Annotated in this window: 97 protein-coding genes, 7 tRNA genes and 1 riboswitch (1 of these 105 cut by a window edge); of the genes, 70 read left to right on the forward strand and 34 right to left on the reverse strand. The window is 45.0% G+C overall.

Annotated features, from left to right (window positions below; translation table 11 throughout):
* The 5 genes from G469_RS09050 to G469_RS0104355 all read left to right on the forward strand — a co-directional run.
* Positions 1–824, forward strand: partial view of a DUF4422 domain-containing protein gene (locus G469_RS09050; RefSeq protein WP_028264005.1) — the 3' end only. It extends 2,221 nt beyond the left edge of the window; 824 of the gene's 3,045 nt are visible here — the last part of the coding sequence; its start codon lies off the left edge, out of view; its stop codon occupies positions 822–824.
* A gap of 3 nt (positions 825–827) precedes the next feature.
* Positions 828–3,356 (forward strand): U32 family peptidase, encoded by a 2,529-nt coding sequence (locus G469_RS0104340; protein ID WP_028264006.1) that lies wholly within the window; start codon positions 828–830, stop codon positions 3,354–3,356.
* 86 nt (positions 3,357–3,442) lie between these two features.
* Positions 3,443–3,724, forward strand: coding sequence for a NifU family protein (locus tag G469_RS0104345; RefSeq protein WP_028264007.1), 282 nt, complete (start codon positions 3,443–3,445; stop codon positions 3,722–3,724).
* Between the two features lie 23 nt (positions 3,725–3,747).
* On the forward strand, positions 3,748–4,650 hold the full coding sequence (gene lgt / locus G469_RS0104350; RefSeq protein ID WP_028264008.1) for a prolipoprotein diacylglyceryl transferase: 903 nt from the start codon (positions 3,748–3,750) through the stop codon (positions 4,648–4,650).
* A gap of 104 nt (positions 4,651–4,754) precedes the next feature.
* Positions 4,755–6,539 (forward strand): PQQ-binding-like beta-propeller repeat protein, encoded by a 1,785-nt coding sequence (locus G469_RS0104355; protein WP_028264009.1) that lies wholly within the window; start codon positions 4,755–4,757, stop codon positions 6,537–6,539.
* 117 nt (positions 6,540–6,656) lie between these two features.
* Here G469_RS0104355 and G469_RS0104360 read toward each other — a convergent pair whose 3' ends face one another.
* Together G469_RS0104360 and G469_RS08365 are read right to left on the reverse strand one after the other, a co-directional pair.
* The gene (locus G469_RS0104360) at positions 6,657–7,097 is read right to left on the reverse strand and encodes a hypothetical protein (protein WP_028264010.1); all 441 of its coding nucleotides are present in this window, start codon (positions 7,095–7,097) and stop codon (positions 6,657–6,659) included.
* A 74-nt stretch (positions 7,098–7,171) separates the two neighbouring features.
* A complete protein-coding gene (locus tag G469_RS08365) occupies positions 7,172–8,620 on the reverse strand; it encodes a cation:proton antiporter (RefSeq protein WP_051353762.1) in 1,449 nt (482 codons plus the stop codon).
* A 227-nt stretch (positions 8,621–8,847) separates the two neighbouring features.
* Here G469_RS08365 and G469_RS0104370 point away from each other — a divergent pair, with 227 nt between their 5' ends.
* The 9 genes from G469_RS0104370 to G469_RS08375 all read left to right on the forward strand — a co-directional run bounded on the left by G469_RS0104370 (position 8,848) and on the right by G469_RS08375 (position 16,464).
* A complete protein-coding gene (locus tag G469_RS0104370; RefSeq protein WP_028264011.1) occupies positions 8,848–9,648 on the forward strand; it encodes a YebC/PmpR family DNA-binding transcriptional regulator in 801 nt (266 codons plus the stop codon).
* A 154-nt stretch (positions 9,649–9,802) separates the two neighbouring features.
* A complete protein-coding gene (amaP, locus tag G469_RS0104375; RefSeq protein WP_028264012.1) occupies positions 9,803–10,486 on the forward strand; it encodes an alkaline shock response membrane anchor protein AmaP in 684 nt (227 codons plus the stop codon).
* The gene (locus G469_RS0104380; RefSeq protein WP_245579118.1) at positions 10,486–10,863 is read left to right on the forward strand and encodes a DUF2273 domain-containing protein; all 378 of its coding nucleotides are present in this window, start codon (positions 10,486–10,488) and stop codon (positions 10,861–10,863) included. Before amaP ends, G469_RS0104380 begins: the two co-directional genes overlap by 1 nt.
* Positions 10,864–10,878: 15 nt before the next feature.
* A complete protein-coding gene (locus G469_RS0104385) occupies positions 10,879–11,448 on the forward strand; it encodes an Asp23/Gls24 family envelope stress response protein (RefSeq protein WP_028264014.1) in 570 nt (189 codons plus the stop codon).
* 33 nt (positions 11,449–11,481) lie between these two features.
* The gene (locus tag G469_RS0104390) at positions 11,482–12,828 is read left to right on the forward strand and encodes a Mur ligase family protein (protein WP_028264015.1); all 1,347 of its coding nucleotides are present in this window, start codon (positions 11,482–11,484) and stop codon (positions 12,826–12,828) included.
* Complete coding sequence (locus G469_RS0104395) at positions 12,825–13,571, forward strand: type 1 glutamine amidotransferase (RefSeq protein ID WP_028264016.1); 747 nt, start codon at positions 12,825–12,827, stop codon at positions 13,569–13,571. The genes G469_RS0104390 and G469_RS0104395 overlap by 4 nt, the downstream gene beginning before the upstream one ends.
* 91 nt (positions 13,572–13,662) lie before the next feature.
* Positions 13,663–13,770, forward strand: a riboswitch (TPP riboswitch).
* Positions 13,771–13,803: 33 nt separating this feature from the next.
* On the forward strand, positions 13,804–14,592 hold the full coding sequence (locus G469_RS08370) for an ABC transporter permease (RefSeq protein ID WP_035425518.1): 789 nt from the start codon (positions 13,804–13,806) through the stop codon (positions 14,590–14,592).
* Positions 14,585–15,637, forward strand: a complete 1,053-nt coding sequence (locus G469_RS0104405; RefSeq protein ID WP_028264017.1) for an ABC transporter substrate-binding protein — start codon at positions 14,585–14,587, stop codon at positions 15,635–15,637. The genes G469_RS08370 and G469_RS0104405 overlap by 8 nt, the downstream gene beginning before the upstream one ends.
* Positions 15,637–16,464 (forward strand): ABC transporter ATP-binding protein, encoded by an 828-nt coding sequence (locus tag G469_RS08375; RefSeq protein WP_245579120.1) that lies wholly within the window; start codon positions 15,637–15,639, stop codon positions 16,462–16,464. The genes G469_RS0104405 and G469_RS08375 overlap by 1 nt, the downstream gene beginning before the upstream one ends.
* A gap of 29 nt (positions 16,465–16,493) precedes the next feature.
* Here G469_RS08375 and G469_RS0104415 read toward each other — a convergent pair whose 3' ends face one another.
* Complete coding sequence (locus G469_RS0104415) at positions 16,494–17,396, reverse strand: hypothetical protein (protein WP_028264018.1); 903 nt, start codon at positions 17,394–17,396, stop codon at positions 16,494–16,496.
* A gap of 178 nt (positions 17,397–17,574) precedes the next feature.
* Between G469_RS0104415 and G469_RS0104420 the strand changes: the two genes are divergently transcribed.
* Positions 17,575–18,168 (forward strand): manganese efflux pump MntP, encoded by a 594-nt coding sequence (locus G469_RS0104420; protein WP_028264019.1) that lies wholly within the window; start codon positions 17,575–17,577, stop codon positions 18,166–18,168.
* A gap of 4 nt (positions 18,169–18,172) precedes the next feature.
* On the opposite strand, the gene G469_RS0104425 is transcribed toward G469_RS0104420, so the two are convergent.
* The gene (locus tag G469_RS0104425; RefSeq protein WP_051353763.1) at positions 18,173–19,576 is read right to left on the reverse strand and encodes an MATE family efflux transporter; all 1,404 of its coding nucleotides are present in this window, start codon (positions 19,574–19,576) and stop codon (positions 18,173–18,175) included.
* Between the two features lie 41 nt (positions 19,577–19,617).
* The gene (locus G469_RS0104430) at positions 19,618–21,708 is read right to left on the reverse strand and encodes a glutamine synthetase III family protein (RefSeq protein ID WP_028264021.1); all 2,091 of its coding nucleotides are present in this window, start codon (positions 21,706–21,708) and stop codon (positions 19,618–19,620) included.
* 266 nt (positions 21,709–21,974) lie between these two features.
* Between G469_RS0104430 and G469_RS0104435 the strand changes: the two genes are divergently transcribed.
* Positions 21,975–22,050 (forward strand) — tRNA-Ala (locus G469_RS0104435).
* A 7-nt stretch (positions 22,051–22,057) separates the two neighbouring features.
* Here the strand turns inward: G469_RS0104435 and G469_RS0104440 are convergent.
* Genes G469_RS0104440 through G469_RS0104450 form a run of 3 tightly spaced genes read right to left on the reverse strand, consistent with a single transcriptional unit; the run spans position 22,058 to position 24,792 of the window.
* Positions 22,058–23,602: an ABC transporter permease/substrate-binding protein gene (locus tag G469_RS0104440; protein WP_028264022.1), complete on the reverse strand. Its 1,545-nt coding sequence runs from the start codon at positions 23,600–23,602 to the stop codon at positions 22,058–22,060.
* Entirely contained in the window at positions 23,595–24,323 is a 729-nt protein-coding gene (locus tag G469_RS0104445) for an ATP-binding cassette domain-containing protein (RefSeq protein WP_028264023.1), read from the reverse strand. The genes G469_RS0104440 and G469_RS0104445 overlap by 8 nt, the downstream gene beginning before the upstream one ends.
* Positions 24,307–24,792: a MarR family winged helix-turn-helix transcriptional regulator gene (locus G469_RS0104450; protein WP_211225403.1), complete on the reverse strand. Its 486-nt coding sequence runs from the start codon at positions 24,790–24,792 to the stop codon at positions 24,307–24,309. The genes G469_RS0104445 and G469_RS0104450 overlap by 17 nt, the downstream gene beginning before the upstream one ends.
* 249 nt (positions 24,793–25,041) lie before the next feature.
* On the opposite strand from G469_RS0104450, the gene G469_RS0104455 reads away from it, so the two are divergent.
* Complete coding sequence (locus G469_RS0104455; protein WP_028264025.1) at positions 25,042–25,644, forward strand: TMEM175 family protein; 603 nt, start codon at positions 25,042–25,044, stop codon at positions 25,642–25,644.
* A 170-nt stretch (positions 25,645–25,814) separates the two neighbouring features.
* Here G469_RS0104455 and G469_RS0104460 read toward each other — a convergent pair whose 3' ends face one another.
* Positions 25,815–27,329: a hypothetical protein gene (locus G469_RS0104460; RefSeq protein WP_028264026.1), complete on the reverse strand. Its 1,515-nt coding sequence runs from the start codon at positions 27,327–27,329 to the stop codon at positions 25,815–25,817.
* 201 nt (positions 27,330–27,530) lie between these two features.
* On the opposite strand from G469_RS0104460, the gene G469_RS0104465 reads away from it, so the two are divergent.
* The 5 genes from G469_RS0104465 to argS all read left to right on the forward strand — a co-directional run bounded on the left by G469_RS0104465 (position 27,531) and on the right by argS (position 33,054).
* Positions 27,531–28,073, forward strand: coding sequence for a hypothetical protein (locus G469_RS0104465; RefSeq protein ID WP_028264027.1), 543 nt, complete (start codon positions 27,531–27,533; stop codon positions 28,071–28,073).
* Positions 28,074–28,222: 149 nt separating this feature from the next.
* Positions 28,223–29,194: a radical SAM protein gene (locus G469_RS0104470; protein WP_028264028.1), complete on the forward strand. Its 972-nt coding sequence runs from the start codon at positions 28,223–28,225 to the stop codon at positions 29,192–29,194.
* Positions 29,195–29,248: 54 nt separating this feature from the next.
* A complete protein-coding gene (locus tag G469_RS0104475; protein WP_028264029.1) occupies positions 29,249–29,548 on the forward strand; it encodes a hypothetical protein in 300 nt (99 codons plus the stop codon).
* A gap of 42 nt (positions 29,549–29,590) precedes the next feature.
* Complete coding sequence (locus G469_RS0104480) at positions 29,591–31,072, forward strand: nicotinate phosphoribosyltransferase (RefSeq protein WP_028264030.1); 1,482 nt, start codon at positions 29,591–29,593, stop codon at positions 31,070–31,072.
* Positions 31,073–31,209: 137 nt separating this feature from the next.
* Entirely contained in the window at positions 31,210–33,054 is a 1,845-nt protein-coding gene (gene argS, locus G469_RS0104485) for an arginine--tRNA ligase (protein WP_028264031.1), read from the forward strand.
* Between the two features lie 98 nt (positions 33,055–33,152).
* On the opposite strand, the gene G469_RS0104490 is transcribed toward argS, so the two are convergent.
* Entirely contained in the window at positions 33,153–34,091 is a 939-nt protein-coding gene (locus G469_RS0104490; RefSeq protein WP_028264032.1) for a helix-turn-helix domain-containing protein, read from the reverse strand.
* Between the two features lie 312 nt (positions 34,092–34,403).
* Here G469_RS0104490 and G469_RS0104500 point away from each other — a divergent pair, with 312 nt between their 5' ends.
* The 7 genes from G469_RS0104500 to G469_RS0104530 all read left to right on the forward strand — a co-directional run bounded on the left by G469_RS0104500 (position 34,404) and on the right by G469_RS0104530 (position 44,892).
* A complete protein-coding gene (locus G469_RS0104500) occupies positions 34,404–36,161 on the forward strand; it encodes an ABC transporter ATP-binding protein (RefSeq protein WP_028264033.1) in 1,758 nt (585 codons plus the stop codon).
* A complete protein-coding gene (locus G469_RS0104505) occupies positions 36,145–37,866 on the forward strand; it encodes an ABC transporter ATP-binding protein (RefSeq protein WP_028264034.1) in 1,722 nt (573 codons plus the stop codon). The genes G469_RS0104500 and G469_RS0104505 overlap by 17 nt, the downstream gene beginning before the upstream one ends.
* Before the next feature lie 66 nt (positions 37,867–37,932).
* Positions 37,933–38,517 carry an MptD family putative ECF transporter S component gene (locus tag G469_RS0104510; protein ID WP_028264035.1) on the forward strand — a complete coding sequence of 195 codons (585 nt, stop codon included), beginning with the start codon at positions 37,933–37,935 and terminating at the stop codon, positions 38,515–38,517.
* Entirely contained in the window at positions 38,517–39,230 is a 714-nt protein-coding gene (locus tag G469_RS0104515) for an energy-coupling factor transporter transmembrane component T (RefSeq protein ID WP_028264036.1), read from the forward strand. The genes G469_RS0104510 and G469_RS0104515 overlap by 1 nt, the downstream gene beginning before the upstream one ends.
* Positions 39,218–40,633: an ABC transporter ATP-binding protein gene (locus tag G469_RS0104520; protein ID WP_028264037.1), complete on the forward strand. Its 1,416-nt coding sequence runs from the start codon at positions 39,218–39,220 to the stop codon at positions 40,631–40,633. Before G469_RS0104515 ends, G469_RS0104520 begins: the two co-directional genes overlap by 13 nt.
* Positions 40,634–40,866: 233 nt before the next feature.
* The gene (rho, locus tag G469_RS09055) at positions 40,867–43,113 is read left to right on the forward strand and encodes a transcription termination factor Rho (RefSeq protein ID WP_084522305.1); all 2,247 of its coding nucleotides are present in this window, start codon (positions 40,867–40,869) and stop codon (positions 43,111–43,113) included.
* A 366-nt stretch (positions 43,114–43,479) separates the two neighbouring features.
* A complete protein-coding gene (locus G469_RS0104530) occupies positions 43,480–44,892 on the forward strand; it encodes a hypothetical protein (RefSeq protein ID WP_028264038.1) in 1,413 nt (470 codons plus the stop codon).
* A 2-nt stretch (positions 44,893–44,894) separates the two neighbouring features.
* Here the strand turns inward: G469_RS0104530 and thrB are convergent, their stop codons facing one another.
* Entirely contained in the window at positions 44,895–45,848 is a 954-nt protein-coding gene (thrB, locus tag G469_RS0104535) for a homoserine kinase (RefSeq protein ID WP_035425389.1), read from the reverse strand.
* Positions 45,848–47,329 carry a threonine synthase gene (gene thrC, locus G469_RS0104540; RefSeq protein WP_028264040.1) on the reverse strand — a complete coding sequence of 494 codons (1,482 nt, stop codon included), beginning with the start codon at positions 47,327–47,329 and terminating at the stop codon, positions 45,848–45,850. Before thrC ends, thrB begins: the two co-directional genes overlap by 1 nt.
* A gap of 113 nt (positions 47,330–47,442) precedes the next feature.
* On the opposite strand from thrC, the gene G469_RS0104545 reads away from it, so the two are divergent.
* The 6 genes from G469_RS0104545 to G469_RS0104570 all read left to right on the forward strand — a co-directional run bounded on the left by G469_RS0104545 (position 47,443) and on the right by G469_RS0104570 (position 52,331).
* Positions 47,443–48,609: a homoserine dehydrogenase gene (locus G469_RS0104545; protein WP_028264041.1), complete on the forward strand. Its 1,167-nt coding sequence runs from the start codon at positions 47,443–47,445 to the stop codon at positions 48,607–48,609.
* Positions 48,610–48,612: 3 nt separating this feature from the next.
* The gene (locus G469_RS0104550; RefSeq protein WP_028264042.1) at positions 48,613–49,950 is read left to right on the forward strand and encodes an aspartate kinase; all 1,338 of its coding nucleotides are present in this window, start codon (positions 48,613–48,615) and stop codon (positions 49,948–49,950) included.
* A 9-nt stretch (positions 49,951–49,959) separates the two neighbouring features.
* Positions 49,960–50,973, forward strand: coding sequence for an aspartate-semialdehyde dehydrogenase (locus G469_RS0104555; RefSeq protein ID WP_028264043.1), 1,014 nt, complete (start codon positions 49,960–49,962; stop codon positions 50,971–50,973).
* A gap of 98 nt (positions 50,974–51,071) precedes the next feature.
* Positions 51,072–51,147, forward strand: a tRNA-His gene (locus tag G469_RS0104560).
* A 15-nt stretch (positions 51,148–51,162) separates the two neighbouring features.
* Positions 51,163–51,238, forward strand: a tRNA-Lys gene (locus G469_RS0104565).
* Between the two features lie 148 nt (positions 51,239–51,386).
* Positions 51,387–52,331, forward strand: a complete 945-nt coding sequence (locus tag G469_RS0104570; protein WP_028264044.1) for a type I phosphomannose isomerase catalytic subunit — start codon at positions 51,387–51,389, stop codon at positions 52,329–52,331.
* 74 nt (positions 52,332–52,405) lie between these two features.
* On the opposite strand, the gene G469_RS0104575 is transcribed toward G469_RS0104570, so the two are convergent.
* Positions 52,406–52,482 (reverse strand) — tRNA-Arg (locus G469_RS0104575).
* A 155-nt stretch (positions 52,483–52,637) separates the two neighbouring features.
* Between G469_RS0104575 and G469_RS08385 the strand changes: the two genes are divergently transcribed.
* The 3 genes from G469_RS08385 to ptsP all read left to right on the forward strand — a co-directional run bounded on the left by G469_RS08385 (position 52,638) and on the right by ptsP (position 55,710).
* On the forward strand, positions 52,638–53,633 hold the full coding sequence (locus G469_RS08385) for a 1-phosphofructokinase family hexose kinase (protein WP_035425390.1): 996 nt from the start codon (positions 52,638–52,640) through the stop codon (positions 53,631–53,633).
* Positions 53,634–53,641: 8 nt separating this feature from the next.
* A complete protein-coding gene (locus G469_RS0104585) occupies positions 53,642–53,899 on the forward strand; it encodes an HPr family phosphocarrier protein (protein ID WP_028264045.1) in 258 nt (85 codons plus the stop codon).
* A gap of 107 nt (positions 53,900–54,006) precedes the next feature.
* Positions 54,007–55,710, forward strand: a complete 1,704-nt coding sequence (gene ptsP, locus G469_RS0104590; RefSeq protein WP_028264046.1) for a phosphoenolpyruvate--protein phosphotransferase — start codon at positions 54,007–54,009, stop codon at positions 55,708–55,710.
* 113 nt (positions 55,711–55,823) lie between these two features.
* On the opposite strand, the gene G469_RS0104595 is transcribed toward ptsP, so the two are convergent.
* Positions 55,824–56,765 (reverse strand): diacylglycerol/lipid kinase family protein, encoded by a 942-nt coding sequence (locus G469_RS0104595; protein ID WP_028264047.1) that lies wholly within the window; start codon positions 56,763–56,765, stop codon positions 55,824–55,826.
* A 290-nt stretch (positions 56,766–57,055) separates the two neighbouring features.
* On the opposite strand from G469_RS0104595, the gene G469_RS0104600 reads away from it, so the two are divergent.
* Entirely contained in the window at positions 57,056–57,523 is a 468-nt protein-coding gene (locus G469_RS0104600) for a PTS sugar transporter subunit IIA (RefSeq protein WP_028264048.1), read from the forward strand.
* Positions 57,524–57,654: 131 nt separating this feature from the next.
* Here G469_RS0104600 and G469_RS0104605 read toward each other — a convergent pair.
* Both G469_RS0104605 and G469_RS0104610 read right to left on the reverse strand, forming a co-directional pair.
* Positions 57,655–57,730: transfer RNA gene (locus G469_RS0104605), tRNA-Gly, on the reverse strand.
* Between the two features lies 1 nt (position 57,731).
* A tRNA-Pro gene (locus G469_RS0104610) sits at positions 57,732–57,808 on the reverse strand.
* 233 nt (positions 57,809–58,041) lie between these two features.
* Here G469_RS0104610 and gdhA point away from each other — a divergent pair.
* The 5 genes from gdhA to clpX all read left to right on the forward strand — a co-directional run bounded on the left by gdhA (position 58,042) and on the right by clpX (position 63,034).
* Positions 58,042–59,373 carry an NADP-specific glutamate dehydrogenase gene (gene gdhA, locus G469_RS0104615; protein ID WP_028264049.1) on the forward strand — a complete coding sequence of 444 codons (1,332 nt, stop codon included), beginning with the start codon at positions 58,042–58,044 and terminating at the stop codon, positions 59,371–59,373.
* A gap of 126 nt (positions 59,374–59,499) precedes the next feature.
* Positions 59,500–59,585, forward strand: a tRNA-Leu gene (locus G469_RS0104620).
* Between the two features lie 72 nt (positions 59,586–59,657).
* Positions 59,658–61,001 carry a trigger factor gene (gene tig / locus G469_RS0104625; RefSeq protein WP_028264050.1) on the forward strand — a complete coding sequence of 448 codons (1,344 nt, stop codon included), beginning with the start codon at positions 59,658–59,660 and terminating at the stop codon, positions 60,999–61,001.
* Positions 61,002–61,106: 105 nt separating this feature from the next.
* Positions 61,107–61,736: an ATP-dependent Clp protease proteolytic subunit gene (locus G469_RS0104630; RefSeq protein ID WP_028264051.1), complete on the forward strand. Its 630-nt coding sequence runs from the start codon at positions 61,107–61,109 to the stop codon at positions 61,734–61,736.
* Complete coding sequence (gene clpX / locus G469_RS0104635; RefSeq protein ID WP_028264052.1) at positions 61,736–63,034, forward strand: ATP-dependent Clp protease ATP-binding subunit ClpX; 1,299 nt, start codon at positions 61,736–61,738, stop codon at positions 63,032–63,034. The genes G469_RS0104630 and clpX overlap by 1 nt, the downstream gene beginning before the upstream one ends.
* 95 nt (positions 63,035–63,129) lie before the next feature.
* On the opposite strand, the gene G469_RS0104640 is transcribed toward clpX, so the two are convergent.
* Positions 63,130–63,600, reverse strand: a complete 471-nt coding sequence (locus tag G469_RS0104640; protein WP_028264053.1) for a helix-turn-helix domain-containing protein — start codon at positions 63,598–63,600, stop codon at positions 63,130–63,132.
* Between the two features lie 283 nt (positions 63,601–63,883).
* On the opposite strand from G469_RS0104640, the gene G469_RS0104645 reads away from it, so the two are divergent.
* From G469_RS0104645 to G469_RS0104660, 4 genes are all read left to right on the forward strand, one after another.
* Positions 63,884–64,759: a hypothetical protein gene (locus G469_RS0104645; protein WP_028264054.1), complete on the forward strand. Its 876-nt coding sequence runs from the start codon at positions 63,884–63,886 to the stop codon at positions 64,757–64,759.
* 176 nt (positions 64,760–64,935) lie between these two features.
* A complete protein-coding gene (locus G469_RS0104650) occupies positions 64,936–66,387 on the forward strand; it encodes an aspartate ammonia-lyase (RefSeq protein WP_028264055.1) in 1,452 nt (483 codons plus the stop codon).
* Positions 66,356–67,753, forward strand: coding sequence for a class II fumarate hydratase (locus G469_RS0104655; RefSeq protein ID WP_028264056.1), 1,398 nt, complete (start codon positions 66,356–66,358; stop codon positions 67,751–67,753). The genes G469_RS0104650 and G469_RS0104655 overlap by 32 nt, the downstream gene beginning before the upstream one ends.
* A 60-nt stretch (positions 67,754–67,813) precedes the next feature.
* Positions 67,814–68,971, forward strand: a complete 1,158-nt coding sequence (locus tag G469_RS0104660; RefSeq protein ID WP_028264057.1) for an NAD(P)-dependent malic enzyme — start codon at positions 67,814–67,816, stop codon at positions 68,969–68,971.
* 15 nt (positions 68,972–68,986) lie between these two features.
* On the opposite strand, the gene G469_RS0104665 is transcribed toward G469_RS0104660, so the two are convergent.
* From G469_RS0104665 to G469_RS0104685, 5 genes are all read right to left on the reverse strand, one after another.
* On the reverse strand, positions 68,987–69,577 hold the full coding sequence (locus G469_RS0104665; protein WP_028264058.1) for a thymidine kinase: 591 nt from the start codon (positions 69,575–69,577) through the stop codon (positions 68,987–68,989).
* A 76-nt stretch (positions 69,578–69,653) separates the two neighbouring features.
* A complete protein-coding gene (locus tag G469_RS08915) occupies positions 69,654–70,565 on the reverse strand; it encodes a phosphatase PAP2 family protein (RefSeq protein ID WP_156908406.1) in 912 nt (303 codons plus the stop codon).
* A 55-nt stretch (positions 70,566–70,620) separates the two neighbouring features.
* Entirely contained in the window at positions 70,621–71,487 is an 867-nt protein-coding gene (locus tag G469_RS0104675; protein ID WP_051353766.1) for a TatD family hydrolase, read from the reverse strand.
* Between the two features lie 19 nt (positions 71,488–71,506).
* The gene (locus G469_RS0104680) at positions 71,507–72,280 is read right to left on the reverse strand and encodes a tRNA threonylcarbamoyladenosine dehydratase (RefSeq protein WP_211225404.1); all 774 of its coding nucleotides are present in this window, start codon (positions 72,278–72,280) and stop codon (positions 71,507–71,509) included.
* Complete coding sequence (locus tag G469_RS0104685) at positions 72,273–73,229, reverse strand: putative ABC transporter permease (RefSeq protein ID WP_028264061.1); 957 nt, start codon at positions 73,227–73,229, stop codon at positions 72,273–72,275. Before G469_RS0104685 ends, G469_RS0104680 begins: the two co-directional genes overlap by 8 nt.
* Before the next feature lie 193 nt (positions 73,230–73,422).
* Here G469_RS0104685 and G469_RS0104690 point away from each other — a divergent pair, with 193 nt between their 5' ends.
* The 11 genes from G469_RS0104690 (at position 73,423) to G469_RS0104740 (ending at position 91,303) form a co-directional block, all read left to right on the forward strand.
* Positions 73,423–76,110: a valine--tRNA ligase gene (locus G469_RS0104690; protein ID WP_028264062.1), complete on the forward strand. Its 2,688-nt coding sequence runs from the start codon at positions 73,423–73,425 to the stop codon at positions 76,108–76,110.
* Positions 76,111–76,175: 65 nt separating this feature from the next.
* On the forward strand, positions 76,176–76,886 hold the full coding sequence (locus G469_RS0104695) for a 5-formyltetrahydrofolate cyclo-ligase (protein ID WP_028264063.1): 711 nt from the start codon (positions 76,176–76,178) through the stop codon (positions 76,884–76,886).
* Positions 76,887–76,920: 34 nt separating this feature from the next.
* Entirely contained in the window at positions 76,921–78,588 is a 1,668-nt protein-coding gene (locus G469_RS0104700) for a formate--tetrahydrofolate ligase (RefSeq protein ID WP_028264064.1), read from the forward strand.
* Positions 78,589–78,621: 33 nt separating this feature from the next.
* On the forward strand, positions 78,622–79,254 hold the full coding sequence (locus G469_RS0104705; RefSeq protein WP_051353767.1) for a cyclodeaminase/cyclohydrolase family protein: 633 nt from the start codon (positions 78,622–78,624) through the stop codon (positions 79,252–79,254).
* Positions 79,255–79,290: 36 nt separating this feature from the next.
* Positions 79,291–80,145 carry a bifunctional 5,10-methylenetetrahydrofolate dehydrogenase/5,10-methenyltetrahydrofolate cyclohydrolase gene (locus tag G469_RS0104710; protein ID WP_028264066.1) on the forward strand — a complete coding sequence of 285 codons (855 nt, stop codon included), beginning with the start codon at positions 79,291–79,293 and terminating at the stop codon, positions 80,143–80,145.
* A gap of 10 nt (positions 80,146–80,155) precedes the next feature.
* Entirely contained in the window at positions 80,156–80,728 is a 573-nt protein-coding gene (gene folE / locus G469_RS0104715; RefSeq protein ID WP_028264067.1) for a GTP cyclohydrolase I FolE, read from the forward strand.
* Between the two features lie 3 nt (positions 80,729–80,731).
* The gene (locus G469_RS0104720) at positions 80,732–82,141 is read left to right on the forward strand and encodes a bifunctional folylpolyglutamate synthase/dihydrofolate synthase (protein ID WP_028264068.1); all 1,410 of its coding nucleotides are present in this window, start codon (positions 80,732–80,734) and stop codon (positions 82,139–82,141) included.
* An 84-nt stretch (positions 82,142–82,225) separates the two neighbouring features.
* On the forward strand, positions 82,226–82,660 hold the full coding sequence (locus G469_RS0104725; protein WP_028264069.1) for a double zinc ribbon domain-containing protein: 435 nt from the start codon (positions 82,226–82,228) through the stop codon (positions 82,658–82,660).
* A 242-nt stretch (positions 82,661–82,902) separates the two neighbouring features.
* Positions 82,903–86,484, forward strand: a complete 3,582-nt coding sequence (locus G469_RS08395) for an LPXTG cell wall anchor domain-containing protein (protein ID WP_156908407.1) — start codon at positions 82,903–82,905, stop codon at positions 86,482–86,484.
* A 287-nt stretch (positions 86,485–86,771) separates the two neighbouring features.
* Complete coding sequence (locus G469_RS0104735) at positions 86,772–89,321, forward strand: LPXTG cell wall anchor domain-containing protein (protein WP_169726177.1); 2,550 nt, start codon at positions 86,772–86,774, stop codon at positions 89,319–89,321.
* A gap of 221 nt (positions 89,322–89,542) precedes the next feature.
* Positions 89,543–91,303, forward strand: coding sequence for a 1-deoxy-D-xylulose-5-phosphate synthase (locus tag G469_RS0104740; protein WP_028264071.1), 1,761 nt, complete (start codon positions 89,543–89,545; stop codon positions 91,301–91,303).
* A 112-nt stretch (positions 91,304–91,415) separates the two neighbouring features.
* Here G469_RS0104740 and G469_RS0104745 read toward each other — a convergent pair whose 3' ends face one another.
* From G469_RS0104745 to G469_RS0104755, 3 genes are all read right to left on the reverse strand, one after another.
* Positions 91,416–92,246 carry a MetQ/NlpA family ABC transporter substrate-binding protein gene (locus tag G469_RS0104745; protein ID WP_028264072.1) on the reverse strand — a complete coding sequence of 277 codons (831 nt, stop codon included), beginning with the start codon at positions 92,244–92,246 and terminating at the stop codon, positions 91,416–91,418.
* 66 nt (positions 92,247–92,312) lie between these two features.
* Positions 92,313–92,987: a methionine ABC transporter permease gene (locus tag G469_RS0104750; protein WP_028264073.1), complete on the reverse strand. Its 675-nt coding sequence runs from the start codon at positions 92,985–92,987 to the stop codon at positions 92,313–92,315.
* On the reverse strand, positions 92,980–93,726 hold the full coding sequence (locus tag G469_RS0104755; protein ID WP_028264074.1) for a methionine ABC transporter ATP-binding protein: 747 nt from the start codon (positions 93,724–93,726) through the stop codon (positions 92,980–92,982). The genes G469_RS0104750 and G469_RS0104755 overlap by 8 nt, the downstream gene beginning before the upstream one ends.
* Before the next feature lie 616 nt (positions 93,727–94,342).
* On the opposite strand from G469_RS0104755, the gene thrS reads away from it, so the two are divergent.
* The 3 genes from thrS (at position 94,343) to G469_RS0104770 (ending at position 97,306) form a co-directional block, all read left to right on the forward strand.
* Positions 94,343–96,106 (forward strand): threonine--tRNA ligase, encoded by a 1,764-nt coding sequence (gene thrS / locus G469_RS0104760; protein ID WP_028264075.1) that lies wholly within the window; start codon positions 94,343–94,345, stop codon positions 96,104–96,106.
* Between the two features lie 134 nt (positions 96,107–96,240).
* Complete coding sequence (locus G469_RS0104765) at positions 96,241–96,789, forward strand: PLP-dependent transferase (protein ID WP_169726178.1); 549 nt, start codon at positions 96,241–96,243, stop codon at positions 96,787–96,789.
* A gap of 16 nt (positions 96,790–96,805) precedes the next feature.
* Positions 96,806–97,306 carry a hypothetical protein gene (locus G469_RS0104770; protein ID WP_028264077.1) on the forward strand — a complete coding sequence of 167 codons (501 nt, stop codon included), beginning with the start codon at positions 96,806–96,808 and terminating at the stop codon, positions 97,304–97,306.
* 44 nt (positions 97,307–97,350) lie between these two features.
* Here the strand turns inward: G469_RS0104770 and G469_RS0104775 are convergent, their stop codons facing one another.
* The 3 genes from G469_RS0104775 to G469_RS08400 form a co-directional block, all read right to left on the reverse strand.
* Positions 97,351–98,706 (reverse strand): ATP-binding protein, encoded by a 1,356-nt coding sequence (locus G469_RS0104775; protein ID WP_028264078.1) that lies wholly within the window; start codon positions 98,704–98,706, stop codon positions 97,351–97,353.
* Between the two features lie 164 nt (positions 98,707–98,870).
* Entirely contained in the window at positions 98,871–99,140 is a 270-nt protein-coding gene (locus tag G469_RS0104780) for a hypothetical protein (RefSeq protein WP_051353768.1), read from the reverse strand.
* 733 nt (positions 99,141–99,873) lie between these two features.
* Positions 99,874–100,746, reverse strand: a complete 873-nt coding sequence (locus G469_RS08400; RefSeq protein ID WP_051353769.1) for a hypothetical protein — start codon at positions 100,744–100,746, stop codon at positions 99,874–99,876.
* A gap of 222 nt (positions 100,747–100,968) precedes the next feature.
* On the opposite strand from G469_RS08400, the gene G469_RS0104795 reads away from it, so the two are divergent.
* From G469_RS0104795 to G469_RS0104810, 4 genes are all read left to right on the forward strand, one after another.
* On the forward strand, positions 100,969–102,186 hold the full coding sequence (locus G469_RS0104795; RefSeq protein ID WP_156908408.1) for an MFS transporter: 1,218 nt from the start codon (positions 100,969–100,971) through the stop codon (positions 102,184–102,186).
* A gap of 183 nt (positions 102,187–102,369) precedes the next feature.
* A complete protein-coding gene (gene adhE / locus G469_RS0104800) occupies positions 102,370–104,988 on the forward strand; it encodes a bifunctional acetaldehyde-CoA/alcohol dehydrogenase (RefSeq protein ID WP_028264082.1) in 2,619 nt (872 codons plus the stop codon).
* Between the two features lie 54 nt (positions 104,989–105,042).
* Positions 105,043–105,801 carry an aminoglycoside phosphotransferase family protein gene (locus G469_RS0104805; protein WP_028264083.1) on the forward strand — a complete coding sequence of 253 codons (759 nt, stop codon included), beginning with the start codon at positions 105,043–105,045 and terminating at the stop codon, positions 105,799–105,801.
* Positions 105,802–105,955: 154 nt separating this feature from the next.
* Positions 105,956–106,549 carry a hypothetical protein gene (locus tag G469_RS0104810; protein WP_028264084.1) on the forward strand — a complete coding sequence of 198 codons (594 nt, stop codon included), beginning with the start codon at positions 105,956–105,958 and terminating at the stop codon, positions 106,547–106,549.
* A 111-nt stretch (positions 106,550–106,660) separates the two neighbouring features.
* Here G469_RS0104810 and G469_RS0104815 read toward each other — a convergent pair whose 3' ends face one another.
* The 4 genes from G469_RS0104815 to G469_RS0104830 all read right to left on the reverse strand — a co-directional run bounded on the left by G469_RS0104815 (position 106,661) and on the right by G469_RS0104830 (position 108,900).
* Positions 106,661–107,152, reverse strand: coding sequence for a dihydrofolate reductase (locus G469_RS0104815; RefSeq protein WP_028264085.1), 492 nt, complete (start codon positions 107,150–107,152; stop codon positions 106,661–106,663).
* Between the two features lie 2 nt (positions 107,153–107,154).
* The gene (thyA, locus tag G469_RS0104820) at positions 107,155–108,003 is read right to left on the reverse strand and encodes a thymidylate synthase (RefSeq protein ID WP_028264086.1); all 849 of its coding nucleotides are present in this window, start codon (positions 108,001–108,003) and stop codon (positions 107,155–107,157) included.
* 48 nt (positions 108,004–108,051) lie between these two features.
* Positions 108,052–108,408: a hypothetical protein gene (locus tag G469_RS0104825; protein ID WP_028264087.1), complete on the reverse strand. Its 357-nt coding sequence runs from the start codon at positions 108,406–108,408 to the stop codon at positions 108,052–108,054.
* A gap of 78 nt (positions 108,409–108,486) precedes the next feature.
* Entirely contained in the window at positions 108,487–108,900 is a 414-nt protein-coding gene (locus G469_RS0104830) for a (deoxy)nucleoside triphosphate pyrophosphohydrolase (protein WP_028264088.1), read from the reverse strand.
* A gap of 103 nt (positions 108,901–109,003) precedes the next feature.
* Between G469_RS0104830 and G469_RS0104835 the strand changes: the two genes are divergently transcribed.
* From G469_RS0104835 to G469_RS0104850, 4 genes are read left to right on the forward strand one after another with little or no spacing between them, the layout of a single operon-like run.
* The gene (locus G469_RS0104835) at positions 109,004–109,798 is read left to right on the forward strand and encodes a metallophosphoesterase family protein (protein ID WP_028264089.1); all 795 of its coding nucleotides are present in this window, start codon (positions 109,004–109,006) and stop codon (positions 109,796–109,798) included.
* Complete coding sequence (locus G469_RS08405) at positions 109,761–110,315, forward strand: DNA-deoxyinosine glycosylase (RefSeq protein WP_245579121.1); 555 nt, start codon at positions 109,761–109,763, stop codon at positions 110,313–110,315. Before G469_RS0104835 ends, G469_RS08405 begins: the two co-directional genes overlap by 38 nt.
* Positions 110,308–111,513, forward strand: a complete 1,206-nt coding sequence (locus G469_RS08410; RefSeq protein ID WP_051353770.1) for an SGNH/GDSL hydrolase family protein — start codon at positions 110,308–110,310, stop codon at positions 111,511–111,513. The genes G469_RS08405 and G469_RS08410 overlap by 8 nt, the downstream gene beginning before the upstream one ends.
* 56 nt (positions 111,514–111,569) lie before the next feature.
* Entirely contained in the window at positions 111,570–112,802 is a 1,233-nt protein-coding gene (locus tag G469_RS0104850) for a deoxyguanosinetriphosphate triphosphohydrolase family protein (RefSeq protein ID WP_035425396.1), read from the forward strand.
* 7 nt (positions 112,803–112,809) lie between these two features.
* Here the strand turns inward: G469_RS0104850 and G469_RS0104855 are convergent, their stop codons facing one another.
* Positions 112,810–114,477 carry an OPT/YSL family transporter gene (locus G469_RS0104855; RefSeq protein WP_028264091.1) on the reverse strand — a complete coding sequence of 556 codons (1,668 nt, stop codon included), beginning with the start codon at positions 114,475–114,477 and terminating at the stop codon, positions 112,810–112,812.
* A 76-nt stretch (positions 114,478–114,553) separates the two neighbouring features.
* Positions 114,554–115,297, reverse strand: coding sequence for a gamma-glutamyl-gamma-aminobutyrate hydrolase family protein (locus tag G469_RS08415; RefSeq protein WP_051353771.1), 744 nt, complete (start codon positions 115,295–115,297; stop codon positions 114,554–114,556).
* Positions 115,298–115,343: the final 46 nt, after the last annotated feature.

Below are 115,343 nucleotides of genomic sequence, written 5' to 3' on the forward strand. Positions count from 1 at the left end.
GCTATGATTTATCTACCAATAACGAGCATATTTCACTGGAAACGTACTACCGCTTCTTGGTACAAGAGATTTTGTCGTTCTACGATAAGGTTTTGTATCTGGATTCTGACCTTATTGTGCGTGGCGATGTTTCTGAGCTCTTTGATACAGAGCTGGGTACTAACTTGCTTGCTGCTGCACATGATGTGGACTATCTGGGCAACCTTAATATGAACGATGGCAGTCGTATGAAGTACACAGTAGAGGAGTTGGGTCTTGTAGACCCGTATGCATATTTCCAAGCTGGTGTATTGGTGCTTAATACGGCACAGATGCGTAAGTTACATACGGTGCGTGAATGGATGGAAATTGTTTCTGAAGCGGATTTCATCTACGATGATCAAGATATTCTCAATGTGGAATGTCAAGGTCGTGTAACCTATTTGCCGTATGACTGGAATGTTATGCATGACTGTGGTGGTCGCGTTGCGTCTATCTTCCGTTTTGCACCCAACGATACCTTTGATGCCTATAATGCATCGCGTGCTAATCCCAAGATTATTCACTATGCAGGCTGGGAAAAGCCGTGGGTTAATACACAGTGTGACTATTCCACTGAATACTGGCGCTATGCTCGTGCGATGCCGTTTTTTGAAGAACTGATTTCTCGCATGATTGCTTCAATTGCTCCAGCAACGGATACCTCTATGGGCATGGCAAATCACGAGAAGGTTGTATCTCCAGATAGTGGTTTGCGCAAATTGGTAGATCCTATTGCTCCCGTGGGCAGCGCTCGTCGAGAAGTACTTAAGTCGTTGGGTCGTGCTGCGCTAGGCAAGAAGTAGGATATGACACAAACAAGTAACCGTATGATGCCCGAGCTGCTGGCACCTGCTGGCAGTCTCGAGGCGTTTCGTGCTGCATTGGCAGCAGGTGCTGATGCTATTTATTGTGGCTTGGGTAATGACTTTAATGCACGGCGCGGTGCTGCAAATTTTGATGATGCATCGTTTGCTGCAGCGTGTGACGAGGCACATATAGCTGGAGCCCGTGTATATGTAACCATCAATATTGTTATCCAATCGTCCGAAATGAAATCAGCACTGGAGCTTGTTTATCATGCTTATATACTCGGAGCCGATGCGTTTATCATTCAGGACTGGGGTTTGCTGGCAGAGGTGCGCAAGCACTGGCCACAGATTGAATGTCATATTTCTACGCAGGCTAACGTGCATGACGCTCGCGCAACGTTGTGGTGCAAACAGTTGGGCGCTCATAGGGTAACGCTCTCTCGAGAACTGTCTTTGCCAGAGATCAAAACCATTTCTGATACCGGAGTGGAGACAGAAGTTTTTGGCCATGGTGCACTGTGTTATTGCTATTCGGGTGTATGCATGATGTCCTCTATGTCTGGTGGCCGCTCTGCTAATCGCGGTATGTGCGCGCAGCCCTGCCGCTTACTTTACGATCTTATTGACGAGAAGGGCACCGTACTTGAGGCTCAAGGACGTACACGACCATTGTGTCCCAAAGATGCCTGTTCGTTTAATGACCTAGAGGCTCTTGCAGATGCTGGAGCTGGTTCTCTTAAGGTTGAAGGTCGTATGAAAGCGCCAGACTACGTCTATTCCGTCATTTCTGCTTATCGGGCACAGATGGACGATATTGCTGCAGGTCGTCCAATTTCAAAGTCAGATATACAGATACGTAATCGCTTATTACTTCGTTGTTTTAATCGTAATTTTACCAATGCGTACTTACACGGTACTGCTGGTGATGAAATGATGAGCTATGAGCGCTCAAACAATCGCGGTCAGCTGGTGGGTAGCGTTATCTCGTCTCATAAATTGTCTGATGTGGTAAAAATCTCACATGGCTCCAATGGCGGTCGAGAACGAAAGCGCGTTACTACGCGTGCAAGCATATTGGTTCAGCTAGATGAACCTGTGGGAAAAGGTGATTTGCTGGAATTTCGTCCTCAGGATGATCCTTCACAGTTTCTTACTGCACATGTTGTGGCAGATGCTTCAGCTGGTGAGAAAATCGAGTGTGTTGCTGCTCGTCCCATGCCAAAGGGATGTCCTGTGCGCATAATTCGTAGCCAAGCTGCTTTGGACGATGCAGCCCGTATTGCTTCTTTAGATATAGCACGCAAGCGCTTGGTTACGGTAGAGGTTGCATGTCATATTGGTCGGCCCTTTAGCGTTACCATGGCTACGCTGGATGGTACGGCATGTGCCACTGCAGAAGGCTTTATAGTAGAGCCAGCACGTACTCGAGCTGTTAGTATGGACGATCTTATAGAACATGTAGGTCGCATGGGTACCACACCCTTTTCTGCACAAGATATTACAGTTTTGATGGATGAAGGTTGTGGTATGGGCTTTTCGGCTGTGCATAAAGTACGTGCTCAAGCGGCAAAATTGTTGGCTCAAAAGTTTCTTGAACCCTGGCATTCTCGCAAGAAAGACCTTGCGTCTACTCCCGCTGTAGATCAGCTAGAACTTTTACGCACCTCACCACAAACAATGCAAGCAACGCCTGCAACAGCAGTGTCCGCAACAACACAACCTCATTTGTCTGAGCCACAGCTTTGTGTGCTGGCAACTACACCCGAGGTTGCTCAAATAGCACTAGACTACGGACACGTGCGTGTGTATGTTCCTGGGGATGAGCTTATATCAACTCAATTTCCCGCGCAGTGCATTCCTGTTTTGGATGAGGTGTGTCGCGAGATTGATCACAGTCGTATTGATTCTTTTATTTATGCAGGTACAACGATTGCTGTAGGCAATGTTAGTGAACTTGTGCTTGCAACTCAGCAAGGTGCCACCGCAGAAATTCGCTCGTGCATTCCTGTTCACAACCGCGCTTGTGTTCAGATGTTGGAAGCAACAGGAGCACAGGGCTTTTGGCTATCACCTGAGCTTACATTAGACCAGATTGCACAGATAGCTCCTGCAGCTACAACACCCGTTGGTTTTGTGGTATATGGTCGTCCTCGTGTTATGACTGCAGAACATTGTGTGCTTATGGCTGCAGATGCATGCATTCATGATTGCGCACGCTGCGGCATGCGCCGCCGTAAGTTGGCGATTCGTAATGATCAAGGCGCCATTATGCCAGTACATACGGATCTTCATGCTCGCTCTCGTATTTATGCTGCCCAACCTATCGATGCTATCCCTCAGGTAGCTGAGTTATTGCGTGCTGGGGTTTCTCGTCTTGCCATTGACGCTACGCTTTTATCGCCAGAAGAATGCTTGCATGAGCTCAAGCGTCTTACGCAAGCTGTCATTGCAGCTCAGAATGGTGGCAGAGCTTTAGTACGTGAGCGGGGTGCGAGTTCGGGGCACTTATTTATTGGTATTGAATAGTTTTGAAAAAGCAATGCCTGGTTGGGTAAAATGCTACTGTATAAATAGGAATTAACTGTGCTTTTAGCACATGGAGAGGAAGCAATATGGATCAGGAAACTCAAAACACTCAGACCGCTGCGCCTGAGGAGAAAACTAAGGTAGATGAGGTCCTTCTTAAGGAAACCCTTGAGATTATTCGCCCAAGCTTGGTGGCGGATGGTGGGGATATGGATTACATTGGTGTAGATGAAGAAGGTGTAGTTACCCTACGTCTTACGGGTGCTTGCGCAGGCTGCCCCATGAGCTCACTGACGCTTTCTATGGGTATTGAGCGTATTTTGCGTGAACACGTACCTGGTGTAACGCGCGTTCAAGCTCAAATGTAGCGTTAGCTATTCGGGCAACTCCTATGTGGCTTAACGAACTCTATCAACATCTGGACCCCGTGGCGTTTTCCATGGGGCCAGTTTCTATTCGCTGGTATGGTATTGCTTATCTGCTGGGCTTTGTATGTGCTGGTATTGTTTTATGGAAAACGGCAAAACGCTGGCAACTTGATCTTATTTTGGATGACGTGGTTTCACTGGTTGTGGGTATTGCTTTTGGCGTTATTTTGGGCGGACGAGTTGGTTATGTGCTGTTTTATGGTGCTGGTTATTATTTGGCACATCCGCTCTCTATTTTTATACTCAGCGAAGGCGGCATGAGCTTTCACGGTGGGTTAGTGGGTGCACTTATTGGTGGATCAATTGCTTGTAAACTGATGCATTTATCTATCCGCACCGTAGCAGATCTTGCTGTTATTGGTGCGCCGTGGGGTTTATTTTTTGGGCGTTGTGCAAACTTTATTAACGGTGAGCTGTGGGGCAAACCTACTGATTTACCATGGGGTGTTATTTTTTCTCCAGGTGATGTAGCGCGTCACCCTTCTCAGCTTTACGAGGCTTTTCTTGAGGGTCTTGTTCTGTTTGTTGTACTCTTTATGTTGTCTCACCATCATGTCGTATCTGCTGGTGCTGTTGCGCCTTCTGTCGAGAAAACCTACAAGCAGCAAGTCCAGGACACTGAAAAAGTCAATCCGTATCCACAGGGCACTTTTTTAGGAGTTTTCCTGCTCTTATATGGTATTTTTAGATTCCTTGTTGAGTTTGTACGGCTTCCTGATGAGCAGCTAGGTTATTTGTTAGGGACCGATTGGCTTACTATGGGCATGGTACTGAGCATTCCACTTATAGCCGTGGGAATAGTTGAACTTATACTGTCTCGCAGACGCAAAATATCCCAAATTGGGTATTTGGGAACATTTAAGTAAAATTATTAAAACGTGTTAAAAACATTAAGAAGAGTAAGAGAATTGCTAAACAACGATTTTTAAATCGTGTTAAAATTCTAGTACTTTCAAAGGAACGAGAATGCATGAGCCATGGCTTGCGAGACATATGTGTATGCCGTCACAGGCTGCTTTGCGCATTTGCAATCATTGCGCTTTCATGTGCTTGTGTGCATGCTCAGGCAATTGTAGCTAGTGGAATCCCTTCTCATTCAAGTTCTTCTACACAGCAGCCATCTTCTCTGGTAAGCCAATTAGATACAACAGATGTCGTGCAATACAACGGCATAGGGCGTGAGGTGCTTGCTCAGACGCCAACATCAGCAGTAAAGGTAAGCTGGACATCACAGCTTGCTGCTCCTGGGGTTGCACTAAGCGAGCCACTGTTTATTAATGGGTATGTGGTTGTTACTACGGGTTCTACGCTTAAGGTGGTAGATGCAAGTTCTAAAGAGGGAAGTGTTATTGCTTCTTTAGAGCTTGATAGCACTATTGATTATCATGCACGTCCGTTGTTTGTAAATAATACGTACTACATTGCTGTTCAGAGTGGTCGTATACAAGCAGTGGATTTGTCTGATATGCACCAACCACAGAAGCTATGGTTCTCGTCTGATGACTTTGCTCCCGATGCTCAGGCTGTTACGAGCTTGCGTCTTATTAACCTTAATGGTAATAAGCTCATTTCTTTTGGTACTGTTCGCTATGACAATGGTCAAGTAACTGGCGGAGAGATGGCTGCACTAAATATAGAGACTGGTTCTACAGTCTGGAAGGCTTTTAGTGGCAGTCCTGTTGGCTATTACCTGAGCGATGCACCTCAGTTTGGTAAGTATTTCTTGCGTGGCGATACCTCGGGTACTATCTCTGCCTGTGAGCCTCATACAGGTCAGGCAACAGGAGATATTATCACTGTTGGTTCTCCCATTAATAGTGACTTCACAGCTTTGAGTGCAACAGAAGCCGTTTATACCACCTTTGATGGTAAGCTGCATAAACTAACAATTGGTCAGGATGGAGTTCTGACCGATGTATCAATCCCGTTGTTTTCTCAGTCTGTCTCTTCACCAGTGATTAGCGGTAATCTTGCAGTTGTAACAGGTATGGGACCCTCTCATACAACGCAGTTGTCTGTGGTAGATCTTGATACCATGCAGGTTCAAAAAACAATTACTCACACCTCTGAAGGCCCGCTTTCTAAAGGTGGTTCTAAAGCTCCGGCGCTTCTTGTAAAACAGGGCAATGATGTGTACGCGTACTTTAGCGCTAGTGAGGGTGGCACTATATATGTATATAAACTTGGTGATGACGTTGCAAGCTTGCTCTACACACCAAGCAGTATCAATGCAAATCAAAGTCATTCACCACTTATAGCTGATCAAAATGGCAGTCTGTACTATCTCAATGATTCAGGATATTTGGTAAAACTTAGCATTCCTGATCCAACTCCGAGTACTCCAAATTCAAATAATGATGTAGTGCCAACACCTGCACCTCTGCCCGATAAACATCCTTCGCCTTTACCACAAAGGCCAGGTTTTGTTCCAAATATGAGTATTGATAATTCCACTAAACAGCATAATATCCGTGTTACCCCCAATGCTCTTGGGATTTTTGCTTCTTTGAGCGAGCCTCAAGTAAGCGTGAAGGATCCAAAGACCTCACAAACGGACGAAGATAAGCAAAATGTTGCCGATGGTTCTATGCAAGATAAATCTGCAGAGTCAGATTTTTCGGAGACTGAAAATGAGGGTAATCAAATTCTTTTTGTTCCAGTAGAGGATATCCCTATGGTTTCCATTATTGGCTTGGGTGCTGCTGGAGCTGTGGCGCTCGCGCTTACTGCATGGTTTATGCTGGTTAAACCATAATTTTGTTGTATACAGGGCAACTGCCGATAATTGCTAAGAAGAATTGATAAAACCGGTCCGCCTACATGAAAAGACGGACCGGTTTACCGTTTGATATATATGAGATGCTTGAAGTAATTATTCTTTAGCAGCGGTAAAGTCTAAGAAGGGCTCTTCATCTGCCTCTTCAAGATCTGCAAAGTCAATATTGGGGTTATCAAACTCGGTTTGGAAATCTTCATCGTTGTCATCAACAAAGGCATAAGCAACGCCTGCAGCCTCGTCTGCACCAGGTAGGGCAGAGGAAATAGAAGACAGACCCTCATCAGTAATGGTAATCTTCTGCCAGTTAAGCATAACTGGTTTGTTGCACTCATCAGCAAGTTCAACTAACGAGTCAAGGTAAATGTAGTCTGCACCAGATAAAATATCATTCTCTTCATGCAGGGTCACAAGCTGGGCTGCAAACTTATCCAATGCCTCATCTACATCATTTGCAACAACCATGCAAGGAATAAGGCAATAATTCTCATCGTCCTCGGTATTGTCGTTATAACTAAAGTTGCCTACATAAATCATGGTGTCTCCTTGGTCAGTAGGTACATGATGGTACATAGTATCAAATACATTATCCGTGCAAACATGTATAACGGCTAGCCTTGTTTCTTATTGTCCGAGTTTGTTTCGCTCGACGTTCTAGGCTTTGGGGTAAACGGTTGTGCTTTGCCGTTTTTATCGGTGGGAAGAGCCATATGATGCGGCAAAGCTAAGTATTCGGCAGATGAGAAACGCCTGCCTCTACGCTTTTCACGCAAGCGTTCTTCTATAAAACGCCGACGCTCTACGCGTACGGCCGCCTGGTGCTCTTGCAAAACGGCTGCTGCTTTGCTGGGGTGTTCAATAACCTCATGAATTGCTTCGATTGGTTTGGCGGCCAATAGGGTTGTAGTAATGGAGGTTATAAGTGGGATAACAAGTACTGTGAGAGCGCCTGCAGCAACGAGTACCGAAGCCATGCTTTCTGTCATGGCATTAGAAGTAACAGCAGATTCGGTCAGAGCAACAATAAGGGGCAACGCCATAGTGCAATACAAAGATGCCGAGAATTTCTCGCCAATAGAAAGTTTGCGGGTCTCTGGAAAGATGGAAAGGGAAATGCCCATAATCAAGCCACGTACTACGAGCAGTAAGAACATATATAAAAACAGCAGGTGAGGGTTGTGTATGATTGCAGCAGGATCAATGGTAATGCCAGAGATTACAAAGAAAACTGGCACAAAAAAGCCATTGCCTATGGTTTGGATGCGCGTAGTAATAGAGTGGTCATCGGGAATAATGCCACGCAAAATAAAACCAGCAGCAAAGGCACCTAATACTGCATCTAGAGCAAAAAATTGGGAAAGTAGTAAGAGGCCAACCATGAGTAAAACAATGGCACGCACTGTGGGTTGGGATGCTGCTTCAGAATTTTCATGTAAGAAGCGGGATAGGGCACTACCTACGCGGCGTGCACGGTCTGCTCTGGCTGTGATGAGTATGCAGACCAACATAAAAATCATGAGTACTGCGATGTTAATAAACAAACTACGGCCAGGGGTAAGGGCAAGAGTCATCATGGCAACGGGCAAAAGCTCACCCATGGCACCATACGACTCAATGACCTTTCCTACATTAGTGCCAGTAATACCTCGCTCATTGAGTATGGGAACTAAGGTTCCGTATGCGGTAGTAGTAAGAGCAATGGCAAAAGCAATAGCTCCGGTAGTTGCAAGACCTAAATTAAGTAGCGGCATAATTGCTAGTGCAATAACAATGGACACCATCCAAGAAATGGCAGCATGACGCCCACGTCTGCCTATGAGCTCTCGTGGATTGAGTTCATAACCTGCCATAAGGAATAAAAAGCCTAATCCTAAACGAGAAAGTAAAGAAATGGCACTCGTGTTTTGAATGAGATGCAATCCATAGGGACCAAAGAGAGTGCCAAAGAAAACAAAAAAGACAACTTCAGGAATTGGCCTGCCAGGAATAAGACTTGCCACAAATGAAGAAGCGAGCACTCCCGCCAAAATAAAAAAGAGTGTTAGTAGGTTAATTGTCATGGGACAACCTTTTCAACCTATTGTATAGTGCACCTAGTTTAGTGCATAAAGCTACTAAATGTGGAATGCGCACATGGGATGTAGGTTATTCGCACATAATTAACTGCACTTCTCGGCAGCCCTCAACAAGAGTAATATGTACAAGGTTAGTGAGTTTCTTATCCCAACACGCAGATTGATTTACCATGCGTGTGTGGGCACAGTAGTTTGATTGTAAGGAGACATGCATGTCCGGACACTCTAAGTGGGCTACCACGAAGCACAAGAAGGCTGCGATTGACGCTAAGCGTTCTTCGCTCTTCTCTAAGCTTTCCCGTAACATTACCGTTGCAGCTAAGCTCGGTGGCGATCCCAACCCGGATAATAACGCTACGCTTGCTGCTGCAGTAGCACGTGCACGCATGGTTTCTATGCCTAATGCAAAGATTAAGGCTGCTATTGATAAAGCCTTTGGTTCTGGTGCAGATGCTGCAGTATACGAGAATATTTCGTATGAAGGCTACGGTCCTGCAGGCGTCGCTGTATACGTTGAGTGCCTTACGGATAATCGCAATCGTACCGCTGCAGATGTTCGCTCTTCCTTTAGCCATTCTGGTGGAAATTTGGGTACTACTGGTTCTGTTGCCTTCCAGTTTGAGCGCAAGGGTTCCATCGCTGTTGATAAGATTATTGTCAGCGAGGATAAGAAGATCCCCAACAAGGAAAACGCTGTTGATGAGGATGAATTTATGATGGCTGTTGCCGAGGCAGAGGGCGACGACTATGAGGATGCAGGTGAGCAGTGGATTGTTTACACTGCTTATGACAAGATGCAGGATGTCCAGAAGTCTCTTGAGGCTCAGGGCATTGAGGTAAAGGGTTCAGAGCTTACGATGGTTCCAACTACCCCAACCGATGTTTCTGTATCGGATGCAAAGAAGATTCAGCGTTTGATTGATCGTCTTGAGGAGCTTGACGACGTACAAAACGTGTACAGCACCATGAATGTAACGGATGAGATTGCTGAGGCTTTGGCTGAGGACGAATAAGTCTCATAGGAATGCATGGTACGCCTCGGCCATGGACTGGTAGCAGTTCCTTGACCGAGGCGTTTTTGTATATCACTCGTATATCGTCTACGGTGGTTCGTAATGTCCGAGCCAAAGGGTATCCTTTAGGTATAAAAATGCGAAAGGAGCATTAATGAGCGGCTTTAAAAGATTTTGTCTCTTTATATATTCGCTATCTGGTCTTTTGCTGTTTGCAGTTGATGCACTTACCTTTGCAAGCCCTTGGGCAGATCAGCTGAGTACGCTGCTGCTTATTCCTGAGTATACCTATGTATTAGGTACCCTGGCAGCCTTTACGGTGTTGGGTTTGCTAGCAACTTTTATTACCTCGCTTGTTGGTCACGCAAAAACCGCGGTTGTTGTTGCTCAAACGGATACGGGTGATATTACTGTTTCTCGTGATGCCATTGCTTCGCAAGCAGCTTATATTGTTGCCGCTGCGGGGGATGCACGTGCACGTGATGTGTATGTGACTATTAATCGCAACAATAAGGTTGATGTATTTATAAAAGTTATCCCTTTTGCATCTATGAATGTGGTAACCCGTGGTCCCGAGCTTATGGAGCAGTTGACAAGCAATCTTGCTTTGCTTTGCGGCGAGCATTTGGGTAGTGTACACATTAGCTATATGGATGCTAAAGAGCCTGCGGTCCTTGTTAAGAATGATGAGGATAGTGCAGAAGATTTTGATGAGCAAGCTGATGGTACACAAGAAGAATCATGTGGCTCGCAATACGATGAGATAACGTATATTCCTTCATCATCTAACAATAGTACGCCAAGTAATTCCACTACAAAGGCTGAGGAGGATAACTAATGGCTACACAACATAATGACTCTCAGTCACATAAGACGCCTCACCCACAGATAGATATGGATACTTCCCATGGAGCTGCTACTTCGGATGGTTTCAACATGGAAGATGCTAAGCAGTCAGTAAAAAATGCAGCTCATAAGGCAACTACCTGGCTGGAAGATACTTTTCCTGGGAAGAGTAACGCAGTGTTCTTTGCCATTTGTGGTTTGTTGGCTGCCATTGCCTTTATTGCTATTGGTTTTTGGCGCTCAATGCTGCTCATTGTTTTTGTTATATCAGGGTATGCGTTTGGACAAAGCATAGATGGCAATCCCACCATTATTAATTCTATAAAAAGAGCTCTTAAAGATCTTTTTTCTTCTCGTAATCATCGCTAGAAAGGAAGCAGTAATATGACTACCACTCAGAACAACGACGAGCTCACCTCTACCGCATCTTCTTCTGCTTCGATTACAGACGAGCAGATTACATCTAAAGAATATGCAGATGCTACTACCTTTACTTCAGAAAACACAACTGATGCAGAGCCTTTTGATGAGGACGTGGATAGCGAAGATTCACTTACTTTTTCTAATGGCGTTATCGAGAAAATCGTAGCACTTGCTGTGCGTGACGTAGATGGTGTGTTGGGTATGCGTGGTGGCTGGGTTAATCGCGTGTATGAGACCTTTGGAGCAGTAAGTCCTACGCGTGGTGTTACGGTAGAGGTTACGCCAGATAATGCTGTGCGCGTAAACATTGCCGTTCTTATTGAATATGGTGCCTATGCTCCTCAAATCTTTGAAGACGTCAAAAAGGTTGTAGTTAAACAAATTACAGGTATGACGGGTCTTGAAGTTGCAGGTGTTAATTTGCGCATTGAGGATGTGCTTACGGCAGATGAGTTTGAGGCTGGCAAACGTGAGGATGCGGCTAAGGCTGCATCAGATTTTGATGAGTCTGCCGAGAATCCTGAGGACTAGCCACATATAAAGCTATAACGAAAGTTGTACTGCATGAATATTCGTACTAGAGCTGCTGTTGCGGCAGGTAGATTTGTGTCTTGGGGCTTGCGCAATGTGGCTCATCGTAATGCCTCACAACTACCTGGTAGGGTAGCATTGAGCTTAGATAGCCAGGCTATTGCAGGATTGTCTACCAAGTTGATTGAAGGCTCAATTGTGGTGTGTGGAACCAATGGCAAAACCACCACTAATAATGTGCTGGCCGCCTCTGTGGAAGCTACGGGCAAGCGTGTGCTGTGTAATCGTGCTGGTGCCAACATGGCTGCTGGTGTTACTGCAGCACTTTTGCCAGGCACAACAGCTCATTGGGCTGTGCTTGAAGCAGACGAGCTTTCAACTGTGCATATTTTGCCGCAACTTAAGCCTACGTATCTAGTGCTCCTTAACCTATTTCGTGATCAATTGGACCGTGCGGGAGAGATTGATCACATTCAAGATGTGCTCGTGCAAGCATTGGTATCTTCTCCTCAAACTATACTTATTGCCTGTGGTGATGATCCTCTTAGCATGGGTGTTGCTTTAAGAGCGCAACAGTCTGGCGTGCGAGTATGTACCTTTGGCATTGGGGAAGATCTCCATTTGCCACAAGATCGTGTACCTGAAGCTAAGTTTTGTCAGGTATGTGGTGAGGAATTGCACTATATCTATCGCAGCTATGCTCAGCTTGGTAAGTTTGCTTGTCCTCATGGAGATTTTGCTCGCCCTGAACTAGATTTTGTCGCAACAAACGTCCATACAGATCGTAATGGTATTAGCTTTACTGTTACAGTACCCACAGGCACCTCGTATGACTTACATGCTAATTTTGGTGGCATTTACATGGTGTATAACTTGATTGCTGCCTATGCGGCTGCAAGTTTTGCTGGTGTTAATGCTGCTACCTTCCAAAAAACATTGGATGAGTACCATCCACAAAATGGTCGTTTGCAGCGTTTTATGGTACAGAGCAGGGAAGTTACGCTTAATCTAGCTAAGAATCCCACGGGATTTAATCAGAATCTTTCGTTACTTGCAGCGGATGAGCGAAGCAAGCATGTCTTTATTGCCATCAACGACAATTTTAATGACGGCAAAGATATTTCTTGGATTTGGGATGTGGACTTTGAACGCTTAGCCCAGGCTCATTGCGTCAACGTCTATTGTAGTGGTTTGCGCGCTCACGATATACAAGTACGCCTTAAATATGCAGGTATTCAGGCTCATGTGGTATCAAATGTACAGGAATTTATGGATGGTATCACTTCTAGTGCTTTAGACCAACCCGCATACGTGTTAACTAACTATTCTGCATTGTGGCCTGCCAAAGCCGAGCTAGAGAGCATGGGAGAGCACATATGAGTTCTAAGACAATAGTTGTGGCACATCTGTTTCCCGAGCTACTCAACCTCTATGGTGACTCTGGCAACATGTTGTGCTTTAAGAAGCGTATGGAGTGGCGCGGCATCCAGGTGGAAATTCGCGAGGTTCATCCTGGCGACACACCCTCATTTAATGATGTAGACATTGCTTTTATTGGCGGCGGATCAGATCGTGAGCAAAAAATTGTTTGCGATAAGCTCTTGTCTGTAGGCAATGAAATTACTTCATTTGTAGAAGACGGTGGCGTACTCATGGCAGTATGTGGTGGTTATCAGTTGCTGGGCCATAGCTACCTTATGGGGAATGAGGAAATCCGGGGTTTATCGCTTGTTGATTTGTATACAGATCATGGTGACCCGCGCTTAATTGGAAACATTGTGGTAGATAGCCCCCTTTGTGATCATAAGGTTGTGGGCTACGAAAACCATGCTGGGCGCACCCATCTTGGCGAAGGTGTTACGCCTTTTGGTAAGGTCGTGTATGGGCACGGTAATGATGGAAATACGGGATACGAAGGGGTGCTGTATAAAAACGTTATAGGCACGTATATTCACGGTCCTTTGTTGCCTAAAAATCCTGGTATTGCAGATTATGCAATTTCGCATGCATTGGAGCGGGCAACCGGTAAGAGCTACCTGGAACCTTTGGATGATACCGCCGAACTTTTGGCAAACAACACCATGGTAAAACGCCTGCTTGCGGGTGAGGTAGAGGAAGCTTAGAGGCAGTATTTTCTAATAAATTATGGGTGGAATTTTTGCTTGGCTTATCACTCATGATTCTTTAATTTTGCAAGAAGTGCTTGTATAATAGAGCAAAATAAAAGGGGGCTTGCGTACGCAGGCTGAGAGTAAACCCATTACGGTTTTGACCTTACCTGATCTGGATAATGCCAGCGTAGGAACTAGAGTACTTATTAAGTCCTTTCGCATGGCGAAAGGACTTTTTGTTTACATGCTTTGTGCTCAAAAGTTAAAAAAAGTGTTGTATCCAGCATTGTCTTTGTTGGGTGTTCTGCTTGCTTGGCAGCTTGTTGTTGTATGCGGTTTAGTCCCAAACTACTTATTGCCAACACCTATACAAGTATTTGGCGCATTAGTAAAAGAAGCAAGTTTATTGTTTGCGCATACCAAAACCACGCTTATAGAGGCTCTTATCGGTCTTGTAATAGGAACTGTGGTGGGAAGTACGTTTGCTATTCTTATGGATCGATTTGAGGGTTTTTATCTGACCCTTGAACCGTTGGTTACCATTTCTCAGACTATTCCAACCATTGCCATTGCACCACTTTTGGTGTTGTGGTTGGGCTATGGTCTTCTCCCTAAAATCGTGTTGGTAGCACTGACTACCTTCTTTCCCGTGCTCGTATCATTATTGGCCGGTTTGCGTTCTGTTGATCCGGACATGATTGATCTTATGCGTGTAATGCGTGCTTCACGTTGGCAAATATTTGTACACGTTAAGTTGCCAGCAGCTGCAGAGCAATTCTTTGCTGGTTTATCCATAGCTGCTGCATATGCCATTGTTGGTGCCGTTATTGCAGAATGGTTAGGAGGAATCTCTGGTCTAGGCGTATACATGACACGCGTACGCAAATCATTTTCTTATGATCGTATGTTTGCGGCAATCATTGTTATTTCAACAATTTCATTGGTACTTATGGGTGTAATTCGTGCGCTGGAACGTGCGGCTATGCCTTGGAAACAAAATTATTCCAACAAGGAAGGTGTTCTTCATGACTAAGCGTAACTTGTACAAAACTACTGTTTCTCGTAAGTCATTCATTGCGGGTGCAGGTGCTTCTTTGGCAGTAGCAGCCATGGGTCTTGCTGGCTGCGGTTCCAAGCCTGGTGCGGACGCAGGTAAGACAAAGGAGCTTTCCAAGCTAACTTTGTGCTTGGATTATACGCCCAACACCAATCACACAGGTCTGTATGTGGCACAGTCCAAGGGTTTCTTTGCAGATGAGGGCTTAGAGATTGAGATTGTTCAGCCAGCAGAAAATTCTTGTGAGGCTATGGTTGGATCTGGTCAAGCACAGCTGGGTGTTTCGTATCAAGATTATTTGGCAAGTGCGTTGTCTCAGGAAAATCCTTTTCCTCTTACGGCAATCGCAGCAATTTTACAGCACAATACTTCGGGTATTATGAGCCGTGCCGAGGATGGCATTACCTCTGCAAAGGGCATGGAAAATCATACCTATGCAACTTGGAATATCCCGGTTGAGCAGGCAACTATTAAGCAGGTTGTTACCTCCGATGGTGGTGATTTTTCCAAGGTTAGCATGGTTCCTTACGAGACGGACGATGAGGTATCTGGTCTTAAGGCCAACATGTTTGATACGGTATGGGTATACGAGGGCTGGGCATACCAAAATGCACGCATTCAAGATTACGCCGTTAATTACTTCTCGTTTGTAGATATGGATCAGGTATTTGACTTCTATACGCCTATTTTTGTGTCAAATAACGATTTTATGAAAGATCATGCAGATCAGGTTAAAGCCTTTTTGCGTGCAGTAAAGAAAGGCTACGAGTTTGCAATTTCTAATGCGGATGATGCAGCCTCTATCTTACTTAAAGCTGTTCCCGAGCTTGATGAGAAACTTGTGCGAGCCAGCGCTCAGTTCTTGGCTGGCGAGTATCAAAAGGATGCTGCATCTTGGGGTGTTATTAATGCCGATCGTTGGGCTCGTTACTTTGGTTGGTTGAATGATAACAACTTGGTAGAAAACAAGCTGGATGTTACTTCTGGTTGGACCATGGACTATCTTGAGGATACAAAGTAGTGAGTGCTGATTGCACATATATTTCTGATAGATCTATTCCTCATGCATGTAAGGTTGGGTCTGAAGATGGATTACAACCTGCACTTGAGGCAGATGCATTAACGCTTTATTGGGAGCACATGGAAGTGGTGCGCAATGCATCACTCAAGGTGCTCCCTGGCGAGCTTGTATGTATTATTGGTCGTTCTGGTTGTGGTAAAACCACCTTGCTTCATGCACTTGCTGGGCTAACTCAACCAACATCAGGTCGTGTTCTGGTGCAAGGCCGTGACTGCACAGCTCATCCGGGCAATGTAAGTTATATGCTGCAAAAAGATTTACTTATTCCTAGCAAAACTGTGATTGATAATGCCAGTTTGCCGTTGGTGATTGCGGGATTTAAGCCCAAAGAGGCGCGCAGACAGATGGCGGATTTGTTTTGTAAGTTTGGACTTGAGGGATACGAAGATAAGTGGCCAAGCCAGCTTTCTGGTGGCATGCGTCAGCGTGCAGCATTTTTGCGTACCTATATGATGGGCAATCAAGTGGTGCTTCTTGATGAGCCCTTCTCGGCACTTGATGCTATTACGCGTGTAGAGATGCGCGAGTGGTATAGAAGTGTGGCGCGTGAGTTTAACCTTGCTTCTTTAGTGATTACACACGATGTAGATGAGGCAATTGCACTGGCAGATCGTGTGTATGTGCTTGCTGCTCCCAAAAATGCCAAGAAGTCCAGTGAGTCTTCAAGTATTTGTTTTGAACTGGTGATTGAGCGTTCTTGTGATATGGGCTTTGAGCTAACACCTGAGTTTTTGAGCTACAAGGCACAGCTACTTGCACAGCTCTGACATCCTCTCTATGAGTCTTGATTTTTGTATCAATTTGAGCCTGCATGAGCACCAGTATTTGATGTGTTATTAACCTCAGTTTTGCTATCGCTTTCAGGGCTTGAACTTAAATCAGAGCTTATGCTCGAATCTGCGGATTCTCCAGTAGCTAAAGTATCTGTATGGGTACTGGTATTGGCATTACTGCTGCTACTAGCACTGGAAGAACTGTTAGATTCTGTAGTGTTATCGAGCGTAGTGTTATCTGCAGTGTTAGTGTTGGCATTGGCAGATTGAGCATCTTTATGAGTGCTGGCTGCATTGTCATTTCCTGCTTCGGCGGTACTGGAAGCTCTGTTGTCAGCGTTGGGCTTCTCGTTAGCATGAGAACCGGCTGTAGTAGGCTGCTCATTTTGCAGGCTAGGGACAAGAGATATTCGTTCACCAAGGCCCTGACCAGCGGAAAGTGCATCAATAACAAATGCAGTAATTGCTACGGCTAGCAATGCAGCAATACTTGTAACAACTATGGTAAGACGACGCTTGCGAGTGTGTTCGCTTTGCATGTGACGATAGTAGTCTGGAGCTACGCGGCCACCAGACTGTACGATTTCTGCAGTAGAGGCAGGCGTAGTAGTACCAGCAATGGAGCTTGAAGAGATGTTAGGAGTTCCTGCATCTACCCAGTCTGGTGCAACTTCACGGATTTTATCGGCACTCGCATTGAGCAGCCCTCTGAAGAGCTGATAGGCTGATGCGGCAACAGCAGCACCAATAGCGGCCCCTACCAGTCCACCAATGAGACCAATTTTGGATGAGAGGAGGGCTGAGGTAATAGTGGAAAGTACAGATGCAATAATCTGTGCAACAGAAAAATCCTCAAACACGCGTCGGCGTGTGGATGTAGCTTGGTTTGTTTGGACTTCTTGCTTATCTTGCACAATGTTGGACATAGCATCTCCCATGTGTTGATGAAGCTGTAGTATACGTGTTGCATGTGAAGGCCATTTGCGTATTATGTTGGCAAACCTTGGAGTTGTGTTGCTGTATGTTGAGTTTTTAGGATAGTGTAAAGAAGAGCTCGTGCTACAATCTCAATTCACGTTCTGGAAGAGGAACAAAGGAGAGATTTTGCATCTGGTTGAAATTTTGCTTCTGGGCGCAGCACTTTCCGCGGATGCTTTTGCGGTTACGCTGTCTGACACCTTTGCCTACCAGAATGAATCTCGCGCAAAGATGCTCCTGCTGCCCGTAGCTTTTGGTGTATTTCAGGCACTTATGCCGCTATTAGGATATTTCTTAAGTGGGGCATTTGCTCAGATTATTACTGCCTATTCAGGTATTGTGACCTTTATCATGTTGGGCGTTATTGGTGGCAACATGGTGCGCGAAGGTATTATGGCCTTGCGCAGTGGCGTGGATGTTAACGAGATTACCGAGTGTGTTGTGACGGACACCCATAATCCCATGTGCCGTTTAACCTTTAAGATTATTGTATTTCAGGCAGTGGCTACGGCACTTGATGCCTTTGCTGTTGGCATTAGTTTGCGTGCTCAGTCCGTAAACATTTGGCTTACAGTAGCTCTTATCGGCTGTACTACGTTTATGCTTTCACTTTTGGCACTTTCAACTGGTCGTAGATTTGGCAATCTTTTGGGCGATAAGGCCGAGGTTGTTGGTGGAATTGTTCTTCTGTGCATTGGTATCAAAGCATTGCTGTTTTAGCATCTTATGCAGTAATTGCGCGCGTTTCTTCTTTGCGGCGAGCTGCCTTGAGCCATCGGCCTGTGCGGTAGTACACAATGTAAATACCTGTGGTTAAAATCCAGGTAATGGGATAGCTCATCAAAATGGTTTCCATGCTATGGAACACAGGGACAATGATGAGTAACCAAGCAATACGCAAAATACAGGTACCAAACAGCGTAATAAGCATGGGGCGTACACTTTCACCGGCACCACGAATAATGCCAGAGATGTTGGCAGAAATGGTATACACCACATAGAACGGTGCAATATAGCGGACGATAAGTGCAGACCACTCGGCAACGGCTATATCAGGCAAGAAAAACATGCTGATGGGTTTAACAAACACAAAAAGAAATATGGATAGTACACCAACCAGCGCCAAAGACATGGCTGTGGATACCTTAAGGCTGGTGTGCATACGATCGTATTTTCTAGCTCCAAAGTTTTGAGCTGCAAAAGTGGTTACGGCAACACCAAGTGAATCCCCGCTTTGCCAAATAATGCCATCAACACGACTTGAAAGACCCCAGCCTGTAACGGCATCCATACCAAAGGTATTTACCGCTGTTTGTGCAATGATATTAGAAATGGAATAAGCGGCAGATTGTACACCTAAAGGTAGGCCGGTAAGCAACATAACACGCGCAATTTTGCGCTCAATACGAATACGGGTAAGTTCTACGCGCCACGGACCATGTGCATGAGATAGTTTATATAACACCATGCTTGCAGCCAAAATATATGCCAGTGCAGTTGCAATGCCTGCGCCAAGGGCATCCAGATTCATGCCTGCAACAAAAATAAGATCCATCAGCAGATTAAACACCAAGGCAATTCCCACAATCATAGAGGGTGTGCGAGAATCACCAATAGCACGCATAAGCCCCGAACCCATATTATATATAAGCGAGAAAACCAGCGAGCCAAAATACCAATGACCATAGATCAAAGCATCTGGCATCAGATGGCTGGGAGTACCCATCATGTGCAGTACTGGACCTACAAACACTACTCCTAGTATTGAGAAAAGCACGCCTCCCACAACGGCAATACCCATGGCAGTATGGACGGAAGCAGACAAACGTTCATCGTCGTGTGCTCCAAAGTACTGACCTACAATAACCGCGCAACCAGCGCCTACACCTACGGCAAAGCCTACTGCCAAGTCCGTAAGAGCTTGGGTAACCTGAATGCCTCCAACAGCGGCTTTACCAGCAAACTGACCTACAATCCAGGTATTCATGAGGGTGTAGAGCTGCTGCATAAAGGCACTCAAAAAGATAGGAATATATAGTTGTAACAGCTGCTTCCAGATAACGCCCGACGTTACATCGAGCGTTTCTGATTGTGCTTCTTGATCGTTCGTCTCTATAACTTTAGTCATATGCGTTTATGTTTTGATCTTTAGGATGGCGCGGGGGACACTCAGATGTAAAAAAGCATCTTGTTATAAGAAGGAACAGGCCAAAAGTCATGACTGCAAAGTTGTTCCATAGTGTCTACGACTTCCCGCAAACGATTCATAGCAGGTAAAACGTTATCACGATATGCGTAGTCTTGCTCTGACACGTCTTGGATAGTTCCAGCTTCTGTATTGCGCCTCTCCAGTTCATCTACGGCATCGTAAATACTATCAATGCCATCAGTGAGGCGTACAATCATGTCCTTCTCGGCACGGGCCTTAAGGCCTAGGTCAACTTTGGTGGCTACTCCAGCAGCAATGTCACCGGAATAGTCAATAAGGGCTGGTAGATACATGTGACGAACCATGTAGCTCATAGTATTGGCTTCAATGTTAATAAGCTTGGCGTATTGTTCTGCATAAGAAATATAGCGTGCGCGAAGTTCTGATTCACTAAGAACGCCATATTTGGCAAAGAAGTCAATATTGCTTTGTTTGACTAGGCAGGGTAGGGCATCAGGCGTAGTAGGATAGTTGGGCAAACCACGGCGTTGAGCCTCTACAGGCCACTCATTGGAATAACCATTGCCATCAAAAATAACACGCTGGTGCTCCGTGAGACTTTGCTTAATCCACGCCATAGCCTCATGTACAAAGTTTTCGCAGGTGGTGTTGGTAAGATCAGTGGCAAATTTGTCTAGCTGTTCTGCTACTGCGGTATTAAGCACAGTATTGGAATCAGAGAGATTTTGCTGGCTACCGCACATGCGGAATTCAAACTTGTTGCCCGTAAAAGCAAATGCGCTGGTACGGTTGCGATCTGTAGTGTCTTGGGTAATGTCTGCGAGCTGGGGAACACCCAAATCCATGCGTGTACGATGAGCGGAGCTTAAGCTTTGACCTTGAATAATGCCATTTACAATGCCTGATAAATCGTCACCCAAGAAGATAGAGATAATAGCTGGGGGAGCTTCATTGGCACCTAAACGGTGGTCGTTACCTGCAGAGGCAACACTGGCACGTAAAAGATCTGCATGTTCATCTACAGCCGCAATGACACAGGCGAGAAATACGAGGAACTGCAGGTTTTCCTCGGGGTTATCGGAAGGGTCAAGTAGGTTTTTACCATCAGCAGTCATGGACCAGTTGTCATGCTTGCCAGAACCGTTTACATATTCAAAAGGACGTTCATGTTGCAAACATACCAGGTCATGATGGGAGGCAAGTAAGCGCATCTTTTCCATGGTAAGAAGGTTGTTATCAATGGCAACAGAGCCTTCCTCAAAAATAGGAGCCAACTCGTGTTGACAAGGAGCAACTTCGTTATGTTTGGTCTTTGCAGGGATGGCAAGCTTCCACAGTTCGTCATCAAGTTCCTTCATAAACTCGTTAACGGTGGGGCGAATGGCACCAAAGTAGTGTTCTTCCAGTTCCTGGCCTTTGACGGGAGCACAACCAAAGAGGGTACGTCCAGTCATAATAAGGTCGGGACGTGCAGCAAAGTCCTCTTCGCGGATGAGAAAATACTCCTGCTCGGGACCAACAGTGGTGGCAACGCGTACGGGCTTCTTGCCAAACAACTCAAGTGCACGCTTAGCCTGCTTATCTAGCACAACCATGGAGCGTAGCAGTGGTGTTTTTTTGTCCAGCGCTTCGCCTGTGTAAGAAATAAAGGCAGTGGGAATGCACAAAACCTCGTCTTTAATAAAGACGGGACTACCTGGATCCCAGGCGGTATAGCCGCGAGCCTCAAAGGTTGCTCTCAATCCACCAGAGGGGAAGCTTGATGCATCGGGTTCACCCTGGATGAGCTCCTTGCCAGAGAAGGTCATGAGGGTTGTGCCATCACGTTTAGGCGTAAGGAAGCTATCGTGCTTCTCGGAAGTAATGCCGGTAAGAGGCTGGAACCAATGGGTGTAGTGGGTAGCGCCTTTCTCCAGAGCCCACTCTTTCATGGCGTGTGCAACTTCATTTGCAATGTCAAGGTCAAGGGCGCGGCCTTCGTGGATAACCTTAGAAAGCTCTTTGTACGTAGGCTTGGGAAGACGTTCTTGCATTACAACATCGCTAAATACGAGGCTACCAAACTCCTCCGAAACCCTGTTCTTGAGCATGTGAAACCCACTTTCCCTTGCAAGAAGTATGCATATGCACAGTGCAGCTTATTACCGCAAGAATTGTCGCACGTTTTGTGCATATAAGTATCTGTAACTGCTTGATTATTAGAGTATCTAAGTAATATTTCTAGACTATGACCACAAGCAAAAATATGCAGCATTTTTACAAGTTTTTCCTGCGGGTTTGACAGTGCTCGCCGTGAGGATGATAATTGCACTCACGTTTGCATGACTTTGCCATCTGCAAAGCAATTCGCCTTAATGGGGATGTAGCTCAGTTGGGAGAGCGCGGCGTTCGCAACGCCGAGGCCGAGGGTTCGATCCCCTTCATCTCCACCATTTATTTCTAATTGCTTATCAGCCCTTCCTGAACAAGAAACTTATGTGCAACTTCTTGAGCGGATTTTCCCTCTACATCTACCTGATAGTTCATGTCTGTCATTTGACTTTCTGTAATTTTACCTGCGAGCTTATTTAAAGCAGACTCTAGCTCTGGATATTGTTGCGCAAGCGCCTTGCTCATGAGGGGAGCACCTTGATATGGTGGGAATAGATGTTTATCATCCTGCAATACTACAAGATCATATTGTTTTATTTGGCTATCGGTTGAGTAAGCGTCAATAAGGTTAACATCTCCGGTTTGAATGGCCTTATAGCGTAGTGCTGGTTCCAGGGTATTAACAGTAAAATTAAGACCGTAGAGTTTTTGTAAACCAGGGTATCCATCTGCTCTGTCATTAAATTCAAGAGAAAAGCCTGCAGTGATCTTGTCCTGTACTTTTGAGAGATCAGATATTGTTGTAAGTCCATACTGTTGTGCAAATTGACGTGTTGTTGCAAGTGCATACGTATTTTGGTATGCCATAGGCTTTAGATACAACAAGTTATCTTGATTTAAAATGCCATCTCTAGCTGCAGTATATACAACTGATGGATCAGTTGATGTTGGTGGAGTATTTTTGAGAAGACTGCTGGTAATAGTGCCACTAAACTCTGGATATATATCAATTTCGCCTGACTTTAGAGCTTCGTACAAAAAGCTTGTCTTACCAAAGCTTGGTTTAAGCTCAACAGAAAGATTTGAAGTATCCTCAATAAGCTCTTTATACAGGTTAATAAGAATTTCTGGTTCTGCTCCAAGCTTGCCTGCAATAGTAATCGTTTTTCCTGTGTGAGTAGTATCTTTGGGAGAAAAGTTCAAAGTGAGTATTGATGGTGCAAAAGTTATTGCCAAACAAATTCCTGTAATGACAGCAGAAATGCCAATAGTTCTTAACTTTGCTTTCTCGAGTGCCTTGAGTATTGTGCTAAAAATAATTGAGAGTGCCGCAGATGAGAGTGCTCCTATAAGGATAAGAGAAGAGTTGTTGCGATCTATTCCGAGCATAATGAAGGAGCCTAAACCGCCTGCTCCAATAAGAGCTGCAAGGGTAGCCGTACCAATAATGAGTACTGTTGAAGTACGTATGCCCGATACAATAATTGGCATGCTTATAGGCAGAATGAAAGTTTTGAGACGTTCCCACCTATTCATGCCAAAAGCAATACCGGCTTCTACTAGGCTAGAATCAATGCTCCTGAGTGCTGTAATAGTGCTTTGCATGATAGGAAATATTGCATATACCACCAGTGCGACTACTGCTGGTAGAACACCAATTCCCATAAAAGGAATTAACAATCCCAGCAAAGCAAGTGATGGAATGGTTTGGAAGATGCCTGTTATTTGCAAGGTAAGTTCAGACCATTTCTTTTTCTTGCTCAGCAGTATTGCAAGAGGAACCGAAATAATAATGGCAACCAAAAGAGAAAGAAGTGAGATTTGAATATGTTGGATAAGTGCAACAAGCCAGTCTCCAAAACGTGCTTGGAAAACTTCTACTAGGTTAGTCATGCTGCACTCCTTCAAATAGTTCTTGCACATAGGCGTTGGCAGGATGGCTCAAAATCTCTTTGGGAGAGGCAATTTGCAGCATGTTTCCTTGGTCCAAAACAGCAATTCTATCGGCAAGAAGCACCGCTTCTTGCACATCATGAGTTACAAAAACTACGGTCATCTTTAGAGCTTCATGAACACGTTTTGTCAGTTTTTGTAATTGCTGTCTTGTAATGGGGTCAAGTGCCGAGAATGGCTCATCCATGAGAAGAACTTTTGGCTCACCAATAATGGCTCTCACAATGCCCACACGTTGCTGTTCACCTCCCGATAAATCTTTGGGATAGCGATTCATATAGTCTGCAGCAGGAAGGTTAACCTTATTTAAAAGATCGCGGGTACGCTCCTCAATCTTTGCTTTATGCCAACCTTTCATAGTTGGAATAACAGCAATATTTTCTGCAACTGTTAAATTAGGAAACAGTGCGATTTGTTGAAGTACGTATCCCATAGACAGGCGCATTTGGCGCAAATCAAGCTGATTTTGTTGCACACCGTCAATAATGATTTTTCCATCAGTTGCCTCAATAAGACGGTTAATCATTTTAAGAGTGGTAGTTTTTCCTGAGCCAGAAGGGCCTACAAGGACAAAAAACTCACCATTCTCAATGGTAAAGGACTGGTTTGAAAGGATGCTCTTGTCACCAATGTGTTTGCTTACCTTATCGAAGACTATCATAGTTGTCCCTTATTTTTTGCTTAAGCGCTGCGTTGTATGTTTGCGTCAAGGTAGTTAATTGATCTTGTTCTTGCGTACTGAGGCTGGCGATTGTTTGCAGCTCAATCGTATTAAGCGAATCAATAATTGGCTGTGCAAACTGCAATCCTTGAGGGGTAAGTCTTATGTGTTTGTAGCGTTTGTCATGCTCGGTTGTGATAAATTCAATCCATCCTTTTTTGTGCCAATTCTTTATGGTTGCATTGACAACTTGCTTTGTAGAATAGGTCTTCTCAGCCAACAAACTCTGTGTAACGTATCTACCAGTTGCGATGGGATAGTTGGCCATCCATAAAAGCATTTGCAACGACTTGCTTTGCAAACCATACTGGCGAGCAAACCATTCATAGAGGTTTGCTTGTTCGTTAAATAGGCGAACATAGAGCTTGTTGGAGCTACCTGTTATAGATGTATGTTTTGTTTTTTCCAAATGTATCATCCATCTAAATAGTCAAAGTTTTTTACTAAGCACAATAAGTTAATAGTAGCAAACTTTGCTTAGTAGTCAAATAATTTGACTTTCTTATGCTTCACAGCAGCCTGCTTGTTCCTGGTAGCATTGCCCGTTTTTAAGAAACGCATGCATTCTTGTTAATGTGTACATGCATATACGCTAAAAAGCGTGTAATCTATTGCCGAGAAATTCAAATATACATGGCGTGTTGTTGGAGAGAAAAGCATGGAAAAGAACAGGCTTGAGTCATTTTCGGATGGATGTATTGCCATTTTTATTACTGTTATTTTGCTAACGTTTCAGGTTCTAGCCCATGGTACTTACCGCGATTTACTACCTCTTATTCCAAGCTTTGTATGCTATCTGTTAAGCTTTATTGTCATTGCAATTTATTGGGGCAATCAGCACCATTTGGTTCATGCTATTCAATTTATAAATAGCAAGATTATGTGGGCAAACCTAGCGTGGTTATTCTCTTTAAGCCTGGTGAGTTTTGCTACTGCGTGGACATCACTCAATATGTTAGCTCCTCAAACGGTTTCTTTTTACGGGGTTATCTTGCTGCTGTGCAATAGAACGTACGTTTTGCTGGAACACATGGTCGTGGAACAACAAAAGTTTGAGGCTCAGCAAAGTGGGCAACCTTGTAATTTAGAAGATGCATTGGGTAATCGTGATAAAGAGCGCCTTGCTATGTGCATGTACGTAGCTGGTGCAATTATTTCCTTATGGCTTCCACTTGCAGCACTGATTTTATATATGTTGGTAAATGTCATGTGGTTCATTCCCGATAGTCGTATTAGTAGGCATTTAAGTCGTATGAAATGATGTGTTTGAACTCTATGAAGTAGTTCAACAGGCATGGTTCATGGTACCTATATTCTTGCTAGCGGTGTATTACTAGATTTTTATATCTGTAGAAATAAACCCGAGAACTGCATGGAGCGGTCCTCGGGTTTTTGAACAAGTGTCTTTGTAAGAGATTACAAGAGCAAGTCTTAGTTCATAGAGTCCTTACGACGAAGATATGCACTTGCTCCAATAACGCTTGCTCCAGCAACAGCAGCCATTGCAAGGGCACCTGGCAATGTTGCATCGCCGGTTTTAGGAAGTGTGGACTTTCCACTTGCTTTTCCGTTTGTCTTTCCACTTACCTTACCGTTAGTGGTGGGTTTAGTTGTATTTACAGGACCGTTTCCACCTTGAGGTTTGGGATTTTGTGGAGTACCAGGTGTGGTACCAGGCGTGGAAGGATTGCTAGGAGTGGCCGCAGTTACCATAAAGTTTGCTGTAGCCAAACCATCTTGAGAAACAATATCCAACTTATGAGCGCCTGCCTGCAAGGTCTTTGTGTAGGCTGGCAACAAAGTAATTACCGTGCTACCAGATTTGCGCTCATACATGGTGCTGGGAATAGGAGCGCCATCAACTAATACATCTACAAACAATGCGTTATCTGCACTGGATGTAAATACGGCCTTCTCGCCCTGAACAAATGATTGAGGAGCAGTCATTGTATACGTGATAGGGGCTTTCTTTGCAATATCAAAGGAAAGCGCATTAGACATTGCGCTACGACCATCTTTGGTAAGTACTTTTACCTGTACTGAATAGGTGCCAGAAGTCTTTGGAGTACCTTGCAAGATGAGTTTATCTGTATCAATCTTGGCGGTCAGACCCAAAGCTGCTGGATCAAGAGTAACTTCGGTAGTTGCATCGGGATACTTCTTCATGAAGTCACTCAGATGCATAGGTGCACCAGAGCCTTCGGTTACCATAACATCCACAGCAGCACTTGCGTCGACAGCAGTACCCTCAGTAAGCTCTGGGAACTTGCCCTCAAGTGTGATGGTAATTTTCTCAAAAACTGGAGCAGCAATATTAGTGGGCTTTTCTGTAGATCCACTAAAGGTTGCGGCATGACTTCTGTCATCAATTTTTTTGGTTACAAAGGTGCAATTATCAAAAGCTGCTTTTGCACCAGCCTCAATAACGGGAGTGTGGACAAAGCTACAGTTCTTAAAGGTGACCTTTGCTCCGCTTTTAACGGTTACAGTTGAGCCAATAGCGCTAGGCGCACCTGTGTGAATGCCAGCTTTACCAAAATCAATATCACTTACGGCAATATTGTTGTCTTTACCAAAATTAACAGAAAGAGCTTCACCGCCACCAATGCGTCGAAGCTTAGGACCCTCAGCACTTAAAATGCTTTTCTTCTGCCAACCCTGCAAATTTGTTACAAAGCTGGGAATATCAAGCGTGCCACTGTCACTTATGTCAGAGCAAACGCGCACGGTTGTGGCTTTTTTAGCCTGAGCCCAAGAAAATTCTTGCGACAAGGTGTATCCACCACCCGTTGTTTCGTAAACTCCGGCTTCACGTGCTTGAGCTACGCTGACTGTTGGCACCACGGTTGGCGAAAAGCCAATTGGTGCCGAGACAGGCGCAAGGACAAGCCCAGATGCCATCAAAGAAACTAGCGCAATTTTTGCTGACGTAGTTCGTATAGTCATGCAACCTTCCCTTCTAGAACATAAGTACCGTTCTTATATAGTTAACCAATAATAACTATATTATACTGTTACAATATTTATTGTCTAAGAGAAAACATAAAACTAGTAGGGTTTATTACTCATAGATTTGCAAGGCATTTTGCCCTATCATCGTTATAAACTTCTTTGTATTCTTGTTTTGTTGAAGATGGATGAATCAATATGGCCATTCTTAATGCATTTATTGTTTTGCCAGTTCTTCTTGTGTTTTGGTTTTTTAAATTTATTCTTTTTATTATGCGCATCATTGGTCTTTCAATGATTTTTAAGACACTAGGGCAAAAACCTTATGTAGCAATAGTTCCGTGTGCTGCCTCTTATTATCTTGGAGAAGCATTGGGATTGCCAAATTACGGAAATATGTTGGCGTTCAGAGATGCAGTTTGCTGGCTCACTCTTAACTGGTTTTTTGATGCGGCTTTCTTTTCATATTTACTTTGTGCATCAATCGATGAAATGATTACTTTTCTCATTTCACCAACTTCACTTGTTGGTTTTATAACGATATGTGTTGGCATGGTGCTTCGCTTTATTTTGTCAGAACGTTTAAGTCGTGGGTTTGGTCATACAACTCTCTATGCAGTAGCGCTTACGCTGTGTCCAAGTATTTTCTTATTGCTTGTCCAGCGCAAACAGGAACATATCTTCAATCGAGAAAAAATGATTTGTTCTGAAAACATATTCTCAATTAATAGACCTTCGTAGTAGCTCATTTTACGTACCGTGTTATAAAAAAGTATGCAATTCGATAGTACTTTTGTATATCTAAAACACTGGTGTCCACTGGCATATACTGTAGATATACGTAAAAGCATCAATACAGTTATATAGAGGTCTTTTTGCAATTTCTTAGCATGCAATCAAGTCATAATCCATATGAAGCTTGTAAACTTTGTCCACGCACCTGTGGAGCTCAACGCAATGTAGGAAAAATTGGTCTTTGTGGTGCTACGGCAACCTTGCGTGTTGCTCGTAGTGCGCTTCATTTTTGGGAAGAACCACCTATTTCGGGAGAAATGGGGTCAGGGGCAATCTTTTTTTCTGGTTGTCCTTTGCGCTGCGTATTTTGCCAAAATCAGCAAATCTCGCAAGGTAATTTTGGACATGAAATAACTGTGCAGCGTCTTGCTGCCATGATGCTTGAGCTTCAGCAGCAAGGAGCTCTTAATATAAATCTAGTAACTGCACTGCATTATGCACCGCAGGTACATGACGCTTTATGCATGGCAAAAAAAGCAGGGCTCGTTTTGCCCATTGTCTGTAACACATCGGGCTATGAGCTGGTAAGTACTATACGTGCCATGGGTGATGTCGTAGATGTATGGCTGCCTGATTTTAAGTATGCATCATCCACACTTGCATACAAGCTTTCGGGTGCAAAGGATTATCCAGAAGTTACTATAGCTGCTTTAGAAGAAATGCTTGCTCAGGTGCGCACGCGTGGGACTCGCGTAGTGGGGGACAATGGTGCTCTTACTACAGGTATTATCGTTCGACATTTAGTGCTTCCTGGACACATAGAAGATTCATGTGCGGTTCTCGATAAACTCTGGGAGCTTGCGGGCAACGATATTGATATTTCCATCATGAATCAATACACCCCCAATGCACACTGTCGAGCTGCGGGTGGCAATTTAGCCCGTGCGCTTATTGATGAAGAGTATGAAGTGGTGCTCGATTATGCAGATGACCTTGGATTTGAGCACATGTGGTGGCAGCAGGGTGGTACGGTTTCGGAGAGTTTTGTACCAGAATTTGACGCCACCGGTGTAGAAGGTCCAGAACTCAGTAGCTTTTCTCGGTATTTAGCACAATCGTCGAGTTAAAAGGCTATAGTCTATACAACCACCTTGCGCATGCGAGCAAGTTAAGGAGATGCTATGTCAAGCAACGATGCATTAACCGATTCCGAGCGCGCTGAGCTTGAACAACTGCGTGCTCAAGCTGCTGCACAGCAAAAAGCTGCCGAGCGTGCCGAGCTAGAATCCTTGCGAGAAGCTCAACAAGCAGCACAGCGCCAAGCAGAAGAAGATGCACGAATTGCAGCAATACGTGAGCGTAATCGCCGTGCTATGGAGCCAGATGAGGATTTACATATGCCTTTTGCGCAAAAGCTTGTCCTTGGTGTTTTAGCTATAGTTGTAATTGGTTGTGCTATTTACTACTACCTGCATCATTAAGTTACGCAGTACAGCATTGCATACGGCTGCAAGGAGAGCAACATGTCTTTAACCGATCGCACCAAGCCATCTGATATTGCACTAAATACAGACCTGTACGAGCTCACTATGGCTCAAGGGTTTTTTGAGTCAGGACTAGGGGATACACAGGCTTGTTTTACGATGTTTTTCCGTCAAAATCCTTTTCATGGTGGATATGCAGTTTCTTGCGGTGTTGGTCAGATTGCAGATTTGGTAAAGAATTTTGTGTTTGAAGACGATGCCATTGCGTATCTAGCTTCATTAGATGCGCCAGGCGGCGGCAAGATGTTTACGCCTGAGTTTTTGCAATACCTTCGCGATTTTAGCATGCGTGTCTCGGTTTGGGCAGTTCCAGAGGGTGAGGTAGTGTTTCCTCGTGAACCTATGATTCGTGTTGAAGGTCCAGCTATTGATTGTCAGCTTATAGAGACGGCGTTGCTTAATCTTGTTAATTTCCAAACACTCGTTGCGACAAAAACTGCTCGTGTGGTGCAAGCTGCACAAGGTCATGTGGTATCTGATTTTGGTTTGCGCCGTGCACAGGGTCCTGACGGTGGTCTAGCGGTGGCACGTGCTTCTTTTGTTGGCGGTGCCAGTTCTACCTCTAATGTTTTAGCGGGTAAGATTTATGGCATTCCCGTATTTGGCACCCACGCCCATTCTTGGGTTATGGCGTTTCCTTCGGAATTAGAGGCATTTAGAGCATTTGCAAAGTCTAGTCCTAAAAATTGCGTATTGCTGGTAGACACCTATGATGTATACAAAGGCATTCAAAACGCTATTACCGTTGCACACGAGATGGAGCAGGCAGGTGAGCGTCTTACTGCCATTCGCATTGATTCGGGTGACTTAGCCAAACTTTCCAAATATGCACGTCAAGCCTTTGATGATGCGGGCTTGTCCTATGTAAAAATTTCCGTTTCCAACGATCTGGATGAGCACACTATTCAATCTTTATTTGCACAAGGTGCTCCTATTGATTCCTTTGGTGTGGGAACCAAGCTTGCTACCTGTGATCCTCAGCCTTCTTTGGGTGGCGTATATAAACTTAATGCTACACGTAAACCTGACGAGAAAAGCTGGACACCTGCTATGAAGTTGTCCGAGCAAGCATATAAACGCACCATTCCAGGTGTGCAGCATGTGCTACGTTTTTTGGATGATAGTGGCTGTCCTATGGGGGATATGATTGTGGATGATGCCTATGTCAATTCTGACAAAACTATTGCCATTGACGTGCTTGATCCCTACACCAGTTATGATTTGTCTGCGTACACTCCCGTTGAACTTCTCGAACAGTATGTTGATGAAGGTGAACCTGTGGCGGATACAGCAACATTGGAAGAAGCGCGTCGTCGCTGTCACGATGCAATGATGCGTTTGGATCCTGCTACAAAACGCTTCCTCAACCCTCAGATTTATCCTGTAGGAATGGAAGAGGGTCTGGCTAAGTTGCGCGAAGATCTGAGTAGGGAAGAGCGTGCTCGTTCTGGTCGACGATAAACAGTAGGCCTGTTCACGCGTAGTTTTTATTAAACGTGCAAATGTACTAAAAAATGTTGTATGAGCTTTGTTAAACTGCTATGAATTGCAAAATTGCATGTCAAATATGCAAAATGCTATCGATCAAGGAGTGACTTATGCCCGAGACTATTGAAGAGTTGGTAAAACAGGCCATTGCTGCTGCTCAGCAGGCAGGAGATTTGCCTGAATTTATCGTAGAGGATTGTGGCGTTGAGCGCCCAGCCGATACTGACCACGGCGAGTGGACTTCCACCGTTGCTCTTCGATCTGCTCGCCTTGCTCGTATGGCACCCGCAAAGATTGCTCAAGCAATTACCACTCATATGCCTGCTAATCCTGCTATTGCAAAGGTAGAGGTAGCTGGTCCGGGTTTCATTAACTTTTATCTTAATGCTGCTGCAAACAACGAGGTTATCCGCGACGTTCGTGAGCAGGGTGAGGACTTTGGTCGCGCTAATGTAGGTAATGGCCTTAAGCTTAACTACGAGTTTATTTCTGCTAATCCAACTGGTCCTTTGCATGTTGGTCATGGCCGCTGGGTTGCTCTGGGTGACTCCATGTGCAACGTTATGGAGCATGCAAACTTTGACGTGTTCCGTGAGTATTACATCAATGATCACGGCAGTCAGATGGACGTATTTGGTGGCTCTGTTGCTACTCGTTATATGCAGTTGGTTCAGATTATTCGCGAGAAGGGCTTGAGTGCACAAGACGCGTATCAGCTGTTGCTTTCCGATCGTGAAGCATACGTAGAAGATGAGCTGGATGAGGCTCCTCAAACACATCCTTATATGGATGCTTTTAACGAGATTTTAGGCGGTAACTCCTACGGTGGCGATTATATTATCGAGATTGCCCTTGAGTTTTATGAGGCAGATGGCGACAAGTGGGCAGATGTTGACGAGAAAACCCGTGGAGATGAGTTCCGCGAGCGCGCGTATCAGGCAATGTTGCAGCGCATCAAGAACACCACTCACCAGGCACGTTGCGACCTTGATTTGTGGTTCTCCGAGCGCAGCTTGTATGTTAAGGATGAGTCCGGTACCTCTCCGGTAGACCGTGCCTTTGCACGCCTGGAAAAGATGGGTCACCTGTATACCACCGATGACGGTGCTTTGTGGTTCCGTTCTACCACCTTTGGTGATGACAAGGACCGCGTACTCATTAAGTCTAATGGTGAGTACACCTACTTTGCTTCCGATGTTGCCTACCACTGGGATAAGTTCCAGCGTCAGGATTATTCCATTGATTTGTGGGGCGCTGATCATCACGGCTACATCGCTCGTGTAACCAATGTATGCGATGCTTTGGGCTATCCCGGTAAGTTTGAGGTAGATCTTGGTCAGTTTGTAAACCTACTGCGTAATGGTAAGCCTGTGCGCATGTCTAAGCGTAAGGGCACCATGGTTACATTCCAGGAGCTTTTGGACGAGGTAGGCGTAGATGCAACACGTTATACCTTGGTATCTAAGTCCTCCAACCAGACTATCGATTTTGATATTGAAGCTGTTAAGCAGCGTAATACTGCCAATCCTGTATTCTATGTACAGTATGCTCATGCACGTATTTGCTCTATTTTGCGTCGTGCTGCTGGAGTAGATGATGCTCAAGCCCAGACAATGGGTATGGATGCGGTAGCAGCTCAGGCTATTGGTGAGCATTACGATCTTTCATTGCTTACCAATCCCGCTGAGCTTCAGATTGCTCGTAAGCTCAGCTCTATGAGCGATATGATCGCTTCTGCTGCTCGTGATCGCGCACCCTTCCGTCTGACACATTATTTGGAGGAGCTGGCAAGTGACTTCCATGCGTTTTATAACAACTGCCAGGTACTTCCTTCCGAAGGCCGCCCGGTAGATTCAGAGTTGTCTCGTGCACGTCTGGCAGCTTGTGATGCGGTACGTCGTGTACTTGCTCTTAACCTTAAGATGATTGGTGTTTCTGCACCCACCAAGATGTAACTTGCTCGTTAAGCTTAACCGGACACTTTGAGTAGATACATGGTCTTTCTCAAGGTGTTCGGTTACTTTTTAGAAGCGCGAAATAACTTGCTAAATTCTTAGCATCCCTGTTTCTTGAGCCAGATGCGTGGTGACATACCTGTCTGTTTGACAAAAATCATTCGTACCGATGCTGCGCTAGCATAGCCAAGTTCATCTGCAATTTGATTCAGCGTTTTTCCGCACAGAAGACTTTCTTCTATTTTATGCATACGCAAATGAGTAAGCACATCACCAATACTTTGACCTTGCTCTTCCTTAAATTGCGTGCAAAGTGTAGTGCGTCCCACATGGAAAATACGAGCAAGTTCATCAAGCGTCGGTGGGCAAGAAAGAGAACTCTGCAGCAATGCAATGATGGCTTGCGAGAACTGTTTTCTTTTATAAGATGGAGATGTTACTGCTTGAACTGGTCCAGCGCCAGTACAAGAGTTGTCGAACTTACTTTTTGCAATTAGTCCCAGTATTTTGAGCATTTGTGCATAGGTATCTACCTGTGATGTTTTCTGGCAAAGATTACTTGGTAATAGTTTTGCAAAAAGATCAATAAGCTGGTTATTATCATTAAAACCTAAAGGTCTATCAATAAGTGTGTATGCTGCCTCATGTAGCTCGCTAAACTGCTGAGCAAGCTCACGCAAGAGCGACATGGTAAGACATACCGTTGCGCTTGAATAAACGGTTCCCGCTTTAATCTCAAATCGATAGGTTCCCGCAGGATAGGGAAAAGAAACCGTAACTTGCGGAGCATGCTGAGCTATAGTCTCAAAAGCACCTGTATCAATATGCAGGTAGGGAGGCTGAAGACCTGCCTGTTTCCAAATATCATTCATGAGTGCAAGCTCCTGCATTTGCATGGTGCCAATGCAAACAAAGTCTTCAATAGGTTTCTCTTCCAGGGAAAAATCTTCAAGTGCAAGCCAACTCATGCGAGAGACAAGACAGCCCTCAAAAGGAACATACCACCAATACCATCCGCGTGCCTGTGTTGTATTCACGCGAAAGACCTTACCAACACCTGTCCACTTGTATTCCGGATAGGCTTTTATCTACTCCATTTGCGGCATAATTTGCGAACGCATAGTGGGAGAAATATGAGAAAAAGCAGCGTAAAATGCCTGCTCTGCATGAGTCATATATCTCCTTTTTGTAGTCTGCTACAAGCTTCTATTTGCATTCCATAACTGTTGCAATTGTTCGTGCAACATAAAAATCGTTCGCGTTTACCTTATTTCAAGACAAGCCATATATATCACTAGTTAACCTTAACTAACAAATATGAGATTATTTTAGCATAGAAGGAGGAAGTCTTGGATCTTTACAAGAGGATCTTTGCCTATGTACCAGAGAAAAAAGCTTATGGCGTGTTAGCTGTGTTCTGCTCGGTATGTTCGGCAGTGCTTACCTGCGCAGGCTATTTTGTCATCTATCAGGTACTCAGAGAAATATTGATGGCTAACAACCTGGTCGTAGCACAACAGCTCTCCATCCTTGCTATTGTGCTTTTAACAGCAGGAGCTTTGCTCTATCTCTTGGCAAGCATATTTTCTCATATACTGGGCTTTAGGCTCGAAACCAACCTACACAAGCGTGGTATAGATGGTATTGTACAGGCTTCATTTCGCTTTTTTGACACTAATGAGTCGGGCATTATTCGTAAGACCATAGACGATAATGCTGGCATGACACATTCGGCTGTAGCCCATATGATCCCAGATTTAGGGCAGGCATTTGTGACACCTATTCTAGTGATTATCCTCAGCTTTTTTGTAAGTCTAAGAGTAGGTATTGCGGTGGTTGTCACGGTGTTTATTGGCGTAGTCATCATGTCAAAAATGATGGGCGGAGAAACCTCCTTTATGCAACAGTACCAAGATGCCCTCAAGCGCATGAGTGGCGAGACGGTTGAATATGTTCGTGGTATTCAAGTCATTAAGATTTTTAAGGCGGATGTTAATTCGTTTAAGGCATTGCATGAAGCCATTACCTCATATGCGCAAGGCGTATATTCCTATTCAAAGAGTTGTAAGGTTCCTTACGTTACCTACCAGTGGATCTTTTTAGGCGCAGCAGCTCTTCTAGTCATACCAATCGCTCTTATGCTCAATACCATCACCGAACCTCATTTCTTTATGATTGAGCTTTTGATGTACATATTTCTTCTTGGCGTAGTGTATGTATGTCTGATGCGTGTTATGTACTCCACACAACATATATTTGAGGCAAAATATGCCGTAGATAGCCTAGAAAAACTCTACGACGAAATGAACAAAGACAAGCTGCAGTTTGGAAATGAAACGAGCTTCGAGAACTTTGATATTGCTTTTGAGAATATGAGTTTTTCCTACGGAGACAAGAGTGTCTTTAAGAACTTTAATCTTAGTCTTGTTGCAGGTAAATCCTATGCACTCGTAGGTTCATCTGGCTCGGGTAAATCAACGCTTGCTAAACTGCTCAGTGGGTTTTATAAGGTAGATGATGGTGCGGTTACCATCGGCAAAAAACCGCTTTCTGCGTATAGCGAAGACGCCATCATTAAGGCTATATCGTTTGTTTTCCAAGATCCAAAGTTGTTCAAGATGTCCATCTATGACAATGTGGCACTTGCCAAAGCTGGGGCAACACATGACGAAGTCATGGCTGCGCTTATGAAAGCAGGGTGCGCCGATATTCTCGATAAATTCCCTGAACGTGAGAATACCCTTATAGGCGCCAAAGGAGTGTATCTTTCCGGTGGAGAAAAACAACGTATTGCCATTGCGCGTGCGCTTCTCAAAGATGCACCTATTCTTGTTATGGATGAGGCATCTGCTGCTATTGATGCAGATAACGAATATAAATTGCAAGAGTCGTTTAAGACGTTGATGCAGAACAAGACCACCATCATGATTGCCCATAGGCTCTCTAGCATTCAAAACGTAGATGAGATTCTTGTGCTAAAAGATGGTGAGATTGCCGAGCGTGGAAGCCACCTCGAGCTCTTGAAAAAACAAGGCGAATACAAAGCTCTTCTCGATATGTACTACAGCGCAAATGATTGGAGACTGAGCTATGATTCAGCACTTTAAGCGCAAGTTTCAGGTAACCGACGAGGGCGCTCGCGGACTTTTGAAGGCTTCTTTTTCGAGTCTTTGCGTATACATTGTAAGCATGTCTCCCGTTATGCTTGTTATGCTCATTGGCGATATGCTCTTGTCGGGCAATAAGCACGAGAGCTGGTTGTATATTGCAAGTGCTGTGGTAACGCTTATAGCTCTTGCGATTACTCTTGCAATTGAATACGAAGGCACCTATAACGCAACTTACAAAGAGAGCGCTCATTTGCGCATTGGTATTGCAAAGCGTCTTCAGAGTTTGCCACTCAGCTTCTTTTCTAAGCGCAACCTCTCTGATCTTTCGCAATCTATCATGTCGGATGTGGAAGCTATCGAGCATGCTATGAGCCACTCTATCCCTAAGATTTATGCTATCTATTTCTTCCTGCCACTTCTTACCGTTATGCTCATGGCTGGAAATGTATGGCTTGGTCTTGCAGTCATTGCTCCTAATGTATTACGTTTTTTGGTGTTGCCTTTGTACAGGCAACAGGTTGAGCGAGGCAATAAAAAATTCTATAAGGTATTGCGGGAGCAAAGCGAAAAATTCCAAGAAGTTATTGAACTTAATCAGGAGATTAAAGGCTTTAATTTGAGCCAAGAGATCAAGCGTAGTCTGTATGAAAAAATGGACTATGGTGAGCGCATTCACCTTCTGTCGGAGGTTGGCAATGTACAAGTTATGGGACTTTCTTCGCTCTTTTCATTTATTAGTCTTGGCGTGGTGCTTGCCGTGGGTACGCAACTCTTGGTAACAGGTAGCATTAACGTGCTCTATCTGTTGGGATATATGCTTGCAGCCATCAAAGTTAAGGAAATTGTTGATATTTCCAACGAGTCTATGCTTGAAATATTATTTGCGGAGCCGCGTGTAGCAAAGCTTAAGGAGATTAATGAAACCGCTGTACAGGAAGGTGCAGAGGTTGAATTAAAGAACTTTGATGTTGAACTTACTCATGTTGGTTTTGCATACGATAAAGACACATCAGTTTTGAGTGATGTTTCATTTGCAGCAAAACAAGGGGAAGTAACCGCTCTTGTAGGTGCCTCTGGCTGCGGTAAAACAACGCTCCTCAAACTCATTTCTCGTCTCTATGATTATGATTTAGGACATATTTGCATAGATGGCAAAGATATTAAGGGCATTTCGACCGATTCACTCTTCGATAAGACATCTATTGTTTTTCAGGATGTAACACTCTTTAATAGCACAATTATGGAAAACATCCGTATTGGAAAACTGGATGCGACAGATGAAGAAGTGCGCCATGCAGCTCAGCTTGCTAATTGCATGGAATTTATCGACCGATTACCCGACGGTTTTAACGCTACTATTGGTGAAAATGGAGCCGAACTTTCAGGTGGTGAACGTCAACGTCTTTCTATTGCCCGTGCATTTCTGAAGGATGCCCCTATTCTTATTTTGGACGAAATTGCAGCAAATCTTGATATAGAAAACGAGCGCAAAGTTCAAGAAAGTTTGAGCAAGCTTATCGAGAATAAAACTGTTGTGGTTATTTCTCATCGTTTGAAATCAGTGGAAACAGTGGACAAGATTGTAGTACTGGATGGTGGCAAGGTCGAAGCTGTGGGCACACATGCTGAGCTTCTAAAAACATCTTCTACCTATAAAAATCTTATTGAGAAATCTAAACTTGCCGAAAAGTTTGTGTACTAAATAATTGCGCCTGCGCAGCTGTAGTTGTAGTTGCGCAGGTAGAGCATTCAAAGAACAGGAGTAGCTATGAATACCGAAAAACTCAAAGTAAAAGATTTGGTAACCATAGGTGTATTTGCAGTTGTCTACTTTGTGGTGATGTTTTCCTTAGGCATGATAGGTATGGTACCCATCCTCTTTCTTATTTGGCCAACGCTTTTAGGTGTTGTTGCGGGCAGTATTGTTATGCTCTTTATGGCAAAGGTTCCTAAATCTTGGGCTTTGTTTATTTTTGGCATGATTGCTCCGCTTGCTATGTTTGTGGGAGGACATACTGTTGTTGTTCCTCTTTACTCTTGCGTGGTAATGCTTATTGCAGAGTTTGTTCGTCGTGCAGGTGATTTTAAGAGCATGATGCATAATATTGCAGCTGCAGCAATCTTTAATGCGTGGTCATGCGGATCGCTCTTTCAGATATTTTTGGTACACGATAGGTATTTTGAGCTCACTGTTGCGCAGATGGGCGTAGAGTACGGTAATACGCTTGATAAGCTTATGAGCTATCCCACAATGGGACTTATTATTGTAGGCGCTCTTATAGGTGGGCTGATTGGCGGTTTTATTGGAAAAGCCCTGCTTAAAAAGCATTTTGAGAAAGCAGGTATTGTCTAATGCAGCAGGATAGTTTCTCTGTTGCACAAGGGAACCGAGTACATTTTAATCCAAATCCCTTAAGTAAACTTGCTGTTGTACTTGCTGTGGGTGTAACTATCTTGCATCCAATGCCAGATTGGGTGGGCTTGGCCATGGTATTGGTACTTGCCTTGTTTTGTATGCTTTCGGGATTCTTTATTACGGGACTTAAAGCCTCTCTGTTCTATCTGCTACTTTGTATGGTTCCGTCAATTGACGGAGTCTCGGCTTTTCCTGCGCCTCTTAAAATGTTTATCTCGTTTTTCTTAATAGTTCGCATGTTTTATCTGCCTATATTTGCAGGAACATATTTGGTAAAAACATCAGATGTGGGCAGTATTTTGTCATCTATGGATGCGATTCATACCCCTAAATCTATTTCCATTCCTATAGCAGTTATGTTTCGTTTCTTTCCTTCGTTTCATGAGGAGAGACGCAATATTAAGCTTGCTATGAAAGTGCGGGGGATAACGTTCAAAAACCCTATTGCCTATGCAGAGTATGTGGCAGTTCCTCTTCTTATTATGTGCTCCACTATTGCCGATGATATTGCCAAAGCTGCGGAGGTCAAATGTATCGAAAATCCCGTGCCGTCCATACGCTATACCGAAGTAAAGTTTCGATTGATTGATGTTGTGTTTCTTGGCATTATGGGTGTTTTGCTTGTGGGAGGTCTCACGTGGTTGAGATAAAAAATCTTACTATCTCATATGGCGAAGGAGCAGCTTGCTCAAGCATTCTTAAAGATATTTCGCTCACAATCCATGATGGTGAGTGCGCAGTTTTTACGGGCAGAAGCGGTTCGGGAAAGACTTCGCTCATCAACGCCATAAACGGACTTGGTTCTCGTTATGATGGAGCGCACTTAGAAGGGGATATTCTTGTTGATGGACAGCAGATACATAAGCTTGAAGTCTTTGAAATTGCACAGGTTATCTCCAATGTATTTCAAAATCCCAAGACCTATTTCTTTAATGTAAACACTACGCTTGAGTTGCTCTTTTATTTAGAAAACACAGGAGTTTCTCGTGCCGAAATGGATAGGCGCCTCAAAGATATGTTGACGCTGTTTCCTATAGAACATTTGCTCGATCGTAATATTTTTCAGTTGTCAGGCGGAGAAAAGCAAATCCTTTGTGTTGCCTCGTGCTATATTGCGGGTACAGGTATCATTTTGCTTGATGAGCCATCATCTAATTTGGATGCACAGTATATTGCTTTGCTTCACAACATGCTTGCTTGTTTAAAAGAACGCGGTATTTCACTGATACTTTCCGAGCATCGTTTGTATTACCTTATGGATATTGTGGATAGGTTTTTTGTGGTAGGGAATGGTTCTGTTACAGAATACCCCATACAAGATGTGCAGTTGTGGTCATGTGAACAACGAAGTGCCTTGGGACTGCGCGACGTACAAAAAACGCCGCTTGCAGTGCCCATGATACAAGTAAAAGAATCGTGTGCAAATCAAATACATAGTGGCTTGTACTTACAGTCTCTCTTTGTAGATTTTCCTGGACAATCAGCAGGACTAAGAGTGGAACATACTACGTTTGAGATGGGTAACATTTATGGCATTGTTGGACACAATGGCTGCGGAAAGTCGAGCTTTGTGCGCGCTATGATTGGTGTGAATAAACATGCGCGTGGAGAAATTTTCCTAGATAAAAAGAAGTTTTCTGCAAAAAAGCGTCTTAATGCTTCATCGCTGGTTATGCAAGATGTTAACCATCAGCTCTTTAGCGAGGACGTAGAAAGTGAAGTTTGTCTTGGCGTGAAAAACTATGATTTGCAGGAACAAGAGCAGCTGCTTAAAAATCTTTCACTGTATGAGTTGCGCGAACGCCATCCCTTCAGCTTGTCTGGTGGGCAAAAACAGCGTGTAGTTATTGCGGCTACACTCTTTAAGGGTTCTCGCTTCATCTATTTTGATGAGCCTACTTCAGGTATGGACTATGAGAATATGCTGAGTATTTCTCGTCTTATTAAGGCAGCATCTCAAACGAATAACATTATCTTTATTGTGTCTCATGATGTGGAGTTCCTCAATGAGACAGTCGATGCTGTTATAAACCTAGAGTGCTATCGCGTATAAACTCATGTCTTAAGAGCAGCTTTTGCAGCTACTGGAAACCCATGAGATAAAAATTAAAGTTCTCTCTATACAAAAGTATTTGTCACGGATTTTTTTCAGCATTGGTATCACTTGTATGATATACTCGCAGATGTTTTGATTCGTTCATTCTTTCTTGAACTTCATTCTTTTTAATCTCACAGGTTGTATCAACACAGTGTTGATTTTTAATTTCCATTTGAAGGAGACAAAGCGTGGCAGACACTACTGTTCAGAGCGAACAGCCAGAGCAATCCGAAGCAGAAGCAACCCCCGCAAAACCACGTCGTAGGCGCACGACAAAAAAATCTGCAGAAGCGCTTACAGAGCCCTCTCAGGCCAATCTTTTCTCAGCAGAGCCTGCCGAGAAAAAGCCGCGTAAGCGCACCAAAAAATCCGCCAGCTCCGCTGCTGCCGCGGATGATTCTACGCAAGCACCCGTTATACAAACTCCCGTTGCGTCCGCAACAGACGCTGGCGCAATCGCTTCAGCAAGCGAAGCCATTGTTTTGCCTAAGCGCCGCCGTGGCCGCCCCTCTAAGGCAGAAAAAGCAGCATATGAGGCTGCGCTTGCTGCAGCTCAGGCAGCTCAGTCTGCGCAATCCATACAAGCAGCACGTACTTCCGTTTCCGAAAGTACATCAACCACACCATCTACACCTGACGATATAGCTGCTCCCAAGGGCAAAAATATTAAGCAAATGAATAGCCGTACGCAGCGTCATACAAGGGCCAGTAATAAGATGGCGGCTGCACCTACGCAGACCTTATCGGAAGCAGAGGCAGCAGCCTTTATAGCCGCTGCAACACAAGATGCTGCTACAAAAACAGATACTGCTACCGCTAGCACAGATGCTGCTGTAAGTGTAGACACTTCAGCCATCACAGATGCTGCTCTACCTGCAACTCCCGCAGCAGATAAGCCTGCAGACCAAGCAGAATCTCGCAGTCCTCGTCGTCGACCTGGGCGTCCTGGTCGTAATTCCAAAAATATGCAGGATACAAACGGCGCTGTAAACAATGGTACTTCTCGCAATTCCAACGCTCAAAATGATCGTGAGAATCGTGACAGTCGTAACGATCGTGATTCTCGCAACGATCGTAATTCGCGTAACGAGCGCAACAACAATCGCCGCAACAACAATCGCCGCAATAATTTTGTAGATACCAACGCTGAACCTTCGCTTACCCGTGAACAGCTGACCGAGATGAAGGTAGCCGAGCTTCGTACTAAAGCTGCAGAGCTGGAAATTGATTTTGTGGGCGTTAAAAAGACCGACCTCATTGAGCTTATCTACACTACAGCAGCTCGTGCTGAGGGCTTCAGGCATGTTTGTGGTGTGCTGGAAATCCAAAAAGAGGGTCATGGCTTTGTTCGTTGCGATGGCTACATGCACGGTCCCAATGATGCCTATATCTTTAGTCAGATGATTCGCCAATACGGCTTGCGACCTGGTGATTTTATCGAAGGTGTTGTGGTTCCTGCTCGTGGTACTAACAAATCTTTGCCTCCAGTAGGTCGCATTTCTTCTATTAACGGTGTAAGCTGCGAGGAAGCGCGCAAGCGACCTAAGTTCCGTGATCTCACGCCTATTTATCCTAACGAGCCTCTTAAGTTAGAGAATGGTAAGGACTCCATTACTGGTCGTGCCATCGATTTGGTTTCGCCCATAGGTAAGGGTCAGCGTGGTTTGATTGTTTCGCCTCCAAAGGCTGGTAAAACTACTGTTCTGAAGCACATTTGCCAATCCATTGCAGCAAACAATCCCGAAGTACACCTCATCTGCCTGTTGGTGGATGAGCGTCCTGAAGAAGTTACAGACATGCAGCGCTCCATTAAGGGCGAGGTTGTGGCTTCCACCTTTGATATGCCTGCCGAGAATCACACGACTGTTTCTGAGCTGGTTATTGAGCGTGCAAAGCGACTGGTAGAAATGGGCGGAGATGTAGTGGTGGTACTGGATTCCATCACACGTTTGGCTCGTGCTTATAACTTGGCTCAGCCTGCAAGTGGTCGTATTTTGTCTGGTGGTGTGGACTCCGCGGCTCTTTATCCTCCCAAACGTTTCTTGGGTGCTGCTCGTAACATCGAAAATGGCGGTTCTCTTACCATTATTGCTTCGGCTCTTATCGACACAGGCTCCAAGATGGACGAGGTAATCTTTGAGGAGTTTAAGGGTACCGGCAATATGGAGCTTAAGCTTGATCGCGATTTGGCAGATAAGCGCATCTTCCCAGCAATTGATCCTGTTGCTTCTGGCACTCGTAATGAGGAGCTGCTTATTGATCCTGCACTGCAGCCCTTCGTGTGGGGCATTCGACGCATTCTGGCTAATATGAACAATGTGGAGCGTGCCGAGTCTTCGCTGGTTAAGAGCCTTAAGGCAACCAACAATAACGAGGAGTTCCTTATTCGTTCTGCTAAGAAGGCGCAAAACGCGGAGTATGCAGATGCGTTGTAAAAACGCGTCTGAGTAGTGTTTGCTACAAAAATGTACGGTACCGGTGTACATTTGAGACAGCTGGAGCACTCATAAAGCATTGATAAAGCGACAAGTACTCAGATATTTGTCGCTTTTTTGTTCCGTTTATAACAGAATTTTATAAAGTTACCTACTATTTTGCATTTCTCGATAGTTTTTACCTAAAGTCACGCTACACTCAAAAAAGATAAGTTAAACGTAGGTTTAGCAAGCGACGGTACACACTCTTAAAACAAACTACGCCGTTGTGTTTGTGTTGGTCACTGTATATGGCAGGACCAACCTTATATCGTAGCTAAGAATGTTGCCGCCCTTGCACATCTTGCAGGGAAGGTACTGAGGAATATGAAACGCTATAGTACACATCCAGCGGTTTATGCTGGACTGGTGGGCGTTGCTTTGGTAAGCGTTCCGCGTACCGCTATGGCTGTTTCCGCTCAAACGCTTTCTGTTTTGCCTGGCCCTCGTGTGGTCATTCCTGCAGCTGTGGCAGCTTGCGTGGGTATTGCAGGAATTACCTATGCTGTTGTTCGCAAGCAATCACGTAGGCAGCAGGACAATTCGTGGCAGTCTGGTGACGTTGCCTGGCATTTAATAGATGAAACGTTTTCTGCTTCCGATGCTACTGAGTCTGATACTACTCCTGCTCCTGCTAAGAAGTCCCATGAACTGATGACTTCAAATGTAGTTGCAGATGTACATGGTGCAGATACAAGCATAGATACAAGTACAGATGTAGGTGCGCATGAGGCTCGTGACTATGAGCAAATTGCACAAAACTATGTTAATAAACAGCGCTATGCTCAGCGTGTTGCTATTCAGAAACAGGGTGTAAAGGCAACCTTGCTTGAGCGTTTGGGAGCTCGTTTAAACGGCAATATGATGGATGGTTTGCCTGTCATTGAGCGCGCGGATGGTTCTGTTGGTGATGTAGGAACTTCTTGGTGGGAAGCAACCGTTGGTCCCAACATTACGCGTGGCAGTTTGATTGAGACTATGCTCGATGATCCAACTGCACCTCAGCCTCAAACTCCCACTCCTGCAGAGGCTCACTCACGCCGCCGTCATGCAGAAGTGGTTTCTCGTGTTGCTCATCTGGATTTGGGCATGTATCCCGAGCGTCGCAAAAGTGAAGAGTTAAACGATAAACGCGATATGTGGGAGCTTGCTCTTGCTGCATTGGACGAGAAGCTCGATGACACGGGTTCTGTTGCTGTAAACATCCCATCTTCTGCTCCTAAGCCTGTTGTGGCCAGTGCTGCTGTAGAGCTTACCGGTCAGATGGTTTGCGTTGCTCCTATTAGTACCGATGATGCTTTATCTAACGTGGTAACTGCCAATGAGCATGCGGTATCTAACAATAAGTCTACCGTTAACGGTGTCGCACCTTACAGGACACCCGTCCTGCTTGATATGGACACACTTGATGAACCTGATTTTCCTGCAGAGAGCACCGGGATCTTGCACTTCCGCGTTCCTGCTAATCATCCCGAGGTAACGGATGAGAAGAGCTATGTTGAGTATCTCATTTCTGACGAGGAAGCAAAGGCTCGCTCTAAGAGGTATGGTGCACATGCCAAGAAGTATGACTACCTTCGCGTTATTGATGGTGGTACCAGCACACGTTTGCAGGTATTGCAGCCTGCTAAAAAGAGCGGCTACAAGCCTCGCCACATGAAGCAGGTATCTGAAGTTGGTCAGAGTCTCCAAAATGCTCAGGTAGTACATGATTCATTTGCTTTGGCACAGCAAGGCTAAGTTTACTTAACACTTTCAAAACGCACACCCATTTGGTCTGCACGCAAATCGCGCACCCAATAGTCTGGATAAGAACTGCGGATGGCATCTATGAGTGCCTCCGCAGTTTTTTGTTGGTGAGCTATGGCAATCATGGTAGAACCTGAACCAGAAATAACAAAGCCATCTGCACCGTAAGCTAACGCAAGTTTTTGTAATGGTTTGTAGTCTGCAATCAATGCCTTGCGATAGGGTTCATGCAGGCGATCTGCATTAGCTGCTGCAAAAACATCCATCTTCCCCGAAGTTAATGCATCAATTACACCAACTACGCGTCCCATTTGCCATACTGCATCCTCAAAAGGAATAGTGGTGGGTAATACGCGACGTGCATCGGCGGTGCGCACTTCATAGGGTGGAGCTACGGTAATAAAATGCAAGCCACTATATACATCAAAGTGTGTTGAGAAAACCCTATCCTTAAAACCCTTGGCTTTATTAAGGGTACTAGGAGTGCTGCTCTGAGCTTCAATTTTTATGTTGTTCTCTACTTGAGCAGTGAAGGAGCTTACCAAACCACCCATAATCGCAGGTGCTACATTGTCTGGATGTCCTTCTAGTTTTGTAGCCATATCCAGGGTGAAAGCTTGATTATAGTTGTGGTTACTCAGCAACTGTGCTGCAACTATACCAGCTACAATGCAAGCAGAACTTGATCCTAATCCACCAGATAGTGGAATATCAGAATCAATAGTCAAGTGAACAGGAAAAGTTTTGTGTCCCAAAGCATCTAGCGTTGCACAAAAGCTAGTCCATACCAGATTATCTTCATTACAAAAACGAGCTTCGCAGCCATCGATGGTAAGTGCTGTGCTTGGTGTAAAGCTAAAGCGCGCATATAAATTGAGGGCCATACCAAGGCAGTCAAAACCAACACCCAAATTTGCCGAGGTTGCAGGTACAGTTACGCAAACCATTACAAAATCTTCTCGCAAGCGGAGGATACAACACAATCCATGTCTTCAATGGAGCATATTTCTGGATGTAGTACGGCTGCTGTGCGCAATTTACTCAGCATCTGAGGCGCAGTAGTGTTTGTTATATCTTGGAGTGCATCCATGGCCTCAAAGCCAGAAAGCGTACAAGCTTTACCCGTAAGTGCCTCTAGGACATCAGTAGAAAATTTGTAAGCGTTAGCAGTGGAGAGTACCACACGGCAGTCACAGTTAGGTTTGGCTTCGTTCATAACGCTTACAGCAACAGCAGTGTGAGTATCTATAAGAATCTTCTCGTTAGTCCATGTTGTATGAATTGCGGCACGTGTTTGAGTGTCGTCAGCACGACCACAAGCAAAGGTTTCCTGTAATTTAGCAAGCAACTCATCACTGATTTGATAAAAGCCCTGCTTTGTGAGTTGGGTCATGTAGTTAGAGATAAGCTCACAATTTCCATCGGATAGCAAATAAAGCAAACGCTCCAAATTGGAGGACACCAAAATGTCCATCGAAGGTGAGATGGTCTTGTTAAAGCTACGGCGGCGGTCGTATATGCCGGTGCGGATAAAGTCGTAGAGCACATCATTGACATTGGAGGCTACGGTTAGTTTTGCAACAGGCAGGCCCATCAGTTTGGCAAAATAACCAGCAAGCACATCGCCAAAATTACCCGTAGGAACAAAAAATTCAAGAGGATCACCTAAAGTGAGTGCGCCCGAGCGTACAAGTTGTGCATAGGCATCAAAATAGTAAACTACTTGAGGAACCAAACGTCCTATATTGATAGAGTTTGCGCTGGACAAAACGGTATTTTGAGCAGCTAGATCATCGGCAAGTTTATGGTTGGCAAAGATATTCTTAACCTGTGTTTGAATATCATCAAAGTTGCCCCTTACCGCGCTCACACAAACATTACTGCCAGTTTGGGTAATCATTTGCAGACGTTGTACATCAGAGACTTTGCCTTCGGGATAGAACACAGTAATACCTATTCCAGGTACGTTTGCAAAACCAGCCAGTGCTGCTTTACCGGTATCACCCGATGTGGCAGTTACAATCATGACATTGCGACTGTCGCCTTGCCTCGAAACGCTCATAAGTTGTGGCAACATTTGCAATGCGATGTCTTTAAATGCGCTTGTGGGTCCATGCCATAATTTAAGCATCCAAGAGTTACCTAAGGTAGTTATGGGTGTTATAGCATCACTGTCAAACCCAGTGCCATAGGCTGCCTTCACGCAATTCTCAATTTCTCCTGGCGTAAAGTCATCCAATAAAGTACTGAGCACAAGTTCTGCATTTTGCATAAAACTATTGTTACAAACACTTTGGAGGTCTAAGTGCTTCTTTGCGAGCGTGTCACAGATAAACAGGCCTCCATCGGGCGCAATACCTGTCAATATTGCTTGCTTACTTGTTAACAGTTTATGTGTAGAGCGCGTACTGTGGTAAAAAGTACTCATAAGTTACTCCATAGTTTTAGCAATTCAAGTAAACCTATGCATATAGTAACGGTAAAAGATACTTTGTGGGTGCTTAACTACCAACTGGAAACGTTCGATTGATTGGAACGCACATGAATATTGCCTTGCTCGGATACGGTACTGTTGGGCGAGGTGTGGACCACATTGTGTCTGACTTGTGCCCTACGCTGGAGGTTACACACATCCTTAAACGTCCGGGGAAGCTTTTAGATCCACGCGACATCGATTCGTTTGATGCAATTCTTGCCGATACAAGCATAGAGCTTGTTGCGGAGTGCATGGGTGGTATCGAGCCTGCTCGTAGCTATATTTTAGCTGCACTTACATCAGGTAAGCATGTGGTTACTGCCAACAAAGCGGTTGTAGCTCGTCATTTTGATGAATTTGTTCAAGTGGCTACCGCTCATCAGGTTGGTTTGTTTGTAGAAGCAACTACAGGCGGTGGTATCCCTTGGATTGCTGGCCTTCGTAAGATGCGTCGTGTAGATGCACTTACGTCGTTTAGCGGTATTCTTAATGGTACTTCCAATTATATTTTAGACCGTATGGCTCATTCTAACTCTAGTTTTGATGAGGTCCTGACAGACGCACAAGAGTTGGGTTATGCGGAGGCAGATCCTTCTGCGGATATTGATGGTATGGATGTGGCAAACAAAACTATTATTTCTGCTGTGGTTGCTTTTGATGTCTTTCATAAAACAGAAGTGCCTACTTTGGGTATTCGAAATATCACACGTGCAGATATGGATGCACTGGCATCTTGTGGTTTGTGTGTCAAACTCATGGGGCAGGGTATTGCAAAGGATGAGTCCTATGCCTTGGCAGTGCAGCCAGTTGTGTTACCTATAACTTTGCTTGAAGCAAACGTTCCCAATAACTTTAATAGTGCAAGTGCTACGGGCTCAAGCATTGGTGAGCTTAAGTTTTATGGTCAAGGTGCCGGAAGTCTGCCCACGGGCAACGCCATGGTTCAAGATATATTGGACTGTGAGGCTGGTATACGTCCCAGCTATTGTTTTGATACTCAGAAAACTTATAATCCTGCTTTGCTTACAAGTAATTATCTTATTCGGACCGCTATGACTCTGCCAGTTGGGTTTACTGCTACACCAGCACCAGGTCTGTTAGCAACAAACTTCCAATTGGTGCGTTCTCTTACAGCAACACAGGCAGCTCAACTCTTGCAACAACTGCTCGTACAAGACCCGCACAGCTTCATGGCTGCTTATCCATCTACTCTAGTATTCCAGGAGGCATAATCCATGCTTAAGGTTGCAAAATTTGGGGGTTCTAGTGTTGCCAATGCCCAACAGTTCAAAAAAGTTGCCTCCATTGTGGCAGCAGATTCAGATAGACGCTATATTGTGGTATCTGCATCGGGTAAGCGTTTTACCACTGATAATAAAATTACAGACCTTCTTTTGCTGGTAAATGCTCATATTTCTTATCATGTTGATTGTACAGTGCTGTTACAAACCATTAAGGAACGCTATATAGAGTTAGCGCGTGAGCTTAAGCTTACCTATCCCATTGCTCAAAAGTTTGATGAGTTTGCCATGCATATCAAAGATGTTTCTCCAGAGTATGTTGTTTCGCGTGGAGAATGGTTTACCGCCCAACTCATGGCTGAATTTCTCAATAAGCCTTTTGTGGATGCTTCGGATGTAATTCGCTTTCATCATGATGGCAGTCTTAACCAAGAAGCCACGGCACAGCTTTTACAACAGCTAGTTGTCGAGAAAGGCAGTTTTGTCTTGCCTGGTTTTTATGGCGCAACAAGTGATGGCAAGATTAAGCTGTTTGAGCGTGGTGGTGGAGATATTACAGGTGCTATTGTTGCACGTGCACTGGAAGTGGATGTGTATGAAAACTGGACTGACGTGTCTGGTTTTTTGGCTGCAGATCCGCGCATTGTTAATGACCCGCGCATTATCCATCGCATTACCTTTGATGAAATGCGTGAGCTTTCGTATATGGGCGCTTCTGTTTTGCAGGAAGAAGCTATTTTTCCTGTTCGTGAAGCAAATATTCCCATTCAAATCAAGAATACCAATGACCCAGAAGCTCTTGGCACCATGATTCGCGAGACGGCCGAGGAACGCGAGAGCGAGCATCTTATTACGGGCGTTGCTGGTCGTAAAAATTTTACAGCGGTACATATTCAAAAGGCTCATATGTCTACCGAGATAGGATTTATTCGTCGTGCTCTGTCCGTTTTTGAACGGTATCACGTATCTGTAGAGCATGTACCTACCGGTGTAGATTCTTTTGGTGTTGTGGTTAACGGTGCAGATGTAGTAGACACTATCTATTCCATTGTGAATGACTTGCAAAAAGAACTTGTGCCCGATTCTATACACATAGTTGAGCACCTTGCTCTTATCAGCATTGTTGGTCGTAATATGAGCCGTCGTGCGGGTACTTCGGGTCGCATCTTTGGTGTACTTGGCGAAGCCGGTGTAAACATCCGTATGATTACACAGTCCTCACAGGAGATCTCTATCATCTTGGGTGTTAACAATGAGGACTTCAATACGGCAATTGGTGTTATTTATAATCGTTTTGTAAAAAGCGAAATGGTGGGCACTATCAGCCAGTAGGGGGATGTTATGTCCGGTAAAGTTGTAGCAATTTTGGGCGCCACAGGTGTTGTGGGTGCACAAATGATGCAATGTCTAGAAGAGCGCAATTTTCCAGTTTCGCGCTTAGTTCCGCTTGCGTCTGAGCGCTCTGTGGGTAGGAAAGTGCAATTTTGTGGAGAAGATCATGCTGTGCAGCTAGCATCTCCGCAAGCCTTTAATAACGTGGATATTGTGCTTGGTGCGGCGGGAGATCAGCAGGCTTCTGAGCTGCTACCACAGGCGGCAGTTCAAGGGGCGGTATGTGTAGATAACAGTCATGCCTTTAGGCTCTATGATGATGTTCCTCTTGTGATTCCAGAGATTAATGCTGCAGATATTGCCAATCATCCACGCAACATCATTGCTAATCCTAACTGTGCAACCATTATTGGTTTGGTACCAACATGGCCATTACATCAGGCGGCAGGTATCAAGCGCATGATTGTCTCGACCTATCAGGCAGCATCGGGGGCAGGTATGGCTGGTCTTACCGAGCTTGTTCGTGAGCATAAAGCACTTGATGAAGGCCAGGCTGTTGGCTCAACAGATCCTTTTGCGTATCAGCTGGCGTATAACCTTATTCCGCAGATTGGTGGCTTTAAGGATGATGATTACACATCCGAGGAGCTTAAAATGCAAAATGAGGGTCGCAAGATTATGCATATGCCTGAGCTTTTTGTGAGTTGTACCTGCGTTCGTGTTCCGGTTATGCGTTCGCATTCCGAATCCATTACTCTTGATTTTGAGCAGGATATGTCTCCAGAGCAGGCGCGTGAAATTTTGTCCCGCGCTCCTGGAGTCAAGGTTGTTGATAAACCCAATGAACTTGTGTATCCCATGCCTTTGGACACATCCAATCAAGATGCAATCTTTGTTGGGCGTATCCGTAAAGACCTTTCAAGCCCTACGCCTTCACGTTCGCTTACGCTGTGGTGTTGTGGAGATCAAATTCGTAAAGGCGCTGCAACCAATGCGGTGCAAATTGCGGAATATCTCTTGTAATCTGTACAAAATGTGTTTGCAAAAAAGTTCAGATTTACACTTGCATCCGCTGGTTTTTTTGTAATAATAATACACGCGCCATTTGAGGTGGGCAAATGGTGGGTGTAGCTCAGTTGGCAGAGCGACGGACTGTGGCTCCGTAGGTCGAGGGTTCGAGACCCTTCACCCACCCCATTTACAAATGAATATGGATCGTTAGCTCAGCTGGTAGAGCAGGGGACTCTTAATCCCAAGGTCCAGGGTTCGAACCCCTGACGATCCACCACTTGATTTTTCGACTCAGAGCTTATAACAGCCCTGAGTTTTTTATTAGCTCAGTGAGTCATTTGTCTACAAGTAGGTTACTCACGTGTACAATCACAAGCAATGCAGCAACTAAACGTGCTTTGTAGCATTGCGGGGGAGTAGTAGCTATGACACAAGAACTCATCTTTTTAGAACCCGTCTTTCACCAGAAGATTTGGGGCGGTCGCATGCTTGAGTCCGACTTTGGTTATCAGATTCCCGATGGCCCCATAGGTGAGTGTTGGGCAATTTCTGCTCATCAGTCAGGGGACTGTAAGGTTGCAAAAGGCAGGTTTGCAGGTATGCATCTGTCTGAGTTGTGGTCCACACATCGTGAATTGTTTGGCAAGCTTGCATCAGATCAATTCCCTTTACTTATCAAAATCCTTGCGGCGGATGATGACTTGTCCATTCAAGTTCATCCGGACGATACGTATGCTGCACAGCACGAGAATGGATCTTTGGGTAAATGTGAGTGCTGGTATGTGTTGCATGCTAAGCCTGGCGCAACTATCGTAGTTGGACAAAATGCAAGTTCACGTGAGGAATTTGCTCGTGCGGTAAACAAGAGCAAGTGGGGTGAACTTCTCAATATCATTCCTGTTAAAACGGGTGATTTCTTCCAAATAAATCCAGGAACGGTCCATGCAATTCGTGGTGGTACTTTGATTTTGGAAACCCAGCAGTCTTCGGATGTGACATATCGTGTATACGACTACAATCGGCGCCAGGCAGACGGTAGCTTGCGCGAGTTACATCTACAGCAGTCGCTCGATGTTATTGATTACAAGCAGCAGGCGCCTACCAATGGCACCATTACTGCTATCGAGAAAAACGGTGTAACCCGCTTGGTTTCTTGTGATTGCTATACGGTAGATCGTGTGCGCGTAGAGGATACGACCAGACTTATGGCTCACTGGCCATTTTTATGCATGAGCGTCATTGAAGGCTCTGGCAAAGTAAATGGGCAGCTTGTTGCAAGGGGAGACCACTTTATTGCGCCGGCTGGTATAGACGTATTGGAACTCACAGGATCCATGGAACTTATTTGCTCATATCCACCTGCGGATTAGTGCAATATCAGGGTCACAGGGAAAAGTGTAAACAAAAAAGCCAGAACAAATACGTCCTGGCTTTTCTTATGATATGGTGCGCCCGGGGGGATTCGAACCCCCAACCGGCGGATTAGAAGTCCGATACTCTATCCTATTGAGCTACGGGCGCCTGCAAAGGGATTTTATCACGCCGCGGGCTTGTGTGCCTGCTAAAAGATACGTTTTGCAATTTGTATTCACTTATCGATACTTTTATGTGTAAAAAATGTCTCTAATGCGTCATACTTGTATACAGTCTTGAGAAAATCTTCGGGAGGGTTCGTCTTGATTTATACCGTTACTCTCAATCCTGCAATCGATTATGTAATGCATCCACTTACGCTCGATATGGGTTTTACTAACCGTTCTTCCAGTGAAGAGATGTATTGCGGTGGTAACGGCATTAATATAGCTGGCATTCTGAATGAGCTTGGGGTAGCCAACACAGCAATGGGTATTTGTGGTGGCTTTACGGGTGATTATTTAATCGAGTCACTTCAGTCTCAGGGTATTGCCTGTAATTTTGTGCGCTTGGACAAGGGTAATACTCGTATTAACGTCAAGCTTAACGGTATTGTTATGTCTATCGTTAATGGTATGGGTCCCAAGATTCCACATCGTAAGCTTGAAGAGCTCTTGCACCGTATGGAAATGATTCAGTCGGGGGATACAGTGGTACTTACCGGCTCCATTCCCAAGAGCTTGCCTGATACTACCTATGACATGATTATGAACCATTTATCTGGCCGTGGGATTCGCTTTGTAGTAGATGCGCCTGGCACGCTCTTGTTGCGCGCCTTAAGCGCTAAGCCATTTCTCATTAAACCCAATAACCATGAGGTTGGCCGCCTGTTTAACGAGAAGCCAGAAACACCAGAAGAGTGTTTGCCTTTTGCACGCATCTTGCATGATCGTGGTGCGGCAAATGTCATTGTTTCTTGTGGCAAGTATGGTTCTGCTCTATTGGATGAGTATGGTAACGAGCACATAACCTTGGTTCCTCCCTGTAAACTTGTTAATGCTACCGGTGCTGGTGATTCTATGGTCGCTGGTTTCTTAGCTAAGCTGGATGAAGGCGCAGATTATGACACTGCTCTTAATTTTGCTTCGAGCTGTGGTTCTGCCACTGCGTCATCCAAATATCTTGCAAATCGCGAAACTATCGAGAAACTCTATGCTGCTCTAGGCGGAGTTCTCGAAGAGCATAAAGAAGAAATTGCCGCTGCCCTTGAGCGCGTGCGCAAGGCAGAGCGTCGTCTTGATACATTGATGGATTCATAAGGAGCGTTATGGTTTCTCAGACAGTTACTCTTACCAACCCCAACGGTTTACATATTGGTCCTGCAACAACCTTCTCTGATGCTCTGTATGATTTTCCTTGCAAGATTGAAGTAATTTCTCAGGGTAAACATGCAGATGCTAAGCGTCCTTTGGCTCTGTTGGGTATTGGTATTCCCACTGGTTCTGAAATTGAAATTGTGTGTGATGGCGAGCGTGAGGATGAAGCTCTTGCAACTGCACTTGATCTTATCAACAAGCTGAATTAATAAATTTTTGAATATAGTGCATAAATAATCATATTATTATGGATATAAAGTAAGTAATACGCTTACTTATGGCTATTTGTGTGTTTACACACAGTTTGGGAGGTTTCATGTTCCAGGGAGTTAATGCATCCGATGGCATTGGAATTGGTGTTGCACAAGTTGCGGTAGAGCCTGATCTGACTTTTACACCACATGCACCCGAAGATACAGAGGCAGAAAAGGCACGTTATGCTGCAGCTATTACTAAGTTTATTGAGCAAACCAATGCTCAAATTGAACGTATGTCCAAAACGGTAGGCGATGATGCTGCTGCTATTATGGCCGCACATATTGAGTTTGCCGAGGATGATGGCATTAAGATGATGGTTAATGGCTCCATTGAGTCTGGTATGTGTGCCGAGCAGGCTGTATATGATGCATATGAGTCATATTACGTTATGTTCTCTCAGATGGAAGATGAGCTGTTCCGTGAGCGTGCCGCTGATGTTGCAGACGTAAGAACTGGCCTTTTGGCAGATCTTTTGGGCAAGGAAGTGGTAGACCTTTCTACGCTGCCCGAGAACTCCATCGTAGTTGTGCACGAACTTACGCCTTCCATGACAGCAGATATTGATAAGGATAATGTAGCTGGTATTGTTACCGAGACAGGTGGTCGTACTTCTCACTCTGCCATCATTGCTCGTGCTTTAGAGATTCCCGCAGTATTGTCTGTAGCTGAGGTAACTACCTCCATTGCAAACGGTGATACGGTAGTAGTGGATGGCACCAACGGCACCGTTATTGCTAATCCTAGTGATGACGAGCTTTCCAAATATCGTGATGAGGCCAAGAAGTATGCCGAGGAAAAGGCTGCTCTTGAGGCCTATCGCGGCAAAGAGACCCTTACCGCAGATGGCAAGAAAGTCTTGTTGGTTGCCAACATTGGTAACCCTGACGATGCTAATGTAGCTGCCGAACATGACACCGAAGGCATTGGTCTGTTCCGTTCGGAATTTCTCTTTATGGATGCTTCCGAACTTCCTTCCGAGGACGAGCAGTTTGCCGCATATCAGAAGGTTGCCTTGCGTATGAAGGGCATGCCCATTATCATCCGTACGCTTGATGTGGGTGGAGATAAAGAGATTCCTTATCTTAACTTGCAGCAAGAAGAAAATCCCTTCATGGGCTTCCGCGCTGTGCGTTACTGTCTCAATAATCCGGACCAGTATAAGGTTCAGCTCCGTGCATTACTTCGTGCCTCTGCTTTTGGCGACATTAAGATTATGCTTCCTTTGGTAACCACCATTGATGAGGTGCGCGAGGCAAAGGCTTTGGTAGAAGAGTGCAAGAATGAGTTGCGTGCCGCTGGTATTCAGTTTAACGAGAATATCGAAGTAGGCACCATGATTGAGACACCTGCAGCTTCTCTCATTGCAGATGACTTGGCCGCGGAGTGCGACTTCTTCTCCATTGGTACCAATGACCTTATTGGCTATACCATGTGTGCAGACCGTGGTAACGATCGTGTGGCTTATCTATATCAGGTGTATCAGCCTGCAGTATTGCGCTCTCTTAGGCACCTTATTGCAGAAGGTAACAAAGCTGGCATTATGGTTGGCATGTGCGGTGAAGCTGCAGCAGATCCTCTGCTTATTCCAGTGCTGCTATCCTTTGGTTTGAGCGAGTTCTCTGTTTCTGCTCCTTCTATCTTGCGCACGCGTAAGACTATTTCTAAATGGAGCAAGGCAGAGGCAGATGAGCTTACTAATAAGGTAATGAGCCTTAAGACCGCAGCGGAGGTTCGTGCTGCGCTTAAGGAGGCTGCTCGTTAGGAACAACATGCAGCCTGTGCTTTAAGAGTTGAGTAAAAACCCATAGCGTAGTTAATTACAAGCACCTATCTATAAGATAGGTGCTTTTTTAAAGTACAGTTTTAAAGTACAACTTACCAAGTACATGATGGAGAGGTAATGACACGCAGTTCATCAGGAAGAACCTCTACATCAAAGATGCGACCTTCAAGCTCTTCTCCATCGGTTTGTACGGGGACATCCTCGGTAAACTCAATGTGAAGCTTTTTGGCACGCATGGTTTTAATAACACGCGATGTGGTGTGCAAGCCCGCACGCATCATGCCAAGCAATCTTAAAATCGTGGGTACTGTGGGAATACGAACGTTGTAGCATACATCAAGCAGCCCATCATTGGGCACAGCAGCGGGGCATACCTTAAAGCCAGCTCCGTAAGTAGGTCCAATATTGATGGCAAAGAAAATCTCTTGTAAATCAAGGGTTTTCTCGTCATCTACAGTAGCAATCATATGCCAACCTTCGTGTGCTTTGCTTAGTAGCTTAAGGCTAGAACTTATAAACAAAGCGGTGCCTTCTTGGTTATCACCTTGGTTGCGGCGAGCGGTTGTGTCATGTGCAACAGCCGCATCAATACCAAAAGACAATGTCTGCATAAAGTACTCGTTGTTAACCTTGCCCAAGTCAATCTTACGCACAGGTCCCTGCATAATTTGACCCAAAGCGGCTTCGGGAGCATTGCGGGCTAGACCTAAGGTACGAGCATAGTCATTGCCGGTGCCCATAGGAATAATGCCAAGAGTTGGCCGATCTTGAATGGGAATATCCATGAGGCCGTTTACAACTTCATGAATAACACCGTCTCCGCCTAAAGCAATAACGGTTTGAAATTTGCGAGCAGCTGCGGCCATTATACGAGCATCGCCCATAGCAGTGGTGCGCTGAATAGTGTAGCCTTCGGTAGCAGACTCAAAGCTGTTTAAAAAACGCTCGACAAAGTCGGCAGCGGCAGCACCTTTACCACTATGAGAGGCAGGATTAGCAATAACAAGCGTGCGTCCTAGCCTAGGTGTTGGCATAACATTCCTTCCAGTAATCAAATACGTCTGGAACTATCTTAACGGTTACGGACCAAAATTAAGACAAAAAGATAGTGCATTGTTGGCATATGGAGACTAAGATTCATTTAGTTACATTAAAAAGGATTGTTACCCGGTTTGGGGCAAGACCTGAGGGGTGCTGTAGGGCATCTTGCGGGTCTTTTTGTTTTGTTTACTAGATTTGTTGTATTGCATTAAGCTATTAAGCAGTGACAAAAGCAATAGCAGAATAATAAATAAACTAGGTACAAATCAAAGAAAGGAATCAAATGACTAAAGGTGTTACTTATAGCATAATCACCGCAGTTCCTGGTGATGTTGTCTCGTTGGATAATGTGAGTGATGAAGTTTTTGCCTCTCGTGCATTGGGTGAGGGTGTAGGCATCATTCCCAAAACTGGTACTATTACTGCTCCAGTATCTGGTACGGTTTCTGTTGTACAAAAGGCTGGTCATGCATATGCTATTAGTACTACAGATGGTCTTGATGTGCTCATACATGTAGGTATCGATACCGTAGAGCTTGAAGGTAAAGGTTTTGAGCCAAAGGTGTTGGTTGGTCAGGTAGTTACCGCGGGTGATATCTTGGCCGTTGTTGATTTAGACACTATTAAATCTGCTGGTTTTGATCCTACTACTTTAATTGTTGTTACTAACACGCAGGATTTCTCGTCCGTAAAGCCCCTGTTTGACTTTGAGGCTATGGCTACTTCTACCATTATTGAGGTAATTAAATAAAATAATCTGCACTGTATAAGTTTATTGTTGGTTGCGATGCAGGCGTTGTTGTTTGAGGTCTATGTACAATAAAAATCCCCCGAAAAGCGGGGGATTAAACACTCAGATATACATCTAAATGAAATAAGTAATGGAGCGGCAGACGGGACTCGAACCCGCAACAGTCAGCTTGGAAGGCTGATGCTCTACCAATTGAACTACTGCCGCGTGGTCGGGGTGACTGGATTCGAACCAGCGACCCTCTGCTCCCAAAGCAGATGCGCTACCAAGCTGCGCCACACCCCGATTCGCTTTGGTAAGTATAGCAAGCTTTGTAAACAATTCAACCCGTGCAGTATCAAAGTTCTTAATATGTACGAAAACTTTCCTTTACGTATCTTTTGCGTATACAGTTTGTTACGAGCTCATAGGAAATATCTATCTGTTGCTTGTAAACCGCTATGCTTTTCTCGATATAAAAATATAACAGCTATAGCTCGTGTACGGGTCAAGCGTAGGTCAACAAGAGGGAAACCGTCATGTCATATTCTTCTGAGGTAATTGCACAGCTTAAAGAGCGTTATGCAGATCAGCCTGAATTCATCCAAGCAGCACAAGAGGTGCTTGTAAGTTTGCAACCTGCTTTGGATGCACACCCCGAATATCAAAGCCAAGCTTTATTAGAGCGATTAGTAGAACCCGAGCGTGTCATCATGTTTAGGGTTCCATGGGTAGACGATAAGGGCCAAATACAGGTTAATCGTGGTTATCGCATTGAATTTAACTCTGCAATTGGACCTTACAAGGGAGGCCTACGTCTTCATCCCAGTGTTAACCTGTCAATTCTTAAGTTTTTGGGTTTTGAACAAATCTTTAAAAACAGCCTTACCACACTTCCCATGGGAGGTGGAAAGGGCGGAGCAGACTTTGATCCTAAGGGTAAGTCTGACCGTGAAATTATGGCGTTTTGTCAGAGCTTCATGACGGAACTATATCGTTATATTGGTCCCAATACGGATGTTCCTGCGGGTGATATTGGTACGGGTGCTCGTGAGATTGGTTATCTTTTTGGCCAGTACAAGCGTCTGCGTAACGAGTGGTCCGGTGTTCTCACTGGAAAAGGTTTAAGTTATGGCGGCTCTTTAGCACGTACCGAGGCAACTGGTTATGGTGCGGTATATTTCCTCACTCATATGTTGGCCGAGAAGGGCGAGGAGCTTGCAGGCAAGACAATATGCATCTCTGGTGCGGGTAATGTTGCCATTTATGCAGCACAAAAGGCACAGCAGTTGGGAGCTTGCGTGCTTACGGTATCCGATTCTTCGGGTTATGTATATGACCCTGATGGTATTGACGTTGCAACTTTGAAGAACGTCAAGGAAGTTCGTCGTGCGCGCCTGACTGATTATGTTGCTGCTCGTCCACGTGCGATGTATCACGAAACTCAACGTCCTTGGGGCGAGAAGTGCGATATAGCTATGCCTTGTGCTACTCAAAATGAATTGTCTCTTGAGTCTGCTCAAGCCCTTGTAGCACATGGTTGTCGTTATGTAGTAGAAGGCGCTAATATGCCTACCACCTTAGAAGCAACAACATATCTACAAGAACATGATGTATTTTTTGCTCCAGGTAAAGCAGCTAATGCCGGAGGTGTAGCTGTTTCTGGTTTAGAAATGAGCCAAAACGCAGAGCACCTATCTTGGTCCTTTGACGAGGTAGATCAGCGCTTGCAGTCTATTATGGCATCAATTTATACATCTGCTTCTACTGCTGCAAAGGATTATGGCCATGAGGGTAACCTCGTATTTGGCGCTAATATTGCTGGTTTTCTTAAAGTAGCAGAGGCTATGATGGCTCAGGGTGTGTGCTAATATTACACGGGTTGGCCTTTAGTGTGTAAAAAGTGATGTGGACATACTATTCGCGTGTTTTGACCGTGAACTAAGTGGGTAGACACTTGTTTGTCTGGTATCATGTCAAGGCTGTATGCATTAGTTGCGGGCGTGGTGGAACTGGTAGACACGCTAGATTTAGGTTCTAGTGGGTAACCCCCGTGAAGGTTCGAGTCCTTTCGCCCGCACCAGCGTACAACACTTACTCAGATACAAGCGGCTACAGCTGTAGCCGCGTAGGTTCAAGACACACTGGAGGAACGTTGAAGATCACCGTCACCGCGCAGGAGCCTCAGGATAACAAGGTTGCCGCGCAGCTTACCGTTGCTGCTGAGGATGTTAACAAGGCAGTTGCTCAGGCATACAAGGACATTGCTAACAAGTACAATTTTCAGGGCTTCCGTAAAGGTAAGACTCCTCGTCCTGTTATCGATGGCATTGTAGGCAAGGATGGCGTTCTTGGTCAGGCTACCAACGATCTTCTTAATCAGGTAGAGCCTCTCATGCTTGAGGAGTTGGATATCACTCCTGTAGGTGATGTTAACTACGGTGAGGAGCCTGTATTTGTTGTAGAGGGTTCTGACTATGTTTTGGACCTAACCATTCCTGTACGTCCTGTTGCAGAGCTCGATTCTTATGACGCTCCAGAAATTAACATGCCTCCCGCACAGGTAACTGAGGCAGAGATTGATGAGCAAATTGACGTTCTTCTGTCTTACCGTACCTCATATGAGGATGTAGAGGAGGATCGCGCTGCTGCTGCAGGCGATATTGTTAATGTCAATATCGAGAATATAGAGAATGCAGAGCGCTTTGCTGGCGAAAACCGCATGCTTTCTTTGGATGGCAAGGGTCTTCCTGAGGCTTTTGATGAGGGTATCAAGGGCATGAAAAAGGGTGAGACCAAGGAGATTTCTTGGACTGAATCCCATGGCGAGGGTGAGGATACTCATGAGCACAAGTTTGCTATTAAACTGACGCTCAACGCCATTAAGGTTGCCGTTACTCCCGAGCTTGATGATGAATTGGCCGAGAAGGGCTTTGGTTTTAAGACCGTAGCTGAGCTTCGTGATGGCCTTAAGTCCGAGATTGAATCTGACAAAAAGAATACCCTTCCTACCCTCAAGGAGAATCGTGTTCTTGCCGAGATGGCTAAGCATCTTCAGCTTGAGGAAGTTCCTTCTGAGTATGTAAATCAGGTATTCAATGAGATTACTCAGAACTTCCTGTCTCAGCTTCAGTCTCAGGGTATGACCCTGGATGGCTGGCTGCAAATGCAGGGTGTTTCCGCACAAGACTTCATTGCAGATCTTCACAACCAGGCAGAGGAGAACGCTCGTCAGAGTCTGACTCTTGAGGCTATTGCTCGTAAGATGGGCTTTGAGGCTACTGCAGAGGACATCCAGAAGGAGTTTGAGGAGTCTGGTGCAGATAATCCTGCTCAGCTTGTTGAGAACTGGCGTGAGAACGGTCAGCTCCCTGCCATTCGCGCAGCTATTAAGCGCAACAAGGCTCTTGACTGGTTGGTAGACAACGCCAAGGTAACCGAGGTAGATGAGGTTGCTGAGCGTCGTGCTGCCAAGAAGGACGATAAGTCCAACAAGTAAGCAAAGACTGGCAACTAAGCAGGAGGGGCTGTGCTATACAGGCATGGCCCCTCTATCAAAAATGGTCGTTGAAGTCTTTGTCATTGCATTAGAAAGGGGAATTGAATGATCAATCCTACTAACACTCCACTCATTCCTTACGTCGTCGAGCAGACTCCGCGCGGCGAGCGTAGCTATGACATCTACTCCCGCTTGCTTAACGACCGCATCGTATTTTTGGGTGAACCCGTTACGCGCGATTCCGCAAATTTGGTAATTGCCCAGTTACTTCACTTGGAAAGCCAGGATCCTGATAAAGACATTTCTTTGTACATTGATTCCCCTGGCGGCGATGTATATGCGGGTCTGGGTATCTTGGATACCATGAATTTTATCAAGCCAGATGTATCTACTATCTGTGTAGGCATGGCTGCATCTATGGGCGCTGTTCTTTTGGCAGCTGGTGCTAAAGGCAAGCGTTTTGCGCTCCCTAATTCCATGGTTCTTATTCATCAACCCAGTTCAGGTGCTCAGGGTCAGCAGACAGACATTCAGATTGTTGCGGATGAAACTAAGTATATCCGTGAGCATCTAAATAGCTTGCTTGCAGATTTTACGGGCCAGCCTATCGAGACAATCAATGCAGATACCGAGCGAGATAACTATATGCGCGCTCAGCAAGCAATGGAGTATGGCCTGGTAGACAAGGTTATTACCTCTCGTAAGGAAAGCGCCAACACCTCCGAGGAGCGTTAATGTCGGATTTTGATGGCACGAATTTAGACTCACAAATGCATTGCTCGTTTTGCGGCAAGTCGCGCGATCAGGTGCGTAAGCTCATCCAGGGACCTGGTGGTGTATTCATTTGTGATGAATGTGTTGCTGCTTGTAGTGACATTATTTCTGAGGCTGATGAGTTTGCTGTAGAGGCTGAGGAAGAAGAGCAGTTTGAAGTAGCCCCACTTATTAAAAATTTACCAACTCCTCATGAAATTTATGACGAGCTTTCACAGTACGTTATGGGTCAGGAAGATGCCAAACGTGCTATGAGTGTTGCGGTATATAACCACTATCGCCGTGTTATTGCTGGTGATGACGTGCTGGAAGAGGGCGAGGAGGAAGTTGAGCTTGCAAAGAGTAATATCTTGCTACTTGGTCCTACCGGTACAGGTAAGACACTCTTGGCTCAAACACTTGCTCGTTTCTTGGAAGTACCCTTTGCTATTGCGGATGCTACCACGCTTACCGAGGCTGGCTATGTAGGCGAAGACGTAGAAAATATCCTGCTCAAGCTTATTACTGCCGCCGATGGTGATGTTGAGCGTGCTCAGGTTGGTATTGTATATATTGACGAGATTGACAAAATTGCTCGCAAGGCAGAAAACTTGTCTATTACGCGTGATGTTTCTGGCGAGGGTGTCCAGCAGGCACTTCTTAAAATTCTTGAAGGTAGCGTTGCAAGCGTTCCTCCTCAGGGTGGTCGTAAGCATCCTCAACAGGAGCTTATTCATATTGATACCACCAATATTTTGTTTATTTGTGGTGGTGCATTTGTTGGTTTGGATAAGATCGTTGCGGATCGCATTGGTAAGAAGGGCGTGGGCTTTAACTCTGAGTTGGCTACCAAGGTAGAGGACTCACAAGATGAGCTCATGAGCGATGTCACCCCTATGGACCTGCACAAATTTGGTATGATTCCGGAGTTCGTTGGTCGTATTCCTGTAATTACGTCTACACGTGAACTTCGTGAGGATGACCTTGTAAAGATTCTAACTGAGCCTAGGAATGCCATTGTTAAACAGTATTGTCGCATGTTTAAGCTGGAGGGCGTTCAGCTTGAGTTTGAGCCTGAAGCTCTGCGTGCAATAGCTCGTCTGGCACTTAAGCGTGGTACTGGTGCTCGTGGTCTGCGTGCTATTTGTGAAGCAACACTACAAGACACCATGTTTAACATTCCCGATGATCTTACCGTAGAGAAGGTCGTGGTAACACAGGCTGCAGTAGATGGATTAGAGCAACCGCAGCTTATTTCTACAAAGAAGAGTCGTAAATAAACTGCTCGTAAATAGAAAAAGATTCCCTGCATGATTACGTAGTTGGTAGCATGCAGGGATTTTTTTATAGGTGAGTTCTTGCGTGCAGAATAGGTTTATTCTTCTTGTCCTTTACGAATTGAACGAATAATCTTTGCAAGTCCTTCAAAGTCTAAATGTACATGTTCATCTTCGTTATCTACATGAATGCCATTCCAGTCAATATGGACTTCCTCACCTTTTTTATGATCTCGTACATGTATACCATCGTTTAGGTTGATGTTAACGTAATCCTTATTTGAGGCATGTGCTTCTTGCCAGCTGGAGCTAGGTTCTTCGTTGGCTTCTTTGTTAGTAGTCGTATTGTCAGAGTCCGTGTTTTCTGGATCGGCAAAAAGAAGCTCATCTACTGTGACACCATAAAGCAAGGCGAGTGCAATAAGATTGTCAGTATCAGGTGACGATTCAGCACATTCCCACTTAGAGACCGCCTGACGAGAAACTTGTATCTTTGCAGCAACTTGTTCTTGAGACAGACCAGCCATTTTTCTATAGTCGTAGAGCCTTTTTGCAATCTCGAGTTTCATACGATGACCTTTCGAAGATAGAGACGTACGACTACTAAGTCGTTTGCTCTGTTTTGATATGTCGTGCAGCTGCATATAGATATAGTAGGTTATTGGCTTTTTGGCACTACCAATTTTAGCTTGCAATTTACTATGCAACCAAAAGTTGCGCAGTTGCGTATGAAAAAACTTATATTTTTTGAGTAGACCTTTTGTTGATGGGTAAAAATTTTCTTAACTACACATTACTGTGTTATAAAAAGACAACTGCTGTGGTGTTTTAGGTATTCGATTGGATGCATCTATGCAAACCACGAGACTCAAACTTATCTTGCACCGATTTGCTATTCCAGTTTTGGGTGGATTGGGATTTGTACTGCTTGCACTCACACACCATATTCATTTTATTCCCTTGGTGCATAATGTTATTCTGCTCATCTCTTTTGTCTGTGAGGCAGCTGCTTTGGTCTTGATGTTTCTTCTCGTAAAGCAGCTATCTATTAAAAAGATCTTTCGTATTTTAATTTATATAGTGCTCGTGCTGCTTAGTGTAGCCTCTTGTTTTGCGAACTTTCTTTTATTTTCCTTGGATGTTCGTAGCTTGGCTCATTTTGAGTATCAGAACCAAACGTATTATTACAACTATGAGGGTTTTATCGATCCTTACTACGGCATATACAGACAAAATGATGCATTAACCACAACAAAAATTGGTGAGTATTACAACTATATAGGTTCCCCCGATACCCTGAGCGAGCAAGACAAGCAGATTATTGTTATTCAGGCAACTCAAGATGGCATGCGTCGTGCGGGTGATACAAAGTCTTCTTCTGTTCAGTCATCTGCAGAGAAAAACAGCAATAACCAGGAGAGCATTAGCACTGCTGATGAAATAAGCGCGCTGCTTAATACACTTAAACCAAGTGATGTTATTCGTATTCAAAATTCGTCATATGGCTTAGTGTGGATAGATAAAGCCATGGCTCAATATAGGTGGATATTCGTTGTAATAGATGAACAAAACATCAGGTATATATCTGAGCTTCCTGCTACAAGCGCAACGGTAGAAGGACAGATAGAAGATGAAGGCTCAATACTCGTAACATGTACAGATACCGATGATTCTCAGCAAACCTATCGGTCAACGGATGGTGGACGCACTTGGGAGCTTTCGTCATAAGACAAACCCTAAAGTAACAATGGCCTTCGGAGAACGAATTTGTTTAATCGTCCAAGTCTTTTCCGCTAAGCTGTTAGATATCGTCCGTTTAATTACTCCTCGCTCATATGTACAAAGATATAGCTAACCTATTGTTTATCTTAAGCTAGGAAGCGCTATCGGGAGAGTTTGTGCCTATGAGTAATACTAAATTTCGCTTGGAAATGGATTCAATTGGCCAGAAGGAAGTTCCTGCGGATGCCTATTATGGAATTCAATCTTTGCGTGCATATGAGAACTTTACCATTACGGGTCTTCGTTATTCAACAGAGATGATTGTGTCAATTGCGCAGATTAAAAAAGCGTGCGCAATTACAAATTACCAGGTCAATCGTATGGAAAAGAAGGTATACGAAGCTATTAGTAAAGCATGTGACCTGATTATTGATGGCAAATTTCATGACCAATTTATTGTTGACCCCATTCAAGGTGGTGCGGGTACCTCAATGAACATGAATGCCAATGAGGTTATTGCCAATGTAGCTATTGAGTTGTTGGGTGGTACAAAAGGCGATTATAGTCTTGTAAACCCAAATGATGATGTTAATTGTGGTCAATCAACCAATGACGTATTCCCTTCATGTGGCAAAATCACTGCACTCAAGCTGCTTATTCGTGCAACAGAACAGCTCAAGCGCTTACACACTGCCTTGTTACTTAAGGCTACAGAGTTCGATCATGTCATTAAGATGGGACGTACGCAACTTCAAGATGCAGTGCCTATTCGCTTGGGTCAAGAATTTCATGCTTATGCCGTAGCTATCGGTAGAGATATTGACCGCTTTGAGCAAGCAAAAGAAGAGATGCGCTCACTTAACATTGGTGGTACAGCTATTGGTACGGGCATCAACGCAGATGTTGGATACATGAATAATGTGGTTAAAAACCTTTCACAAGTGACTGACCTACAACTTGTGCAAGCAGAAGACCTTATCGATGCCACACAAAATTTGGATGGCTATGTTGCGGTATCAGGCACCACAAAATCTTGTGCAGTTAACATGTCAAAGATTGCAAATGATTTGCGCTTGCTTAGTAGTGGTCCTCGTTGTGGATTTCACGAGATTAACCTTCCGCCCAAACAAAATGGTTCCAGTATTATGCCGGGTAAAGTTAATCCTGTTATTCCTGAAGTAGTTAACCAGGTAGCTTTTAATATTGTGGGAAATGACATTACGGTTACTATGGCGGCAGAGGCAGGTCAACTAGAGCTTAATGCCTTTGAGCCCGTGTTGTTTTACAACCTCTTTCATTCTATTGAGCAAATAGAGCGGGTTACGCAAACATTTGTAGATAATTGCATTATGGGAATTACTGCTAACGAGAAACACTGTAAGGAGCTGGTGGATAATTCTGTTGGCATTATTACGGCAATTTGTCCGTATGTTGGTTATGCAAAAGCTGCAAGCATTGCTAAAAAAGCAATTGCGACTGGTGCTAGTGTTAAAGAACTTATTCTAAAAGAACAGCTTTTAACAGAAGAAGAGATGAAAACCATCTTTGACCCTTATGCTTTAAGTCGGCCTGGTATTGCGGGAATGGAGCAAATGATTAACGATGGAAAATATCGAGAAGGACAGCGCGTTTAGGGTAGAGCACGATAGTTTAGGTGAAGTCCTCGTTGATGCCAGCCATTTTTGGGGTGCTCAAACACAGCGATCGTATGGCAACTTTTGTATTGGACAACCGCAAGAGCGTATGCCCTTTGAGATTATTTATGCCTTTGCACAGCTTAAAAAAGCTTGTGCACTGGCAAATTATGAGCTCAATCCAACAAAGATGACACAGGAGAAGTGTCAGAGTATTGTTGCGGTCTGTGACAAAATCTTGGCTGGAGAACTTTCGGATGAATTTCCACTGGTGGTGTATCAAACAGGTTCAGGTACACAAACCAACATGAATGTTAATGAGGTAGTGGCAAACGTTACTAACCTCGCAAACGGACAAGGGTTTTTGCATCCCAATGATGACGTTAACATGAGTCAATCCAGCAATGATACCTTTCCTAGTGCTATGCACATTGCGTTCGTAACACAGATTGAGTCTAAGCTTATCCCGAGCCTTAAGCAATTGATTGCAGGGTTTGAGGCAAAAGAGCATGAGTGCAAGGGTGTTATCAAGTCGGGACGCACGCATCTTATGGATGCAGTGCCTATCAGTTTTTCTCAGGAGCTTTCGGGTTATCGGTTTTCTCTGCAGCAAAATCTTGCTTTGTTGCAAGCTGTGTTGGTGCCGCTTAAGCAGCTTGCCATTGGTGCAACGGCTGTGGGTACAGGCCTTAATGCACCTTTACATTTTGATGTAAAGGTGTGCGAGCAGCTTCAAAAACAAACAAACAGTGATTTTGTACCCTGTGCTAATAAATTCCACGCGCTTACCTCACTTGATGAGGTGGTTGCTGTACATGGCGTACTTAAAGCTCTTGCGATGGATCTGTTTAAGATTGCAAATGACATTCGCCTTATGGCAAGTGGTCCACGCTGTGGTCTTAATGAGGTTATCTTGCCTGCTAACGAGCCTGGTAGTTCCATCATGCCTGGTAAGGTTAATCCAACGCAGTGTGAACAAGTTACGCAAGTTGCTGTACAGGTTTTTGGCAATGACGCCAGTATTGGTTTTGCGGCAAGCCAAGGTCAGTTTGAACTCAATGTGTTCTTACCAGTTACTGCCTATAATTTCTTGCAGTCGGTACGCTTGCTCAGCTCATCCATGGATAGTTTTTTGGAGCATTGTTTGCAGGGTTTGAGGGCAAATGAGTCAAAAATGACAGAGAACCTTAATCGTTCACTTATGTTGTCTACACTATTGTCACCAAGCATTGGTTACGAAAAGAGTGCTCAGTGTGCGCTGCTTGCGCATAATAAAGATATTTCTTTGAAGGAAGCTGTGCTGGAGCTTGGTTACTTAAGTTCAGAAGCCTTTGACCAGATATACCATCCGGAGCAGATGATTTAGAAGACTGGATGCTAGACATTAGATATGAAAGACCAAAGATTAGAGACTGAGGGTTAATTAATGAGTGTTTACGATGAATCAATGAAGCTACACGAAGAACTTCAGGGCAAGATTGAAGTTGTTTCCAGAAAGCAGGTTAACACCAAAGAGGAACTCAGCCTTGTATATACACCTGGCGTTGCAGCAGCATGCAAAGCTATCGAGAAGGACGAAGAGCTGTCTTATACCCTTACAAGAAGAGGGCATATGGTAGCGGTTATTACTGATGGAAGTGCCGTGCTTGGTCTTGGTAACATTGGTCCTTGCGCTGGCATGCCGGTTATGGAGGGTAAATGCGCTCTGTTTAAGGAGTTTGGCGATGTAGATGCCTTTCCTCTATGTATTGACTCTACGAATGTGGATGAGATCGTTCAAGCTATCGCGCTTATTTCTAAGAGTTTTGGTGGCATCAACCTTGAGGATATTGCAGCTCCTCGTTGTTTTGAAATCGAGAAACGCCTTAAGGAAACACTTGATATTCCCGTCTTTCACGATGATCAGCATGGGACGGCAATAGTTGTTGCCGCTGCTCTACTGAATGCTTGTAAGGTAAGCAATAAGTCTTTTGAGCATGCAACTATTGTTATTAATGGCTGTGGAGCTGCTGGATGTGCTATTGCCACCTTGCTCCTTAAGATGGGTATTCATGACCTTATCCTGTGTGATAAGGATGGTATTCTTGATCCAGAAACGCAGCAATTAAATCCGGCTCAGCTTGCATTGGCGCAGCAAACAAACAAAAATAATCGTAAGGGCCTGCTTAAGGATGCACTGGTTGATGCGGATGGCTTTATTGGTGTTTCTCGGGCTAATCTTGTAACGCCGCAGATGGTTGCCACCATGAATGACGGTATTGTCTTTGCAATGGCAAATCCTAGTCCAGAGATTTTGCCAGAAGATGCTTTAAAGGGTGGAGCGAAGGTTGTTGGTACGGGGCGTAGCGACTATCCCAATCAGATTAATAATGTCCTCGTATTCCCTGGCATTTTTAAGGGTGCACTGCAAGCTCGTGCAAAAGAAATTACGGATGAGATGCAGATTGCGTCTGCCTATGCCATTGCTTCCATGATTAGCGATGAGGAACTTACACCCACCAATATTCTTCCTTCTGCACTTAATAAGGAAGTGGCTGATGTAGTTGCGGCACAAGTTGTAAAAGCTTGGGAAGCTACACAGTAAAGGTACGCAAAAGTATTAGTTTAATTGAGCGATGCGGTAGTAGCAGTCTGCACAAACGGACTTATAGGTAACATCTGCCTGGTCATCAATCTCAATCTGCTTGCCTTCAAATGATGGTTTATTGTTAATAAAGCGCATGTTAAAGGTTGCTTTTTTGCCACAGGAGCAAATGGTTTTAATTTCTTTAATATCGTCTGCAATTTCTAACAAGCGAGTGGCACCAGGAAAACCATCAGTCCTGAAGTCTGTACGTAAGCCGTAGCACATAACAGGGATACTCTTGGTGTGAGCAAAAACGTGCAGTTGGTTTACCTGCTGAGGAGTTAAAAACTGGGATTCATCTACCAATACGCAAGCAATTTTCTTATTAAGCTTCTCAAACACATGAGCAAGGACTTCCTGCATGTTGTCTTGGCGATGTACTAAATGGTCAACCGTGCGTAATGTACCAAGTCTACTAACAACGGTGTTGTCACCCTTAGTGTCTACAGAAGGCTTGAGCACTACTACGTGCATACCACGCTCTTCATAGTTGTAAGCAACCTGCAGCAGGGAGGTAGACTTTCCGCAGTTCATAGCGCCGTAGGTGAAATACAACTTAGCCATAAGGCCATCCTTTGCTCAAAAAGCGCTTGTGTAGTTAGACATAAGCGTCAAAAGTTAGTATGTGGTGCGGCATCTATTATTGCGCATTTGTGCTGTGGTGTCCTTGGTGCTTTTCTATAGATTGGGTAAGCGCAGGGCCACCAACCATACCCGCAAGCACCAATAAAAATCCCGTACAGAACTTGTAGGCAAAACCAGATTGAGTAAAGAACTTAAGGGGCATCAAAATGCCTAGGTGACAAGCGGCAATAAGGCTTAGACCACACACAACGCGTAGAGCAATTTGACGCTTGTTGGACTGATCAATAGTAAAGTTTACAAAGCGCTTCTCGGCCCACCAAGAAACTCCCAATCCAGCAAGAAGCCCTGCAGTAGTAAAAGCATCCTTTTGCATCTCCACCACATTGATGGTGGTGGCAATTCCTTGGGTGGGATAAGGCTTGAGTACGGTATACAGCATAAGGGCCAGTGCTGTAAACAAAAAGGTAAGTGCAACGGTAATGGGGGAGGTGGTTTTGCGCTCCATCCAGTTGAGAAGATGTGCACTAAGCCATAGAGAAAGTATACCTATGGCTATACCTACCAGGACGTCTTGGGGAGTGTGTACGCCCAAGATATTACGCGAAAACGCTGCTAGTCCAATGAGAAAAATAGCAAGAGGAATAACCCAGCTACCAAGCTTTCGATAATGCCAGGCAGCGGCTCCAAAAATGGAGGCTGCAGTTTGACTGTGACCACTGGGAAAGGAGTATCCTGTGGCTCCACCAAGAGCTGCTGGAGACGGGTGAATGTTTGTGGAGCGTAGCCACGGCCGAGGGACGCAAAAGAAGTCTTTAAGTGTTTGATTAATGTTGTTACCCACTGCAAAACTGGTAAGTACATACCAGCCTGCATGTTTATCTATGCACCAGTACAGTGTTGCTATCACAATAACGGCAGCTGGCCCCACTACTATGGATGTTACAAAATTAAAAAAACTATCTAACATAGGTCCTATGGACTCGCGAATACTTTGTAACCATAAGAGATATGAGATGTCCACACTATTCACCTCCTGTTATGCTAGCAAAAACATTGGCAGCATTGTGAGCGAGTTGTGCTTGGAGTGCAAGTGGGTCTATAGCTCGGATATGTGCGAGCTTCTCAATAGTTTGGATAAGCGTGTTTGCAATTTCTTGAGCTGTGAGCTGGGTATGATTGGGCATTGGCAGGTCAGTTTCTGTAAGAAGTTGCTTAATGGGGATTTGACGAGCATATTCACGACCACGCCGTGTATTAAGCATCATGGGGTTTATAGAGAAAAGACAGTCATGCGTGATGGCTTTGTGCAAGGTATCGCTTGGCCCGCTGTACCAATGGAAGATACAAATACAGTGCTTAAGAGCGGTTGTTTGTTCTAGGATTGTAAGGGTTTCTGGGGCAGCTTGCACAGCATGAATGGAAAGCACTCGAGACTGACCATCCGCTTGTGAAGCGTGTGCTGCTGCGGTACAAATTTGAGTAAAGGCTGCAATTTGGGTGTCTTTGGATGCAAGGTTTACATGACTGGAGGAAAAATCAAGACCAATTTCACCCACATAGCGGTGATGCTTTATGAGTTTAGCTGCATACATAAGGTCAGCTTGGCTTATGGAGTTATCCGCAATCCACCATGGATGAGCTCCAATACCAATGCGAAGGTTGGATATGTGTACGTTGTTGTTTGTATTAGTTAGATCTGTTCCCATGTGCAACGCAAACTCAACCGAGCTCTGTGGTGTGACAGGTACCGCAAAACATGCCAGTCCTCTTTGCTGGGCATCTGTACATACTTGTTGAGGGTCATCACAAAAATCTAGGTGTAGATGCATGTCATATAACTGGTAGGTTGTAGAAAATGGTGCGGATGTTATAGCTGTTGTTTGTATCATAGCTATCTCACGCCTGATATTATCGGTGCTTGGTTTGGTTATTAACCAAACCAGTGATGTCACGAATAACACGACCTGCAAGCATGTGTCCCATAAGAGGTGGAATATAGCTCATAGTTCCCAAGATAGACCCCTTGTCCATCTGACCATCACCATCGCCTAGGGCTGGCAGAGGAACCTCATCAGAGTAGAGTACCTGCAACTTGTTAATACCTCGCTTCTTGCATTCCTTGCGCATAATGCGTGCTACGGGACATATGGTGGTTTTCTCGATAGGGGCAAATTGAAAATAGGTAGGGTCAATTTTATTTGCGCCACCCATGGAGCTTATTTCGGGAATACCTTGGTCTTGGCACCACTTTGCTAGTGCAAGCTTTTGAGAGATGGTATCTATAGCGTCCACAAGATAATCCGGGCGAGGAAGGGTATTGAGTACTTCTTCTACAGCTTTGGGTAAAAAAGCGTGAACGATTTGGACCTGCGCGGCAGGGTTAATATCATAAATAAGCTGCGCCATAACCTCTACTTTAGGACGTCCTACGGTACTGTGAAATGCTACAGCCTGGCGATTAATGTTACTGAGTTCTACTGTGTCTCGATCAAGCAAAATAAATTTGCCCACACCTCCACGTGCAAGAGCTTCGGCACAATTTGATCCTACACCACCAATGCCTATGATCATGACGCAGCTATTGGCTAGTTTTACCAAAGCATCTTCTCCCATCACAAGCATGAGGCGTGCCATGGCGGGATTATTAATAATATCGGTAGCCGTGATAGCTGTGTTATCCATGATGTGATCCTTGAGCAATAGTAAGGTTTTGGAATCGAGCGGCGATAAATTCATCAGTATAGTTGGCATCAACCCAGTTTTCAAAGGCGTTTTGTGCAGGAATACCCTCGTCACGTGCTGTTTTGCGACCAAAACATATGACGGTCATAAAAATATCTGCAACCAAATATATGGTGAGCAGCGCTACAAAAATGACCTGCCTTTTTGTGGTAGCCATGCCAATGCGATAAAGCAAATCGGGCATAATGATACGTGTCCATGCAAGTCCCAGCATGCCCCAGAAAAACAAAAAGCGCCAGGCAACCCACTGGGTAATATGATCTGGAAGGTATATATAGGTCCAACTTGATGCATGAAAAAAGGTTTCCATACCCCAACCGGTTAGCTGCTCAAGGCTACCGCCAACCAATACTGATACAAAAAAGATAGTCATACTGCTGGCATTGCGATGACGAAGCTCCCAACAAATAATGGTAAGGAGCACTGCCCCAAAGCCATATAACGGGGAAAACGGACCCCATACCAAGCCCACACGACTTTGTGTAAGGCCAGCCGTTATAAACATCCATATTTCTTCTAGGATGAGTCCAGCAACACTGCCTACCAAGAAGATAATGACAAGCTGGTAAGGTTTAAGCTTCATGTAGGACAAATAGGCATCACGAGCGCGATCTACCGAGTGTTGGATAGCATCACGTTGCTCACGTGTGAGGTGTTTTTGACCCGTGCGGAGGCTCGCGATAATACCATGCTCATGACGGATTTTCTCAGCCTGCGTTACGTAGGCTCTAATTTGAGCGGCATACTGGGCTTCCACAGGCATGTCTTCGCCCACCATGTGGTACACAGAAGTGCCATGTCCAAGCCAAGAGATAAAACGACGAATGCCAGCAATAATTACCCTGAAAACCAACAGGATTACAAGCAGTGATATAAGAGCAATAAGCATACAGGGCTCCAGAGAGTAGAAAACAGATTTTTATTGTCGCACATGCGTCCAGACTATGGTCTTCCTGCAGTAAAACGCACAGGTACATCATCATGATATGACTGTGCCATGCGGCGTGTTATTCTGCTTGTTATACTTATTTGTTCACAAATCTTTTGTCATGTAATCGCACCAAGAGAAGGCAGAGTGTATCGTGGAAGAGATGCCTAAAACGTATGATCCACAAACGAGCGAGCCAGAACTTATCCAAAAATGGATGGATGCTGGCTGCTATCGTCGGAGCAAGGGTGTAGGGGATTGCACAGTTGTTATTCCACCGCCAAACGTTACGGGCATTTTGCATATGGGCCATGCTATGGATGACTCTATTCAGGATACCTTTGTACGCTATAACCGTATGCGTGGTCGTTCTACTCGCTGGATTGTGGGTACCGATCACGCTGGTATTGCAACACAAACCAAGGTAGATAAAAAACTCAAGTCCGAGGGGGTTTCTCGTTTGGAAATTGGTCGTGAGAAGTTCTTGGAGGCTTGCTGGGATTGGACGCATGAGTATGGCGGAACCATCTTAAGTCAGATTAAGCGTATGGGATGTTCGGTAGACTTTGAGGACGAGCAATTTACCATGAGCCCTGCCTATGCACAAGCGGTGCGCAAGGTGTTTGTTCAGTGGTATCACGATGAGCTTATCTATCGCGGCAAGCGTATTGTTAACTGGTGCCCTCACTGCCTGACTGCCATCTCTGACGATGAAGCAGAGTATCGTGATGAGAAGGGCCATCTGTGGTATCTGCGCTATCCTCTTACCGAGCCCGTGGATGGTGTTGAATACATTACCGTTGCTACTACTCGCCCAGAGACTATGCTGGGAGATACAGGCATTGCGGTTTCTCCGTCTGACCCAGACAAGCAAAAGCTGGTGGGCAAGACGGTTATGCTACCCATTGTTAACCGCGAGATTCCTATTTTTGCAGACTGGCATGTAGACGCTGGTTATGGTACTGGCTTTGTTAAGGTAACACCTGCTCATGACCCCAATGACTTTGCTATGGGTGAAGCTCACGATTTGCCAAAGATTAACATTTTTGATGAGACTGCCCATGTGGTAGACGGTTATGGTGAGTTTAGTGGTCTGGACCGTGATGAAGCTCGTAAAGCTGTTGTGGCTTGGTTTGAGCAGCACGAACTTTTGGACCACATTGAGGATCTTGAGCATTCCGTCATGCATTGTTATCGCTGCGATACTACACTAGAACCTTGGCTCTCTGAGCAGTGGTTTGTAGCTGTCGATAAACTCAAAGATCGAGCAACTGAGGTTGTAAAGAGCGGTGAGGTTAGCTTCCATCCCGATCGTTGGACACAAACCTACCTTACGTGGATGGAAAACTTAAAGGACTGGTGCATTTCTAGGCAGCTGTGGTGGGGCCATCGGATTCCAGTGTTTTACTGTGATGACTGTGGCTGGCAAGATGCGCTTATGGAGGACACGGACGTATGTCCCAAGTGTGGAAGTCATCATGTGCATCAGGATGAAGACGTTTTGGACACCTGGTTCTCCAGTCAGTTGTGGACGTTTGCAACACAGGGTTGGCCTTACGATATCGGCCAACTTGCAGACCATCATCCTACCAAGGTACTGGTAACTGCCCGCGATATTATTGCCTTATGGGTTGCTCGCATGGTTATGAGTTCGCTGTACTTTACGGATGAAATTCCCTTTCATGACGTGTATATTTACGCCACTATTTTGGCTAAAGATGGTAGTCGCATGTCCAAATCCAAGGGCAACGGCGTAGATCCTATGGATCTTATGGATAAGTATGGTGCAGACGCCATGCGCTTTAACCTGCTTACTCTTATTACCAACAACCAAGACGTCAAGTTTGATGCCAACATAGACAAAAAGACTAAGCAGCTCATCGACTCACCTCGTACTGAGCAAGCTAAATCGTTTGTTACCAAGATCTGGAATGCAAGCCGCTTTGTACAGATGAATCTTAGTGATTACACGCCTGGTCCTGCCATGGCGCAAACGCCCGAGGATGCTTGGATGTTGTCACGTTTAGCGCGTACAGTGGCACAAATCACCAAGCAGCTAGAAGGTTATGAATTTGGCGAGTATGCCCGTAGTATTCAGTCTTTCTTCTGGAACGAGGTCTGTGACTGGTATATTGAGCTGTGCAAAGGTCGTCTATTGGATGGTACTGCAGATGAGCGCTTGCAGGTGCAGCGCAACCTTGTGTATGTACTTGACGTAAGTTTGCGCATGTTGCATCCCGTTATGCCCTTTGTTACCGAGAAAATCTGGGATGCCTTGCCCGCTTCTGGTTTGGATGCTCATGATGCATCATTCCTTATGCTTGCGCCATGGCCCGAGCCTTCTAAGCTCACTGCTTTTATCAATGATGAGGCCGAAAACAACTTTGAGCTTGCGCGCCGTGTTATTTCCAGCGTGCGTTCTACACGCGCTCGTTATCGCCTGTCTCCCAAAACTGAGCTTGCGGTTGTAGTAAAGACATCCGCAAATGAGCTTGCGGCATTAGAGGCTCAGCATGACTTTATTTGTCGTGTTGGTCGTGTGAGTGAGCTTACGTTGGCAGCAAGCGCAAGTAAGCCTACTGGTAGTGTAACGGTAGCAGATGGCAACCTGGAAATCTATGTTGCTTTGGGAGGCTTAGTAGATCTTTCTGCGGAGGCAGCGCGCATTCAAAAAGAACTTGCCGGTGCTGAGAAGACCTATGCCTCTGTAGCAAAGACACTTGCCAATGAAGCTTTTGTGTCTAAGGCAGCAGCTGAGGTTATTGCTAAAAAGCGTAGTCAAGCAGCTGAGCTTGAGGCCACAATTGCAACACTTACGGCACAGGTAGCAGATCTCAGTTAGACGTTTGAGTAAGTAATTTTGCAGTCTGGCAATTTGTACATCTGCAGCTAAAAGAGGTACTCACGATGAACGAGCGCACATCTTTTATCCCAATGTGTAAGAAATCTTTACGCACCCAAGCGCATGAGCGCCGTTCATCTTTTTTAGCAGCAGATCGTATGCAGGAGGATGCAGCTATTACAGCGCAGGTGCTTGCCTTACCCGAATGGCAGCAGGCGCAGACGGTCTTTGCTTATGTATCTTTACCTGAGGAAGTTTCTACCGTAGCTCTTATTGAAGCTGCTTGGAATCAGGGTAAAGACGTAGTATTTCCTCGCATGGACCCTCAGACCAAGCGTTTGCTTTGGTATATCATAGCCCCGCAGTCCAACTATGTGCAGCTTGCTGCCGTGGATGAATTTGCATCTATTGGCTTTGAGCGTAGTGCTTTTGGAGTGTGGGAGCCTATGATAAGTCCCACCGCACAAATACATGTGGGACAGGGCTATCCACAAGTTCCTGGTGCACGCCCTATACAGGGTCATGCAGCCTACAATTCCGTAACTGAGCCATCACAATTAGCGCTTATACCTGGTCTCGTGTATGACCATATGGGCTTTCGTTTGGGATATGGTGCTGGTTGCTACGATAGGTTTTTATCGATATTTCCAGGCTTTAGCGTGGGTGTAGTACACAGCCCTAATTTTATTGACAACTTAGACAGTGAGCACTGTCTAACCAACAGAGATCTCCCTGTCCGTTGTGTGGTTTGCAATAAGCACGTAATCCGTCCCTAAGTTTTTTGTCCACAAGCACCAAGGAAGGTTTGTCATGGCCAAAACTGATATTGAGATTGCTCAAGAAGCACAGTTGTTACCCATTTTTGAAGTGGCAAAAAAAGCTGGTTTGACCGAAGAGATGTTAGAACCTTACGGATATACCAAGGCTAAGGTGGACATCCATTCTCTTTCCGACAAGCCTCAAAAGGGCAAGCTTGTATTGGTGAGCGCCATTAACCCCACACCTGCGGGTGAGGGTAAAACCACTACATCTGTTGGCTTGGCAGATGCCATGAACAAGCTGGGTTACAACACGCTGTTGTGTTTGCGCGAGCCTTCGCTTGGTCCTGTATTTGGTGTTAAGGGTGGTGCAGCTGGTGGCGGTTATGCTCAGGTTGTTCCCATGGAGGACATTAATCTGCATTTTACAGGGGACTTTCACGCTATTGGTGCTGCAAACAATTTGTGTGCTGCAATGCTAGACAACCACATTAAGCAGGGTAACGTCTTGGGTATTGATCCGCGCCGCGTGGTTTGGAAGCGTTGCGTAGACATGAATGATCGTCAGTTGCGCAACATAGTGGATGGCTTGGGTGGCATTGCAGATGGTATGCCACGACAAGATGGTTTTGATATTACCGTGGCTTCCGAGGTCATGGCCTGTTTTTGCTTGGCAGTTGACTTGCTTGACCTTAAAGCACGTTTGGCTCGCATGGTTATTGCTTACACCTATGACCGCAAGCCTGTTACCGTAGCAGATATTAACGCTCAAGGCGCTATGACGGCTCTGCTCAAGGATGCCTTTAAGCCCAATTTAGTGCAAACGCTGGAGAACAATCCTGCATTTGTTCATGGTGGTCCCTTTGCCAATATTGCTCATGGCTGTAATTCTGTAGAGGCAACCACCACTGCACGTAAGTTGGCAGATTACGTGGTAACCGAGGCTGGGTTTGGTGCAGATTTGGGTGCCGAGAAATTCTTGGATATCAAATGTCGTGCTGCGGGTATTGCACCAAGTGCGGTGGTATTGGTAGCTACTGTTCGTGCGCTTAAGTACAACGGTGGTGTTGCCAAGACAGACCTTACGCAAGAAAATCTGACTGCGCTTGAAGCTGGTATGCCTAATCTGTTGCGTCATGTGCAAAACATTCGCGAAGTGTATGGTCTGCCTGTTGTTGTGGCCATCAATGCATTTCCTACAGATACTGCTGCGGAGCTGGCGTTGGTGGAGCAAAAGTGCAATGAGCTTGGTGTAAACGTTGCTCTATCCGAGGTATGGGCTAAGGGTTCTCAGGGTGGCTTGGACCTTGCAGCAGAAGTGGTGCGTTTGTGTGATGAACCCAGCCAGCTGCAGTATGCGTATAATACGCACGATGGTATCGAACAAAAACTTACAGACATTGCCACCAAGATTTATCATGCAGATGGCGTGGACTTTACTCCTGCTGCAAGCAAGCAACTTAAGCAGTTAGAAGAGCAGGGCTTTGGTGAACTACCCATCTGTGTGGCTAAGACACAATATTCCTTCTCGGACGACCAAACTAAGTTGGGTGCGCCTACCAACTTCCGTATTACTGTGCGTAACCTGCGTGTTTCTGCGGGCGCTGGCTTTATTGTGGCACTTACGGGTGACATTATGACCATGCCAGGGCTACCCAAGGTTCCTTCTGCCGAGAAGATTGATGTAACTAAAGACGGCAAGATCGTTGGTTTGTTCTAAATAAACCCATCTTGTTTGCTGGAGGAAAATTTCTTGATTACACACGTTACTAACTTACGTTGTACGGACTATGTTCGTGCAGTAGCTTCAAAACAATCTATTCCTGGGGGAGGCTCGGTTACAGCGCTGGTTGGTGCTTTGGGAGCCTCCTTGGGCTGCATGGCTGCAAACTTTACTAAGGGTAAATCTGCTTTTGTACAACATGAAGATCGCCTAAGCGAGCTCATTGCCCAGCTAGAAAACCTTGCAGCAGAGCTTATGCTGCAGGTAGACTACGATGCAAAATCAGTAGAGGAACTAGCCTGTGCATGGGCGCTTCCTCAGTCTGACCCTATGCGAGAAGAGCGCATTCAGTTAGCTACGTTTGATGCTACGAAGGCTCCTTTGGCTATGATGCGTGCTTTGGTGCAGACACTTGTGCTGTTAGAAGAACTTGTTGATATATGCTCTAAGCTGCTTTTATCTGATGTGGGCACTGGTGCTTTGTTGTGTGAGACGGCACTACAGGCAGCAGCGCTTAATGTATTTGTAAATACAAACTGTCTGGTGGATGTTCAGCAGCGTGAGCAGCTTGAATCTGAGTGTGACGAGATATTAAAACGTTGGCTACCTCGTGCTCAAGAGCTTGCAAAAAACGTGTGCGAACAAATTCGTCATTCTCGCTAATCTGCGGTTTTCTCGCTTGGTAAAAGAAGATTTAGTATGACACAGTTACTTCGCGGCGCTCCTGTCGCAAAACAGATGCAAGAACAAAGTGCTGCTCGTGTGGCAGCTTTGGTGCAAGAGGGTATTACGCCAACGCTTGCTTTGGTGCGTGTGGGCAATCGTCCAGATGACCTATCCTACGAACGCGGCATACTCAAGCGTGCACATGAGGCGTGTGTGCAAATACAAACCATTATGCTGCCGCAGGACTGCATTACACAAGATGTATTAGATGCTGTGGTGTCTATAAATAAGGACCCTCATATTCATGGGGCACTACTGTTTCGTCCTATGCCACATCATATTGATCAGCGTGCCGTTTGTGCGGCGTTGGATCCTCAAAAAGATGTTGATGGTATTACACAAGATTCTCTTTATGGTACGTTTGCTTGTGAGCCTGTGGGATTTGCGCCTTGTACGGCAGAAGCCGTTATTCGTATGCTTGATTTTTATGAGGTTGTCTTAGAGGGTACACAGGTGGCAGTGGTTGGTCGCTCACTGGTGGTGGGACGTCCACTGGCTGCACTGTTGTTGGCGCGCAATGCTACTCCTACCATATGTCATTCCAAGACGCAGCACTTAGAACAGGTCTGTGCACATGCGCAGGTAGTAGTGGTTGCTACAGGACATCCACAAAGTTTTTCGGCAGTAGGCACCAATGCAAAGCAAGTTGTTGTAGATGTGGGCATACACTGGGACGAAGATGCTCAAAAACTGGTTGGTGATGTAGACTTTGCCAATGTAAAACCCATAGTTGCTGCGATTAGTCCTGTGCCTGGTGGCGTGGGATCGCTTACAACTGCTGTGCTTATTGATCATGTTGTTACTGCTGCTGAGCGCAGCATAAAATAAAGGAAGTTATATGGCTGTAGATAAACCCCGTGCAGAGGCTGCAATACGTGAACTTTTGCTGGCAATTGGAGAAAATCCAGATCGTGAAGGTTTGCAAGGCACGCCAGATCGCGTGGCACGTGCGTGTGAAGAGCTGTTTGCAGGCATGTCAGAAAACCCTGCCAATCATTTGCTCAAGCAATTTCACGAGCAAGATAATCAAGAAATGGTCATTGTACGCGACATCCCCTTTTCTTCCATGTGTGAGCACCATATTTTGCCTTTTGTGGGACGTGCACATGTTGCCTACATCCCACAAGAAGGTCGCATTACTGGTCTTTCCAAAATTGCTCGCTGCGTAAGTGGATATTCTCATCGCCTGCAGGTGCAAGAGCGCATGACAGCACAGATTGCAGATGCGCTGGTAGATACCCTCAATCCGCTTGGTGTGTTAGTAGTGCTCCAAGCAGAGCATACCTGTATGACTATGCGTGGTATCCGTGCAGCAGGATCAGAAACGGTTACCTCTGCGGTGCGTGGTTGCTTTAAAACCAATGCAAAAACGCGTGAAGAGGCCATGGGTTTGTTAGGGCTGAGGGGTTAGTACATGAGCTATTCTCTTCCGTTTGCCGTAACCGATTTTACCTATGATCAAGCACTAACGTATTTGCACGCTGCACTACGATTTGGCATAGAACCCCTGCTAGAAACTGTGCAGGATATGCTGGTTGAGCTAAATAATCCAGACCTTGCGTTTAAGTCATTACAGATTGCAGGCACTAATGGTAAGACATCAACTGCCCGTTTTGCGGCAGCTTTGTTGCGAGGTGAGAGGTATAAAACTGCGTTGTATACCTCTCCTGAACTGGTGTATTACACCGAGCGCATGGAGATTGATGGCAAGCCGGTAAGTCCTGAGGATTTTGGACACGGTGTAGCTGCTGCCGCAGAGGCAGGCCGCCGCGTAAACGAGCGCCGTCGTGCTGAAGGCTTGCGTCCATATGACATTACGGAATTTGACACGCTTACGGTGGCTGCCTGCGTTCTTTTTGCCGAGAAGGGCGTGGAGGTTGCTGTTTTGGAATGTGGAATGGGAGGGCGTTGGGATGCAACCAGTGCCGTTAAGTCCATTTGTTCCGTTGCCATTACAGGTGTTGGTTTGGATCATACGCGCATTCTAGGAGATACGCTTGAGGCTATTGCGCAGGAAAAGGCTGCCATTATTAAGCCTGGTAGAACCTGTGTGTTAGGTGTAGGCACTGCTACGCCTGCATTGGTAGAAGATGTCTTTTTGCAACGGTGTTTGCATGCGGGGGTAACGCCAACTTTGCTGCGTCCAGCTAAGCGTGAGGATGCAGAAGGACAGATGCACTGCGGTGAATTGCGCGTTCATCCTGAGTTTCCTTTGGCAACCTATGATATTACACACTATCCCAACAAAATTGGTGACACAGTATTGGTGCAACTAACTACACCATATGCAAGCTATGGTAGTTTGGGTGCTCTTAAGCCTAGTTATCAAGCAGCAAATTTTTCTTGTGCCACCGTGTTAGTAGAGCAGTTCTTGGATTGTGCTCTAGATGAACTTACGGCAGAGCGTAGCATTGTGCAATGTCCTACGCCAGGTAGATTTGATCTTGTACGTTCCTATCCACCTGAATTGGTAGATGCTTGCCATAACCCACAGTCCGTTCAAACATTCCTTACAGCCGTGCGTGCCATTGCACCAAAGAAAGAAGATCGTCCACAGCTTTTGTGTGCGGTTCTTGCTGATAAGGATGTAAAGGGCATAGTAAAATTGCTGGCAGCAGAGTTTTTTCAGGTTTGCGTTACGCAAACACAATCACCGCGTGCACTGCCCGCATCTGAGCTTGCACAGCTTTTTGAGCAGGTAGGATGTACACCTATGCAGGTTTTCTCAACAGTAGGGGAGGCTGTTAAGGCCTTGGAGGGTACTCCATGGGTGGCGTGTGGCTCCATTACGCTTGCGGGCGAAGTTGTTGGAATCCTGCGATAAGAGCGCGTGGACTATAATCTCTGCTAAAATCGTTGAGAAGCGCGTACGCGCGTTTGGAATCGTACATCAAAGGAGCACTTCCACATGTCTGACCTTATCAATCAGCTTATTACGCCTGAAGTACGCATGGTTATTTATCTTATGCTCGCGTGCGTTGTTATGTTGTACGTCTTGTCCATTGTGTATGTTATCCGTGACGCTCAGCGCCGTGGTGCAGAGCCTTGGTGGCTCTGGGCAATTATTTCTGTCATTCCTATTGTGGGCTTGCTTGCCTATGTAATCTTGCGTCCAAGCAGCTATTTAGTAGATCGAGAAGAGCAGGATTTGGATATTGCTTTGCGTGAGCACCAGCTTTCTCACTATGGCATTTGCCCTAAGTGTGGCACGCCTATTGACCGTGACTTTATTGTGTGCCCTATTTGCAATACTCAGGTGCGCAATGTTTGTCCTACCTGCCATCGTCCTCTTAATGCGGATTGGAAGGTTTGTCCTTACTGTCGCACGCGCATTCAGCAGTAAGGTACTGCTCTGCACTCACGTGCTCCGTATCTCTAATTAATATGTGTAATGCCGAGAGTAATGTCTCGGCATTTTTTGTAGTTCTAGTGCGGCTTATTAAGAAATCTGAAAATACATATACGGGTAACGACGTTACATGATAGTGTTATTCATATTTGACCTTAATTTAAAAAGAGTCTGAATAGATGTCTAAAGGTACTTATAGCTTGGTTATGTGGAATTAAATGTGAGGAGATGCTATTTTGAGCAAAAAGATGAAAAAGTCTACTCAGGCAATTGCCGTAGCAACCAGTGCCATTACAGTGATGTCATCTATGCCTGTTGGTGCTTTTGCGCAGCAGGATAGTGAGAATCCCACACCTCCTGTATCGATGGCAGTCTCTACGGCTGATTCCACAAGCCCTAAGACTCATATTGATCGTACGCCTGCCAATAATCTTGCTGCAGCTCAAGCTGTGTTAGATGAAGCAAAACAATTTTCTTCAGAAGCGCAGCAGGGGATGCAAAAAGCTCAGCAAGCATATGATGAGGCTGCTGCCTCTGAGCAAACACACAAAGAAAAAAAGATAGCTTCTGATACGGCTGTGGTAGAGGCAGATCATGCAGGAGCTCAGGCAGTACAAGATATTAAGACCAATGCAGACAAGAAGTTTTTAGAGGCAAGTCAGCTCGTTGATCAGCAAAAGCAAGAAGTAGATAAGGCTCGCCAAGAGCTAGAGCAGGCCCATGCCCAAGAAAAGCAGGCGCAACAAGCAAAGAAAAAAGCCGAAGAGGAGCTTGCCGCTGCACAAAAAGCAAATCCAGAAGCATCTAAGCAGATAGAAGAAAAAAATACCCAGATTGCTACTTTAGAACAAGAGCTTGCCCGTAAAACAAAGGATCACAGCACAGCTGCTGAAGCCAAGAAACAGGCAGAGCAGCTTGTAAAGCAGGCAGAAGATGCTTATAGCCAGAAAAATGCAGAGCATGCTGCTGCTACTCAAAAAGTAGAAGAGGCAACAGCTGCTCGCAATCAGGCACAAGCTCGAGTTACAGATTTGCAAGCACGTTATGAGGCGGCAAAGAAGGCTGCCGAGAATGGCTCTCAGCAGGGTGATGAAGCCGCTTTACAGCAGGTAAAAGAGGCTCAAGAGCTTGTTACTGCTCGTCAAGCACAGCTTAATCAGGCAAATCAGGCCCTTTCGGCTGCCGCAAGCACGCTTAAAGATGCCGAAGCTCAACTGAACACCCATAAGCATGCTTTGGATGAGGCAACTGCTGCATTACAAACACAAGAGCAAGAGGTGCAAAAAGCTACCGATGCACTTAAAACGGCTCAGGCTAATCGTCAGCAGGCTGGCAGTACAGTATTGGGTCTTCAGGATCGTCTTAAAGATGCTGAGGATAGGCTCAAGGATGCACGCCAGCGGGTAACTCAAGCAGAATCTAAGATAGCTCAGGCAGAGCAGAGCCTTGATACTTTGACTAAGCAGCTCGAAGAAGCCCGTAAAGAGCGTGACGCTATTCAAGCTCGTCTCAAAAATACTTCTGACAGCAGCGCTGGAAATACTGAGGCAGCAAAGAAGGCTCGTAGCTCGCGCGGTTTCTTTGAGCATAATGGTTCTACTATTGCCGCTCAAACGTTTGATCAGACCACTCCATACTCGGTAGATGCATGGAAATCAGACTGGTCAGGTAAAGAGCGCATGCAAGGTGCTCGTGCCGAGGACTTTACCCATGTGGGCGAGAAGGGCGATGCTACAACTCTTGATAACATGAGAGATGCTCTTATGCTGCTCAAGAATGCTGCGTATGTGCATGACAAGATGCCCCTTGATGATGACATTCAAGAAGGCACGCAAAATAAATGGTATGTTTCTGATGCCATGATGGCTCGTGCTCAAGTAAATGCAAACTTCTCGCGCAATGTTATGTACCATCTTGGATCTGCTTCAACCAAGAGCGGAGCGCACTCAACAGATACTGAGCCAATCCAAGCCCACGAGACTGGCGAAATCTTGGCATGGGATCGCTATAACGTAAACGGCACAGGTATGACTGAGGATACGTGGAAGTTAAACAATACCGGCGATAAGCTTAAGGCCAATACAAAAACTGATACATATTACAAGGATTCACCTGTATTTGCATGGTATCAATTTGAGGCCAATACCTATTACGAGACTCAGCGCAATAAAGACCAAGATGGTGATAACGTTATAGGACAAACTTCCTATACACCAAAGAATGGTTCTGCTACCGATAGGCAAACAGGTCATTACACCTTCTTTAGAGATAACCCTCAATATAAGGGCAAAATGGCCATGGGTGCTGCTGTTACTACCTATAATAAGGATCGTTCAGCTGGTAGGCTCGTACACGATGCAGAGATTATTGACAGCTACTATGCTGAGCAATATAGGGCAAAACCTCAAAGCGATCCTTCGTTTAAGCTCTATACCATTGACGATTACATTGCCCGTCTTGACTCTTATATCAATAGTCTTAAGACTGGTAACAATCAGCAAGACAAAGATGCGCTTATAGAGGTTAATAACCGTATTGCAGATCTTGAGAAGCAGATTAAAGAAAAAGAATCTGATAGAAATTTGGCACAGTCTCAATCGACCGAAGCCGCGAGTGCAGTTCAGTCTGGCGAGAAGGAAGTAGACAACCTTATTCAACAACTACAGGCTGCTACTAATCGTCGTGACAATGCACAGCGCACGGTAAACCAGCGAGAAAATCAACTGAAGGCTGCTCAGGAAAAGCAGCAGCAGCTTGTTGAGCAAAAAGAACAAGCCCAACAGAAGGTGCAAGAAGCTCAACAAACAGTTGATAGCCAAAAATCTTTTGTAGAGCAATTGCAAAGCAAGGCAACCGAAGCTCAGAAGAATTTGCAGGAAGCTCAAGCAAAGCTTGCTCAAGCACAGCAGCAGGCACATGATGCTGCCGGTCTTGTTGAAACACTCAAGAAGCAACTTGATGAGGCAAAAGATGAGCTGTCTCAGAAAGAGCAGGAGCTTGTAAAGCTTACACAACAGCAGAATCAGGCTCAAAAGCAGCGTGAGGATGCTCAGCAACAGCTCAACGCACAAAAACAAAAACTTAATGACGCAACAGCAGATGAACAGCTTAAGGCCAATGAGCTTGCTCAAGCACAGGCTGAAATCACTACGCTTACCAAGCAACGTGATGATTTGATTGCTGCAAACGATCGTATTACACAGGCACAGGCTGGTGTGAAGCAGGCTTCCAAGCAGTTGCAAGATGCTACTGCTCAGGTAGCTACTTTGCAGCTTGCTGTTGACGCTCAGGATAAAAAGCTAACAGAAGCGCGTGCACAACTACTTGCCGCTCAGACTGCCGTTGATGAGGCTAAAACACTTGATTGGGATGTTGACAAAAACAAGCAGGATGACAATCCAACTGCTTTTGCAAATATCAACACTCTTATTAAGGATTTGCACGCAAGGCATCAAGAGGCTTCTGCAGCTTCGCTTGCGTATACTCAGTCTGTCAATCAACTGCAAGATGCAATGGCAGTTCTTGGTACTGCTCGTCAATATCTTGCCGAGGCTCTGGCCGATCAGGCATGGGCTCAAGATCAGGTTAATCGTCTAACAGCTAAACCTGCTGTACAGCCTGATGACTCTGCTAACCAGAGCACACAGGTAGTAGATAAAACACCACAGCACATGGCAGACTCTCATATGCAGGCAAAGCAGGGGAGCCTTCCCAAGACAGGAGATACGTCTGCAGACCTTGCTTTTGGTATGAGCGCGGCAGGTGCCGTGACGATTGCGGGATTAGCTTTGAAGTTTCGTAAGAAATACGAAGAGTAAGTAAACGAAACTATATGTAGTTAATATAGTAACTACATAGTATGTGTTGAAAAAGCTTCTAAGCATGTTTTTAATACATAAGGCTAGGTTGTTTTATGCAGCCTAGCCTTATTGCGCTGTTTGTACCTTAGCTATTATGCGCAGGTACATCGGAACCTATGAAGTATTTATATAATTACGTTACATACAAAGTGAATCAAGCCAAAATATAGTATTTTCTACTCTGATTTAAATCAGTCAGAAGATATTGATTGATGATTGTAGTAGTTCGCGAAGTAAGGCATTTTATGAAAAACACACGTACGGTAAGCAAAACCACCAAAGCTGTTGCTGTAGCAACGAGCGCACTTACGGCATTTTCCTCACTGCCTACTGCTGCGTTGGCGCAGCCAGATGTAGATACTCCTAGGACTTCTGCAGATCAGGGAGCAATGTCTGTTACCGGAGATGTAAAGAACCATATTGACCGTACTCCTGCCAAGGATTTGGATTCTGCTCAGCAAAAGCTTAAAGAAGCAAACGATTTTGTTGAGCTTGCCAATAAAAAGCAAAAGGATGCACAAGAGTCCCTTGATAAAGCTACCGAGAGTGAAAAGAACACTGGTCGTGAAGAGGCCGAGGCTCAGCAAGCAGTCGATGACGGCAATAAAGCTGGAGACAAGGCTGTACAGGCAATTAAAAATGAGGCTAATTTAAAGCAGAGTACTGCTGAGAATGAGCTGAAGCAAGCTCGCGAAAAGGTCGCCGCTGCTCAAAAGGAATTTGCAGAGGCTCGTACCGAGCATGAAAATGCTGCAAAGCAGAAGGCAGCCGCCGAGAAGGCTCTTGAAGAGGCCAAGAAAAAGAATCCTTCAGCTGCTGATAAAATTGAGCAGGCTAAGAAGGAGAAGGACCAAAAGAAGCAACTGCTTGACGAGGCAACAAAGAATTACGAGCAGGCTCAACAGGCCAAACAACAAGCTCAGGCTCAGGTAGACAAGACGGCATCTGCACTTAAGCAGTCTGAGCAGGATTTAGCTGCAGCGAAGAAAAAAGTTCAGGATGTAACTTCTCAGCGTGATGCTGCTAAGAATCGTTTTGAAAAGGCCAAATCTGCTTATGATAAGGCGCTCAAAGATAGCCAAACCCCTGGTGCCCCTATGCCTCATCCAGAGCTTAAGGATGCTGAAGATGATGTAAAGCGCCTTGAGGGTCAGGTGCAGGGACTAACAGTTCAAAAAGAACAGCTGACTGAAGAAGTTAAAAAGCAAGAAGGCCTGCTTCAAGATCATAAGAACAAGCTTAATGAGGCACAAAAGAACGAAAATACCCTTAAGCAAAAATATGATGACGCGGCTGCTAATGAGAAGAAGGCTGCTAGTCAGCACGATCAGGTTGGTAATGAACTTAAACAGGTGAGAGAACAGCTTACTTCTTTGGAGCAGCAAGCTACAGAAGCAATTCAGCGGTCTGAGGCTGCTGAAAAGAATCTTGCACAAAAAGTGACTAAGCTTGCTGAACTTAAAGAAAAACTTAGGCAACTGCAGGGACAAGCTAATAAGGCACAAGAGATTGAAGCTCTGCAAAAGCAGATTAATCAGGCAGATGCTGAGGCTGAAACAGCATCTCAGCAGGCAATAAATGCAACAAATGAAGTAAAGCGCATTACTAAAGAAACTCAAGTGGTAGAGCAGAAGCGTAATCAGGTTGAAGAAAAACTTGGTCGTAGCCAAAAGAAACTTGTAGACGCTCGTAATGAAAAAGAACAGGCTGAAAAAGCGCTCACTGCTGCTAAAGAGAATACTAAGAAAGAGCAGATGGATGTTAGCTGGTTTGAGATTACTATCAAGCGCAACAACGAGACTCTACAGAAGCTAGCAAGTGATATCCAGCAGCATAATGATCGTCTCCAAAAGGCAAAGGATAAGGTAGAGCAGCTCAAGAAGGCTCAAGACCCTGCTGCTATACTTGAGAAGCTCAAGCAAGAGCGAGATAACGCCGAGAAGGAACTTCAAAAGCAGGAAGCTGCACTTGTTGATTCAAATAAAGAGCAGCAAAAACAGGAGCAGAAAGTTACTACTGCACATAATGAGAACAATCAGGCTCAGCAACAGCTCACTCAGCGCACTACCGATGCAACCGATAAGCAAAAGAAGCTGAGCGATGCAACCAAGAATCATCAGGACGCAACTCAGGCGTATGATAACTTGCTTGCTGCAAATGAAAACCTGCAAAAGCTTGCAAAGGAAGTACAGCAGGCAGAAGAGCGCTTTAACAAGGCTGTCGATACTGTTTCTCAAAAGACTAAGGCCGAGCAGGCTGCTAAGCAGCAAGAGAAGAAAGCCACCGACGAGCTTACCGCTGCTCGCACTGCAGCACAGCAAGCTGCACAGTTGGAGTGGAAGGGCTCTGATACTGACTTAGGTAATGCCTATCCCGAGGTTAATAAGCTTGCTGCCGCTCTTCGCATGAGCAAGCAGCGCCTTGCTGCAGCTCATACCGCTCATGAGGCTGCAATCACTAAGCTTGAGGAAGCTCGTGTTGAAGCTCAGAATGCTCGTCAGTACCTTGCTGAGGCTCTGGCCGACCAGGCATGGGCGCAAGATCAGGTTAATCGTCTAACGCCTAAGCCCAACACCAAGCCTAGTACTCCTGGCACAAAGTCTTCTCAGAAGGCTCAGGCTCAAAAGACTACTAAGTCCATGCCTAAGCATATGTCCGAGAAGAAGGTTCAACCTGCAAAGCAGGCACTCCCCAAGACAGGTGATGAGTCTACTGCGTTGGTTATGACCATGGGCATGGCAAGCATTGTAGCTATTGCTGGTTCTGTTATGGCTCGTCGTAAGAAGGATATGTAAGACCTGTACTCATACAAAGGGTACTAGCGCAATTCTTCACATAGGTAATTACAACCAAGCTGCCCTGTTGGGTGGCTTGGTTTTTTCTTAGGTATACAACGTTGTTTTACAGTTTTACTGTTACATCTTTGTGATTGTTGCATGAGAGCGTATATGTGCGGGAAAACTAGCTACTGGTTTTGCCTGTATGATGCTACAACTCGAAAGGTGGACATGTTCACATGATTATTGAAAACATTCATGGTCCCCAAGACGTAAAGGATCTTCCTCAAGAAGATTTGCCTGCATTGGCAGAGGAGATTCGTTCCGCTTTGCTTTTGCGTGCGAGTGTACATGGCGGTCACTTTGGTCCCAATTTTGGCTTTGTCGAGGCAACTATTGCACTACATCGTATTTTTAATTCTCCTGTCGATAAGATCGTGTATGACGTATCGCATCAAACATATCCCCATAAGATGATTACTGGTCGTGCACAGGCATATCTCGATCCAGATCACTATGATGATGTGTCTGGTTATACTAACCCTGCAGAATCTGAACATGACTTCTTTGAGGTGGGCCATACCTCAACTTCCATTGCTCTAGCACTTGGTTTGGCTAAGGCTCGTGACCTTGCTGGTGGTAAGGAAAATATCGTTGCGGTTATTGGCGATGGTTCTCTGTCTGGTGGTGAGGCGCTAGAAGGTCTTGATATAGCAGGCGAACTCAACTCTAACTTCATCATTGTGTTTAATGACAATCAGATGTCTATTGCAGAAAATCACGGTGGCATGTATGACGAATTTGCGCGCTTGCGCGAGTCGCATGGTACCGATGGACATAATTTGTTCCGTGCTATGGGCTTGGACTACATCTATGTAGAGGATGGTAACAATATTGACTGTCTTCTCGAGATTTTTGAGACGGTCCATAATATTGATCATCCCATTGTAGTGCACCTTAATACTAAAAAAGGTAAGGGCTACGGTCCTGCAGAGGCAGATCCAGAGCATTGGCACTGGGCGAGCCCATTTAATGTGGTGACGGGTGAGCAGCGCAGCTTTAGCGGAGAAAGCTACGGTGCACTTATGGGTGAGCACTTGGAAAAGCTTGCGCAGTTTGACAAGAAATTGCTCATTGTTTCTTCTGCTGTACCTGGCATGATTGCCATGAACCCCGAGCGTCGTCAGCGTATGGGCCTTCAATATTTGGATGTGGGCATTGCAGAGGAAGCTGCAGCTGCAATTATTTCTGGTGCAGCAAAAGGCGGCGCCCATCCTGTGTGGGCAAGTTCTGCCACTTTTATCCAGCGTGCCTATGATCAGATGTTCCAAGACATTAGCATTAATGGTAATGCTGCTACGATTCTTGCAGGCAATGGCTCTGTTTTTGGTGGTAACGATGTCACACACTGTGATTTAAGTTCCATTGCTATGGTCTCTAGCATTCCTGGCATGAAGCATTTGGCACCCTCTAATTTTGAGGAGTATGTTGCCATGGTAGATTGGTCCATCAAACAGGATGCTGAGCCTGTATACATCAGCGTACCTGCTGGTCCTGTGGTTCATGCCCCAGAAGGTCATCGTGTGCGCACAGACTACTCCGAGCTATCTTGGGAGTTGGTACACGAGGGTTCCAAGGTGGCAGTTATTGCACTTGGTGATTTCTTTGGTATTGGACAAAAGACTATCGAGAAGTTCGCAGCAGCTGGTATTGATGCCACGTTGGTAAAGCCTTTGTTTGCATCGGGCTTGGACAAAGCAACGCTTGACGCTTTGGCCCAAACACATGATGTAATTCTCACCATCGAAGACGGTATTGCAGATGGCGGCTTTGGTCAACGTGTTGCTGCTTATTTGGGGGCCGATACTTCCACTAAGGTTTTGGTTCGCGGTTTTAAGCGCAGGTTCTATGATCGTTTTAAAGCTTCTGACCTACTTGAAGAAGCTCGCATTACCCCAGAAAAACTTACAGAGGATGTTATGGCTGTTCTTGAGAACTAGGAAAGCTGTTTCTTATACAACAGCGTATAACATGACGGAGCACTATGACAAAACCGGTACCCCTCTTATAGGGGCACCGGTTTTTTGTACAGGAAGGAACTATAGATAAAATTTAAAATGCAGGTAAGACATCCTTGTCGTATGTCTTACTTAAATAGGTCTTGAAATCATCGGAGGTTAGTACCTCAACAAGCGCCTTGATGCGCTCATCATCTTTGTTGGAAGGCGTTGTAACAATGTAGTTGGCATACTGTTCAACTGCTTTACCATCGGACTTTTCTACAGCTTGTGCATCTGCAACGTGAAAGCCTGCTTCAATGGCATAGTTGCCATTAATAACAGCAAAGTCAACATCCTGAAGCTGGCGAGCAACAGCTGCTGCTTCTACCTCTACAAACTTGATGTTATGAGGGTTATCTGCCACGTCTACAGGAGTTGCTTCTAGGTTGTTGGGATCTTTGAGTGTAATAAGACCTTCCTGAGCCAGCAGCAAAAAGGCACGACCTTCGTTGGTGGGATCGTTGGGAACAGCAATCTGAGCACCATTGGCAATATTTTTAAGGTCCTTAGACTTCCCAGCAAAAATACCCATGGGTTCATAGTGAATAGCAGCAACACCTACGAGGTCTGTACCATTTTGTTTGTTGTAGTTGTTGAGATAGTTAATGTGTTGGAAGTAATTGGCATCTACCTCACCGGAGCTAGTTACCTGATTAGGAATAATGTAATCCGTATACTCCTTAACCGTAAGCTCAATGTCTTTTTTGGCAAGCTTATCCTTGGCAAACTTGGTGAGAATTTCTGCGTGGGGAGAAGGACTTGCAGCAATGGTGAGCGTCTTGGCATTGGCACCAGCATTGGGTGTGTTACCTCCACAAGCACTCAGAGCTCCAGTGGCAATAAGGGCAGTGGCAGAGGCAATAAAGGTACGACGAGAAATCATGGTGTTACTCCTAAAGATATTTAAACTTTGGTCAGTTACTTACTAAATGGGTATACACAAAAACATTTACTTGCGATGATCAATTGTATTGGCAATAAAATTGCAGCTCGATTGAATGATTTGTACAAGCACAATCATCAGAACAACGGTTACAAACATAACGTTATCTTCGTAGCGGTAATAACCGTAGCGAATGGCAATGTCACCTAGACCACCAGCACCAACTGCGCCGGCAATAGCGGTGTAGCCTAACACGGCAATAAGTGTGATGGAGATGCCGCGCACAATGGAGGGCAGGGCTTCGGGCAACAGGGCACTTACTACAATACGAGGAATCGATGCACCAAAGGAAATAGCTGCTTCAACAGCAGCAGGGTCAACTTCTGCCAAACTTTGTTCAATCATGCGCGCAACAAAAGGTGTGGTGGAAAGCACGAGGGGAGGAATAACTCCCAAAACGCCAGTGGTAGTGTTAACCAAAGCGCGTGTGGCGGGCATAACGGCAACCAGCAAGATAATAAACGGAATAGAGCGTCCCATATTAATTATCCAGCCAAGTACTGCATTAAGGATGCGGTGAGGTCTGAGGCCACCTGGCGCGGTTACCGTAAGTATTACACCCAAAGCCAGACCAAGTATGTAGGCAAGAGCTGTAGAAGCAAAGAGCATAATAAGAGTATCTATGATGCCAGAGCCAATAAGTCCGGCGTAGGCTTCAAGAAATGCACTGATGTTATTCATGCCAGTCCTCCACACCCAACAGCTGCTTGGTAATCTCGTGTGTGGGATGAGCAAATACTTGTTCTACACTGCCTTTCTCGACAAGCTCACCGTGGCTTAAAACCGCCACATTGTTGCAAGCTTCACGAACAACGTCCATGGAGTGCGTAATGATAATAACGGTCACACCAGTTTCTTTATTGATAGTCTTGAGAAGCTCTAAGATAGAAGCAGTAGAAGCGGGATCGAGCGCACTGGTTGCCTCGTCACATAAGATGTATTCCGGATTGCAGGCAAGTGCTCGTGCAATGGCTACACGTTGCTGCTGACCACCAGAAAGCTGAGCCGGGTAGACCTCTGCTTTTGAGGAAAGTCCAACGCGCGCAAGGAGGTTTTCTGCAATCTGCCTGTCTTGAGGACTTACGGTACCTTTGCTTGCCAAGAAGGGAAAATATACGTTGTCCAACACCGTTTTTTGGGAAAGTAAGCCAAATCCTTGAAAAATCATAGCAACACGGTGGCGGTACTCGCGCAATGCGCGCCCTTCCAGATTACAAATTTCTACACCATCTACCTCAATAGAGCCAGAGGTTGGACGCTCCAATAAATTAAGGCAACGTACTAGCGTAGACTTGCCAGCACCACTAATGCCAATAATGCCAAAGATATCCCCCTTGTTGATGTCCAAAGAAACATCCTTAAGTGCATGTACATCAGAGGCACCTTCAAAGGTTTTAACGAGGTGAGAAATACGAATCATGTACTGAGCTGCTTTCAGAGATAGCAAGCGTGTAGAACAAACAAAAGAGCGTTGCTCCACACCTATGTGTGCAGCAACTTATCAATAACGCCCAAACACCGAGCTTTCGCTCAAAACGATAAGGTGCTTGGGCTTAAGCATCTGCATTGGAGCAAGCATTTGGGGAGAATATGTCGTAAAAGTTTTCATGGGAACTACTATAGAGTGGTGGAGAAGCATACACAACCATCAACGTAGTAGTAATTTATGCCAACAGGTTATCTGTTTTATCGATAATAAATATAAGTATGCTTTGTAAACACTGATTAAACTTAGCTATAAGGCTGCAAAATACCTCCCGTATGTGGTAAACCTGTATATACGCAAAAGGAAGGTTTTCTTGTTATGTATTGTTACAGGCTTTGGTCTGCAAACAGCACTCAAACTCAGACTATGTAGGCGTCTGTCTCCTACAACGGCAACGACTGCCCTGGACAGGCGCCCTATAGCTCGCTCTCACGCTTGGGTCGTGGTGAGCGTTTTTTTGTAGTGCAACATCGTCTTACGACAGTGCACAAAAGATATGTGTTCTAGGTCGTGGGTTTGAAAATAACATCGATTCAAGAAGGATATGCTCATGAAAGCATTATTTAACGATGGTCATGTAGCCGAGATTAGCGAGGATGAAGAGCTTCATGTACTGCGTCATTCCGCTTCCCATATTTTGGCGATGGCAGTAAAGCGTTTATATCCCGAGGCAGATTTTGGTTATGGTCCTGCTACAGACAATGGTTTTTATTACGATATTGATTTACCAGAGGGCGTAAAAATTTCTGAGGATGATTTTCCTGCAATCGAGGCAGAGATGCGCAAGATTTGCAAGGAAAACCTCAAGTTTGAAACCTATGAGCTGCCTCGCCAAGAGGCTATTGCTCATATGCAGGAGCGCGGCGAGAAGTACAAGGTAGAACACATTGATGATTTGCCACAGGATGCGCGCATCACTTTTTACAAGCAAGGTGAATACGTAGATATGTGCGTGGGTCCCCACATCATGTATACCAAGGCACTTAAGGCATTTAAGTTAACTGGTGTTTCTGGTGCATATTGGAAGGGCGATAAGGACAACAAGATGCTTACGCGCATTAACGGCGTAGCATTTCGCTCTAAGGAAGAGCTTGTCCAGTATGAGGAGCTTTTAGCGGAGGCCGAGAAGCGCGATCACCGTAAGATTGGTCGCGAGATGGACCTATTTATGATGTCCGAAGCTGGTCCTGGTTTCCCGTTTTGGTTGCCCAATGGTATGCGCGTGCGCAATGCTCTTATGCAGTACTGGCAGGAGATGCAAGATACATACGGCTACGAGCAGGTTCAAACGCCAATCATTCTGTCTCGCAGCCTGTGGGAAACCTCTGGTCACTGGGATCACTACAAAGACAATATGTACACCACCACCATTGATGATGAAGAGTTTGCTATCAAGCCTATGAACTGTCCTGGTGCCTGTTTGGTGTACAAGAATCGCCCTCGCAGTTACCGTGATTTACCCTTGAAGCTTGCGGAGGCTGGTCTTGATCATCGTCATGAGCTTAAGGGTGCCCTGCACGGTTTGTTCCGTGTACGTGAATTTACACAGGATGATGCTCATCTCTTTATTATGCCTGATCAAATTACCGAGCAGGTAATGGACACGGCTCATCTTATTACCACCTACTATGCTCAGTTTGGCTTCCCGTATCGCATTGAGCTTTCTACCCGTCCCGAGGACTCTATGGGCTCAGATGAGGATTGGGAGCGTGCCGAGCAGGGCTTGCGTGATGCTTTGGACTCCATGGGTGCTGAGTATATTGTAAATGAGGGCGATGGTGCCTTTTACGGCCCCAAGATTGACTTCCATCTGCAGGATTGTCTCAGCCGTACTTGGCAGTGCGGTACCATTCAGCTGGACTTCCAGCTTCCCGAGCGCTTTGAGCTTGAGTACACCGCTTCCGATGGTTCCAAGCAGCGCCCCATTATGATTCACCGTGCTGGTTTTGGTTCTTTTGAGCGCTTTATTGGTATGCTCATCGAGCAGTATGCTGGCAAGTTCCCAACCTGGTTGTCCCCGCTACAAGTTAAGGTGCTTCCCGTTTCCGAGAAGACCCGCGAATATGCCAATGAGGTTGCCTCTAAACTCCGTGCTGCTGGTGTGCGCGTTAAGGTAGACAATCGTGACGAGAAGATTGGCTATAAAATTCGCGAAGCTCGTTCCATCGATCGCGTTCCTTATATGCTCATTTTGGGCGAGAAGGAAGTCGAGGCCGGCAATATCTCTGTTCGTGACCGCTCTAATGAAACACACCAAACGTCGGTGGAGGAGTTTGTTGCTTCTATCATTAAGGAAATTTCTGAACGTAGCTAAGCCTCAACGTTGAGATGTGCGCTTAGGTGTTTGTACAGGTAAGGATGTAGTTGAACCACTTTTGTGCTTACATATCGGCTTTACCAGCAATAACGCAATTTCTGCAAGCTCCTCATCTGTGCAGTTGCACAGCTTTGGGGGGCTTGCCTCTTTATTGTGCAGATGCACGTAGCGATATTGCCGTGGTTCACAAGCAAGGCAAACTTGCTTTGTATGACCTACGCGAGTTGGGTTTTGGGGCTTTAACGGGTGTGCCTGTTGCGCGTTTAGGGGCAGATATAATAATTGTTGCTACCGATGTTCCCAAGCAGTTTATTGTGTTGTTGTCAGGGGAGGGCTTAAACCTGTGCGGGCAATTAGAAGCTACGGGCGCTGTGCGTTTATCGACAGATGAACTAGAAAACTACCAAAAATTGGCTCGTACGCAATGGCGTAAGCTCAGCGATGTTGCAAGCATAGTTGCTTCGTACTTGCAGGCACATCCCAAAATTGCAGAGGTACGCTGGCCTGGTTTGAAGACAGATTCTTCATTCAAAATTGCAGCTCAGACACTCGAAGGTGGTTTTGGAGCGCGCATTGATTGGCGAGTAAAAAACTCTAGTCAGTGGCATTCGTACTTTGCTCAAGCACAAGATTGGCAAGTGCAAGTGCTTGAATTTGAGTGTAAGCTCAAAACTTTGTAAGAGGGGTAGGGCACACATGGTTCTTAAATGTTCCAAACGAATGAATCTCGTGTTGTTTGTACTTACCTTGTTGGGCTTTTTGCTGCCCTTTGGAATTCTTTCTATGGGACAAACCTTTAATCTTTTTGATGCTACGGATTTAGCTGCTGCTGTTATTGCCATAATTTGGATACCCATCCTTATTTTTCTTATGTGGTTTAATCTCTTTTGTTCAGGGCGAGCAGTTGAAATTCATAAAGATGGGTCTGTGAAAGTCTTTGCACCCTCTCAAAATGGGCATCCTATGATAAATCTTACGTACACGGTTAAAGACATTCAAAAGGTCTCGGTAAAAAAATTACCGTTTCTTACTGTGTATCTTATTTCAATTACCACAACTAACCCTACATACTACATAGATGCGCGCGAAGATGGAGATATACGAATGCTTAAATGCGCGACACGCGGGGTACTTGTGAACAAATGCATGATGGAGTCTTTTACTGACTGGATGTATTATTTTGGCATCAGTGTATAAAAAATTAGGTTGATTCCAATCTGAGTGTAATCGCAATCCATAGCTTACAAACACATAGTCATGTAAAGTGGTAGATATGTCAGATTGCCCTCACGAGCGAGATTTTTTGTATACACTATAAAACGCTCATTAATCTTCGTGTCGTACTTTTCAATAAAGTAATCGAACGACTTGTGACTTTTGTATCCAGATGATTTAACCTCAATAGGACAGATACGCTTGCCGCGAACGATTAGGAAGTCAACCTCGTAGGTGTTCTCTTTCGTCGCCTCAGTAGGACAGTAGGTGAACCTGTGAAAATAGAGTCTATGTCCGTTCGCAGCAAGGGCTTGTGCAACGGCGTTTTCTACCAACATACCCTCATTTATGCCAAGCCGATCCGTGACAAGTGCCCTGTACAGCTCATCGCCCGCCTGAGGGTCACCCCGCATCACTTGGGTTATGAGTAAACCGGTATCGCATAAATACACTTTGAGATCATCTCGGTTCTCATACAGACCGAGTGCCACTTCAGGTGCGGTTACGTTACAGCACATATTAACCATCATCGACTCACGGAGAAAGGCCATCGACCTCGCTAAGCTTCTTGCCCGTGCCGCCTTGCTAACGGTCGCAAACTGAAAGTGTGAGTTGTGGTGTGAGAGCTGGCTTGGGATGGACTTAAAGAGCTCTGCAACACGCTCTTTGGTATCTTCATCGTGCTTGCCCAGGTCTTCCTCGTAAAGGTCAAGAATCGTTCGCTTAATCCTGTCGATGCCAGTAAAGTTATCGCCCTGAACAAGCAGTTCCACTGCCTGTGGCATACCACCAACTGCCATATAGGTGCGAAAGTCGCGCATAATACGGCGATGAATAGCGTCTGGTAGAGGCTTACGTGATTCAAACGCATCCCAGATTGCCGGTATACTTACCTTGTCGTCCATAGCCCAGAGAAATTCCTCGAAATCCATAGGATACATCTTGATTCGCTCCTCTTCCGAAGGAATGAGGATATCCTTAACGTTTTTATGGATTGAAATAAGTGACCCAGTCTCGATGTAGTGGTAGCGCCCATCCTTCACGAGAGCCTTGATAGCTTGACGGGCTGGCGGATATAGTTGAACCTCATCAAATATGATGACAGAATCACCTATGGGCAGACTCTTTCCCTTCAACAGAAACAAATTCCTAAAGAAAGCATCAAGGTTGTCTATATTGCTGAAGTTGTCGCGCACGTCAGTTCCCTCAAGCGAGAAGTCAATGAGCAGATAATCGGTATAATTCTCTTGGGCAAAGCGCTCCGCGACGGTACTTTTTCCGATGCGTCGTGCTCCTTCAATTAAAAGCGCTGTTCGACCGTCCGAGACCCTTTTCCATTCTGCAAGTTTGTCGTAAGCTTTTCTTCTGAAAAAATCGGTCATCGCTTCTCCTTTATCGAAATCGATAAATGTTTATAGCGATTATTGCACGAAATCAATGAATGTTAAAATCGATTGTTTCACGATATCGATAAATGTTTAGGAAAAACACGATTTTTTAGTATCATCCAATTGTGCTCATGGTCGAGAAGAAGAAAGAAGAACGGTTACTTCTTCTTTCTTAAGCCAAAGATTATGAAAAGCGTAGCAATAATGAACTGCAAGACAGATGCAGGAATAATACCAAAGGCGTCATAGAAAAACGACATTATGCGTGGAATAGTAAAGGAGCTGCCTAGATCTCCACTCATGTACAGAGTAAAGATGAGCACTGCACCCGCCAGCCAGATAAAACCTATGAAGGCCAAAAACCAGTCACGCTTGCCTTCTTTTTCTGGGGAGTTTTGTTCTATTTGCTGGTTGTCTAAAGGTTCCATCTCGGCTCCTTATCGAGACAGGTGCATGTATCTTCATGACCACTTAAACGATATAAAAAATATATCAGAGAAAGAAAAAATCAATATCAGGCTTGCATATCATTCTTTCGAGACACATTGCTTTGCTGCCGCTTTGTAGCCATCACTGTTGTGCCCTACGGTTTCACTTAGATGCGAAAAGCTTCCAAGTTCACCACAGCATCCACGGTAGTATTGAGGAACTCTATGTTGTGAGACACAATAAAGATGATATTATCAGCGTGAGAAGCTCCTTTAATAAGGCGAGAAATGCTCAACATGTTCTCATAATTCATACCAAAAGTCGGTTCGTCAAAGTAGATGAAACGAGAACTTTTAAGGAGTGTGGCCGCGATAACCACGCGCTGCTTGCCCCGGAAAACCAACAGAAAGAGATGGAATAAAAATGCCGTTTTGCAACGGGCCTAAACCACGTGTACACCTTTCCAAAGAGCGGAAGACTATCCCGTCTTTCCATCTCGCCTTTGGGCCCCATAGCCAAAATAGCGCCTCTCTGAAATCAGCAACCTACAAGTGTTTCTCCGTCACTTGCAAACGTAAGAGCTCCGATAAGGTTCGAGTGATATTTGGTGTAATAGACTGCCATTTCTCGCATCTCCGCAGAGAGCATTCTGTCAAGTACTTTTTTGATTTATTGACACTTTTTTGTTAGACATTTTCAATGTTCTTTAGCAAAAATATTTCATCTTCGTATTCATAAAAACCCATTGTCTCGTGCAATTTCACTTGAAATTTCAAATGAGGTCATATTCTTATTCCAGTCATAATTGATATATGAATAATATTCGTTCCAAAACAGATGATTGCTTCCGGTTGACCACTTTATCCCATAGTGCAGTTCCGTTATATCTTTTGGGTTGTCTGGAGCAAGCCAAAGTTTATTTCCGAATGCTTTTTTCACTTCCTCAGACTCAATCGGCGCAATCAAATCTAATCCGTTAAGTTTACAACTGATAGAATTTGCTCGTAATGCTTTTATACTGTCTTCATTAAGTTCAATATGAACAACTTTACAGTCTTCAAGAATAATGTCCTTATCATCATTACCATAAAGCCAAACAGATCCTATAACAACACCGCCCTTTGCGAATAGATATGGAGAATACTCAACAGCTGCATCATTACGCCGAAAACCTTTTTCTACATAAACACTTCTATCTGCAGAATATTTCTTAAAACTCCCTGAAGAAATCAATTCGTTATAGTCTGCATGAGAATTCTCATTTTTATTTATATAAATATCGAATCCGTTATCTATCAATTCTTTAGCCGTTGTATGTGCCAGCTTAATTTCCGTATTATTGACGGTAAAGACTGGCGCTTTTGTTGGAATGCCGACTATCATTCCTATGATGAAAAGATAAAGCAAAGTTACTATAGCGAACATCAGCACAGCTACTGAGCCACCACGCTTTATAACTATATTAAGTGCAATAACAAGGAGAGCAAGGATAAAACTTCCCACAGAAATAAAGTCAATTCCGTATCCTGTAAAATACCTTATAGTTCCCATCAAGCTGGTAATCAGTACAGCTCCACCACTAAGGCTAATCTCCAACCAGGACATTTTGCGTGTCTTGGCTTTCTTCAGCTCCCATTCTCCGTAATTCTTTTTATAGTAACGAATGTGTGGTGAAGGATGTAGAGTACAGACGATTAGCAATAAAGAACTTAGTTTTCTTGAATGTCCAGAATACCTTGATTTGTGTGAAATGCTCGATTTTTATTTACTAAAGGAATATGCGTAGTGGAGAAAATTAAAAGCGAAAGATGCATAGTCGTTCTCTATATGCTGTTTGTTTTCCTTTCTAACTTCACCACAATTTTGTATTTTTTAACGTTCTATCTTTCCCAAGTGGGATTTAGTGTTGCTACAGTTTCTTTGGGTATTTTAGTCTATCAAGTTTGCAGGCTCATTCTTGAGGTTCCCAGTGGATTAATAAGTGATCGATTTGGGCATCGTTTTGTTGGTTTGTTGGGTCTTAGTTTTATGGCCTTATACTACATTTTGCTTCTTAACGAGCAAAACTTCGTGCTTTTAGTGGCAACTTTTATTTCTAAAGGTATAGGCGTGGCCTGCTTAAGCGGATCGTTTGAAGCAATCTATATTGCACACGTTAATGAGAAAAAACTTGTGCAGTACAATTCCATTGAGAATGCAATTTTTTATGTTTCATATGGTATTACTGCACTATTAGGTGGCATTTTTGCTCAAGCAACTCTTTTTAACATTGGCATTACAGTAGATTTAATTGCGGTGGTTCTAAGTTTTGGTGTAGGTCTTGCATTTCCCGTTAATGATGCTTTGTCCGTAAAGCCTTGCGGTAATAATCAAGCTATGCAAGCTGAAATAGCTATAGCAACCAATAAAACGTCTCATGATAGTTTTGCAAACAGGGATATTTCTTTTATGGGACTTCTTCAGCACATAAAAGTAAATCATATCTTATGTTGTCTTTTGCTCATGGATTTTGCTCAAGCTGTTTTCTTTGTTGGATTTGAAGACTTTTATTCAGTGGTACTCAAACAAAACGGATTGGGAGCAAATTTGGCAGGAATAAGTCTTGTTGTTCAACTTATAGTTTCTGCATTGATTGGTTTGTTTGTTCCTCATATTGTAACTTTTATGAGCGAGCGCAAATTACTTGCAGGTGGATATGTGGGTCGTTTGCTTTGCATGTCTTTGTTCTTCATGCCCTTTGTAGCTCCAATAGTTCTGCCTATTGTATACATCTTTGAATCTGTCTTCTCATGTTTTTGCGCTCCAATTAAGCGTATGATTTTCCAGCGTAATTTGGCTGAGGGATATCGTGCTGCGGTACTTTCTGCTCAAAGTCAATCTGTTGCACTTGGTGCTATTTGTTTTTCGGGTTTAAACGCATTACTTTCTTCTTTAATTGGCTTGCAAGGTGTTCTTATTCTTACATTGGTGCTTGGCTTTGGTGTTATTTACGGGGGATGTATTTGGTATCTAGAAAAACAGGTACCAAAAGACATATTGAACTAATGACCCTAAAATCATGGTCAACTTTGGGGTAAATTGACTAGCATACACTAGTCAACCTGCAGGTAGATGGCATAATTTATTATAAAAAAGAGCAAAAGTCCAACTTTTCGGTAAGCGTATTTTGTATCATTAAGAAGACAGCAAAAAGCTTAAGTAAGTCACTGGATACCCTGGAGGTAAAACATGGCTAAAGCACTGCCGCCTATTGATAGCGTAGATGCGCTTACCGAGCGACTCGCGTCTATGCGTAAGGCGCAAGCGGAGTTTGCAAAGTTTTCTCAAGAACAAGTAGATAAGATTTTTTACGAGGCATCTCTTGCTGCAAACAAAGCTCGTATTCCTCTAGCTAAGCTTGCGGTAGAGGAAACTGGCATGGGCATTGTGGAAGACAAGGTTATTAAGAACCATTATGCCTCCGAGTATATTTACAACAAATATAAGGACATGAAAACCTGCGGCGTCATTGAGGATGATCCTGCCTATGGTTACAAGAAGGTAGCAGAGCCTCTGGGTGTTGTAGCTGCTGTTATTCCTACTACCAACCCAACCTCTACGGCAATTTTTAAGGCGCTTATCTGCCTTAAGACGCGCAATGCTATCCTAATTTCTCCGCACCCTCGCGCTAAGGGCTGCACCATTGCCGCCGCCAAGATTGTGCGCGAAGCAGCAGAGAAGGCCGGTGCACCTAAGGGCATTATCGACTGGATTGATGTTCCTTCTTTGGAGCTTACCAACACTCTTATGAGCTCTGCGGACATGATTTTGGCAACCGGTGGTCCTGGTATGGTTGCTGCGGCTTACTCTTCTGGTAAGCCTGCTTTGGGCGTAGGACCTGGCAATACCCCCGCTATTATCGATAGCACGGCAGATATTAAGCTAGCTGTTAATTCCATCATCCATTCCAAAACCTTTGATAACGGTATGATTTGTGCTTCTGAGCAATCCGTTACTATTTTGGAGGATGTATACAACGAGGCAAAGGCTGAGTTTGAGCGTCGTGGCTGCTACTTCCTTAAGGGAGACGAGCTGGATAAGGTTCGTAAGACCGTTATTATCAACGGCGGTGTTAATGCCAAGATTGTTGGTCAGTCTGCGTATACCATTGCTCAGATTGCTGGCGTAGAGGTACCTAAGTCCACCAAGATTCTTATTGGTGAGGTAAGCTCCGTTGATCCTTCTGAGGAAATGGCACACGAGAAGTTGTCTCCTGTTTTGGGCATGTATAAGGCCAAGAACTTTGATGATGCTCTTGCCAAGGCAGAGCGTTTGGTTGCAGACGGCGGCTATGGTCACACCTCCTCTTTGTATGTAAACGTTAATGAAGCCGAGAAGCTCGAGAAGCACCGCAACGCTATGAAGACCTGCCGTATTTTGGTTAATACGCCATCTTCTCAGGGTGGTATCGGTGATTTGTATAACTTTATGATGGCTCCTTCGCTTACGCTGGGCTGTGGCTCCTGGGGCGGTAACTCCGTTTCTGGCAATGTAGGCCCTCAGCACTTGCTTAACATCAAGTCCGTTGCAGAGAGGCGTGAGAACATGCTGTGGCTTCGTACCCCCGAGAAGGTTTACTTCAAGAAGGGCTGCATGCCCGTTGCTTTGCAAGAACTCAAGGATGTATATGGCAAGAAGCGCTGCTTCATTGTTACCGACCAGTTTTTGTACAAGAGTGGCTTTACCAAGAAGGTAGAAGAGTCTCTGGATGCTATGGGTATTGTTCACTCAAGCTTCTGGTCTATCTCTCCTGATCCTAAACTTCAGGATGCCCTGAAGGGTCTTGAGCTACTCAAGGCATTTGAACCCGATTGCATCATTGCCATTGGCGGCGGTTCTGCTATGGACGCAGGCAAGATCATGTGGTCTATGTACGAGAACCCCGAGGAGAACTTTGAGGATATGTCCATGGACTTCATGGATATTCGTAAGCGTGTGTATCAGTTCCCTAAGATGGGCAAAAAAGCCTTTTTTGTGGCTATTCCAACAAGTTCCGGCACTGGTTCTGAGGTAACACCTTTTGCCATCATTACGGACGCAGATACTGGTGTAAAGTGGCCAATTACAGACTACGAGCTCATGCCCAATATGGCAATTGTGGATACAGACAATATGATGAGCCAGCCTAAGGGCCTAACTGCTGCATCTGGCGTAGACGTTTTGACTCACTGTCTTGAGGCTTTTGTTTCTGTTATGGCATCTGATTACACAGATGGTATGGCTTTGCGTGGCATGAAGCTTGTCTTTGAATATCTTGGTCGCGCTTACGATAACCCCAACGATGTTGAGGCTCGTGATCACATGGCTAATGCATCTTGCTTAGGTGGTCTTGCCTTTGCAAATGCCTTCTTGGGTGTTAACCACTCCATGGCTCACAAGTTGGGTGCATTCCATCATATTCCTCACGGCTTGGCAAATGCTGTGCTTCTGCCTCGTGTTATGCGTTACAACTCTGCCGAGCGTCCCACCAAGATGGGCACCTTCCCTCAGTATGATCATCCCAAGACACTTGCTCGCTATGCCGAGGCTGCGCGCTTCTGCGGTGTAACTGGCAAGGATGACCAGGAAGTCTTTGAGAAGTTTATCAAGAAGATTTACGACCTGTTTGATCATGTAGGTGTTAAGCGCACTATTGCTGAGTACAATGTAGACGAGAAGTACTTCCTCGATACCTTGGATGATATGGCAGAACAGGCCTTTAACGATCAGTGCACTGGTGCTAATCCTCGCTATCCTTTGATTTCTGAGATTACCAGTTTGTATCAGGATGCATATTATGGTCGTGAGGCTTCTACCTACGAGGACTAATTCGAGCTCATAAGGTTTGGATACTAGACATTTTTGGATTAAGGATGTGCCGCTATGGAACTCTCTAACAACAAGCAAGAGATTGTTCGTCGTGGTAATAAGGTTGTATGGGATTGTGGCGATACGGTTGTTAAGTCATTTAACAGCAGTAAGCCCGCTTCTGATGTACTCAATGAGGCGCTTAACCTTACTCGTGTATACGAGGCGGGTGTGAAGGCTCCTAAGCTTCTTGAAGTGTCTGAGCTTGGCGAAGGCTGGGCTATGAAGACCGTTCGTGAGCAGGGGACCATGTTGTCTGAGCTTATGGCTCAAAACCCTACAAAGCTTGCTGAGTATATAAGTAACTTTGTTGGTCTTCAACTTGATATCCAAAGCCATTCTGCTCCCTTACTTCCTCGTCAGAGGGATAAGTTTGCCCGTATGATTAACTCTTTATCCAACATTAGTGCTACTACGCGCTATGACCTTCTTATGCGCTTGGATGGCATGAAGGTGGAAGAGAAGATCTGTCACGGTGACTTTAATCCCACTAATGTATTGGTGCAGGAAGATGGCGGCTGTGTTGTGCTGGACTGGGCTCATGCTACACAGGGCACCCCTGCTGCAGATGTGGCTATGACCTACATGCTTTTCTCGTTTGATGATCAAAAGCTTGCAGACACCTATTTGGAAATGTACTGCGACCGTGCAGATTTGGCAAAGCAGGTTGTGTATCGCTGGCTTCCTATTGTTGCTGCAGCAGAACTTGCACGTGGTCATAAGGAACACGAGAAAGCTCTGCTCTCTTGGATTGATGTAGCAGACTGGCAGTAAGCTTTCAGAAATATGAACTTGTTGCGTTTACGTTTTATATAGCACGTTGAACGGAGTCGTTTGTAACACGGCTCCGTTTTTTAGATACCTGAATGGTAAAATTTGTTTAATAAGCCAACGGCTTGTCACTACACCTTCGTAATGAGGAGATGCTATGCGTAAGACCAGTGCTTTGTTGAAGACCGCCTTAGCCTTTGTGCTTGCACTTGGGGTTGTGGGCGGTTTAACTGCCTGCAAAGGCAATACAGACGCAGACAAGAAAGAAATCAGTACTGTCATTAGTAAGACCTACGATGATGCTATGGCTTTTGATGAAACCATAGTGAATGAGATTCTTGCAGAGGCTCAGTTTGAGGATATGTCTGAGCTGGGCGTAGATGGTAAAGATATTCTTGCTGCAGTTTTTAAGAATTTTAAGTACAACATTGTTGATGTCAATGTTAATGGTGATAAAGCCATTGCCACCGTTCATGTTTCTAATATTGATCTCACGGTTGCTTTAAGCAAATTCCAAGATGCTTTTATTCAGTGGGCACAAACAGAAGAGGGCATGAAAGCTTTTATGGGCGAAGACGCTAGTGCTATTGGTGCTGGTGTAAAGAGTGCTTTGGATACTGGTTTTGGTGATTCTAGTCTTGAGACCAAGGAAGGCGATGTTACCATCAATATGGTTAAGAAGGATGGTAAGTGGGAGCCTGTAAATCGTGTTGAGCTGTATGACAGCATGGTTATTGGTTTTGAGGGATAATCAAACACTGCTTCTTTAGATAAAACTAAAAAATGTCGTCCATGTACTTCTGTGCAGGGACGACATTTTTTGTAACTCATTTTTGTTTATATGTGGTTACCTATGTGTAGCTTATACCTGTTTATAGGTCACAAAACGAAAAGAGATATCTGAGGGAGTATTAAATTTCTCTGAACTTGCCGTAATCATCCAGTGGGGATCTTCATCAAGATTAGGGAAGTAGGCGTCTGCGGGAACAATTATGTCATGCATGGTTACTATGACTTCATCACAGTATCTGAGCAATTGCTCATAGACACTCATGCCGCCAATGCACCACACCTTATCAGGGTTATCAGTAGACGCTGCCGTAAGTGCCTCAGAGACACTGTGAACTACCTCTGCACCCTTGCAAGACCAATTTGTATCATGGGTGAGGACAATATTGCGTCTCTTTGGCAGGGGATTGGCGCCTGGAAAGCTTTCCAAGGTGGTGCGCCCCATAATAACGGTGCCGTCTTTGGTGTGTTGCACAAAATGTTGCATATCTGCTTTGTTAGAAATGAGCAGATTTCCCTTACAACCAATAGCCCAATTACTAGTAACAGCTACGATAGCGCGCATAATTACACCGCAATAGGAATGTTTTTGACTTGTGGACCGTGTTGGTAATTCTCGATAATTAAATCGTCAGTGGTGAAGTCATAAAAATTGGAGACCTCAGGGTTAAGACGAACTGTTGGTGCGGGATAGGTGGGCCGGGCGATGAGCTCCTTAATAATATCTACGTGACGATCATAAATATGGGCATCACTAATAACATGAACAAGTTCACCAGCAATCATACCAACGGATTGAGCAACCATCATAAGAAGAATAGAGTACTGGCATACATTCCAGTTGTTAGCTGCCAAAATATCTTGACTGCGTTGCATAAGGAGCATATTGAGTGTAGGTTTATCATCACCTGCATGTTGCGTTACGTTGTATGTAACTGAATATGCGCAGGGATAAAGGTTCATCTCAGACAGGTCTGCAAAGGTGTACATGTTGGTCATAATGCGGCGAGAATATGGAGTGTGTCTAAGGTCATAGAGCACCTTGTCCATCTGGTCCATATCACCTTGGGGATAGTGGCTTTTTTGGGCAATCTGGTAGCCGTAGGCCTTACCAATAGTGCCATCTTCGTTAGCCCATTCATCCCAAATATGGGAATTAAGATCATTAATATTATTTGATTTGCGCTGGTAAATCCATAAAATTTCGTCCATAGCACTCTTAAGAGCGGTTCGACGCAAAGTCAAGGCAGGAAATTCCTTACGTAAGTCATATCGATTGCATACACCAAACTGTTTAATGGTGTAGGCAGGCATACCATCTTCCCAATGAGGACGTACAAGCTGACCTTCTGTGGTGGTGCCGTTTTGTATGATGTCAGAGCACATAGAGATAAACAGAGTATCTGCTTTACTCACACAAGTCTCCTTCTTCGTTGTAAATGCTAGATGCTATAAGAGCATCGCTTAAGACAGCTGGTAGGAAGTGGTGCTTATATCGCTGTCATCCAAGAAATTCTCGATAGTCTTACGGTCCAAATAGCTGTGATTACTATCATCGCTCGAAAGGCGCTCTTTATTCATTTCTTCGTTAAAGTAGGCAATGTCTTCTTTAGTGAGGTTGCTACCAAGATATTGAATGTGAAAGGCAATAGCATCGGCCAATTGGAGAGCTCCAAACCAAAGAATTACCGCAACTGCAACAAAAACAATGTAGACCGTTGGGCCTGCTGGGTTTTTTGCATTGGAGGTAGTGGCGCTTGCGGACTCAACTACCTGATCTTCTGTATCTTGAAACTGAGGTGTATTTGGTTGCTCGGTCATGACTAGTATCCTTATGCCCGTGACTGATAGGTATCTTATTTGGTCTATTATACGTGGCTTTGTGGCGGGTCTCTATTTTTACAAATGCTCTGCCCAGAATAATTGCTCCCACATAACACCAAGCCCACGAACAAGTTCGGTATCTGCGGCAAGCCACTTTACATCCATAAGTTCATTGCGAGAAAGCCAACGCAGTTCAGAGTGTACACGAGGCAAAGGTGTTTGGTCTGCTGTAAGTTGGCTGATAAAAACATCCATATGTAGGTGAAAATCTGGATAATCATATTCCACGGTGTCGTAGTAGAACATAGGACCAAGCTCAACATTAAGCTCTTCTTTGATTTCACGTAGACAGGTTTGCTCGGGCTTCTCATGAGGTTCTACTTTACCTCCGGGAAACTCCCAGCCATTCATGTGGTTATCGGAGCGTTTGCATGCTAAAATTGCGTCCCCTTTGTGGATAATAGCTGTACAAACATGAACAGTTTTCATATATCCTCCTGCGTTTTTCTCTATACAAGACTAACAGAACAGGGGCATTGTGGTAGTCTTTTTCATACCGATTTATGTTTATGCAGGATAGGCGGGTAGTGCGATGGCAACATATGTCTTGAGTGACATTCATGGTCGTTTGGCCCCGCTTGACCGGGTGCTCAATCGTATTTCTGCGTCTGAGGATGACATATTCTTTGTTTTAGGTGATATGGTTGATCGTGGTCCACATCCTGTAGGCGTTATGCAGCTTGTACGTACACTTCCGCACGTGCAGGTACTTATGGGTAATCATGAACGCCTTATGTTGGATGCTCTATATTTTCCTGACGATAATACCGCTGCATATAACTGGGGTATGAATGGTGGAGAAACCACTCGTAGTGAGCTTGCTGCTATGGAGCTTGATCCACGTATTGAGATTGTGGAATGGGCAGCCAATTTGCCCCTCTATGCTCATACATCTGTAGCTGGGCAACTATACTTTTTTGCTCATGCGGGTATTCGTACAGGTACTGTTGCAGTTCCTCACAACTGGACAAACGAGTCTATTGAGGCATACTTACATGCCCAAAATCCCGATGATTTACTGTGGATACGTGAGGATTTTTGGGGCACCAAAACTCATCTTGCCGATAGTGATGGACTAACACCTCGCATTGTAGCAGGTCATACGCCTACGCCTATTGCATACAGTTTGGTAGATATTGCTGCAAACCAGCCCGTTACACCAGAAGGTCGTGCGCTTATGTTGGCTTGTGGAGACACAAATTCTCAGCTTGCAGATCGCTTTGCAATTGATTGTGCTTGTGCTGCAGGTTCGGAAATGGGGCAGGTGTTTGTGTGGCGCTTAGACGATAATGAGCAATTTTACGAAGCCGTACAAGATGGAGAGTAGGCTTGTTCAGTCGTTTGACCCTATCATCGACGCCCAGTGTCGCGTGCTTATTTTAGGCACAATTCCCAGCCCAAAATCGCGCGAAGTGCATATGAATTATGGTAATCCACGTAACCGATTTTGGCCGGTTATGGCTCGCTTGTTTGATGAGCCTATTCCAACTTCAAATGACGAGAAAATCACGCTTATGTTACGCCATCACATAGCATTGTGGGATGTACTGAAAAGTTGTGACATTGTAGGTGCCCGTGATGCCTCCATTGCAAATCCCGTACCCAACGATATAAGCCGTGTACTTAGTATGGCGCCCATTCATACGGTGTTTTGTACTGGCTCTACAGCAGCACGTCTATATAAAAAGCTCTGTGAGTCTAGCTGTGGTTTATCTGCTATTACACTTCCGTCTACAAGCCCCGCCAATGCTCGGTGGAGCTTAGATGAGCTGGTTAAAGCCTATAAACCTGTAAAACAAGCCGCGTTATCTACCTCTGCTTTAGTAGGTGTTCATCGTGGATAGCAGTTGGATTTTTGCTTTTGCGCGTGATTTTTTGCATGGATGTCTTGCTTTTGAAGAGCGGGCAGATGGATGGGTTTGTCCGCAGCGATTTACAGATAACCAACGTGTTGTATTAGGAAGTTGTTTAGCTTGGCACCCTGGCCTATATAAACAGATGGCTACTTGTACTTCGGGGGCAACGCTTGAATTTGTGACTGATGCTACCTTGGTGGATATTGAACTCTCTTTTGGAGAAGAACCTGTGGGAACAGGGAATTCTCGTAAACTAACTGAGCAGTTTGCATGTCAAGAAGGGAAGGAAAGGCAAAGCACCCAGGTCTTTGATGGTGTTTCCCATGAGGTAAATGGTAAACATAAGGGTATGTTGTTTGTTGCTATGCAAGATGGACAAACAGCTCAAGTACATATTGCGTTACCTGAGTCAAAAACTACTGCGCCCACCCTGTTTGATATACACAAACTTACCCGTGTTCGCGTGTTTTTACCGGCATTGCGTTCTTGTGCAGTGCGTACGATTGCATGTAATGGTAGCGTGCTTAAACCGCTTGAGAAAAAAGACCAGCTACTTGTTTTAGGAGATTCTCTTACGCAGGGTTTTGTAAGTGGAGACCCAGCAAAAACATGGGCTCATCAGCTGGCGCATCACAAGAAGCTGGATGTGCTCAATCAGGGCATTGGGGGACAGGTGTTTTTACCTGAAACCTTGCAAGATTTTTCTGCACTGCCCGAATTTACGCCTCAGTCAATCGTGGTTGCTTTTGGCATTAATTATCGATATGAGCCTTGTACTGCACATCGTGTTTCAAAAGACATACATCGCTACTTTTCTGTACTACATGCCTTGTGGCCAGCAATATCAACATATGTACTTACACCTCTATGGCATCAGGTAGGCCCATATCCCACGCATAAACACAGCTGCTTTGACCAGATACCACAGCTTATTGAGCATGCAGTAGCAACTCATTCCAATATGACCTTAATTGATGGCACCACGCTCTTGGATGCTAACATATCGCTTTTGTCGGATGGGTTTGAACATCCCAATACGGCTGGTCATACACAGATTGCTGAGCGTTTGTTTGAGAGTATGCGTACTCAAAATCCTTCTTATAAGGTGCGAATATCTGCGTCTGAAAAGACTCAAAAACCAGTTGTGCTACCTGCACAAATAGAGCAAATGAACTTTGATTTTTAATAGTGTCCGAGCGCTGTTGTATGCTGGGAACATAAAATCAAAAGGAAAGGCTTACTATGGCAATTCAAACAAATCCACTTGCCCCACATATGCAGCTTGAACTTTCTTCTACTAATGCTGAGCTGGTACAACAATATCAGACGGGTAAAGTGATTAATCCCTTCCGCTGTAACAATGAGGACGTTATTCGCCGCGAGCAAACCAATCATGATTTTGCGTCAGTCATGCGTCCTTCTTTTGTTCGTGATACAGAAAAGATTATGCACTTACAGGCATACAATCGTTTGGCTGGTAAAACACAGGTCTTCTCGTTTAGATCCCACGATGATTTAACACGTCGTGGCTTGCATGTACAGCTTGTAGCTCGCATTGCACGCAATATTGGTCGTGCGCTGGGACTTAATATAGATCTCATTGAAGCCATTGCTTTGGGTCATGATATTGGGCATACGCCGTTTGGACATGCGGGAGAACGCTTTCTCAATGATGAATATCATGCACGCACTGGTAAATATTTCTTCCACAATGTTATGAGTGTACGTGTGCTGGATACGTTATACGGTCGCAATTTGAGCCTGCAAATGCTTGATGGAGCCATTTGCCATAACGGAGAATTTGAACAACAGGTGTTAGAGCTGAGCAATCTGTCTACGTTTGAGGACTTTGACGTTGTGGTTCAGAGCTGCTGGAATGATGCACCTCATGTGATTGAACACTTACGTCCTATGACGCTTGAGGGATGTGTTGTACGCATCTCTGACATTATTGCTTACATTGGTAAAGATCGTCAGGATGCCATTCGTGCTGGCATTGCTACCGAGAAGACCTTTGATGATGGTATGGGTGGTGCCTACAATGCTTGGGCACTTTCTGCTTTTGCAATAGATATTGTATCTCACAGCCTTGGTGCTTCTCGCATCTCTATGAGCGAGGAAAGCTTTGAAGAAATGCGTCGTGCTAAGCGTGAGAACTACAAAAAAATTTATTTAGCAAGTGAAGTAGCAGGGGACTTATCACAAAATATTGCACAAATGTTTGCTATGGTTTATGCAAAATGTCTTGAATGGATGCGTTGTGGTGATACAACTACACCTATTTTTGAGCATCATATTTTGCCGCTTGAACGCTCACTTTCTTATTATAAAAAGGAGTATGACTGGCAGAAGGATCTAGATTTGACTGCTGTGGATTACATTTCTGCCATGACAGACGATTACTTTGCAGCTCTCTGCCAATATATAGATCCTTCTACAGCAAAATTCTTTCCGCAGTACAGCTACTTTGCATAGATAGCAGTTAGCGCATAAACGAGAAGAGAGCAACGAGGGCAATGAGTACGCCTACCAAGCTCTCTCCACCCAAAATGCCAGAGACAGTGCTATCTGCCTTGGAGTTTTGTAGCTTACCGGTTTTCTCAAGAACAAACTTGAGAGTTGCTCCAATGGCTGCACCACAAGACATGTAGAAGGGAAGGTAAACACCTAGGCCAAGTGTCATTACGGGAAGACCACAGGCAGCTAAAATACCGCCAATACCAAGACCTGCGATAAAAGCAGGAAGATGTGCAATACCACCGGCCATAGCTGCAACGTTAGCGGCCTGTACTGCTACAAAGGTGCTCTGAGGACCAAAGGCGTTCCCGCCATACACTTGGTACATGCCCATAAGCAACAAAGAAGCTACTACCACACCAACCAAAGCACCAACAATCATGCCCGTCATTTGGTCTTTAGGATTGGTGGCAAGACGGTCTCCAGCCTTAAGATCATTCATAACATCGCCGCCAATGCCGCAGGCAACAGCAACCATAGCCGCAATTAAAAACAGGAGTTTCATGCTTGTGATTCTAAAGAGTGCTTGTACGAGTAACAGCACAAGCATGCCAAAGACTTCCATGGGATTGATGCCTGTGGTGCCGGTAAGCCAAGCAGATAGGTAAATGCAGAACCAAGTTGCTGCTACAGCAACCGTAGAGACCAGAATGCTCAGTTGCAACACTGTGCAGATAAGAGCAACGGCAAGCGCACAAACAATAGCAATAATGCGAGGGCTGGTGCTCAGCCGCATAGATGTTTCGGTGTTTGTGTTGTTGCTAGGAGTGGCCGAAGCTGCATTCTCCATGGGTTTCTCGTCAGAATGGGTGGAGCGCATCTTCTTGTTGCGTAGGGTGGAGGCAACAATAGTTCCTGCACCAGCACCCAACATAAGACCAAGGCCTAAGCTTGTGCGGATGTCCAATGCTGTTGCGGTTTCAACCATGCCGGCTGCGGGTAGAGCACCAACAATACCAAGGTGGCCAACGGCGGCACCGATAAACCAAACAGCAGTAGGAACGACGCCTACAGCAAAGCCCATAGCAATGCTCATAGGGGAGTTATAGATTCCTAAAACTACGCCAGGAATGGCATCTGATTTAAATAGAATTGCTGGAATAAGGTGTAAAACGTCGCGTACAGCAGCGTATGCGCCCGACAGACCAAGTCCCCAAAACAAAGCAGGGGCATCTTCAGCACCGTTGTTACCAACGGCAGTTAAGGTATCTGCCGCAGCCGTACCAATGGGGTAGGCAAGTTTTTTCTCACGAATAAAGTAGGGCTGGAAGGCTGCACATGCAACTAGGCCAACAATAGTACCAGCAAATGCAGCAATAAGAACCTCATGAATGGCAAGGTCTTGCCCCAGACCCATTATCCAAAGACCAGGAATGGTAAATGCAAGTCCACCTGCAATCATGGAACCAGCGCTCATGGCTGCATGCATAACGTTTGCTTCATGGAGGTTATTGGACTTAAATAATTTAAGTGCTAACACGCTAGCGATGGCGGCAAACGAAATAGGCCAGGGTAGCATACCCATTCGTAGCGCAATAAACAAAGAGCTTGCGGTAAGGATTACAGATCCAACTGCTCCAATGATAACTGCGCGAAGGGTAAGTGCTTTGTTGTTTGAATCAGTAGAACTCATGAGGTGCCTTTCAATACAGTTGTTTTGCCTCTGCAAGTATAGAGGTAATTTTTAAACTGTGGATAAAAAATTATAGTTACTGTTTTTTATAGGTAGTGGCTGCAACAACAAATGCCTCAAAGAGCTCTGGTTGCGTACCTAGTATTTCTGGGTGCCATTGAACACCAACCACAAAGTCCTTCTCTGGACATTCCAGTGCTTCGGGTGTGCCATCGGTGGCCCAGCCAACAAATGTTATGCCTTCACCTGGAGCACTAATGGCCTGGTGGTGATAGGAGTTTACACCTAAGCGCGTGGAGTTATAAATACCTGCCAACTTGCTGTTTTTATCAAGAGTAACAGCGTGACAAGGCATATCAAAGGGGGGAGCAACATGGGTTTGCGAACTTGCTGTAATGTTTGGCTGTTCAGATACATCGCGTACCATGCGCCCACCACGAGAGACATTAAGTAACTGCATGCCTCGGCAGATTGCAAGTATAGGAAGATTGCGCTTCCAAGCTTCTGCACACAGTGCTTCTTCCATACGGTCACGTATGGCGTCAGTAAATAGAATCTCTGCCACTGAGTATGGTTCATAAACGTTGCCATTAAAAGACTCGGCAGCAATGTCTCCGCCACCAGTAAGAAGCAAGCCATCTACAAGGTCAAGCAAACGAGAAACCATAGCAGGACCTTGCTCGGCCAAGGGAAGTACAACGGGAATACCACCTGCTGCAATAACGCAGTCTGCATACCTTTGATTAATCCAGGTATGCCCTTCTTCGCCTGGGCGAGACGTAATGCCAATAATGGGGGCAAAATCGTACGCGGTATCCACCGTCACTCCTTCCTAAAGTTACGAAGTTTCAATCATAGGTCAAAAT

It is taken from the genome of Atopobium fossor DSM 15642, assembly GCF_000483125.1.
Classification (GTDB): Bacteria; Actinomycetota; Coriobacteriia; order Coriobacteriales; family Atopobiaceae; genus Atopobium; species Atopobium fossor.

Bases quoted from the DNA above. Each gene is read 5' to 3' on its own strand.
- G469_RS0104340 (WP_028264006.1), top strand. From the start codon at position 828: ATGACACAAACAAGTAACCGTATGATGCCCGAGCTGCTGGCACCTGCT.
- G469_RS0104345 (WP_028264007.1), top strand. From the start codon at position 3,443: ATGGATCAGGAAACTCAAAACACTCAGACCGCTGCGCCTGAGGAGAAA.
- lgt (WP_028264008.1), top strand. From the start codon at position 3,748: ATGTGGCTTAACGAACTCTATCAACATCTGGACCCCGTGGCGTTTTCC.
- G469_RS0104355 (WP_028264009.1), top strand. From the start codon at position 4,755: ATGAGCCATGGCTTGCGAGACATATGTGTATGCCGTCACAGGCTGCTT.
- G469_RS0104360 (WP_028264010.1), bottom strand. From the start codon at position 7,097: ATGATTTATGTAGGCAACTTTAGTTATAACGACAATACCGAGGACGAT.
- G469_RS08365 (WP_051353762.1), bottom strand. From the start codon at position 8,620: ATGACAATTAACCTACTAACACTCTTTTTTATTTTGGCGGGAGTGCTC.
- G469_RS0104370 (WP_028264011.1), top strand. From the start codon at position 8,848: ATGTCCGGACACTCTAAGTGGGCTACCACGAAGCACAAGAAGGCTGCG.
- amaP (WP_028264012.1), top strand. From the start codon at position 9,803: ATGAGCGGCTTTAAAAGATTTTGTCTCTTTATATATTCGCTATCTGGT.
- G469_RS0104380 (WP_245579118.1), top strand. From the start codon at position 10,486: ATGGCTACACAACATAATGACTCTCAGTCACATAAGACGCCTCACCCA.
- G469_RS0104385 (WP_028264014.1), top strand. From the start codon at position 10,879: ATGACTACCACTCAGAACAACGACGAGCTCACCTCTACCGCATCTTCT.
- G469_RS0104390 (WP_028264015.1), top strand. From the start codon at position 11,482: ATGAATATTCGTACTAGAGCTGCTGTTGCGGCAGGTAGATTTGTGTCT.
- G469_RS0104395 (WP_028264016.1), top strand. From the start codon at position 12,825: ATGAGTTCTAAGACAATAGTTGTGGCACATCTGTTTCCCGAGCTACTC.
- G469_RS08370 (WP_035425518.1), top strand. From the start codon at position 13,804: ATGCTTTGTGCTCAAAAGTTAAAAAAAGTGTTGTATCCAGCATTGTCT.
- G469_RS0104405 (WP_028264017.1), top strand. From the start codon at position 14,585: ATGACTAAGCGTAACTTGTACAAAACTACTGTTTCTCGTAAGTCATTC.
- G469_RS0104415 (WP_028264018.1), bottom strand. From the start codon at position 17,396: ATGTCCAACATTGTGCAAGATAAGCAAGAAGTCCAAACAAACCAAGCT.
- G469_RS0104425 (WP_051353763.1), bottom strand. From the start codon at position 19,576: ATGACTAAAGTTATAGAGACGAACGATCAAGAAGCACAATCAGAAACG.
- G469_RS0104430 (WP_028264021.1), bottom strand. From the start codon at position 21,708: ATGCTCAAGAACAGGGTTTCGGAGGAGTTTGGTAGCCTCGTATTTAGC.
- G469_RS0104440 (WP_028264022.1), bottom strand. From the start codon at position 23,602: ATGACTAACCTAGTAGAAGTTTTCCAAGCACGTTTTGGAGACTGGCTT.
- G469_RS0104445 (WP_028264023.1), bottom strand. From the start codon at position 24,323: ATGATAGTCTTCGATAAGGTAAGCAAACACATTGGTGACAAGAGCATC.
- G469_RS0104455 (WP_028264025.1), top strand. From the start codon at position 25,042: ATGGAAAAGAACAGGCTTGAGTCATTTTCGGATGGATGTATTGCCATT.
- G469_RS0104460 (WP_028264026.1), bottom strand. From the start codon at position 27,329: ATGACTATACGAACTACGTCAGCAAAAATTGCGCTAGTTTCTTTGATG.
- G469_RS0104465 (WP_028264027.1), top strand. From the start codon at position 27,531: ATGGCCATTCTTAATGCATTTATTGTTTTGCCAGTTCTTCTTGTGTTT.
- G469_RS0104470 (WP_028264028.1), top strand. From the start codon at position 28,223: ATGCAATCAAGTCATAATCCATATGAAGCTTGTAAACTTTGTCCACGC.
- G469_RS0104475 (WP_028264029.1), top strand. From the start codon at position 29,249: ATGTCAAGCAACGATGCATTAACCGATTCCGAGCGCGCTGAGCTTGAA.
- G469_RS0104480 (WP_028264030.1), top strand. From the start codon at position 29,591: ATGTCTTTAACCGATCGCACCAAGCCATCTGATATTGCACTAAATACA.
- argS (WP_028264031.1), top strand. From the start codon at position 31,210: ATGCCCGAGACTATTGAAGAGTTGGTAAAACAGGCCATTGCTGCTGCT.
- G469_RS0104505 (WP_028264034.1), top strand. From the start codon at position 36,145: ATGATTCAGCACTTTAAGCGCAAGTTTCAGGTAACCGACGAGGGCGCT.
- G469_RS0104510 (WP_028264035.1), top strand. From the start codon at position 37,933: ATGAATACCGAAAAACTCAAAGTAAAAGATTTGGTAACCATAGGTGTA.
- G469_RS0104515 (WP_028264036.1), top strand. From the start codon at position 38,517: ATGCAGCAGGATAGTTTCTCTGTTGCACAAGGGAACCGAGTACATTTT.
- G469_RS0104530 (WP_028264038.1), top strand. From the start codon at position 43,480: ATGAAACGCTATAGTACACATCCAGCGGTTTATGCTGGACTGGTGGGC.
- thrB (WP_035425389.1), bottom strand. From the start codon at position 45,848: ATGGTTTGCGTAACTGTACCTGCAACCTCGGCAAATTTGGGTGTTGGT.
- thrC (WP_028264040.1), bottom strand. From the start codon at position 47,329: ATGAGTACTTTTTACCACAGTACGCGCTCTACACATAAACTGTTAACA.
- G469_RS0104545 (WP_028264041.1), top strand. From the start codon at position 47,443: ATGAATATTGCCTTGCTCGGATACGGTACTGTTGGGCGAGGTGTGGAC.
- G469_RS0104550 (WP_028264042.1), top strand. From the start codon at position 48,613: ATGCTTAAGGTTGCAAAATTTGGGGGTTCTAGTGTTGCCAATGCCCAA.
- G469_RS0104555 (WP_028264043.1), top strand. From the start codon at position 49,960: ATGTCCGGTAAAGTTGTAGCAATTTTGGGCGCCACAGGTGTTGTGGGT.
- G469_RS0104570 (WP_028264044.1), top strand. From the start codon at position 51,387: ATGACACAAGAACTCATCTTTTTAGAACCCGTCTTTCACCAGAAGATT.
- G469_RS0104585 (WP_028264045.1), top strand. From the start codon at position 53,642: ATGGTTTCTCAGACAGTTACTCTTACCAACCCCAACGGTTTACATATT.
- ptsP (WP_028264046.1), top strand. From the start codon at position 54,007: ATGTTCCAGGGAGTTAATGCATCCGATGGCATTGGAATTGGTGTTGCA.
- G469_RS0104595 (WP_028264047.1), bottom strand. From the start codon at position 56,765: ATGCCAACACCTAGGCTAGGACGCACGCTTGTTATTGCTAATCCTGCC.
- G469_RS0104600 (WP_028264048.1), top strand. From the start codon at position 57,056: ATGACTAAAGGTGTTACTTATAGCATAATCACCGCAGTTCCTGGTGAT.
- gdhA (WP_028264049.1), top strand. From the start codon at position 58,042: ATGTCATATTCTTCTGAGGTAATTGCACAGCTTAAAGAGCGTTATGCA.
- G469_RS0104630 (WP_028264051.1), top strand. From the start codon at position 61,107: ATGATCAATCCTACTAACACTCCACTCATTCCTTACGTCGTCGAGCAG.
- clpX (WP_028264052.1), top strand. From the start codon at position 61,736: ATGTCGGATTTTGATGGCACGAATTTAGACTCACAAATGCATTGCTCG.
- G469_RS0104640 (WP_028264053.1), bottom strand. From the start codon at position 63,600: ATGAAACTCGAGATTGCAAAAAGGCTCTACGACTATAGAAAAATGGCT.
- G469_RS0104645 (WP_028264054.1), top strand. From the start codon at position 63,884: ATGCAAACCACGAGACTCAAACTTATCTTGCACCGATTTGCTATTCCA.
- G469_RS0104650 (WP_028264055.1), top strand. From the start codon at position 64,936: ATGAGTAATACTAAATTTCGCTTGGAAATGGATTCAATTGGCCAGAAG.
- G469_RS0104655 (WP_028264056.1), top strand. From the start codon at position 66,356: ATGGAAAATATCGAGAAGGACAGCGCGTTTAGGGTAGAGCACGATAGT.
- G469_RS0104660 (WP_028264057.1), top strand. From the start codon at position 67,814: ATGAGTGTTTACGATGAATCAATGAAGCTACACGAAGAACTTCAGGGC.
- G469_RS0104665 (WP_028264058.1), bottom strand. From the start codon at position 69,577: ATGGCTAAGTTGTATTTCACCTACGGCGCTATGAACTGCGGAAAGTCT.
- G469_RS08915 (WP_156908406.1), bottom strand. From the start codon at position 70,565: ATGTTAGATAGTTTTTTTAATTTTGTAACATCCATAGTAGTGGGGCCA.
- G469_RS0104675 (WP_051353766.1), bottom strand. From the start codon at position 71,487: ATGATACAAACAACAGCTATAACATCCGCACCATTTTCTACAACCTAC.
- G469_RS0104680 (WP_211225404.1), bottom strand. From the start codon at position 72,280: ATGGATAACACAGCTATCACGGCTACCGATATTATTAATAATCCCGCC.
- G469_RS0104685 (WP_028264061.1), bottom strand. From the start codon at position 73,229: ATGCTTATTGCTCTTATATCACTGCTTGTAATCCTGTTGGTTTTCAGG.
- G469_RS0104695 (WP_028264063.1), top strand. From the start codon at position 76,176: ATGAACGAGCGCACATCTTTTATCCCAATGTGTAAGAAATCTTTACGC.
- G469_RS0104700 (WP_028264064.1), top strand. From the start codon at position 76,921: ATGGCCAAAACTGATATTGAGATTGCTCAAGAAGCACAGTTGTTACCC.
- G469_RS0104710 (WP_028264066.1), top strand. From the start codon at position 79,291: ATGACACAGTTACTTCGCGGCGCTCCTGTCGCAAAACAGATGCAAGAA.
- folE (WP_028264067.1), top strand. From the start codon at position 80,156: ATGGCTGTAGATAAACCCCGTGCAGAGGCTGCAATACGTGAACTTTTG.
- G469_RS0104720 (WP_028264068.1), top strand. From the start codon at position 80,732: ATGAGCTATTCTCTTCCGTTTGCCGTAACCGATTTTACCTATGATCAA.
- G469_RS0104725 (WP_028264069.1), top strand. From the start codon at position 82,226: ATGTCTGACCTTATCAATCAGCTTATTACGCCTGAAGTACGCATGGTT.
- G469_RS0104735 (WP_169726177.1), top strand. From the start codon at position 86,772: ATGAAAAACACACGTACGGTAAGCAAAACCACCAAAGCTGTTGCTGTA.
- G469_RS0104740 (WP_028264071.1), top strand. From the start codon at position 89,543: ATGATTATTGAAAACATTCATGGTCCCCAAGACGTAAAGGATCTTCCT.
- G469_RS0104745 (WP_028264072.1), bottom strand. From the start codon at position 92,246: ATGATTTCTCGTCGTACCTTTATTGCCTCTGCCACTGCCCTTATTGCC.
- G469_RS0104750 (WP_028264073.1), bottom strand. From the start codon at position 92,987: ATGAATAACATCAGTGCATTTCTTGAAGCCTACGCCGGACTTATTGGC.
- G469_RS0104755 (WP_028264074.1), bottom strand. From the start codon at position 93,726: ATGATTCGTATTTCTCACCTCGTTAAAACCTTTGAAGGTGCCTCTGAT.
- thrS (WP_028264075.1), top strand. From the start codon at position 94,343: ATGAAAGCATTATTTAACGATGGTCATGTAGCCGAGATTAGCGAGGAT.
- G469_RS0104770 (WP_028264077.1), top strand. From the start codon at position 96,806: ATGGTTCTTAAATGTTCCAAACGAATGAATCTCGTGTTGTTTGTACTT.
- G469_RS0104775 (WP_028264078.1), bottom strand. From the start codon at position 98,706: ATGACCGATTTTTTCAGAAGAAAAGCTTACGACAAACTTGCAGAATGG.
- G469_RS0104780 (WP_051353768.1), bottom strand. From the start codon at position 99,140: ATGGAACCTTTAGACAACCAGCAAATAGAACAAAACTCCCCAGAAAAA.
- G469_RS08400 (WP_051353769.1), bottom strand. From the start codon at position 100,746: ATGTCCTGGTTGGAGATTAGCCTTAGTGGTGGAGCTGTACTGATTACC.
- G469_RS0104795 (WP_156908408.1), top strand. From the start codon at position 100,969: ATGCTGTTTGTTTTCCTTTCTAACTTCACCACAATTTTGTATTTTTTA.
- adhE (WP_028264082.1), top strand. From the start codon at position 102,370: ATGGCTAAAGCACTGCCGCCTATTGATAGCGTAGATGCGCTTACCGAG.
- G469_RS0104805 (WP_028264083.1), top strand. From the start codon at position 105,043: ATGGAACTCTCTAACAACAAGCAAGAGATTGTTCGTCGTGGTAATAAG.
- G469_RS0104810 (WP_028264084.1), top strand. From the start codon at position 105,956: ATGCGTAAGACCAGTGCTTTGTTGAAGACCGCCTTAGCCTTTGTGCTT.
- G469_RS0104815 (WP_028264085.1), bottom strand. From the start codon at position 107,152: ATGCGCGCTATCGTAGCTGTTACTAGTAATTGGGCTATTGGTTGTAAG.
- G469_RS0104825 (WP_028264087.1), bottom strand. From the start codon at position 108,408: ATGACCGAGCAACCAAATACACCTCAGTTTCAAGATACAGAAGATCAG.
- G469_RS0104830 (WP_028264088.1), bottom strand. From the start codon at position 108,900: ATGAAAACTGTTCATGTTTGTACAGCTATTATCCACAAAGGGGACGCA.
- G469_RS0104835 (WP_028264089.1), top strand. From the start codon at position 109,004: ATGGCAACATATGTCTTGAGTGACATTCATGGTCGTTTGGCCCCGCTT.
- G469_RS08405 (WP_245579121.1), top strand. From the start codon at position 109,761: ATGAGCAATTTTACGAAGCCGTACAAGATGGAGAGTAGGCTTGTTCAG.
- G469_RS0104850 (WP_035425396.1), top strand. From the start codon at position 111,570: ATGGCAATTCAAACAAATCCACTTGCCCCACATATGCAGCTTGAACTT.
- G469_RS0104855 (WP_028264091.1), bottom strand. From the start codon at position 114,477: ATGAGTTCTACTGATTCAAACAACAAAGCACTTACCCTTCGCGCAGTT.